At 42.9% G+C, this 115,343-nt stretch carries 109 protein-coding genes, 4 tRNA genes and 1 pseudogene (1 of these 114 running past the window's edge); 50 read left to right on the forward strand and 64 right to left on the reverse strand.

Going from position 1 to position 115,343, the window contains the following annotated elements; genetic code table 11:
• The 9 genes from RIB15_RS03950 to queA form a co-directional block, all read right to left on the reverse strand.
• Positions 1 to 136, reverse strand: a 136-nt coding sequence (locus tag RIB15_RS03950) for a GTP-binding protein (RefSeq protein ID WP_350201445.1), incomplete at its 3' end; no start/stop codon positions are given.
• A 58-nt stretch (positions 137 to 194) separates the two neighbouring features.
• Positions 195 to 266 (reverse strand) — tRNA-Thr (locus RIB15_RS03955).
• A 7-nt stretch (positions 267 to 273) separates the two neighbouring features.
• Positions 274 to 346: transfer RNA gene (locus RIB15_RS03960), tRNA-Gly, on the reverse strand.
• 7 nt (positions 347 to 353) lie between these two features.
• Positions 354 to 436: transfer RNA gene (locus RIB15_RS03965), tRNA-Tyr, on the reverse strand.
• A 29-nt stretch (positions 437 to 465) separates the two neighbouring features.
• Positions 466 to 538, reverse strand: a tRNA-Thr gene (locus tag RIB15_RS03970).
• A 67-nt stretch (positions 539 to 605) separates the two neighbouring features.
• Positions 606 to 1,253 (reverse strand): DedA family protein, encoded by a 648-nt coding sequence (locus RIB15_RS03975; protein WP_350200857.1) that lies wholly within the window; start codon positions 1,251 to 1,253, stop codon positions 606 to 608.
• Positions 1,253 to 1,729: a 2-C-methyl-D-erythritol 2,4-cyclodiphosphate synthase gene (gene ispF, locus RIB15_RS03980; RefSeq protein WP_350201446.1), complete on the reverse strand. Its 477-nt coding sequence runs from the start codon at positions 1,727 to 1,729 to the stop codon at positions 1,253 to 1,255. Before ispF ends, RIB15_RS03975 begins: the two co-directional genes overlap by 1 nt.
• Positions 1,730 to 1,734: 5 nt before the next feature.
• Entirely contained in the window at positions 1,735 to 2,424 is a 690-nt protein-coding gene (ispD, locus tag RIB15_RS03985; RefSeq protein WP_350200858.1) for a 2-C-methyl-D-erythritol 4-phosphate cytidylyltransferase, read from the reverse strand.
• A gap of 2 nt (positions 2,425 to 2,426) precedes the next feature.
• A complete protein-coding gene (gene queA, locus RIB15_RS03990) occupies positions 2,427 to 3,482 on the reverse strand; it encodes a tRNA preQ1(34) S-adenosylmethionine ribosyltransferase-isomerase QueA (RefSeq protein WP_350200859.1) in 1,056 nt (351 codons plus the stop codon).
• A gap of 168 nt (positions 3,483 to 3,650) precedes the next feature.
• Here queA and RIB15_RS03995 point away from each other — a divergent pair, with 168 nt between their 5' ends.
• From RIB15_RS03995 to RIB15_RS04040, 10 genes are all read left to right on the forward strand, one after another.
• The gene (locus RIB15_RS03995; protein WP_350200860.1) at positions 3,651 to 4,157 is read left to right on the forward strand and encodes a hypothetical protein; all 507 of its coding nucleotides are present in this window, start codon (positions 3,651 to 3,653) and stop codon (positions 4,155 to 4,157) included.
• Positions 4,158 to 4,176: 19 nt separating this feature from the next.
• Positions 4,177 to 4,641: a LytR C-terminal domain-containing protein gene (locus RIB15_RS04000; RefSeq protein WP_350200861.1), complete on the forward strand. Its 465-nt coding sequence runs from the start codon at positions 4,177 to 4,179 to the stop codon at positions 4,639 to 4,641.
• Positions 4,642 to 4,644: 3 nt separating this feature from the next.
• On the forward strand, positions 4,645 to 5,064 hold the full coding sequence (rsfS, locus tag RIB15_RS04005; RefSeq protein ID WP_350200862.1) for a ribosome silencing factor: 420 nt from the start codon (positions 4,645 to 4,647) through the stop codon (positions 5,062 to 5,064).
• Positions 5,061 to 5,498: a hypothetical protein gene (locus RIB15_RS04010; RefSeq protein ID WP_350200863.1), complete on the forward strand. Its 438-nt coding sequence runs from the start codon at positions 5,061 to 5,063 to the stop codon at positions 5,496 to 5,498. The genes rsfS and RIB15_RS04010 overlap by 4 nt, the downstream gene beginning before the upstream one ends.
• 10 nt (positions 5,499 to 5,508) lie before the next feature.
• Positions 5,509 to 6,480, forward strand: a complete 972-nt coding sequence (locus RIB15_RS04015) for a 2-hydroxyacid dehydrogenase (protein ID WP_350200864.1) — start codon at positions 5,509 to 5,511, stop codon at positions 6,478 to 6,480.
• 27 nt (positions 6,481 to 6,507) lie between these two features.
• Positions 6,508 to 10,419 (forward strand): sensor histidine kinase, encoded by a 3,912-nt coding sequence (locus tag RIB15_RS04020; protein ID WP_350200865.1) that lies wholly within the window; start codon positions 6,508 to 6,510, stop codon positions 10,417 to 10,419.
• A gap of 70 nt (positions 10,420 to 10,489) precedes the next feature.
• Positions 10,490 to 11,839, forward strand: a complete 1,350-nt coding sequence (locus RIB15_RS04025; protein WP_350200866.1) for an MATE family efflux transporter — start codon at positions 10,490 to 10,492, stop codon at positions 11,837 to 11,839.
• Between the two features lie 55 nt (positions 11,840 to 11,894).
• The gene (locus RIB15_RS04030; RefSeq protein ID WP_350200867.1) at positions 11,895 to 13,001 is read left to right on the forward strand and encodes a type III polyketide synthase; all 1,107 of its coding nucleotides are present in this window, start codon (positions 11,895 to 11,897) and stop codon (positions 12,999 to 13,001) included.
• A 3-nt stretch (positions 13,002 to 13,004) separates the two neighbouring features.
• The gene (locus RIB15_RS04035; RefSeq protein ID WP_350200868.1) at positions 13,005 to 13,700 is read left to right on the forward strand and encodes a methyltransferase domain-containing protein; all 696 of its coding nucleotides are present in this window, start codon (positions 13,005 to 13,007) and stop codon (positions 13,698 to 13,700) included.
• Complete coding sequence (locus RIB15_RS04040; protein ID WP_350200869.1) at positions 13,687 to 14,865, forward strand: FAD-dependent oxidoreductase; 1,179 nt, start codon at positions 13,687 to 13,689, stop codon at positions 14,863 to 14,865. The genes RIB15_RS04035 and RIB15_RS04040 overlap by 14 nt, the downstream gene beginning before the upstream one ends.
• On the opposite strand, the gene RIB15_RS04045 is transcribed toward RIB15_RS04040, so the two are convergent.
• Positions 14,862 to 16,004 (reverse strand): GAF domain-containing protein, encoded by a 1,143-nt coding sequence (locus tag RIB15_RS04045; protein ID WP_350200870.1) that lies wholly within the window; start codon positions 16,002 to 16,004, stop codon positions 14,862 to 14,864. The genes RIB15_RS04040 and RIB15_RS04045 overlap by 4 nt on opposite strands.
• A 168-nt stretch (positions 16,005 to 16,172) precedes the next feature.
• Positions 16,173 to 18,884 (reverse strand): aconitate hydratase AcnA, encoded by a 2,712-nt coding sequence (gene acnA / locus RIB15_RS04050; RefSeq protein ID WP_350200871.1) that lies wholly within the window; start codon positions 18,882 to 18,884, stop codon positions 16,173 to 16,175.
• A gap of 398 nt (positions 18,885 to 19,282) precedes the next feature.
• Between acnA and RIB15_RS04055 the strand changes: the two genes are divergently transcribed.
• From RIB15_RS04055 to pyrH, 8 genes are all read left to right on the forward strand, one after another.
• Positions 19,283 to 19,990, forward strand: a complete 708-nt coding sequence (locus RIB15_RS04055; protein WP_350200872.1) for a hypothetical protein — start codon at positions 19,283 to 19,285, stop codon at positions 19,988 to 19,990.
• A 44-nt stretch (positions 19,991 to 20,034) separates the two neighbouring features.
• A complete protein-coding gene (locus tag RIB15_RS04060) occupies positions 20,035 to 20,562 on the forward strand; it encodes a hypothetical protein (protein ID WP_350200873.1) in 528 nt (175 codons plus the stop codon).
• A 33-nt stretch (positions 20,563 to 20,595) separates the two neighbouring features.
• A complete protein-coding gene (locus RIB15_RS04065; RefSeq protein WP_350201447.1) occupies positions 20,596 to 21,864 on the forward strand; it encodes a M12 family metallo-peptidase in 1,269 nt (422 codons plus the stop codon).
• A 148-nt stretch (positions 21,865 to 22,012) separates the two neighbouring features.
• Positions 22,013 to 22,456, forward strand: a complete 444-nt coding sequence (rplM, locus tag RIB15_RS04070; protein ID WP_255134561.1) for a 50S ribosomal protein L13 — start codon at positions 22,013 to 22,015, stop codon at positions 22,454 to 22,456.
• A gap of 6 nt (positions 22,457 to 22,462) precedes the next feature.
• The gene (gene rpsI / locus RIB15_RS04075) at positions 22,463 to 22,849 is read left to right on the forward strand and encodes a 30S ribosomal protein S9 (protein WP_350200874.1); all 387 of its coding nucleotides are present in this window, start codon (positions 22,463 to 22,465) and stop codon (positions 22,847 to 22,849) included.
• A 138-nt stretch (positions 22,850 to 22,987) separates the two neighbouring features.
• A complete protein-coding gene (gene rpsB / locus RIB15_RS04080) occupies positions 22,988 to 23,887 on the forward strand; it encodes a 30S ribosomal protein S2 (RefSeq protein ID WP_350200875.1) in 900 nt (299 codons plus the stop codon).
• 33 nt (positions 23,888 to 23,920) lie between these two features.
• Positions 23,921 to 24,754 (forward strand): translation elongation factor Ts, encoded by an 834-nt coding sequence (tsf, locus tag RIB15_RS04085; protein ID WP_350200876.1) that lies wholly within the window; start codon positions 23,921 to 23,923, stop codon positions 24,752 to 24,754.
• A 74-nt stretch (positions 24,755 to 24,828) separates the two neighbouring features.
• The gene (gene pyrH / locus RIB15_RS04090) at positions 24,829 to 25,548 is read left to right on the forward strand and encodes a UMP kinase (protein ID WP_350200877.1); all 720 of its coding nucleotides are present in this window, start codon (positions 24,829 to 24,831) and stop codon (positions 25,546 to 25,548) included.
• A 455-nt stretch (positions 25,549 to 26,003) separates the two neighbouring features.
• On the opposite strand, the gene RIB15_RS04095 is transcribed toward pyrH, so the two are convergent.
• From RIB15_RS04095 to hutU, 3 genes are read right to left on the reverse strand one after another with little or no spacing between them, the layout of a single operon-like run.
• Entirely contained in the window at positions 26,004 to 26,990 is a 987-nt protein-coding gene (locus tag RIB15_RS04095; RefSeq protein ID WP_350200878.1) for a formimidoylglutamase, read from the reverse strand.
• The gene (gene hutI, locus RIB15_RS04100; protein WP_350200879.1) at positions 26,972 to 28,201 is read right to left on the reverse strand and encodes an imidazolonepropionase; all 1,230 of its coding nucleotides are present in this window, start codon (positions 28,199 to 28,201) and stop codon (positions 26,972 to 26,974) included. The genes RIB15_RS04095 and hutI overlap by 19 nt, the downstream gene beginning before the upstream one ends.
• A 3-nt stretch (positions 28,202 to 28,204) precedes the next feature.
• Positions 28,205 to 29,854: a urocanate hydratase gene (gene hutU, locus RIB15_RS04105; RefSeq protein WP_502881335.1), complete on the reverse strand. Its 1,650-nt coding sequence runs from the start codon at positions 29,852 to 29,854 to the stop codon at positions 28,205 to 28,207.
• 266 nt (positions 29,855 to 30,120) lie between these two features.
• On the opposite strand from hutU, the gene RIB15_RS04110 reads away from it, so the two are divergent.
• From RIB15_RS04110 to RIB15_RS04120, 3 genes are read left to right on the forward strand one after another with little or no spacing between them, the layout of a single operon-like run.
• Entirely contained in the window at positions 30,121 to 33,423 is a 3,303-nt protein-coding gene (locus tag RIB15_RS04110; RefSeq protein ID WP_350200881.1) for a DNRLRE domain-containing protein, read from the forward strand.
• Positions 33,387 to 35,711 (forward strand): FIMAH domain-containing protein, encoded by a 2,325-nt coding sequence (locus RIB15_RS04115; RefSeq protein WP_350200882.1) that lies wholly within the window; start codon positions 33,387 to 33,389, stop codon positions 35,709 to 35,711. Before RIB15_RS04110 ends, RIB15_RS04115 begins: the two co-directional genes overlap by 37 nt.
• 17 nt (positions 35,712 to 35,728) lie before the next feature.
• Entirely contained in the window at positions 35,729 to 36,391 is a 663-nt protein-coding gene (locus RIB15_RS04120) for a T9SS type A sorting domain-containing protein (RefSeq protein ID WP_350200883.1), read from the forward strand.
• A gap of 24 nt (positions 36,392 to 36,415) precedes the next feature.
• Here RIB15_RS04120 and RIB15_RS04125 read toward each other — a convergent pair whose 3' ends face one another.
• Together RIB15_RS04125 and RIB15_RS04130 are read right to left on the reverse strand one after the other, a co-directional pair.
• Positions 36,416 to 36,916 (reverse strand): thioredoxin family protein, encoded by a 501-nt coding sequence (locus RIB15_RS04125; RefSeq protein WP_350200884.1) that lies wholly within the window; start codon positions 36,914 to 36,916, stop codon positions 36,416 to 36,418.
• Between the two features lie 250 nt (positions 36,917 to 37,166).
• A complete protein-coding gene (locus RIB15_RS04130) occupies positions 37,167 to 38,294 on the reverse strand; it encodes a trans-sulfuration enzyme family protein (protein WP_350200885.1) in 1,128 nt (375 codons plus the stop codon).
• A 319-nt stretch (positions 38,295 to 38,613) separates the two neighbouring features.
• Here RIB15_RS04130 and RIB15_RS04135 point away from each other — a divergent pair, with 319 nt between their 5' ends.
• Positions 38,614 to 39,861, forward strand: coding sequence for a sensor histidine kinase (locus RIB15_RS04135; RefSeq protein ID WP_350200886.1), 1,248 nt, complete (start codon positions 38,614 to 38,616; stop codon positions 39,859 to 39,861).
• Here RIB15_RS04135 and RIB15_RS04140 read toward each other — a convergent pair whose 3' ends face one another.
• The 3 genes from RIB15_RS04140 to RIB15_RS04150 form a co-directional block, all read right to left on the reverse strand.
• Positions 39,862 to 41,097 carry a M48 family metallopeptidase gene (locus RIB15_RS04140; RefSeq protein ID WP_350200887.1) on the reverse strand — a complete coding sequence of 412 codons (1,236 nt, stop codon included), beginning with the start codon at positions 41,095 to 41,097 and terminating at the stop codon, positions 39,862 to 39,864. It lies immediately after the preceding gene.
• Positions 41,098 to 41,172: 75 nt separating this feature from the next.
• Complete coding sequence (locus RIB15_RS04145) at positions 41,173 to 41,622, reverse strand: hypothetical protein (protein ID WP_350200888.1); 450 nt, start codon at positions 41,620 to 41,622, stop codon at positions 41,173 to 41,175.
• 60 nt (positions 41,623 to 41,682) lie between these two features.
• Complete coding sequence (locus RIB15_RS04150; protein WP_350200889.1) at positions 41,683 to 42,180, reverse strand: MgtC/SapB family protein; 498 nt, start codon at positions 42,178 to 42,180, stop codon at positions 41,683 to 41,685.
• A 182-nt stretch (positions 42,181 to 42,362) separates the two neighbouring features.
• Here RIB15_RS04150 and RIB15_RS04155 point away from each other — a divergent pair, with 182 nt between their 5' ends.
• The 8 genes from RIB15_RS04155 to RIB15_RS04190 all read left to right on the forward strand — a co-directional run bounded on the left by RIB15_RS04155 (position 42,363) and on the right by RIB15_RS04190 (position 52,689).
• A complete protein-coding gene (locus RIB15_RS04155; RefSeq protein WP_350200890.1) occupies positions 42,363 to 43,310 on the forward strand; it encodes a VOC family protein in 948 nt (315 codons plus the stop codon).
• Positions 43,311 to 43,399: 89 nt separating this feature from the next.
• Complete coding sequence (locus RIB15_RS04160) at positions 43,400 to 44,068, forward strand: alpha/beta hydrolase (RefSeq protein WP_350200891.1); 669 nt, start codon at positions 43,400 to 43,402, stop codon at positions 44,066 to 44,068.
• Between the two features lie 70 nt (positions 44,069 to 44,138).
• On the forward strand, positions 44,139 to 45,707 hold the full coding sequence (locus tag RIB15_RS04165; protein ID WP_350200892.1) for a cation:proton antiporter domain-containing protein: 1,569 nt from the start codon (positions 44,139 to 44,141) through the stop codon (positions 45,705 to 45,707).
• A complete protein-coding gene (locus RIB15_RS04170) occupies positions 45,704 to 46,228 on the forward strand; it encodes a DsbA family protein (RefSeq protein WP_350200893.1) in 525 nt (174 codons plus the stop codon). Before RIB15_RS04165 ends, RIB15_RS04170 begins: the two co-directional genes overlap by 4 nt.
• 10 nt (positions 46,229 to 46,238) lie before the next feature.
• Positions 46,239 to 46,496, forward strand: coding sequence for a UBP-type zinc finger domain-containing protein (locus tag RIB15_RS04175; RefSeq protein ID WP_350200894.1), 258 nt, complete (start codon positions 46,239 to 46,241; stop codon positions 46,494 to 46,496).
• Positions 46,496 to 47,881, forward strand: coding sequence for a sensor histidine kinase (locus RIB15_RS04180; RefSeq protein WP_350200895.1), 1,386 nt, complete (start codon positions 46,496 to 46,498; stop codon positions 47,879 to 47,881). The genes RIB15_RS04175 and RIB15_RS04180 overlap by 1 nt, the downstream gene beginning before the upstream one ends.
• Positions 47,882 to 47,976: 95 nt before the next feature.
• Positions 47,977 to 49,644 (forward strand): FAD-dependent oxidoreductase, encoded by a 1,668-nt coding sequence (locus RIB15_RS04185; RefSeq protein ID WP_350200896.1) that lies wholly within the window; start codon positions 47,977 to 47,979, stop codon positions 49,642 to 49,644.
• 159 nt (positions 49,645 to 49,803) lie between these two features.
• Positions 49,804 to 52,689 carry a Calx-beta domain-containing protein gene (locus RIB15_RS04190; protein ID WP_350200897.1) on the forward strand — a complete coding sequence of 962 codons (2,886 nt, stop codon included), beginning with the start codon at positions 49,804 to 49,806 and terminating at the stop codon, positions 52,687 to 52,689.
• Between the two features lie 113 nt (positions 52,690 to 52,802).
• On the opposite strand, the gene RIB15_RS04195 is transcribed toward RIB15_RS04190, so the two are convergent.
• A complete protein-coding gene (locus RIB15_RS04195; RefSeq protein WP_350200898.1) occupies positions 52,803 to 54,647 on the reverse strand; it encodes a TIGR03545 family protein in 1,845 nt (614 codons plus the stop codon).
• A gap of 4 nt (positions 54,648 to 54,651) precedes the next feature.
• On the reverse strand, positions 54,652 to 55,176 hold the full coding sequence (locus RIB15_RS04200) for a TIGR03546 family protein (RefSeq protein ID WP_350200899.1): 525 nt from the start codon (positions 55,174 to 55,176) through the stop codon (positions 54,652 to 54,654).
• 198 nt (positions 55,177 to 55,374) lie between these two features.
• Here RIB15_RS04200 and RIB15_RS04205 point away from each other — a divergent pair, with 198 nt between their 5' ends.
• Together RIB15_RS04205 and RIB15_RS04210 are read left to right on the forward strand one after the other, a co-directional pair.
• Positions 55,375 to 56,742 (forward strand): choice-of-anchor B family protein, encoded by a 1,368-nt coding sequence (locus RIB15_RS04205; RefSeq protein WP_350200900.1) that lies wholly within the window; start codon positions 55,375 to 55,377, stop codon positions 56,740 to 56,742.
• A gap of 215 nt (positions 56,743 to 56,957) precedes the next feature.
• Positions 56,958 to 58,184 carry an aminotransferase class I/II-fold pyridoxal phosphate-dependent enzyme gene (locus tag RIB15_RS04210; protein ID WP_350200901.1) on the forward strand — a complete coding sequence of 409 codons (1,227 nt, stop codon included), beginning with the start codon at positions 56,958 to 56,960 and terminating at the stop codon, positions 58,182 to 58,184.
• 111 nt (positions 58,185 to 58,295) lie between these two features.
• Here RIB15_RS04210 and RIB15_RS04215 read toward each other — a convergent pair whose 3' ends face one another.
• Positions 58,296 to 59,075 (reverse strand): biotin--[acetyl-CoA-carboxylase] ligase, encoded by a 780-nt coding sequence (locus RIB15_RS04215; protein ID WP_350200902.1) that lies wholly within the window; start codon positions 59,073 to 59,075, stop codon positions 58,296 to 58,298.
• A 96-nt stretch (positions 59,076 to 59,171) separates the two neighbouring features.
• The gene (locus RIB15_RS04220; RefSeq protein WP_350200903.1) at positions 59,172 to 59,471 is read right to left on the reverse strand and encodes an isoamylase early set domain-containing protein; all 300 of its coding nucleotides are present in this window, start codon (positions 59,469 to 59,471) and stop codon (positions 59,172 to 59,174) included.
• 391 nt (positions 59,472 to 59,862) lie between these two features.
• Here RIB15_RS04220 and secA point away from each other — a divergent pair, with 391 nt between their 5' ends.
• Together secA and ppgK are read left to right on the forward strand one after the other, a co-directional pair.
• Positions 59,863 to 63,255 carry a preprotein translocase subunit SecA gene (gene secA, locus RIB15_RS04225; RefSeq protein WP_350200904.1) on the forward strand — a complete coding sequence of 1,131 codons (3,393 nt, stop codon included), beginning with the start codon at positions 59,863 to 59,865 and terminating at the stop codon, positions 63,253 to 63,255.
• Positions 63,256 to 63,354: 99 nt separating this feature from the next.
• Positions 63,355 to 64,116: a polyphosphate--glucose phosphotransferase gene (gene ppgK / locus RIB15_RS04230; RefSeq protein ID WP_350200905.1), complete on the forward strand. Its 762-nt coding sequence runs from the start codon at positions 63,355 to 63,357 to the stop codon at positions 64,114 to 64,116.
• Between the two features lie 6 nt (positions 64,117 to 64,122).
• On the opposite strand, the gene RIB15_RS04235 is transcribed toward ppgK, so the two are convergent.
• The 7 genes from RIB15_RS04235 to RIB15_RS04265 form a co-directional block, all read right to left on the reverse strand.
• Positions 64,123 to 64,500, reverse strand: coding sequence for a VOC family protein (locus tag RIB15_RS04235; RefSeq protein WP_350200906.1), 378 nt, complete (start codon positions 64,498 to 64,500; stop codon positions 64,123 to 64,125).
• A gap of 65 nt (positions 64,501 to 64,565) precedes the next feature.
• Positions 64,566 to 65,009, reverse strand: a complete 444-nt coding sequence (locus RIB15_RS04240) for a MarR family winged helix-turn-helix transcriptional regulator (RefSeq protein WP_350200907.1) — start codon at positions 65,007 to 65,009, stop codon at positions 64,566 to 64,568.
• 94 nt (positions 65,010 to 65,103) lie between these two features.
• Entirely contained in the window at positions 65,104 to 66,006 is a 903-nt protein-coding gene (locus tag RIB15_RS04245) for a DMT family transporter (RefSeq protein WP_350200908.1), read from the reverse strand.
• 82 nt (positions 66,007 to 66,088) lie between these two features.
• On the reverse strand, positions 66,089 to 66,421 hold the full coding sequence (locus RIB15_RS04250; RefSeq protein ID WP_350200909.1) for a TraR/DksA family transcriptional regulator: 333 nt from the start codon (positions 66,419 to 66,421) through the stop codon (positions 66,089 to 66,091).
• 13 nt (positions 66,422 to 66,434) lie between these two features.
• A complete protein-coding gene (locus RIB15_RS04255) occupies positions 66,435 to 67,223 on the reverse strand; it encodes a hypothetical protein (RefSeq protein WP_350200910.1) in 789 nt (262 codons plus the stop codon).
• A gap of 81 nt (positions 67,224 to 67,304) precedes the next feature.
• Positions 67,305 to 68,774, reverse strand: a complete 1,470-nt coding sequence (locus tag RIB15_RS04260) for a tetratricopeptide repeat protein (RefSeq protein ID WP_350200911.1) — start codon at positions 68,772 to 68,774, stop codon at positions 67,305 to 67,307.
• Between the two features lie 46 nt (positions 68,775 to 68,820).
• Positions 68,821 to 70,248, reverse strand: a complete 1,428-nt coding sequence (locus RIB15_RS04265; protein WP_350200912.1) for an amidohydrolase family protein — start codon at positions 70,246 to 70,248, stop codon at positions 68,821 to 68,823.
• Positions 70,249 to 70,401: 153 nt separating this feature from the next.
• Between RIB15_RS04265 and RIB15_RS04270 the strand changes: the two genes are divergently transcribed.
• A complete protein-coding gene (locus tag RIB15_RS04270) occupies positions 70,402 to 72,447 on the forward strand; it encodes a S9 family peptidase (RefSeq protein WP_350200913.1) in 2,046 nt (681 codons plus the stop codon).
• A 91-nt stretch (positions 72,448 to 72,538) separates the two neighbouring features.
• The gene (locus RIB15_RS04275) at positions 72,539 to 72,964 is read left to right on the forward strand and encodes a hypothetical protein (RefSeq protein WP_350200914.1); all 426 of its coding nucleotides are present in this window, start codon (positions 72,539 to 72,541) and stop codon (positions 72,962 to 72,964) included.
• 35 nt (positions 72,965 to 72,999) lie between these two features.
• On the opposite strand, the gene RIB15_RS04280 is transcribed toward RIB15_RS04275, so the two are convergent.
• Both RIB15_RS04280 and hutH read right to left on the reverse strand, forming a co-directional pair.
• Positions 73,000 to 73,476: a DUF456 domain-containing protein gene (locus RIB15_RS04280; RefSeq protein WP_350200915.1), complete on the reverse strand. Its 477-nt coding sequence runs from the start codon at positions 73,474 to 73,476 to the stop codon at positions 73,000 to 73,002.
• A 34-nt stretch (positions 73,477 to 73,510) separates the two neighbouring features.
• Positions 73,511 to 74,998 (reverse strand): histidine ammonia-lyase, encoded by a 1,488-nt coding sequence (gene hutH / locus RIB15_RS04285; protein WP_350200916.1) that lies wholly within the window; start codon positions 74,996 to 74,998, stop codon positions 73,511 to 73,513.
• A gap of 137 nt (positions 74,999 to 75,135) precedes the next feature.
• Between hutH and RIB15_RS04290 the strand changes: the two genes are divergently transcribed.
• The gene (locus RIB15_RS04290; RefSeq protein ID WP_350200917.1) at positions 75,136 to 76,815 is read left to right on the forward strand and encodes a peptide MFS transporter; all 1,680 of its coding nucleotides are present in this window, start codon (positions 75,136 to 75,138) and stop codon (positions 76,813 to 76,815) included.
• Between the two features lie 57 nt (positions 76,816 to 76,872).
• Here RIB15_RS04290 and glpK read toward each other — a convergent pair whose 3' ends face one another.
• Together glpK and RIB15_RS04300 are read right to left on the reverse strand one after the other, a co-directional pair.
• Positions 76,873 to 78,372 carry a glycerol kinase GlpK gene (gene glpK, locus RIB15_RS04295; protein ID WP_350200918.1) on the reverse strand — a complete coding sequence of 500 codons (1,500 nt, stop codon included), beginning with the start codon at positions 78,370 to 78,372 and terminating at the stop codon, positions 76,873 to 76,875.
• Between the two features lie 130 nt (positions 78,373 to 78,502).
• Positions 78,503 to 79,258 (reverse strand): transporter, encoded by a 756-nt coding sequence (locus tag RIB15_RS04300; protein ID WP_350200919.1) that lies wholly within the window; start codon positions 79,256 to 79,258, stop codon positions 78,503 to 78,505.
• A 34-nt stretch (positions 79,259 to 79,292) separates the two neighbouring features.
• Here RIB15_RS04300 and mnmE point away from each other — a divergent pair, with 34 nt between their 5' ends.
• Positions 79,293 to 80,666 (forward strand): tRNA uridine-5-carboxymethylaminomethyl(34) synthesis GTPase MnmE, encoded by a 1,374-nt coding sequence (gene mnmE / locus RIB15_RS04305; protein ID WP_350200920.1) that lies wholly within the window; start codon positions 79,293 to 79,295, stop codon positions 80,664 to 80,666.
• A 1-nt stretch (position 80,667) separates the two neighbouring features.
• Here mnmE and RIB15_RS04310 read toward each other — a convergent pair whose 3' ends face one another.
• On the reverse strand, positions 80,668 to 81,726 hold the full coding sequence (locus RIB15_RS04310; protein ID WP_350200921.1) for a PAS domain-containing protein: 1,059 nt from the start codon (positions 81,724 to 81,726) through the stop codon (positions 80,668 to 80,670).
• 227 nt (positions 81,727 to 81,953) lie between these two features.
• Between RIB15_RS04310 and RIB15_RS04315 the strand changes: the two genes are divergently transcribed.
• Entirely contained in the window at positions 81,954 to 82,691 is a 738-nt protein-coding gene (locus RIB15_RS04315; RefSeq protein WP_350200922.1) for a tetratricopeptide repeat protein, read from the forward strand.
• 90 nt (positions 82,692 to 82,781) lie between these two features.
• Positions 82,782 to 83,540 (forward strand): YybH family protein, encoded by a 759-nt coding sequence (locus RIB15_RS04320; protein ID WP_350200923.1) that lies wholly within the window; start codon positions 82,782 to 82,784, stop codon positions 83,538 to 83,540.
• Here the strand turns inward: RIB15_RS04320 and RIB15_RS04325 are convergent.
• The 5 genes from RIB15_RS04325 to RIB15_RS04345 all read right to left on the reverse strand — a co-directional run bounded on the left by RIB15_RS04325 (position 83,530) and on the right by RIB15_RS04345 (position 86,664).
• Positions 83,530 to 84,285 carry a DNA alkylation repair protein gene (locus RIB15_RS04325; protein ID WP_350200924.1) on the reverse strand — a complete coding sequence of 252 codons (756 nt, stop codon included), beginning with the start codon at positions 84,283 to 84,285 and terminating at the stop codon, positions 83,530 to 83,532. The two genes, RIB15_RS04320 and RIB15_RS04325, sit on opposite strands and share 11 nt — an antisense overlap.
• 1 nt (position 84,286) lies before the next feature.
• Complete coding sequence (locus RIB15_RS04330; protein ID WP_350200925.1) at positions 84,287 to 84,523, reverse strand: hypothetical protein; 237 nt, start codon at positions 84,521 to 84,523, stop codon at positions 84,287 to 84,289.
• A 3-nt stretch (positions 84,524 to 84,526) separates the two neighbouring features.
• A complete protein-coding gene (locus RIB15_RS04335; protein ID WP_350200926.1) occupies positions 84,527 to 84,988 on the reverse strand; it encodes a GyrI-like domain-containing protein in 462 nt (153 codons plus the stop codon).
• Between the two features lie 84 nt (positions 84,989 to 85,072).
• On the reverse strand, positions 85,073 to 85,573 hold the full coding sequence (locus RIB15_RS04340) for a DinB family protein (RefSeq protein WP_350200927.1): 501 nt from the start codon (positions 85,571 to 85,573) through the stop codon (positions 85,073 to 85,075).
• A 134-nt stretch (positions 85,574 to 85,707) separates the two neighbouring features.
• Positions 85,708 to 86,664, reverse strand: coding sequence for a helix-turn-helix transcriptional regulator (locus RIB15_RS04345; RefSeq protein WP_350200928.1), 957 nt, complete (start codon positions 86,662 to 86,664; stop codon positions 85,708 to 85,710).
• A gap of 115 nt (positions 86,665 to 86,779) precedes the next feature.
• On the opposite strand from RIB15_RS04345, the gene RIB15_RS04350 reads away from it, so the two are divergent.
• The 3 genes from RIB15_RS04350 to RIB15_RS04360 all read left to right on the forward strand — a co-directional run bounded on the left by RIB15_RS04350 (position 86,780) and on the right by RIB15_RS04360 (position 90,587).
• A complete protein-coding gene (locus RIB15_RS04350; RefSeq protein ID WP_350200929.1) occupies positions 86,780 to 89,101 on the forward strand; it encodes a TonB-dependent receptor in 2,322 nt (773 codons plus the stop codon).
• A 151-nt stretch (positions 89,102 to 89,252) separates the two neighbouring features.
• Positions 89,253 to 89,417, forward strand: coding sequence for a DUF1328 domain-containing protein (locus RIB15_RS04355; RefSeq protein WP_350200930.1), 165 nt, complete (start codon positions 89,253 to 89,255; stop codon positions 89,415 to 89,417).
• Positions 89,418 to 89,429: 12 nt separating this feature from the next.
• Complete coding sequence (locus RIB15_RS04360) at positions 89,430 to 90,587, forward strand: phospholipase D-like domain-containing protein (protein WP_350200931.1); 1,158 nt, start codon at positions 89,430 to 89,432, stop codon at positions 90,585 to 90,587.
• A 9-nt stretch (positions 90,588 to 90,596) separates the two neighbouring features.
• Here RIB15_RS04360 and RIB15_RS04365 read toward each other — a convergent pair whose 3' ends face one another.
• The 14 genes from RIB15_RS04365 to RIB15_RS04430 form a co-directional block, all read right to left on the reverse strand.
• Entirely contained in the window at positions 90,597 to 92,984 is a 2,388-nt protein-coding gene (locus RIB15_RS04365) for an ABC transporter permease (RefSeq protein ID WP_350200932.1), read from the reverse strand.
• A 116-nt stretch (positions 92,985 to 93,100) separates the two neighbouring features.
• Complete coding sequence (locus RIB15_RS04370) at positions 93,101 to 93,529, reverse strand: SRPBCC family protein (protein ID WP_350200933.1); 429 nt, start codon at positions 93,527 to 93,529, stop codon at positions 93,101 to 93,103.
• 66 nt (positions 93,530 to 93,595) lie between these two features.
• A complete protein-coding gene (locus RIB15_RS04375) occupies positions 93,596 to 94,018 on the reverse strand; it encodes a VOC family protein (RefSeq protein ID WP_350200934.1) in 423 nt (140 codons plus the stop codon).
• A 47-nt stretch (positions 94,019 to 94,065) separates the two neighbouring features.
• A complete protein-coding gene (locus RIB15_RS04380) occupies positions 94,066 to 94,416 on the reverse strand; it encodes a nuclear transport factor 2 family protein (protein ID WP_350200935.1) in 351 nt (116 codons plus the stop codon).
• Positions 94,413 to 94,631, reverse strand: coding sequence for a hypothetical protein (locus tag RIB15_RS04385; protein ID WP_350200936.1), 219 nt, complete (start codon positions 94,629 to 94,631; stop codon positions 94,413 to 94,415). Before RIB15_RS04385 ends, RIB15_RS04380 begins: the two co-directional genes overlap by 4 nt.
• A 2-nt stretch (positions 94,632 to 94,633) precedes the next feature.
• Positions 94,634 to 95,011 carry a VOC family protein gene (locus RIB15_RS04390; protein WP_350200937.1) on the reverse strand — a complete coding sequence of 126 codons (378 nt, stop codon included), beginning with the start codon at positions 95,009 to 95,011 and terminating at the stop codon, positions 94,634 to 94,636.
• A gap of 4 nt (positions 95,012 to 95,015) precedes the next feature.
• Entirely contained in the window at positions 95,016 to 95,573 is a 558-nt protein-coding gene (locus RIB15_RS04395) for a dihydrofolate reductase family protein (RefSeq protein WP_350200938.1), read from the reverse strand.
• Positions 95,574 to 95,593: 20 nt separating this feature from the next.
• Positions 95,594 to 96,097: a GNAT family N-acetyltransferase gene (locus tag RIB15_RS04400; protein ID WP_350200939.1), complete on the reverse strand. Its 504-nt coding sequence runs from the start codon at positions 96,095 to 96,097 to the stop codon at positions 95,594 to 95,596.
• Between the two features lie 6 nt (positions 96,098 to 96,103).
• The gene (locus RIB15_RS04405) at positions 96,104 to 96,481 is read right to left on the reverse strand and encodes a VOC family protein (protein ID WP_350200940.1); all 378 of its coding nucleotides are present in this window, start codon (positions 96,479 to 96,481) and stop codon (positions 96,104 to 96,106) included.
• A 19-nt stretch (positions 96,482 to 96,500) separates the two neighbouring features.
• The gene (locus tag RIB15_RS04410) at positions 96,501 to 96,914 is read right to left on the reverse strand and encodes a VOC family protein (protein ID WP_350200941.1); all 414 of its coding nucleotides are present in this window, start codon (positions 96,912 to 96,914) and stop codon (positions 96,501 to 96,503) included.
• The gene (locus RIB15_RS04415) at positions 96,911 to 97,285 is read right to left on the reverse strand and encodes an iron chaperone (RefSeq protein WP_350200942.1); all 375 of its coding nucleotides are present in this window, start codon (positions 97,283 to 97,285) and stop codon (positions 96,911 to 96,913) included. The genes RIB15_RS04410 and RIB15_RS04415 overlap by 4 nt, the downstream gene beginning before the upstream one ends.
• Positions 97,286 to 97,293: 8 nt before the next feature.
• Positions 97,294 to 97,944: a dihydrofolate reductase family protein gene (locus RIB15_RS04420; protein ID WP_350200943.1), complete on the reverse strand. Its 651-nt coding sequence runs from the start codon at positions 97,942 to 97,944 to the stop codon at positions 97,294 to 97,296.
• Positions 97,926 to 98,048 carry a VOC family protein gene (locus RIB15_RS04425; protein ID WP_350200944.1) on the reverse strand — a complete coding sequence of 41 codons (123 nt, stop codon included), beginning with the start codon at positions 98,046 to 98,048 and terminating at the stop codon, positions 97,926 to 97,928. The genes RIB15_RS04420 and RIB15_RS04425 overlap by 19 nt, the downstream gene beginning before the upstream one ends.
• Positions 98,049 to 98,098: 50 nt before the next feature.
• Positions 98,099 to 98,587: a DinB family protein gene (locus RIB15_RS04430; protein WP_350200945.1), complete on the reverse strand. Its 489-nt coding sequence runs from the start codon at positions 98,585 to 98,587 to the stop codon at positions 98,099 to 98,101.
• 203 nt (positions 98,588 to 98,790) lie between these two features.
• Between RIB15_RS04430 and RIB15_RS04435 the strand changes: the two genes are divergently transcribed.
• Positions 98,791 to 99,774, forward strand: coding sequence for a GlxA family transcriptional regulator (locus tag RIB15_RS04435; protein WP_350200946.1), 984 nt, complete (start codon positions 98,791 to 98,793; stop codon positions 99,772 to 99,774).
• Here the strand turns inward: RIB15_RS04435 and RIB15_RS04440 are convergent.
• The 3 genes from RIB15_RS04440 to secG all read right to left on the reverse strand — a co-directional run bounded on the left by RIB15_RS04440 (position 99,771) and on the right by secG (position 101,509).
• Positions 99,771 to 99,905, reverse strand: coding sequence for a hypothetical protein (locus tag RIB15_RS04440; protein WP_350200947.1), 135 nt, complete (start codon positions 99,903 to 99,905; stop codon positions 99,771 to 99,773). The genes RIB15_RS04435 and RIB15_RS04440 overlap by 4 nt on opposite strands.
• A 73-nt stretch (positions 99,906 to 99,978) precedes the next feature.
• A complete protein-coding gene (locus tag RIB15_RS04445) occupies positions 99,979 to 100,947 on the reverse strand; it encodes an Ig-like domain-containing protein (RefSeq protein WP_350200948.1) in 969 nt (322 codons plus the stop codon).
• Positions 100,948 to 101,137: 190 nt separating this feature from the next.
• A complete protein-coding gene (gene secG, locus RIB15_RS04450; protein WP_350200949.1) occupies positions 101,138 to 101,509 on the reverse strand; it encodes a preprotein translocase subunit SecG in 372 nt (123 codons plus the stop codon).
• A gap of 95 nt (positions 101,510 to 101,604) precedes the next feature.
• Here secG and RIB15_RS04455 point away from each other — a divergent pair, with 95 nt between their 5' ends.
• Positions 101,605 to 102,525, forward strand: a complete 921-nt coding sequence (locus RIB15_RS04455; RefSeq protein WP_350200950.1) for a mechanosensitive ion channel family protein — start codon at positions 101,605 to 101,607, stop codon at positions 102,523 to 102,525.
• A 115-nt stretch (positions 102,526 to 102,640) separates the two neighbouring features.
• On the opposite strand, the gene RIB15_RS04460 is transcribed toward RIB15_RS04455, so the two are convergent.
• Positions 102,641 to 103,324 (reverse strand): SOS response-associated peptidase, encoded by a 684-nt coding sequence (locus tag RIB15_RS04460; protein WP_350200951.1) that lies wholly within the window; start codon positions 103,322 to 103,324, stop codon positions 102,641 to 102,643.
• A 145-nt stretch (positions 103,325 to 103,469) separates the two neighbouring features.
• Between RIB15_RS04460 and RIB15_RS04465 the strand changes: the two are divergent.
• The 3 genes and pseudogenes from RIB15_RS04465 (at position 103,470) to RIB15_RS04475 (ending at position 107,292) form a co-directional block, all read left to right on the forward strand.
• Positions 103,470 to 103,848 (forward strand): annotated as a pseudogene (locus RIB15_RS04465) (GxxExxY protein).
• A 125-nt stretch (positions 103,849 to 103,973) separates the two neighbouring features.
• Complete coding sequence (locus RIB15_RS04470; protein WP_350200952.1) at positions 103,974 to 104,924, forward strand: CPBP family intramembrane glutamic endopeptidase; 951 nt, start codon at positions 103,974 to 103,976, stop codon at positions 104,922 to 104,924.
• Positions 104,925 to 105,657: 733 nt separating this feature from the next.
• A complete protein-coding gene (locus RIB15_RS04475) occupies positions 105,658 to 107,292 on the forward strand; it encodes a DEAD/DEAH box helicase (RefSeq protein ID WP_350200953.1) in 1,635 nt (544 codons plus the stop codon).
• Between the two features lie 271 nt (positions 107,293 to 107,563).
• Here the strand turns inward: RIB15_RS04475 and RIB15_RS04480 are convergent, their stop codons facing one another.
• Positions 107,564 to 107,857, reverse strand: coding sequence for a GIY-YIG nuclease family protein (locus RIB15_RS04480; RefSeq protein WP_350200954.1), 294 nt, complete (start codon positions 107,855 to 107,857; stop codon positions 107,564 to 107,566).
• A 339-nt stretch (positions 107,858 to 108,196) separates the two neighbouring features.
• Between RIB15_RS04480 and RIB15_RS04485 the strand changes: the two genes are divergently transcribed.
• On the forward strand, positions 108,197 to 109,762 hold the full coding sequence (locus RIB15_RS04485; protein WP_350200955.1) for a Na+/H+ antiporter NhaC family protein: 1,566 nt from the start codon (positions 108,197 to 108,199) through the stop codon (positions 109,760 to 109,762).
• On the opposite strand, the gene RIB15_RS04490 is transcribed toward RIB15_RS04485, so the two are convergent.
• From RIB15_RS04490 to RIB15_RS04500, 3 genes are all read right to left on the reverse strand, one after another.
• Positions 109,732 to 109,935, reverse strand: a complete 204-nt coding sequence (locus RIB15_RS04490) for a hypothetical protein (protein WP_350200956.1) — start codon at positions 109,933 to 109,935, stop codon at positions 109,732 to 109,734. The genes RIB15_RS04485 and RIB15_RS04490 overlap by 31 nt on opposite strands.
• A 336-nt stretch (positions 109,936 to 110,271) precedes the next feature.
• Positions 110,272 to 110,565, reverse strand: coding sequence for a GIY-YIG nuclease family protein (locus RIB15_RS04495; protein WP_350200957.1), 294 nt, complete (start codon positions 110,563 to 110,565; stop codon positions 110,272 to 110,274).
• Positions 110,566 to 111,285: 720 nt separating this feature from the next.
• The gene (locus RIB15_RS04500) at positions 111,286 to 112,113 is read right to left on the reverse strand and encodes a dienelactone hydrolase family protein (RefSeq protein WP_350200958.1); all 828 of its coding nucleotides are present in this window, start codon (positions 112,111 to 112,113) and stop codon (positions 111,286 to 111,288) included.
• Positions 112,114 to 112,330: 217 nt separating this feature from the next.
• Here RIB15_RS04500 and RIB15_RS04505 point away from each other — a divergent pair, with 217 nt between their 5' ends.
• Positions 112,331 to 113,326, forward strand: coding sequence for an HNH endonuclease (locus RIB15_RS04505; protein WP_350200959.1), 996 nt, complete (start codon positions 112,331 to 112,333; stop codon positions 113,324 to 113,326).
• 37 nt (positions 113,327 to 113,363) lie between these two features.
• Here the strand turns inward: RIB15_RS04505 and RIB15_RS04510 are convergent, their stop codons facing one another.
• Both RIB15_RS04510 and RIB15_RS04515 read right to left on the reverse strand, forming a co-directional pair.
• Entirely contained in the window at positions 113,364 to 114,260 is an 897-nt protein-coding gene (locus RIB15_RS04510) for an SRA domain-containing endonuclease (protein ID WP_350200960.1), read from the reverse strand.
• 231 nt (positions 114,261 to 114,491) lie between these two features.
• Positions 114,492 to 115,343, reverse strand: the 3' portion of a protein-coding gene (locus tag RIB15_RS04515) for a Fic family protein (RefSeq protein WP_350200961.1). 231 nt of this gene lie beyond the right edge of the window; only the last 852 of its 1,083 coding nucleotides appear in the window; the start codon falls outside the window, past its right edge — the gene reads right to left on this strand; its stop codon occupies positions 114,492 to 114,494.

The following is a 115,343-nucleotide window of genomic DNA, read 5'->3' on the forward strand; positions in this document are numbered from 1 at the left end:
GTTTAGCTACCCCACCGTAGGTCTTCGCCATTACCGTGGTGATCGCCGCCGTCAAAGTCGTCTTGCCGTGGTCTACGTGTCCTATCGTTCCCACGTTCACATGGGGCTTGTTCCGTTGAAAGGTCTCTTTTGCCATGATTAAGCTGTTTTGTTAAGTATTATTTTAAAATTCACATCAATAAAATTTCGACCTGAGCCGATAGTCGGATTTGAACCGACGACCCCTTCCTTACCATGGAAGTGCTCTACCCCTGAGCTATATCGGCGTCGTTGAGCGAGCGACCGGAATCGAACCGGCAACATTCACCTTGGAAGGGTGACGCTCTACCAATTGAGCTACGCTCGCTTACGCGTGGGGAGAGTAGGATTCGAACCTACGAAGTCTCACGACAACAGATTTACAGTCTGCCCCAGTTGGCCGCTTTGGTATCTCCCCAGATAAAATCAATAAATTAAAGATCGCTGAGCCAGTGACCGGATTCGAACCGATGACCGACGGTTTACAAAACCGTTGCTCTACCAACTGAGCTACACTGGCTTTTCGCGAAAGACTTCAAAATTAAGTATGATAGCTTTGATTGTCAATAATGTTTTGTGAAAAAATTTCACTCTTTTTCATCTTTTACGACTTGTCTCTTTCTGCGATAGGAAAAGTAGGCCTTAAGCCCTATAAACAGTGCTATCAATGCTAAAATGACCTTTCCATAGTTGGACAGATACTCCCCGATAATTTGCCAGTTATCACGAATGACCCAGCCCATCGCCAATAGCAGGGTATTCCATAAAACCGAACTGACCAATGAACTCAGAATTGTGGGTGTAATTTTGAGGTGAGACATGCCAGCTGTGAGCGAGATCACCGACCGGGTTCCCGCCAAAAAACGATTCGCTATCACCACGCCTTGCCCCCATCTTTCCATCCACTTTTTGCCTTTTGCAAAATATTTATAGTCTATAAAGCGAAGCAAAAAATGGCTGTCACGATTTTCTTCAATTTGAGCTCCCCACCGATGACCAAGCCAATACATTGTCATAAAGCCAGCCACAGAAGAAATAACCGTAAGGCTCCATACCGGAAATAATTCAATGAGTCCTTCGGCAGCTAAATATCCACCAAAAGCCACAATTACATCTCCCGGCATTGGCGGGATTAGATTTTCGATATAGGCTATTCCAAAAAATATCAGGTAAACACCAATAGGTGGCACCACGCTAATCCAGTCAACAATACTTTGTACAATTTGATCAGCCATCATCCTGCTCTTTGCATAAGAACTACAGCATGGGCTATGATTCCCTCTTCCCGGCCCGCAAACCCCATTTTTTCTGAGGTGGTCGCTTTAACAGATATATCTTCAATAGCACATCCCAGGTCTTCTGCTATGGTTTTGCGGATATCATCTATATGTGGGCGCAATTTTGGCCTTTCTGCTACAACTGTAGCATCAAGGTTCGCCAACTCATATCCTTTTTGAGTTACCAGATCATAGCTTTTTCTAAGCAGTACTCTGCTATCTGCATTTTTGAATTCAGGATTTGTATCAGGAAAATGGGCGCCAATATCCCCCAAAGCCAGGGCACCAAGAATCGCATCAGTTACAGCATGAAGCAGCACATCTGCATCGGAGTGGCCGAGAAGTCCTTTCTCATAAGGAATCTCAACACCGCCGAGCATAAGTTTTCGACCTTTGCTGAACCGGTGAACATCATAGCCATATCCTATTCGTATTCCCTTCATTTTTCCACTCCAAGAATTAATTCCGCAATTTTGAGATCTATAGGATAGGTAATCTTCAAATTCTCCCGATCCCCTTCAACCATTTGAATGACTCCGCCAACACGTTCAACCAGTGAAGCATCATCGGTTCCAACAAAATGATCTTTAAGTGCCGATTCGTAAGCCTTCATTAATAAAGCTTTTTGGAAAACCTGAGGGGTTTGAGCTTGCCATAAAAAAGAACGATTTGGGGTATCCTCGATAACCTTATTCTTATCTACTCTTTTGATGGTATCCTTGGCAGGAACACCCAACACTGCCCCACCAACTTTTGAGGCGACGCTACAGCATTCTTCGATTAGCTGCTTGCGTACAAAGGGCCGAACTGCATCATGCACGGCAACCAATTCACTGTTTGGGGAAACGAGTTTAAGCGCATTATAGATCGAAAATTGCCGCTCTTTTCCTCCCTCCACTACTTGTATATCCAAGGTAGTGGGAACCTGATCAAATATAGATTTAATCTCGGGAATATATTTTTTTGATGTAGCTACTATGATCTGAACTACATCAGGAACCTCAAGAAACCTGGAAATGGTATGTTCGAGAATGGTTTTACTCCCCACCTTCAAAAAAGGCTTAGGGATATCAGAAGCCATTCTCTCGCCCGACCCTGCCGCCGGTATTATGACCGACAGTTTCGACATTTCTAAAGAATCAGCATTGCATCACCGAATGCAAACATACGGTAATCATTTTTCTTGGCTTCTTCGTAAGCTTCCATCAGGAAGTCGTAACCTGCAAAAGCCGCTGCCAGCATAAGTCGCGTAGATTCTGGCTGATGGAAATTGATAACCAATCCTTCAGTGATTTTAAAATCGTAAGGGGGATAAATGAACTTATCAGTCCAGCCGGTACCAGCTTTAGACATGCCACTGGCCATCACACTCGTTTCAATTGTTCGGCAGGAACTTGAACCAATGGCAATTACCCGGTTCTTTTTCTTCTTCAGAGTCTCATTAATTTTATCAGAGGTATCTTTAGAAATGAAGTAATTATCTGAATCCATGCGGTGCTTGGTCAGATCTTCTACCTCAACATTGCGGAAGATTCCCCAGCCAATGTGAAGAGTGGTTGGCAAGAACTCAACACCTTTCTTTTTGATTTTCTCAACTAACTCTTCAGTAAAATGCATACCAGCCGCTGGAGCAGCAACTGCGCCACGTTCGGTAGCAAAAATCGTTTGGTAGCGTTCTTTATCTTCCTCAACAGGCTCACGCTCAATATATGGAGGCAAAGGCATCTTGCCGAGCTCATCCAGCCTGTTATATAGCTCTTGATTTGGCCCTTCATATAAAAACCGAATGGTGCGTCCACGGGATGTAGTATTGTCTACTACTTCAGCCATCAGCTCTTCGTCTTCTTCACCGAAGTACAATTTATTACCAATTCGGATTTTACGGGCAGGCTCAACCAACACATCCCAAAGCATATTTTCAGGCATCAATTCCCTTAACAGAAAAACTTCAATATCAGCTTCTGTTTTCTCTTTCTTACCATTCAGGCGAGCGGGGAACACTTTGGTATTGTTGTAGATCATGACATCATCTTTGTTGATGTATTCATGAATCTTATCAAATGTAGTATGCTCGATAGTTTTTTCAGCACGATTAAGAACCATCAATTTGGCTGAATCTCTTTTCTTCAGTGGTTCTTCAGGAATGTTTAAATCGTCGATTTCAAATTTAAAGTCGGTGAGCTTCATTTAGCTATTTATCAGGTTATTCAGTACTGTTGGAAAAGTTGAATAAGATAGAGTTTTTTTTATGGGATTTCAAAGCAACTCCCCATTGTCTGTTGTTTATTATTATAGGCCAATTCATTATACTTAAGGAACTGCTCTTACGTTCAACAGTAAACTTTTACGAGCAATATGAAAAAATTATTCACACTCACTTTTGCATTCGCAATTATTTTTAGTGTACAACTTTCTGCCCAGCTGAGAGAAAATCTCCCTACGTATTATGATTATTCAGGGCCGATTGTTAATTCACAATCTTCAACTGTTCAAGGATGGCTTAACAACTTTTTCCAGAACAATGTGACCATGAGTCATTCTTATTCAATGAGTTTTGGTGCTGTGGGTGGCTCTTACCAAAACGTAAATGCATACACCAACACGCTCAATTTTATGTTTAGCCCAGATCTCACAGGGCGCCTTGATGTATCTTTTCTTCACTCTCCTTTCGGAGGCACTGATTTTGTTAACACCAACAATAACCTCGGTGGACAGGTATTAATCCGTAACGCAGAGCTGAACTATAAGATTAGTGATAACGCGCACATTCAGTTGCAGTACCAGCAGTTGCCTGCTTACGGTTTTCATAATCCCTATGGGCTTGGGTCTTATGGATACAACCGATTCAACCCTTGGTATTAGGAGTATTAACCTTTAGTTGATGGCAGATACAAACGGCAAGAGCTCTTCCGGTACTAACGAACTTTTTTTAAACGCCGCCATTGGATTTTTAAGTGTACTCCTGTTGGTTTTGTTTGCTGCACTTTTTACCCGCATTGTTTACCCGCGTATTTTTAATGAAAGGGCTGAACTTCAATCAGAGCTTATAAGCGAAATAATCCAGATTGAGGTTTTAAATGGCTGTGGGATATCAGGCATAGCCAATTCCTACACCGGACTTCTTAGAAAAAATGGATTTGATGTAGTTGAAACCGGAAACTTTGAAACGTTTGACCTCCAGGAAACCCTTATAATATCACGAAGCGGAGTAATGGATAACGCTTACCGGGTAGCCAATGCACTTGGCGTTTCTGAACAAAATGTAATACGGGAGTCTTCTCCCGACTTCTATCTTGACGTAAGCGTAATTATAGGCCACGACTTTGAAAAACTAAACACTGATTAATTTATGACCGACATCAAACAACCAGCAAAAAAACAATTTGAAAACGCCTTTACGGATGACACTCCCGATTCACAGGAAATGGTAGAAGTGATCACGGAAGCCCTGCTTAGCCGAAAAGGTAAAGACATTACGGTGCTGGATGTTTCTGAGCTCACTACGCTTACCGATTATTTCGTAGTGTGCCATGGTAATTCAGATGTACAAATTAAGGCCCTTGCTGATGTAGTGGAAGACGATGTTCGTGAAAAAATGGGCGAAAAGGCCTGGAAGAAAGAAGGCCTGCAAGGGCGCTCATGGGTAATCCTGGATTTTGTAAACATTGTAGTACATGTAATGAGTAAAGAAAAACGCGACTTCTACGGGCTCGAACGCATGTGGAATGATGCTAAGGTTACCTATATTGAAGATTCTGACGAAAAATGAACGTTCTTAAATCCTTACTCTTATCGTTAACTCTTTTTCTTTTCATCATGGGTTGCGCCGCCAATCAACCTACACTAGAAGAAACGTATCCGAATTTAGTTAAAGAAAACCCTCCAGAGCGCATACCATATGTAGAGAAAGGAGTAACCATTGATAGTATTGCTTTTATCAGAGTACAAAAGCAAAAAACGTTGCTCATCGAAGGAACTTTCCCAAATCCATGCACCCAAATACTGCGGGTTGATGAACGTACTGTTCCTGAAATTCTATATATAGATATCATAGGATGGCAGAGATATCAGCAGAGCTGTGCCGAAACTATTGCTCCTTTCACCTACGTTCATAAAGGTATCAGTGCTGAACAATGGGCTAATATGAAATTGATTGTAATAAATGGAATCGAATTTGAACTACCCTTAGGTTCCAACAACTGAATAACCCGGCATGCCCAAAATCCTTATTACAGAGCCAATTCCTGATGAAGTAATTGCATATTTGGAGAGCTTCGCATCCGTCACGATCGGCAAAAAAGGAACCTACCAATCAGAAGAAGCACTGGTCAGGGACATCCCGGATTATGACGGCTTGCTTTCTATGCTTTCAAACCCTGTATCTGATACTGTTTTGAAGGCTGGAAAAAATCTGAAAGTGGTAGCAAATTTCGCGGTTGGATATGATAATATTGATGTTGAAACAGCTCATAAGCTGGAAATAAAAGTAGCTAATACTCCGGATGTACTAACCGAAGCATGTGGAGATTATGCAATGGGTTTGCTGCTTGCTCTTTCACGTAAGTTTAAGGAAGCCGAGCAGTATCTTCGCGATGGCAAATTCACAGGATGGGAACCGCTTGGTTTTTTGGGAATGGAATTGCGGGACAGAACCATCGGAATTATCGGCATGGGAAGAATTGGGCAGGCCTTTGCAAACCGGGCTCGTGCTTTTGGGATGAATATCATCTACCACAACCGAGCAAAGTTAGCCGAAGAAATAGAAAAAGAACTTGAGGCAGAATTTATTTCAGACCATAAAGAGCTGGCCAAACGTTCTGATGTCCTCAGCCTGAACTGCCCTCTTACAAACGAGACACATCACCTGGTGAATCAGGAGCTGCTTGAATTAATGCCGGAACATGCATTATTAATAAACATTTCAAGAGGTGCTGTTATTGATGAAGCTGCTTTGGCTCAGGCCTTACATTCAGAAAAAATAGCAGGCGCTGCTTTGGACGTATTTGAAAAAGAGCCTGAAGTACATCCTGATTTGTTATCCGCTCCGAATACTATTTTACTTCCACACATCGCCAGTGCCACCCATCGCACCAGAGAGGCTATCGGAATGCTTGCCGCTAAAGCCATTTTATCTGTACTGGAAGGCAAGCCCGATCATGAAATACCAAACTTGATTAGCCGTTAATTTACGCTCATATTCGTTCTTAACTTTATGAGTAGAGCTATATTGAAATCCCCCATAAAAAATAGAACCTGGGCTCTTGCCTTTCTGCTGACTCTGATCGCTCTGGTCTATGGAATATTCGAAATTTGGACTGAACAAGGAGAGCTTTCTGAAATAGAACAGGTTCAACTGGCAAACCAGTCTGTCTATAAAGCGCTACAAAACTATAGCGAATTTGAAGAGAATTTTATCAATGAAAGCGAACGGTTTTCTGCATTTGCGAAACGGCACTTAGAGAGCAATAGTCCTTTAAATGAATTAGCTGATGAAGCTGAGAAAGGCTTTGACTTCTGGGGACTTTCCCTGTTTCGGGATAACGAGCTGATGCTATGGACCGGGTTTGCGACAAAAACACTTCCTGCTAAACCTGATAGCAGCAGCAATGATGTGTTCGTAAGCGTTGAGCAAAATAATAACGTCACCTTCTTAAATCTGCGTACTTCCCTGGAAGTTGATCAGAATGATTCCTTATTACATTATGAACTCATTACCCGGAAAAGAATTAAGCAGGAGAATATTTTACCCATTGGGAGTAATGCTGAGCTTAGTCCTTCGTTGCTTTTTCAATCAGAATCAGAATATCCTGTCCATTTTAGCTTTTTTGAAAATCCTCCACAGAACGTTCAGTTCAAGACAAAAATATCTACTCAAAGTATAGATTCGGCCGGGGTAATTTATACGCTTGCTGAAGACTATGGAAGCTACAGATCAACCCAACAAAATCGCTACTTTTTATACAGGGCTATTTTTTATGCGGTCTTCATTTGCCTTGTGACTCTATTTTTAATCTCCGTTTCCAGGGAGTTGAGTATATGGAAATCATTATTGCTCAAGCTTTTTGCCATCACGCTGGCCTGGGCCTTCTTTTCCAATATAGAATATGGTGTAGGCTGGATTGAAATTTTCTATGCCTTAGGGCAGGAGGATTTCCTGCTCCTAAAACCAATGGCTAAATACGGCGTGCATTCTTTATTCATTCTGTTACTAACCATCGTTTGTTTTCGTCCGTTGGTTTTTTCAGAGATAGAGCTTCGGGAAAAGCCTAAAATTATTGTACCAATAATGGTGGTCTTCTTTGGTTTTTTATGTGCCTTTTTGCTCCACTTTTATATTATAGAGACCTACAACCTCTTCACACAAACTTCAATTCCGGTTTTAGATCTTGAAGTATTTCCAAAATGGGATACCTTCGTTTTTTATATCATTTCGGGCGTTTTTTCCATCTCGTGTATTACCCTATTAACACTGCTTGGCTGGTTTATCTTAAAGCTGACATTTAACCCTACTATCATATCTTTCTTATTTATTCTCTCAGGGTATATAGTTGGGATGTTTATCCTGTTCGAATTAAGTGCGACTACTCATATTGCAGGCTGGATCACTCTGACCACAGGAATTTTCTTCGCCACCATTCTTACTTTCATTTTTCTGGCTTATAAGAATCCTGCGTTATTCACTTACGCATCTCGCTTGCGGTTACTGCTATTATTCAGCTACATCTCGGTTTGTATAACATATATTGCTGTTTATAAAGGGTATTCTGAGCGACTAAATGGGCAAATGCAGCGTGCGGCCGAGTTATTTGTAGACGAGGAAGCTACTCAAGCTGAAAACATTGCGAGAAATTTGTTAACCAGCCTGGAACGGTCGGTATCAAACCTTACCGAGCAGGATTTAAACCAGCGCCCATCTTTTGTAGAAAACTATTTCACCCAGCAAACACAACAACTCATCACGGAAGAGTGGGAGCGGTTTTCGATTTCTACCCAACTCGTTAACAATAACGGCGATATTATCGGTGAATATTCGTCTGATTTGGATTCTCCGGCATGGACCCGTGCTTTCAACATTTTGTCTCTTGTTATTCCGTTCGAAGAAGAACAAATAAGATTAGCAAACCTGAGACCTATTGTACGTGAGAGGCCACTGAATGAGACAAATTCTAACTACTCCTCATTTCGGCGTGCATGGATTCCACTTTATGAAAATCGAGCCGCCCCGCAACGGATAGGATGGATATTATGCTCTGTTTATCGCGAACGCCCTCAATTTGAAAAGCCATTACGTGCTGTTATTGCCTCAGAGTGCAGTGAGAACTGGAATGCGTCTATCAGCATCACAGAATATGTAGATAAACTCGCCTCTCGCAGAAATATCGTTGGTATTCCTTTGGAAATACCCAGCTATTTGCGGCTTCCTGATGAGTTAACTGAGGAAATCATGATGGAACAGGATTCCTCGATGTTCCGAACATCAGGGCTGGGAGATCAACAAATCCGGGAATTCTTTATTGCAACTTCCGGTGAGAAAATTATTCGGGCGGCCACGAACCATCCTGGTTTTGACAACCATCTTTTTTCCGTTCTTCGTTTTTTCTTTAGTGTATTGATTACCGGGTTACTCGTTCTGGGCTCTCTTTTCTGGAAAAAAGACCTGAATATTCTTGGTCATAACAGACGATTCCGGGACCGGTTGATTGATCGGTTCGTTTTTGCCTCCCTGCTCTGCCTGATGGCATTAATTGCCACCACGTATTATGCCATCAAGAGCCAAAACCAGAAAAGCGTACAGGATCAGCTGCTTGATAAACTCGGCAATCTTACTGATGCCATTTCTCTTCAGGAGACACAATCGCCCAACGCCTCTGTAATACCCCTGAATGAACTGACATCCACACTCGATGCTGATGCCGCTCTTTACAGGGATAAAACTATAAACACATCTACCACCAGCCAGATTTATAATCAACATCTTCTGCCAAGAATATTGCCCTGGGATGTATATGAATCTATTTACAACAGGGGTAACCAGCAGGTTACAAGGAAAGCGATACTTGGTAATCAGCAACTGTTGATAGGTTATCAACCCTGGCTCAACAGTGAAGCAGAAATTGCCGGAATTGTAGCGATCCCAACATTCCTTGAAGCTCCTAAATTCAATGAACAGCTGCTTTCTACAACCAGCTATTTACTTGGCTTTTATGTAATTATTTTCGGGCTTTTCATTATCGGAGCTGCTTTAATCTCTACCCAATTAACCTCACCCCTTGAAGCACTCCGTGAGGGACTGAAGAAAATATCCGGCGGGGATTTGGAAACCACGCTACCCGTGAAAAGCAAAGATGAAATTGGCTCTCTGACAAATGCCTACAACGTCATGGTGTATAAGTTAAAAGATCTGCAGCAAGATCTGGCCCGTGCCGAACGAGAAGCCGCATGGAAAGAGATGGCCCAGCAGGTTGCCCATGAAATTAAAAATCCGCTTACTCCAATGAAGTTAAACTTGCAGCACCTGGAACGTCAGCTTAATGTGCCAGAGGAAGAGTTCAAACTGATGAAGCCAAAAATAGAGAAGATAGCTGCTAATATGATTGAGCAAATTGAATCTCTGAATCATATTGCTTCAGACTTTTCTAAGTTTGCAAAACCATCCAGTAAAGAATTCAAAGAGATTGAAATAAATAGTTTACTGGCTTCTGTAGCAGAGCTCTATCAACCTGAAGATGACCTTAGAATTAAAACAGAACTGTATTCTGAAGAATTATATGTAATGGGTGTTAAGGAGGAACTTCGCAGGGTACTTGTTAACTTAATGAAGAATGCTTCAGAAGCCATGCCCAATGGAGGGACTGTCACTTTATGCTCATTGACCGATAAAGACAAACCATTTGTGCTCATAGAAGTTGTAGACACCGGCGAAGGCATCCCAAAAGAAAATAATGAGGATATTTTTGTCCCTAACTTCTCTACAAAATCAAGTGGCACTGGCTTAGGGTTGGCTATCTCGAAAAAAATCATTGAAGAACATGATGGTAAAATATCCTTTGAATCTACCCCTGGTAAGGAAACCATCTTTAGAATAACTCTTCCAATCCATAGCAGAGAATCAGGGAATGCCTAAACAGGACTGACATTTTTTACTTAAACTTTATCCGAATTGATAAATATTTGTCCGTACCTTTGCTTCCCTGATGAAAATCCCTCGTAGAGAAATAAAGAAAGAAGGCCTGAAATTACTGGCCATTGGAAGCCCCATTATTGCCACCCAGCTTTTGCGCATGGGACTTAATTTTACCGATACCGTGATGGCAGGTAATCTTTCTGCTCTTGATCTTGCTGCCGTTGCCATAGGGAATGCTATTTATATGCCCATCGGGATTTTTTGCATGGCTACACTCATTGCCGTTAATCCGGTGGTTTCTCAGCTTTTGGGAGCCCGTAAGTTTGAGGAAATAGGTAAGAGTGCCCGGCAGATGTTCTGGCTTATCCTCATGCTTACCATCCCGGCCTTCTTCCTGATACGCAATCTGGATTTGGTGATGCACCTCATGGGTGTTACTCCGGAAATTATTCCCTTAGCCGATGGATACCTGAAAGCTATTTCCTGGGGGATTTTACCGCTGCTTGCCTATGCTGGCGTGCGTTATTTTAGTGAGGGACTATCCGTCACCAAGCCGGCTATGTATATCGCAGCCGCGAGCCTTGTACTCAACGTTGGAGCCAATTATGTGCTGATGTATGGAAAATTAGGGTTTCCTGCGTTGGGGGCGATAGGAACCGGCTATGCGACTTCAATTATTAACTTTTTCGGAGCCGTGATTTTTATCGCCTTTACTGCCTCATTCAAACCCTTCAAACGATTTAATATTTTTGAACGAACAACCGGACCGGAGTGGAAATACATTGGAGAACTCATTAAAGTCGGGGTTCCAAACGGAATCAGCTCTTCAATGGAAGTACTGCTTTTTGCTACCGTCAGCTTATTAATGGGAACACTTAGTGTAAAAGCAGCAGCAGCTCACCAAATCGCCATTAATGTAGCTGCCACTATGTTCATGATTCCCTTTGGGCTTTCTATGGCAATATCTCAGCGAGTAGGGTTTTCGTGGGGACAGGGATCGATGGCCAAAGCCCGATTTCGTGGATTTGTGGGAATTATCATTTGTGCAGGAGTGATGACGCTTACCGCCATTTTATTATTTCTGGCCCCCGAATTTATCATCAGTATTTACACCGACGATATTGATGTAGCAACCGTTGCCGTTTCCCTGCTTTTTATGGCTGCCATTTTCCAGATTTCAGATGGATTACAGGTAGGTGCTTTTGGAGCGCTGCGAGGACTGAAAGACACCCGTGTTCCCATGATTGTGAATTTCATTTCCTACTGGCTGATTGGTTTTCCAACGGGATATCTGTTAGGAATTCATCTCGGATACGGGCCCGAAGGCCTTTGGATTGGGCTGATTGGGGGACTGAGTGTAGCAGCCGTTCTCCATAATTATCGATTTAATAAGCTTACTAAAGCCAAAAACACAATCTGAATGAAGCCCTGATTCAAAAGGTTTGGATAACACACCCAAATTGTTATCCTACTGCATGGCCATTTTTATTCATGATATAGCAACTTCAGTTCCTCCTTTCTCAAGTGATCAGCAGCACATCCGCGAAGTCATGAAAAAGCATGTAGGAACCGATCGAAAAACCAAATCCATTATTCATCGCATCTATACGCAGTCTGGGATAGAAAAACGGCATTCTGTAGTACAAGATTTTGAACCCAACCAACATGGCAAATTATTTTTCAATGGTCAGGTTAAAACAGAACCGGGTACCGCAGCCCGAAATCAGGTATACGAGAAAGAATCAAGAAAGCTTTTTGTGGATGTTGGTCGGAAACTGCTTGCTGATAATCCTCATATTTCTTCTGAAGAAATTACACACGTAATAACCGTTTCATGTACGGGTTTTTACGCTCCCGGGCCAGATTATGAATTAGTAAAAGCTCTGGGGCTTAAGCCCTCAACCGAACGCTTTCATGTTGGTTTTATGGGGTGCTATGCTGCTTTTCCAGCTATGAAAATGGCACAGTCTTTTTGCAAGGCCGACCCGGATGCCGTTGTTTTATTGGTAAGTGCAGAACTATGCACCCTCCATTTTCAATTTAAGAACGACACAGACAATTTACTATCGGGTTCTGTATTTGCAGATGGTGCTGCCGGAATGATTATCTCATCAAAACCACCAAAGAAACAAAGTTTTGAGATTCAGCAATTTGCATCTTCACTGGTTCCTAAGGGAGAAAAAGATATGGCCTGGACGATCGGCGATTCTGGCTTCAACATGGTGCTTTCCACCTATGTGCCGGATATCATCAAGGAAAACCTGGAGTCGGTCGTGAAGCCCCTCTATAATAAGTACAATCTCAACAACCAAGACATAGACTATTGGGCTCTGCATCCGGGAGGCCGGGCCATACTGGATAAAATTGAAGACAGCCTTAAGTTGAGTCCTGAGCAAATTTCTGCTTCCCGAAGTGTCTTGGCCGAATTTGGAAATATGAGCAGCGCTACGGTTTTATTTGTACTTAAGAAGTTACTCGATTCTGAGTTATCGGCCGGACAAAATGTCCTATCGATGGCTTTCGGCCCTGGCCTGACTATAGAAAGCGGTCTTTTGAAAGTAATCCACCCAAAGCAGAACTAAACTATGCCTGTATTTCTATCAAAGCGCCGGCCAAACCTGATAGAATACATGGATCACAAAGATTGTGATCCTGCTCTTTTAGAGAATACCTATCGTCAATTTGCAACCATCAACCTGCTGCTATCACAGTGGAAAAGCATCTATAAGAATGAACTCCGGCCTCTGATGCATGAAAGCAAAACCTACACCCTCCTTGATATTGGATTTGGTGGAGGCGATGTTCCGATACAACTAACGGAGTGGGCTAAGAAGGATGGGATTGATGTAAAGATTACAGCCATAGAAACAGACAAACGCGCCTTCGACTACGTTCAAAAAATCGACACTCCGAATGAGATTACATTTAAGTACTGTTCTTCTACCGATCTGCTTTCCGAATCCGTCTCATTCGATTTTGTGATTTCCAATCACGTGCTTCATCATCTTTCTGAACATCAAACCAACCAGATTTTAAAAGAAGCTAAAGCGCTGGCTTCTCAAAAAGTAATCTTTAATGATATTGAGCGAAGTGATATAGGGTTTGCTCTCTTCACTACTTTTGCCCGATTGATTTTCAGAAACTCTTTTATCGTTGCCGATGGATTAACCTCCATAAAACGCAGCTATACAAAAGCCGAGATTAAAGAAATGATTCCAAAAAATTGGACGGTAAAACGATTATTTCCCTTTCGCCTATTATTGATACATGACAAAAGCTGATGTTGACATACCCGTCGTAATTGTGGGCGGAGGTCCCGTAGGACTTTTTCTTGCCATATGCCTGATCAAAAAAGGAATTAAGTGCCGGGTATTGGAGAAAAGGCAAGAACCTGTACCTGATTCACGGTCATTGGGCATTCACCCTGTATCTCTTGAGCTTTTTGATGAAGTTGGGATCACGGAGCCATTCTTAACTTCCGGTTTAAAAATCAGGAAAGGTCTTGCGCTTACCGAAGACAAAAAGCTGGGTGAAATTTCATTCGAATACTGCCCCAAACCTCACAATTATATTCTGGCTTGTCCACAATTCACCACAGAAAAAATCTTGCGTAATGAACTGCAAAAGCTTGATGAAGATGCCCTTATAACCGGAGCAACTGTAAAACACTTTGATGAACATGAGCAGTTTGTGGAAATTACCTATTCAATTGATCAGCAAACAAATCAACAAATAACGGCTAACTACATCATCGGTTGTGACGGGAAAAACAGCGCCGTCCGTCAACAAGCCTCTATCCACTATTCCGGAAAGCGATATAACGATACCTACATTATGGGCGATTTTGAAGACACCACCGACTTTGGCGCTGATGCAGCTGTATTCCTTCCAAACGGCGGACTTATTGAGTGTTTTCCTCTTCCTAACGGAATGCGGCGATGGGTAGTAAAGACCAACCAATATATTTCGGAACCCAGCCAGTTAAAGCTGGCGACATTGGTTCAAGAAAGGCTTGGTTATGATTTGTCCGAAATCAAAAGTACCATGCTCAGCAGCTTTGGGGTTCAACATTTTATGGCAGAGACATTTGCAAAGGGAAGGGTTTTATTAGCCGGCGACGCAGCTCATGTTGTCAGCCCCATTGGTGGTCAGGGAATGAACCTAGGCTGGCTGGATTGCCAGAATTTGGCAAAGCGGTTACATACACTTACTGATGACAAAGGCGAATTAAACTATGACCCTGCCACTCTTAAAAAATATTCTCTCCGCCAAAAGAAAATAGTCAAAAAAGTGGGCCGCCGGGCTGAAATCAACATGGCTTTGGGCAGAAAACCCGGTATTCCGTTTCTTAGGAATCTCTTTGTTAAAGGCATATTACAATCACCCCTGAGAAACAAGGTGGCAGAGATTTTCACTATGCGCGGGTTAAACGACTGGTGGATTTAAACATGAAAGGAAAGAATACTGGTTGAACCAATCTCCGGGTTCTGAGTATAGGTTATATCGCCTTCCAGTTTTTCTACCAGTTTCTGAACTACTGATTTGGGACTTTTCTTAACCTCATCACCCTTCTCTTCTACTTCAGTTCCTCGCCCATTGTCTGTCACAATAATCACAATTTTGTCTTTGCTGGTCTGCTTCAGGCTTACAATTACTTCGCCGATTTCTTTACCAGAAGAAGCTTTTTTGTATGCATTGGTCATTAACTCATTCAGAATTAATCCGCATAACATGCTTCGATTACTATCCAGACTCACCTCTTCAAAGCGTAAATTGAGTCGAACATCTTTCTCTGAATCTTCAAATGCATGTTCAACCTGACTTGCAACCAACCCCAGGTATGCAGGTAAGTCTATAGCGTCAGGCTTTTCTCTGTCAGGCAAAAAGGACTGCACTTCCATCACCGATTTGATCCGGGAGTTTGCAGAATGCAAAATCCTTCGTGATTTAAGATCTCTGATTTCTTCTAAATCAAATTCCAGAAGATCAGAGATTGCCGACAAGTTATCATACAGTTGCTGACGAATATCAAGAAGCTGTTCATCCCGTTCGGAAAGTTTTCTCTCCACCTCATCAAATTTTTTGGACCGCTCGATGGCGGAAGCAACATGAAGGGCCAGCGACTCAAACACAGGTACATCTTCGTTCACGAACATCTGCCCATCCTTTTTGTTGATGGCCTGTAGTACACCGAATGCCTGTCCCTCATTATCCTGCAAAGGCACACAAATGATATTCCGGGTTGTGAAGCCTGTAGATAAGTCTTTCCAGAAAATATCACTTTCTACTACATCATTTGAAATAAAGGGCTGGTTATAGGAAATCACCCATCCGCCAATTCCCTTACTTTTCGGAACAGCCATCCCCATAATTTCATCTTTTACGGGGCCGGTGGGTATGCTCACATTTAAGTCACCGGTAAGTTCATCCAAAAGCATGAGAGAACTTGCTTCCGAATTCATCACTACTTTGGCAGCTTCCATACATTTCCGAAGCACTTCTTTCAACTGCAACGTTCTGTTTATTCCATCTACAACATGCAGTAAAAGTCCTTCATGGCCAGAAGTCTTTATACCTTCTCTCACTATATTTTTGTCCTCGTCTTTAATAACTATATACCCGAAAATTGTCTTTATAAGAGGCTAAAACTGAGAAATTTAGCTCCCCTTTTTGCACTCCAATAATAATCATTATAGAAAATAAAAAAAGCACAGAATAAAATTCTGTGCTTTAGACTCATTTAACCAAGTTGATTAGTTTTCTGCTTTGCTCTTTTTAAGGTAATCAAGCAGTACCGTATGCAGAATCCCTCCATTGCGGTAGTAATCTACCTCAACAGGAGTATCAATTCTACAATCCGTCACAAACTCAACAACTTCTCCATTGGTTTTGGTTGCCGTCACTTTGATCTCGTCACGTGCTTTCACATTGTCATCCACGTGGATATCAAATGTTTCTGAACCGTCTAAGCCAAGCGTGTCAGCACTTTCGCCTTCTTTAAACTGAAGGGGAAGTACACCCATTTGGATCAGGTTTGATCGGTGAATACGCTCATAAGAAGTCGCAATTACCGTTTTGATTCCGAGCAGCGCTGTACCTTTTGCCGCCCAGTCACGTGATGAACCGGTTCCGTACTGCTTACCAGCTAAGGCAACCAGAGGCGTATTTGTTTCTTTGTATTTCAGTGATGCATCATAAATCGTTGTGATTTCATCATCAGGGAAATACTTGGTAAACCCGCCTTCTTTTCCGGGAGCCAGCTGATTCTTAAATCGAACGTTGGCAAAGGTACCACGCGTCATCACACGGTCGTTACCGCGGCGTGAACCGTAGGAGTTAAAGTCTTTTTTCTCCACTCCATGTTCTTTAAGGTAAATTCCTGCCGGAGCGTCTTCTTTAATATTACCAGCTGGAGAAATATGATCAGTGGTGATGGAGTCGCCAACTTTCACCAAAGCTCTCGCGCCTTTAATGGGCTTGATGGGCTCCGGCTCTTCATTCATATCCATGAAAAATGGAGGTTCCTGAATGTAGGTTGATTCTTCACTCCAGTTGAACAAATCCCCACCAGATACCGGAATTTCTTCCCAGGTCGGTGATTCAAAAATATCACCATACATTTTCTCGAACAGCTCCGGACGAATAGCTGCATCCAGATGTTCAGCAATCTCAGCCGTTGATGGCCAGATATCTTTCAAATAAACATCATTGCCATCTTTGTCTTTACCTAAAGGTTCGGTGGCAAGATCGATATCAACGCTTCCGGCCAGTGCATAAGCTACAACCAGCGGCGGTGAAGCCAGGTAATTTGCTTTCACCCATGGGTGAATTCGGCCTTCAAAGTTACGGTTTCCGGAAAGTACACCAGCGGCAATCAGGTCGCCTTCTTTTATGGCTCGCTCAACCGGTTCGGGTAACGGGCCTGAGTTTCCGATACAAGTTGTACAGCCGTAACCGACCAGGTTAAATCCAAGTTTATCCATGTACTCGGTCAAACCGGCTTCTTTCAGATACTCAGTTACCACACGTGAACCGGGAGCGAGTGAAGTTTTCACATAAGCAGGTACTTTAAGTCCTTTTTCATATGCTTTTTTCGCAACAATTCCGGCACCCAGCATTACGCTTGGGTTGGAAGTGTTGGTACAGGATGTAATCGCGGCAATAACCACATCACCGTGCTTCATCTCAATTTCCTGTCCGTTCTTATACAATCCTTTGTTGGCCAGTTTTTCCTGCGCCAGGTTGAAACCCATGGTTGGGTTGTCGCTGGTCAGCGAGTTTTCGAACGCCTTCTTCATATTACCGAGGGTAATCCGGTCGTGAGGAAGTTTTGGGCCTGCAAGTGAAGTCTCAACGGTACTCAGATCAAGTTCCAGTGTAGAAGAGAATTCCGGATCAGGAGTATCATCCGTTCTGAATAAGCCCTGAGCTTTGGTGTAATTTTCAACCAGTTGCACCAACTCTTCGGAACGTCCGGTTCTTCTCATATATCGCAATGACTCTTTATCAATTGGGAAGAAGCCCATGGTAGCTCCGTACTCAGGAGCCATGTTTGCGATGGTAGCCCTGTCAGGAAGACTCATGTTGCTGAGCCCATCCCCGTAAAATTCAACAAACTTACCCACTACGCCATGCTCACGGAGCATTTGAGTAACCGTAAGCGTCAGGTCGGTAGCGGTAACCCCTTCGCGAAGTTTGCCTGTCAGTTTCATTCCGGTTACTTCAGGAACCAACATGGAAATAGGCTGGCCCAGCATGGCTGCTTCCGCTTCAATTCCACCAACGCCCCAGCCGAGAATACCGAGTCCGTTAATCATGGTTGTGTGAGAATCGGTTCCAACCAGCGTATCAGGATAAGCAGTTGTAGATCCGTCTGCTTCTTTCCGGGTGAAAACACCGCGGCCTAAATACTCAAGGTTTACCTGGTGCACAATTCCACGTCCCGGAGGTACCACGCGGAAGTTATCAAAAGCTTCTTTACCCCATTTCAGGAATTCGTAGCGCTCGTTGTTACGCTCCATTTCTTTTTCCACGTTGAACATCAGCGCGGCATCTTGCCCGAACATATCAACCTGTACAGAGTGGTCAATCACCAGGTCTACAGGAACCTGTGGGTTGATGTCGGTAGCTTTACCACCCATGCGTTTCATCGCAGACCGGAGGGCAGCCAAATCAACTACAGCCGGAACTCCGGTAAAATCCTGCAACACTACCCGGGAAGGTTTAAAAGGAATTTCACCCTGTGGATCTTTGGCATTATAATTAGCCAGTGCCTCAATATCTTTTTCAGTAACAGCGTATCCGTCAAATTCGCGGAGTACGGCTTCCAACAATATTTTTACAGAGAAGGGGAGTTTATCAATACTCTTATAACCCAGCTCTTTCAGTTTTGGAAGGCTATGCAAGTAAGCCTTGCCCGAACCGGTTTCAAATTCAACTCTGGTTTGCTTCAGTTTGTCGCTCATTTTTTACTCGATTTAGATTTTCTTTCTCCTAATACCCAAAGGTACAAATCTTTTTGGGCTTTGTCTTTATGAAGTATCTATGAGATTTATTGAATCCGGTGATTGATTCAACGTTACCGATTACACTGGTCTCGCTGGTCCATAACCTTGGTGGTGCATTGTAGAACAGAGCGTTAAAACAAGATAAACTTCTTCAATACTAACAAACCGATCATTTGGTTAATCTCTGTTGATAAGTGCAGGAACTATTCCAAAACCTGTACCCGACTTAGTTAATTTAACAGGCGTTACTTCGAATAAATTTTATCTGCTGCAAAAATTAATTTGTAACAACCGATAAGTTTATATATCTATTACTTAGTAACTAAACTCAAAAAAAAAAAATAGTTAAGAGAGATATGCGAAAGATAACTTTCATCTATATGTTCATCGCCTCTGTATTAGTATTGTTTTCAGGATGCAGTTTGTTAGGTGGTGAGGATGAGAAAAAAATAAAAGAACTGATCCCGCCCCAACAAGAACTTATTCCCCTTGAAGTAGGTAATTACTGGGTGTATGAACAGTGGTACTTAGATCCCTCCAATAAGGATACTGTCCGAGAAGAGATTATTGGAACCCGAAGAATTATTGCGGAAGACATTATGGTAGATGCTTTCGAATCCGTACGGTTCCGATATGACAGCCAGCCAGCTGATGATGCGTTAATTGCCCTGAAAGCAAACGGACAGGATGGGCATTATTTCCTGGGCGGCTGGACAGATATTGATTCGCTTTACATTAATAATCGCCGATACGCATATCCCGCTGAAGCGGGGGATACTCTGAGTTCCCGGCAAATTTTATTTGATACGGAAACGAAAGAGTACAAAATAGGCAGCACCCGCACCATTGAATTAATGGAGACCAACCGCACAATTACCACTCCAGCCGGAGTTTTTGAAAATTGCTACGTGTACAGACATCAAGACTATAATCGTCTATTCCCATATTATCAATACATATATGTAAAGCCAGGAACTGGAATTGTCGGAGGTAAAACAGTCGGGACAAATGATTCTACCAATTATGCCGGTGAATATTTCTTAATGGATTACAGAGTTAAATAATGAGGTTTTTGGGGATTATCCCAATTAATAAAACAAGGAGAAATATGTTAAAGAAATCAAGATTAACCATTATAATTTTGAGCTTACTATTCACATCAACATTGTATGCTCAAGAGGAGAGTAATTTGTTCACATATTCTACTGTGGAACGAAACTCACTTTCTAATACAGCAAATGAATTGCTGAATAAAATTGAAAGTGCTAAACAAGTAAAAAGTGTACGATTGATTGAAATTCATGAATTGCAATCTCAATCTGAGAAACTATCCATTTCTGTACGTCTTCCAAATGGGGATTCTTTTAATTTTTTGAAGACATCTGCAAAGTCAATAAAAGAAGGATACCACTATTGGAAAGGGGTTGATGAGGAAAATAGCGCAAGTTTTAGCTTGGTAATTTCCGAAAATGATTTAACCGGCATGATCCGCGCAAAAGGTATAATGTTTGACATTGGCCCCTTGCAAAACACCACATACCATATCCTAAAAGAAATTGATTCCTCTGAGTTAGATCATGAATTAGCCCCTATTGAAGTGGAGAACAATAACACTGATACGAGTAGAAAGCATTAAAACGCAGGTAAAAACAAAATCAGCACTCCAACAATTAATATACTTGTAGCTTATACGACTAATGCAAAAAATAATCATTCAGGAAATATTGAAAGTTCAATAGTATTAGCTGAAGGAAATATGGATAATTCATTTTCTAATAGCGGAATCAATGCAGATGTGGATGTCGTGCATACCATGGAGGTAAATTACTCTGAAAGCTCTGACTCGTTCCTCAATCTTTGTAGATTAACTACTTCAGAAACTGATACCCCAACTGAATGTAGTTCCTATTCTTCTTTGAATGGATATATTGATCAAATACACGAAAAGAGATATGATTATGATGCACAAGTAGTCGTTCTCATAACCGGTTCAGGAGGGGCTGGAATTGGATGGCTAAGATCTGATACAGATTATGCATTTTCAATAGCCCGAGAAGATCGTTTTGTTTCTACTTATACCATGGCACATGAAATAGGCCATAACATTGGCGCTCAACACAATAAGAGTCAGGATCAAAACCCATATTACCCCTATGGTCATGGGTATAATTACAACCCTGCAAACTGGAGTACCATTATGGCCTATCCCCCAAGCGGAAGTTCAAGAATTAACCACTTTTCCAATCCAGATGAAACGTTCGCAGGGGTAGCAACAGGAACAGCATCAGATGAAGATAATGCCAGAGTTTGGGATAACAGGGCGGGAATCGTTTCAAATTTTAATCCTCCTGCTCCTCCTCCTGTCGTTAATCTTTCAGGCCCATCCTCAATTGAAACCAATCAGAACTATACCTATAGTGCCAGTGTTACCGGCGGTGTTACTCCTTACTCTTACCAGTGGGCCAAAAAAACCTCCAGCACCAGCCCGTGGGTAAACATTGGAACCGGCAGTTCCATTACCTATAATAGCGCTACTGCCGGTCAGGTTAGTTTGCGGGTAACGGTAACTGACAACAACTCAAACACGGATGAAGACCTCAAAAATATTCTCATTACAGACGGAAGTGGGTGTATAATCTGTAAAGCCATCACCCTTCCTGAGCAGTTTGAGCTTAGCCAAAACTACCCCAATCCCTTTAATCCGTCTACCCAGATAAACTATGCCCTGCCGGAAGCTGCTGACGTGACGCTGAAGGTGTATAACATTATGGGACAGGAAGTAGCAACCCTGGTAAATACCTCCATGAGCGCCGGATTCCATGAATACACTTTTGATGCCGGAAACCTGTCCAGCGGTATCTATATTGCTCGCTTGGTTGCGACAGGCCAAAGCGGGGAAACTTTCACTCAGGAACTGAAAATGCAATTGATTAAATAGTCGTTTTCTCTGAATTGTCATTAATTCTACACTATAGCCGGAAAGCTTCTTCTTTCCGGCTTTTTTTATTCATTCTCATGTTGATATCTACAAGAATTACTTCTATCTTATTCGACTTTCCAATTTGACGAAATAAAAGAGTTTAATCGTGGACACATTAAGTTTTAAAACATACTCAGCTAAACCCAGCGATATTGAAAAGAACTGGGTACTCATTGATGCTGAAGATCAGCCTTTGGGTCGCCTGAGTAGCGAAGTAGCAAAAATTTTGAGAGGTAAAACAAAGCCTACCTTCACCCCACATATGGATACAGGCGATAACGTAATTGTTATCAATGCTGAAAAGGTGAAGCTGACTGGTAAGAAAATGACGGATAAAACATACTTCCGTCACACCTTTTACCCGGGCGGAGAGCGATTTGAAACAGCAGCTGAGATGTTGGAGAAGGATCCAACTTCTTTAGTAACTACTGCTGTGAAGGGCATGCTTCCTAAAACCAAGTTGGGCAATAAAATTGCTACCAACTTGAGAGTTTATGCCGGCCCCGTACATCCGCATACTGCACAAGAACCAGAAATCATTGAGCTTTAATCAATAATGGCACAAGCGAATTACATAGGACGACGAAAAACTGCAACAGCCCGTTTGTACATCAAGCCGGGTAAAGGCGAAGTTCTCGTTAACCACAAACCCATTGAAGAATATTTTCCAGTAAAAGCACGCCGTAATATTGCGCTGTTTCCAATGAGCGTAACGGAAACTGAAGGCAAGTATGACATTAAAATCACCGTTCGCGGTGGTGGAAGTACCGGACAAGCCGGTGCGATCTCTCATGCTCTTGCACGTGCTCTGGACGGAGAGAATGAAGATCTCCACGATGTTCTTAAGGGACATGGACTTCTTACCCGAGACGACAGAATGGTAGAGCGTAAGAAATACGGTCAGCCTAAAGCTCGTAAGAAATTCCAGTTCTCTAAGCGTTAATATTTACGCGACCAATTTTTTCAAAACACAATCACACATGTGTGGCGACCCTGCGTTTGGTGTCTTGGGCTTGACTCAGGATTAACGTTCGGGGAAGACCCACACAGAGGATTAACCTAAACTTACATACTTATTACAATGCCAAAAGCTGCATCCATACAAGACCTGCTTAAGTCAGGCGCACACTTCGGTCACTTAACCCGTCGATGGAATCCAAAAATGAAGGATTTCATCTTCATGCAACGAAACGGGATTCACATCATTGACCTGAAGAAAACTCAGAAATATTTACAAGAAGCCCTCGACGAAGTTCAAAAACTTTCTCGTGCCGGTAAAACTATTCTTTTTGTAGGTACCAAAAAGCAATCTACCGAAATCATCAAAACCGAAGCGTTACGATGTGGTATGCCACACATTACGCATCGCTGGTTAGGCGGTATGCTTACCAACTTCAGTACCGTTCGCAAGAGTATTTCCCGAATGGAGGAAATTGAGCGCATGAAAACTGACGGTACTTTTGACGAGCTTACCAAGAAAGAGGGTTTGATGCTGCAACGAGAGCAGGACAAACTGAATGACACTCTTGGTGGTATTAAAAACATGGGTCGTCTTCCCGGTGCTATTTTTGTAGTAGATATTATTAAAGAGCACCTTGCCGTTAGTGAAGCGATTAAACTTCACATCCCAATCATTGCAATGGTTGATACCAACAGTGATCCGGATATTCCTGACTACATCGTTCCTTGTAATGACGACTCAGCGCGTACCATCCAGCTGGTAGCAACTCAGGTTGCCGATGCCATTATCGAAGGTTCAGCCGAGCGTGAAGCACAGCAGGAAGAAGACGTGATGGAACAAGCTGCTGCTGAAGCCAAAGGCGATGATAAAGATGACGATGTTGATGTAAAAGACGCTGCTAAAGGAACCAAATTACGTTCCCGTCGCAAGAAAAAGTCTTCTAAAAAAGATGACGACAAGAAAGCTGACAAAGCCGAAGCGAAAGCGGATGCTGACGACAGCAATGATGAAGAAGAATAAAAATTTCCAACTCCAAAAATACTATTCAGAATAATGAGCATTTCTGCTGCTGACGTAAAAAAACTTCGTGACATGACCGGAGCGGGTATGATGGACTGTAAGAAAGCCCTCTCCGAAGCAGATGGTGATTTCGACCGTGCTGTTGAAATCCTGCGTAAAAAAGGACAGCAAGTTTCCGAGAAGAGATCTGATCGTGAAGCAAATCAGGGATTGATCCTGAGCCGTATCAATGATGACAAAACCAAGGCTTGTCTGCTTGAAATTAACTGTGAAACCGATTTCGTAGCCCGAAATCAGGAATTTCAGGATGATGCTGAGTCTTTCCTAAACGCTGCTTTCGATAATGACATCGATAATGTAGACGACCTTCTGAAAATCGAGGTTAATGGCCTTACCATCGAGAAGCATCTCGAAGAAATGGTAGGCAAGATTGGTGAGAAAATTGAAATCAACAACGTTGTTTTGGTTACTACTGAAGGAACGCTGATTTCTTATATCCACCCAGGCAACCAATTAGGAGTATTGGCTGAATTTGACGGTGATCTTACGGATGATGAAATCGGTAAAGATGTTGCCATGCAGGTAGCGGCTATGAAGCCTCTTTCTGTAACCCGTGATGGTGTTGATTCTTCACTGGTAGAGAAAGAGCTTGAAATCGCTAAAGACCAGCTTCTGAACGAAGGAAAGCCTGAGCACATTGCTGAGCAAGCTGCTAAAGGCAAACTTCGTCGTTTCTATGAAGAACGTGTTCTTCTGGAACAGAAATTCGTAAAAGATAACAGCGTTTCGGTACAGCAGTACCTCGAGCAAAATGATGCTCCGCTCGTTAAGTCGTTCTACCGGCTTCAACTCGGCGAAAACGACTAATAAATTTTCTTTACATTAAGGCTGTCAAAATTGACAGCCTTTTTTTTGTCTTATAATTACTAATCGAGGAAATCGTGGGAAATAAATACAACAGAGTGCTTCTCAAGCTCAGCGGCGAGGCACTTTTAGGTGAGCAAGGGCATGGCATCGATGCCGATATTCTAAGTAGTTACGCAAAAGAAATTAAATCTATACAGGAAGCCGGTGTTCAGGTTTCTATCGTGATTGGCGGTGGGAACATCTTCCGCGGGGTGAAGGGAGCCACCCAGGGCATGGATCGCGTTCAGGGCGATTATATGGGAATGCTCGCCACCATGATAAACAGTATGGCCCTGCAGGATGCCCTGGAACAAATTGATGTACAAACCCGGCTGATGAGTGCTATCCGGATGGAAGCTATTGCAGAGCCCTATATCCGCCGCCGCGCTATCCGTCACCTCGAAAAAGGACGCGTGGTTATTTTTGGAGCCGGAACCGGAAATCCATATTTCACCACCGATACAGCCGGTTCACTTCGCGCTATTGAAATTGAAAGTGACGTGATTCTGAAAGGAACCCGTGTTGATGGTATCTATGATTCGGATCCAGAGAAAAATAAAGACGCCAAGAAATTCGATACTATAACCGGCGATGAAGTCTTAAAGCGGCGCTTATCCGTGATGGACTTAACCGCTTTCACCCTCTGCCGCGAGAACAAAACCCCGATCATTGTCTTCAACATGAATAAAGAAGGCAACCTGAAGAAGATTGTGGTGGACGGTAAAGATGAGGGAACAACCGTCGTCTGGGAGTAATTTTTTATGGAACGCGGATGATGTGGATTCTGCGGGTGTTCGCTGTTTTAAACACTTATCAGTGAAGATTCGCAGTATCTGTGATATCCGTGTTCTGTTTCAGTAGTTCAATCTTGCCCTAGTCATTCTGAATACTATGACTTAATCAAGGTAATCTTTCAATCCCTTAAATCAAGGTTCAAAACTAAGGAACCTTGATTGGCTTGATTTTTGGATAGCCATGATTGTTATTCAAAACAGAGCAGTGAGGAATTATTTGCCAAGCATTTTGTGGCAAAGATCCTTCGCTATTACCACCCCAGCCCTACTTCAACAATCTTCGGCTCGGGAAGACTCGGACTCTGCTTTTCTCTCACAACCCCGCCAATATCATTCTGAACGGAGTGAAGAATCTTCACAAGTGTACTTAGCTCTCTTACTCTTGAAGATCCTTCGGGAGTACCCTCAGGATGACTTCAACCAAAAAGGAATCGAAAAACTATTTGCGCAGCTAAGTTAACCGTGCGGTTATCGATATCATACTTGGGGTTGACCTCCGTGATTTCAAACACCCTCAGGTTCTCTTTTCGGCGGGCCTGCTGAACACATCTCATCACTTCTCTGCCAGAAAAGCCCACCGGTGAAGATGCGCTCACTCCCGGAGCATCTGAAGCCTGAATGGAATCCATGTCTAAGCCAAGGAAAAAAGGGCGATTCCCAATTTGCCCCAGAATATGCTGAAAAGCAGGACTCACTCCCTCTTTCAACACTTTCTTCAAATAGTGAACATTCACCCCCAATTCTTTTGCATTTTCCAGGTAAAAAGCTCCGTTTGATTCCGGCCGGATGCCAAACTCATAAAAACGATGCGGACTCAGGTAATGATCTTCAATCAATTTCCGATAAGGAGTACCGCTGGTCATTTCATCGGCCATACGCATATCCAGATGGGCATCAATATTAATGGCAGAAATTTCACGCTCTGTTTCAGCCAATGCTCTTACGTCCGCATAGGAAATGTCATTTCCGCCGCCCAGCACAATTACTTTCTTTCCATCCCTCAAAAACTTCGAAACTGCCGTGCTTAACCTGTTATGAATTTCTTCCAATGCATCCGGATTTTGATTGAGGTTTGGAAAATCTGTGACTTCTGAAGAATCGAACAGATCGGTACTCACATTACCGGCATCAAATAGTTTTATGGTTGACTTCTTTTCTACCTGTAGTTTATACAGCTGCTCCCGGATTTTATTAGGGGCTTCTGCTGCTCCGGTCCTTCCGTTATTTCGAAGGACACCTTCATGCTGGGGACAGCCAATCAACACATGAGTCGAATCGAAGTATTCCTTTTCTTCAAACCCTATTTCCTGCACCAGCCAGTGATCATTCTTGTCATGCGAATGCACAGACTTATACCCTTCAGGAACGGGCTTCAGAATATCTTTCAGCCTCTCGATTCCCATACCTTTTCTCCTTTTTTGATGACGGTGTGCACATGATTCTCCCCGAAAAAATAAGCCAGATCTTTATAATTGTCCGTGTCCAGTAACAGGATGTCAGCCTGGAAACCCGGAGCGATACAGCCCAGTTTATTCTTTTCTATAGCTTTTGCGCTGTTTTGGGTAGCACAGCTCAGTGCTTCTTCCACCGACATGCCCATTTTTGTACAAGCCATACTCATCAATAACTGCATAGATATAGTCATGGATGAACCGGGATTGAAGTCTGTAGCCAAAGCGACCAACGCCCCTTTGTCAATCAGTTTACGCGCCGGCGAATAAGAAATATTCAGAAAGTAGGAAACACCGGGCAACACCGTAGCAACCGTATTTGATCTTGCAATCAACTCCACATCGTCTTCACTCAACACTTCCAGGTGATCAACCGAAACAGCATCCAACTCCAGCGCCATCTTCACACCGCCAATATCATTGAATTGATTGGTGTGAATTTTAGGTTTGAGACCATGTTCGATTCCCTTTTCTAATACTTTTCGGGATTCTTCAGCCGTAAAATATCCGTCTTCACAAAATACATCACAGTAATCTGCCAGCTCAGCGATTTCCGGAATCATAGCTAATACATCTTCCAGATACTTTTCCTTAGTAGAGTTTTTAGGAACCGCATGAGCTCCTAAAAAAGTAGCCGTTAGTTCAATGGGCTGTTCTTCTTTCAGCTCGTTGATGACTTCCAGCATTTTTCTTTCGTTATCAAGATTCAGCCCATATCCACTTTTAATTTCCATGGTGGTGATTCCCTGCTTCAATGCTTTTTGCAACCGAATACGGGCTATGTTCTTTAGCTCTTCTTTGGTGGCTAATTGAGTAGCCTCAACTGTTGAAACAATTCCCCCACCCTGTTCTGCAATTTCTTCATAACTCATACCGGCTGATCGCATTGCAAATTCATCGGCACGATTCCCGCCAAATACCAAATGGGAATGAGAATCAACAAAGCCGGGAACCGCAGCCTTACCTTCAGCATCCAAAATTGTGGGATGACCTTCGACCTGTTCAAGAACCTCTGAAAGTGGGCCAACCGCTTTAATCACTCCCCCCGAAATAAACACGGAAGCATTTTCGATTACATTCAGACTGCGTAATTCCGGCCCGCGGGTGACCCCTGGCTTAGGCGTAGCAATTTGAGATATGTTTTGAATCAGAAGATCAGGCATAAATTAATCCAGGAATGGCAATTTTAGTTGATGTTCTTTCGCGCAATCGATGGCGATTTCATAACCGGCATCGGCATGACGCATAACGCCACTCGCCGGATCATTCCATAGCACACGATTCAGCCTTGCTGCTGCATCGTCGGTTCCATCGGCTACAATTACCAGTCCGGCATGTTGAGAGAATCCCATTCCCACACCTCCGCCATGATGAAAGGAAACCCAGGTTGCACCGGAAGACGTATTCAGCAGGGCATTTAGTAACGGCCAATCAGATACCGCATCCGAGCCATCTTTCATACCTTCGGTCTCCCGGTTTGGACTGGCTACCGATCCCGAATCCAGATGATCCCGACCAATAACCACCGGTGCTTTCAGTTCTCCATTCTTCACCATTTCGTTGAATGCCAGTCCAAGTTTATGGCGCTGACCCAATCCTACCCAGCAAATGCGGGAAGGCAATCCCTGAAAGTGAATCTGATCTTTGGCCATATCCAGCCAGTTGTGCAGGTGGGGATCGTCAGGTATAATCTCTTTTACTTTCTGATCGGTCTTGTAGATATCTTCCGGGTCGCCCGAAAGAGCCACCCATCGAAACGGACCAATACCCTTACAGAAAAGTGGACGAATGTACTCCGGTACAAATCCCGGAATATTAAAGGCATTTTCCACACCCTGATCATAAGCTTCCTGCCGGATGTTATTTCCATAATCAAAAACGGGGATGCCCTTTTCCTGAAAACCTAACATAGCCTGCACCTGAACCGCAATGGACTCTTTCGCTCGTTGCTCCACTTCTTTTGGGTTCGACTTTTGCTTGCTTTCCCATTCGGTAACACTCATACCCAGTGGTAAATATCCATTCAGCGGATCGTGCGCGCTCGTTTGATCCGTTACCGCATCCGGCATAATTTTTCGATCCAATAGTTTAGGATAAATGTCTGCCGCATTTCCGTGAAGGCCAACGGTAACTGGCTTTTTCTCTTCCACTGACTGGTTTATGATTTCAAGTGCCTCTTCCAGTGAAGTTGCTTTTCTGTCTACGTACCCGGTTCGGATGCGCATATCAATCCGGTCTTCCCGGCATTCTACCGCAAGCATACTGGCACCAGCCATCTTGGCTGCCAGCGGCTGAGCACCACCCATTCCCCCGAGTCCACCCGTAAGAACCCATTTACAAGATAAATCCCCACCAAAATGCTTTTTACCCATTGCCACAAAGGTCTCATAAGTTCCCTGAACAATACCCTGACTTCCGATATAAATCCATGAACCGGCCGTCATCTGTCCGTACATCATCAGGCCTTTTTTATCAAGCTCGTTGAAATGATCCCAGTTCGCCCATTTGGGAACCAAGTTGGAATTAGCAATCAAGACCCGGGGTGCGTCCTTATGCGTTTGAAATATCCCGACTGGCTTGCCAGACTGAACCAGCAGGGTTTCCTCATCACTCATGGACTTCAGGGATTCCAGTATTTTATCGAAGCTTTCCCAATTTCGGGCAGCGCGGCCAATGCCGCCATATACAACTAATTCTTCCGGCTTTTCAGCTACATCGGGATCCAGGTTATTCTGAATCATACGGAAAGGAGCTTCCGTCAGCCAGCTTTTACAGTTCAGATTGGTTCCCGTTGGTGCTTTAATTGTTCTTCCCATCTCCATCTGGTTTTATTCCTATAATCAACTCCACGGCAGGAATGTACAGGATTTTGAGGGAAGACTCATATTCAGAAACACGATTTCAAAAACACTTTGAAAACAATTTCTTATTAAAATTTGTAACGAATGGGTTTGTTTTAACTCTCTTTAGGTGGGTACTCTAATAAATTCGGGCTTTTATGACACGACTTTTATCAAAATTCTTTCTTTTGGGGTTGATGATATTTCTTTCATTCTCTATACAACAATCCAAGGCCCAAGTTGTGATAAAAGATAAAGTCGAGATAAAGCCCGTCGGTCAACAAACTCTAGCTCCTGGTACTGAATCTGCTGTATCAGGGCCAAATTCATTTTATTATCCTGTTTTACGACGCGTTGACTATGGAAAGTATGTAGTGGTAAAGTCCGGCGAATTGAAATTCTACTTTAAAGAGGCAACAAGTTACGGGATAGAAAATGCTGACGACCTTGTACTCACCTATTCCATTAATGGACCAAATTTCAATACTCAGGATTCTATAAAAATAGCCGATATACTCGGAGACCCAATTATTATAAAGGAAAATGCTGACATCTCATGTTCTGAAACCCAAATGTATTTTAGTCCAAATCTGAGTTATGGGGTATCACCAACCGATGATACATTTATAGTACACAGTGAGCCTGGCCAAACGCCCAACACCCAAAACTTTGGGGATGACCAACGATTAGTTGCAACCGGACACTACAACCCTTCCGATCATCCCGACTCTGCTAACACATCCACTTATATCAAGTATGGTATTGGACAACTTGAAACTAATGCTGAACTTGAAGAAGCAATTTTTTCAATTATAGCTGAGATAAGCGGAACAAAGACTAATGGAAATTTCAGAATCTATAAAGTAAATGGTTATTGGGATGAAGAAAGTCTTAGTTATGCAACAAGACCAGCAACCTACCTGCCTGCTACAACTACCTTAACACCCGATGACATTCTAGAAGTTGATGGAGTAGGGTATGACTACTCAAAGGGTATTACTTCATTAGTAAATGACTGGATAAATGGTAACACAGATGATCATGGGATAAGAATATCCTCAGATAGCAGTCATTATTTTGTTAGCAAAGACAACCTGTTTGAGGCTACTTCGCAGTCAACGATTACCCTTAATCTTACCAACAATGCCAGCACCCAGAGTTCGCCTGTATTATCCCTTGGCTATGTAGAAGCCGGAGACACTCTAAGCCTAGACTATTTGGATTATGACGTCGCTTTGAATCATGTTTTTACAACAAATCCTGCTGATGCTGAAGAAATAGTTTCTTTTGGGGAAAGGACAAATTGCCAAACAGACAATGGTTTAAGTTTTTACCCCTTCATAGAAGAAGATACTACACAGGCTCCCTACTTTGAGTTTGTATTGAACAGAGACCTGGAATTAACCGATCTCGACATAGACACTACTCAATACATCTATTACCAGGATGTTTATATAGAACCGAGAATTAAATTTGATAACGGGAGTTCTCCCATTCCCGAATTCCTGTTCGACTTTTCTTACCGAATGGAGCTCTATGATGTACCATCAGTGGCGTTATCCAATTCATCTCAGGAAAGGTTCGTAGCACTTTTGGATGGCGATCCGGATGGAGGCGAAGCCCTTTATGACGACGCCGGAGCAGATATTCTGGTCCTTAACCGCCCGGAAACACAAGGAAAAAAATTCAAGCTGCGGGTAATGGGAGAATTCAAAAAGGGATTCACCCTTGGAAAAGGCAAACCGGGTGACTATAGCACTTCAGAAGTTAAAGATGCAGTACAAGAAATTTTCCCGGGTAAAGCCGTAAGCAATATTGCATCCGATCCATACTGCGGGCTAACGGAAGCGTATGTTTCCAGAAATGGGGTGTTTGTAAATTGCTTTGAGTTTACGATTGGGAGTAGTTCCGAATTAGTTGTAAAGGGTCAGCCAGAAACTATAGCCCCTGCTGATACCACGCTCATTGCTTTGAACTATATCGATGGAAATGGTGACACCCTTAACTTTCCATCCGACCAGATGTTTTCTACAGGTATTGACGAAGCCCATCAGCAGTTTGGAACCTTGTTGACTCCTGATGAAACAGATACAGCTGATGTATTTCAGGAAACCTTTCAGGGATTTAGCTTCATCGCAAGCCCCACCTCTCCTGATACCACAATTCCTGTAATTGTTACTACAGATTTTAATGGACAAACACTCATTGATACTGCTCAAATAACCATACGTTCGGAATCTTTGGAGATCATGCTCGGAGAATCAAAATACTTTTATACCGCGGAAGATCCTGAGGATAACACCAAGCTGCTGATCAAAGAATTAGAAATAGATGCACAATCCGAAGACCCCGTAACCCTGCCTTCCGGTGGTTTAGCCGATGCTTTTTCCAGTGACGATCTCATTGAAGTGATTTCCGGTGGAAAGTCGGGAGTATATTGGGAACGGAAACGGGCTTTGATTGACAACAACGGCTCTATAACCGTACAGGATTTGCCCGATGGAATAGTACGTGTCATAGGCCGGTATTGGGAAGACGGGAAGGATTACAAAGTGAAATTGAAGGCCTCTTCCGGAAGTCGTATCGGGAAGTTGAAAATTACGGTGGTGAAGCCAGATAAGTTGGGTGAAAATGACAATCAGCGCATTTATACCGATGCTCTTGAAAGTGAGTATAACCTTGACAGCCTATCTATAGCCTACGGTGGTAGAACCGGAATGCCGCCACAGTTTCTAAAGGGTATTATCTCACAAGAATCATCCCGGCTTGCTTCTTATAGATATGAGCCAGGTACAGATTTAAAGTACAACGCATGGAGATCTGGTCGCTATGCTGAATCTGACTCAGTAGTTTCAAGTAGTATGCAAGATAACCAGTATTGGATAACTGATGAGAATGATGAAGGAGATCCTGCGATTCCATTAAATCATATAGTTAACGAACAACAAGGTAATAATGGTCGTTATCCAGGGTATAATGGAACAATGTATGATTTGTTTAACCAGAATAGAGAAACCGAGATAAATAGAAGAGATCAGGTAATCATTCAATTAGAAAGTTTTAGAATTCAAGCTTATGACCAATTAACGTTGATTGGCAATCCTAGTTCTGAAGAGGTTGAGAATTTAGCTCAAGATTTATTGAGTGAGTGGCTGCAAAATACCTACAGAGGAGGGCTCTCAAATATTGCTAAACAAACCAGAATAATAGCCTCCTATGGTCCTATGCAGTTGATCTATCTATACGCCTATTATGATGGTGGATTTCCCGTAAACGATAGCAATTACCCGGAATATTTGAATGATGATGTTGATCTGGCTTTAGATTATTCAATACGTTTTTATATCCGAAATAAGTTTAATCCGACTACTTTTTCCACTAATAACGTAAGGTTTTCGGTAGCATCCAACTGGCCAAATGGATTCGAAGAATCTTTAAAAAGAGCTGCTAATGCCTACAATGGAAAATCCGGGGCTGATGCAGAAACATGGCATTATGGAAAAGAGGTATGGCTAAAGGCACTAAATTATCTACCAAGCAAATGAAAATGATCATGAACTATGTAAAAATTCTAAGCTTCACCTTTCTATTTACCGTTGTTTTTTCCACAGTAATATGGGCTCAGTCTGACTATTTCAACCAATTTAAAGACCCAATCGAAACCCAGTTAGAGCAAAGCCTGAACCGGGCATATACGTTGGAACAGGTGTACGAAGTCAATGAATTCGTTGGGTCAACAAGAGTAAGCACCTATCCGCTGGACGTTCCCTATGGTACGTTATCGGACTACGTATTATTTGCTGCCCGAAATGAAACAACTAATTGGGTTTTTGGGCTATTTAAAAATGGAGCTGTGGAGTGGCATACACCCGAAGCGCTACAATGCAGCGATATCAAAGTATATGGCAGTATGGATCTAAACCTCGATGGTCAAGTTGATATTATGGTCAACTGCGCCTTATTTGGTAGGGACAATTTTAGGGGATTCATGTATATCTATTCATGGAATGGGATTCAGGCTGAACTCATTAGCCATATTGAAAACACCCAGGGGGGGGCTCAAAATACCATTGAAACGTATGAGGCCGATTCATTTGGGGTTTTGGATTTAAATGGAGACGGCATTATGGAAATTAGGGGACTTGACAGAGATGATCCCGACCAAAGGAGCTACTGGAGCTGGAATGGGAGTGCATATGGGAACTGGTCAACCACACCTTCTCCACCCTCAGAAGGTTTCTATCCTGCGGATATGGCTGAGGGAGAAGTTGAAGCCCAGATCGCTAAAACTGATACAGGATTTACCTATCAATACACCATTATAAGTAGTCCATCAAGTAAAAGAAGAATTACGGAATTATTCATTGATCACGGAAAACCCGAAAAGGTCGGCAATCCACCTATGGGGTGGAGGTTCAATGGAGTAGGGTTATCAAAATACCCCTTTAATTGGAAATATGACGGTGATAATACAAAATTTATGATTAGTCCGGGAGATTCTTTATCCGAATTTGAACTTTATTCCAACACTCCACCAAGAGTCTACAATTCTTATATCCGTTCTGAGCATAAGTTACCAGATTATAATATTGCCTTCTCGGTTGAAAAATATTTGATAGACATTCGCACCAACAGCCATAAAGGCATTACTCTGGCGCCCGGGCCTGACTTGACCGGGTTCAATAATAATCAGTTAACCGATTCCCTGTACAATTTCTTAGGTCGCTCCTGCTCCGAACTTGGCTGGGCCACTGACTCTACCGTGTGCGGCCAACTGGAGCAGCAGGTGAACGATGTCGGGGATTTTCTTTCTGCTCAGGACACCGTACAAGCCGCCAATGCTTTAAAAGAGTTCATTGATCTGGTGGAAGCCGAAAAAGACGCCAGCCTCACCAGCGAGGGATATGCCCTGTTGTATTATAATGCCCAGTACCTGGCGGCCCGTCTTCCGGAGCCCGGTCCGGCCTCCGGGATTACCTGCGGGTGCAATAACCCCGTAACTCAGTCTTCAGGCACCATTACTATCCGGAATGGAGAAACAAAATGCCTGAATACTTCTTTTTCTGGCTCCGTGTTCTTTGAATCCGGCGGTACATTAAACGTATGCAGCACTGCGAGCCTTCAAAATATTTATGGCAATCAGCCCGGACAAATTAATGTGAGCGAATCCGGGGATGTGACGGTCGGCAACTGGAATAATAATTACGCCGAAGATGGATTAACCAACTGGGGAACAACGGTGTTTTCAAATCAGGCTACCGTCAATAACGGCTCCCTGACCAATCATGGAGGCATGATGGTGAATGGTGGACTGAACCAAAACAACGGTTTGATAACAAACCATGGACAACTTGAAGTTGGCAACGACCTGAATATTAATACTTCCGGTAATGCTAATACAGGTTCGCTTACCGTGGAAGGCCGGTTTACTCTCAACAGCGGTAGTTTCCAGAATGAATGCCACATGCAGGCCGGTTCATTTATGATCAATGGTTTGCTTGATAATTCGGCCGGCTCCTCCGTTATTTCCGGCGGGCAATTAACACTTAACTCCAGCGGAGAAATTATGTTGGCTGGCGGTAAAGCCATGCTTTCGGTGGGAAGTGCTATGCTCAACGGAACGGTAACTTCTGAAGGAGAAAACCTTTTTGTCTCGCAAAATATGATCAATTACAACTCGGGGGCGTCTATTAATGCTGCTGGTCAGCCTTTGTATGTGGTTGCCCCAAACCTCAGTAGCCTCACCCAGGATTTTGCAGTCGCTGATGGTTCAGTCTTGGTAATTCCTGCTACGACCTGCAACCCTCAGGGATATAATGTTTCCGGAAATTAATGAATCAGGAGCCTGTCATGAATTATTTTAAATCCATTGTTTCGGCACTAGCATGTATTTTGTACCTGGGATTTTTGAGTACCTCACCAGCCTTGGCACAGGTATATGATATTCCGTTTGGCAGTAAAGGAAATACCATCGAATTGGAGGTAGTTAATTCCGGAGAGCAAAGCGGCTCGGATTTAAAAGTGGTGGTTACAGAGATTCCTGATTGGATCCAAATAAATCAAACCGAACTATCAATTAACAGTCTTTCTCCGCAACAAACTCATACCGCCGTTTTCACCTTTGATGCCAGCGAACAAGCAAAAGTCGGGCAGACGGCTCCACTAACATTTCATATCCTGGAGAACGGCAAAGCAATTGGAACCCGGGAATATTCCCTCAGAAGCGAAGCACCGGCAACCTTTGAGTTATTCAATAATTATCCCAACCCGTTTAATCCTGCCACCACTATTTCTTATCAGCTGCCGGAAGCGATGGAAGTGAAAATCCTTATCTATAATATTTTGGGACAACAGGTAGCCACACTTATAAATACAAATCAGGAGCCAGGGAAATATGCTTTCCGGTGGGATGCTTCTGCTCAATCAAGCGGTATGTATTTATATCGTTTCCAGGGAACGGCACAAAGCGGAAAAACCTATATCGATGAACAAAAAATGCTGCTTATAAAGTAGAGCCTAAGGGAAGACTCATCCCTTCTAATTCTCTGCTTCTATGTCCGCAAACTCGCTGAAGCTTTGATCTAGGTAAGCATCAGTACCTACAAATTCGAGGATCTGCAGATACATTTCTTCCGGAATAAACCCAGGCTGACCGGCTATAATCTCACCTTCTGAATCAAAGAAAATGAAGGTAGGTGTTCCAGTGATTCTCATCGCACGGCTGAACTGAATCTGGGTCATCTCCTGATCGCGGAACGTCAGCTTTTCATCTGACTCAATATCCATCCACACGGAATAGAAGTGCTCGTTGGTGATTTCCTGTACGGATTCCTGCGTAAACACTTCTTTTTCCATCTTCTTACAATAGGTGCACCATACAGCATTCGCATACACCAGCACTTTTTTATCATTTTGCTCAGCCAGTTCCAGTGCTTCCTCAAGAGGCTTCCAGTCAAACATATCAGGTCGGTTCTGAGCCTTTGCCATAGAGATAGCCGTGATATAAATCAGAAATACAGAAAAAATCTTATTGATCATGAATATGGTTTTAAATGGTACACTCTTTTGATGAATCCAACGGAAGTTCTATTACGGAAAGTGTAATATTAAATTACATTTTAATTCATTAAAAAAAGAAATTGAGTCATTCCCGTGAAAACGGGAATCTTATTGTCGACAGTAACTCGCGTTCAATGCCTATCCAAACAACTTGATTTCGGGCGTACGCCGCGAAATGACCGGCTAGTAACACAGAGATGAACCCTTATCTTAATCACTTGTTGTTTTTCTAAGATAAGGCTAATTCCAGGTCCGAAATAATATCATCCGGATGTTCCAGCCCTACACTTAACCGGATCAGGTTATCCGGCGTCGGTGATTCTTCCCCCTCGCTGCTTTTTCGGTGCTCCCAGATGCTTTCAATGCCCCCCAGACTGGTAGCCGCCTTAATCATTTCAGCTTTAGAAACAACTTTAATAGCATCTTCAGCCGTTCCCTTAATCAAAAATGAAATCATCCCTCCAAAATCATCCATTTGGGATTTTGCTATTTCATGTCCGGGGTGAGATTCTAATCCGGGATAGTAGACCACTTCTATTTTGGAGCGATCATTCAGAAACCGGGCTATTTTCCGGGCATTTTCGTTATGTGCTCTCATCCGGTAGGGAAAAGAACGAATACTACGGCTCAGCAGCCAGCAATCCTGAGGAGAAGGAACCGCTCCCTGCACCACTTGTATGGTTCTGATATGCTCAAATAGTTTCTCATTTCCTTTTGTAACCACCGCACCTCCTAAAATATCGCTATGTCCGCCCAGGTATTTTGTGGTAGAATGAATGACCACATCTGCTCCAAGTTCCAGCGGTCGCATATTGAAAGGCGTGGGCCAGGTATTATCCACAGCAGCAATCGCACCGTGTTTTTTGGCCCTCTTGCTGACCTCTACTACATCGGTAATCAGTAGTCTGGGATTTGATGGCGTTTCCATCCAAACCAGTTTTGTGTTTTTCTTCAGGGATGATGAAACCATCTCCAAATCCGTCATGTCAATAAAATCTACCTCGAGGTTCCAGCGCTCGGCAAATTCCCAGATCAGCTTGCGGGTGCCGAAATATACATCCTCGGGAACCAGCACATGCGCTCCCGATTCCATTGACTGAAACACCGACGATATGGCTGCGATCCCGGACGAAAAAGCCGCACAATGATCACCACTTTCCAAATCCCTTATTACATTCTCGAGCTGAGCACGATTTGGGTTCGAATGACGGGTGTATTTCCAGTCGTCTTCCTGTCGGTCTGTTTTCCGATGCTCGTAAATGGTAGACATTTCAATTCCGGGGACAATCGGTTCATTTTCACCCTTCTGCTTTTTCATACTACCATGAATGGCTATGGTCTCAATATGCTTTTTCATTGCTGATCTAAACTTTTCTGATTCAGTTTAAAATAAACAAAACTCTGGCACTCTCCGATTTGTTATCACAAGTAAAGTTTCCAAAAATTTCTAATGAATACAGCTAATTCGCCGATAAATGAACAAAATCAGAAATCAATGCAGACTGACTATTTTCGTTTGATTTTGGCCTGTGGTTTTGTTTCTATAGTCATCTGCTTTCTACTAAACAGGCTGAGGTAAAAAAATATACTGTTGGTCGGTTTCATCATTTTTTATTGAATAAGGTTTAATGACAAAGCTTTGGGAAAATTATAAACTGAGGGTGCGAAAAAACTGCATGGGCAGCGTTACGCGTTCTGATGGGTTAGATTATTGGCGGAATAAATTATTTGCCAATATTATCTTTTACCTTTTTCCTTTAGGATTGACGGTCCTCATTGCTTCCGCTTTCGTGGTTTACTCACTTAATATTTGGTTTCTGACCATTGCATATATCGCTTTTGGTTTAGTCATTACCATTATCGCCTTGTTTCGAGGACTTAAAATCACCCATCGAAAATACCTTTTCATGACGCTCATTTATTCGGTTGCAACCATACTTATTTTCTTTATGGGAGAACTTGGAGCCGGACTTACTTACTTATTTGGAGCTACTGTATTTTCATTATTGATATTGCCCGCGAAAGCAGGTGTACTTACCATCTTCATCAATATTTTCATCTGCCTGATTCAAGCGGCCTTCATTCATAATCAGCTTGTGGATTATCCTCTCCGTGAAAGTCATCAGGTAGCTTCATGGCTGGCTATATCAGTCAATTCCATTTTACTGAGTATTGTTGCAGTGGTTTTTATGCCTAAACTCTTCAGCGGACTCCAGGAAACCATAGAAGTACAAAAAGATTTAAAACAAAATCTGTTGAATCATCAGGATGAACTGGAGAATTCCCTGAAAGAGAAGAATATATTGCTTGCTGAAATTCATCATCGTGTTAAAAATAATCTGGCGGTGATTTCAGGGATGTTGCAAATACAGTCTTTTAAAGAAACGGATGATCGTATTCAGAAAAAGCTACTCGACAGTACGCTTCGAATTAAGTCGATGGCAAATATCCACGAGCAGCTTTATCAATCCAACAGTTTTTCAAATATGGACTTTGACTCGGGGCTAAGAAATCTGGTTCATACCATTCTTGAAACGCTGGATAATCATTCCAAAATTGAACCTGAATTTAATATCGAGCCTATAAATCTAAATATAAATCAGGCCGTGCCGTGTTGTTTGATTGTTAATGAAGTGTTGACCAATTCAATCAAGCATGCATTCACTGATAAACAGTCTGGATTGATTTCCATCAATCTCCATAAAAACAGACAGCACATTACGCTGAAAATTATGGATAATGGAGTTGGATTTACTGAAAATACTGAGCAACAAAATCAGGATTCCCTGGGCATGGTTTTAATCCAAACTCTGGCTCAACAACTAGAAGCCGAGTATGAGTACAGATCCAGAGAATCAGAGAATGGGGTTCTATTCAATTTAACCTTCAAGCTTATAGATATATCAGATGACCACCTTTCCTGATCAGCTTCCTTTTCTGAGCGCTTTTATTCGCTCTAACACCGGTGGGTGCGAATAGTTCAGAAAAACATAGAAAGAATGAGGAGTCAGGTTACTCAGGTTGTCTTTGGATAGTTGTTTTAGCGTTGAAACCATACTCTCAGGTTCACCGGTTGTTACTGCCGCGAATGCGTCGGCTTCAAATTCATGCTTACGCGAAATCATCTGCATAAACACAGATAATATCATATCAATAGGAGCGTACAGCATCCCAAAGAAAATCAGACCAGCATATACTGACATTTGCTCCATATAAAAAGCATCAAACAGTCCCTGTGCATTCAGAAATACGGAAAGCAAAAAGAACAGCACTCCTGTCTGGGCTACGCTGGTAATCATCCCTTTGATAATGTGCTTTTTCTTGTAATGACCGATCTCATGAGCCAACACCGCCACTAATTCCTGAACGGTGTGATTTTCGATCAGCGTATCGTAGAGAGCAACCCTTTTATTTTTTCCAAAGCCTGTAAAAAAGGCATTGGATTTACTCGAGCGCCGGGAACCATCAATCACAAATAAACCCTGAAGCGGAAAATCTACTTTCTCGGTATAATCTTCGATGGCAGTTCGTAACTCGCCCTCCTCAAGCAGAGTGAATTTGTTGAATAGCGGCATGATCCATGTCGGTGCCACATACTGCATAATCAATGTAAAGGCTGTTACCGCTCCCCAGGCATATAGCCAGGCTAAGTCTCCGGCATACATAAAAAACCACAAGATACCTGCCAGAAGGGGTGTTCCTATCAGCAGGCCAAGCCCCAGCCCTTTTACCATATCCAGAACGAATGTTTTTGGAGTCGTTTTGTTGAATCCGAATCGCTCTTCAATCACAAAGGTGGAATAAATACTAAAAGGCAGATTCAGGATGGTTTTGGCCATCAATAAAATCCCGATGTAGATAAGCCCGGTAATCAGCTCCCCAAAACCCCAAGCCCGTACAATTTGATCCAGCCAGTTGAAACCACCGGAAAACCAAAAACCTAAAACCAGCGCCAGGTCAAAACCACCAGTAAGAAACCCAAATTTTGTTCTGACTTTCGTGTATTGCTGTGACTTGGCATACGTCTCTTCATCATATACTCCTTCAAATTCATCCGGCAGCTTTTTTGACAGAGATTTAAGATTCAGATAGTTGGACGTGATATCAAGAATAAAGTCGACAGCAATGGTTGCCAGTATAATAATAGCGTAAATATTCACAGATAATACTTTTTGAGTTCAGGCTAAAAATAGTCTGGCTAAAGATACTGATGTTTTACTGAGTTGACTAACTCTCTATTCTTTCACTGCGATTAAAACAGCCACGTACTCTTTTTTTGAGGTCGCTTTTTCGGCCGATTCAGGATATGGATTTAATTCAATCAGGTTAAAGGTTATCCCGTTTATTGTTTCACTGTTTTGATCATCGGGATGGGTATTTAGTTCTCTCACATATTCGACATTATCTATACTTACCACTAGCGTTACTTTTCCATTACCTTCCCAAACACAGTTCACATCAGCTGGGCAACGACTATCAGTTACACCTTTAAACTCAACGGTAATAGAATTGTCTGTATTGGAAAGGGCTTCTCCAAACGAAAGATTAAACGGTTCTCCTATCTCAAAATCAGTTTTGGACACCTTTGCGTTAGATGCTTCATCATTGCCAAAAAATGAACTTTCACAGGAATAAAGAACAACGCCTAGCACAAGCAGAATCAGTGTAACAAATATTTTTTTCATGGGTGTCTCCAAATTTTAGAACTCAATAATATTAACGTTTCTGTAACCCATTTCATATGTCTACTCAGCATACGGGCTTTCATAATCTGAAGCCTTGTAAATCATTTTGTTTAGTTTTGTGAATAAGAAATTAATGGTTACCAGTATAAAGGTGGCTCCAACTCCCAAGATATATTGCTTAAGCGCAATGCTGATTCCGATACCTGCCGCCATCAAGATAGTGGCAGACGTTGTAAGGTACCGAACCCTGGTTTTTGACGTACTTTTGAGGATCGTCCCAGCTCCTATGAAACTTACTCCAACAATCACAGCGTGAAGCATTCGTATCGGGTCTACCCCAAAACTTTCGGTCCCCGCAAGTGTGCTGAAATCATTAACCACTACTCGCCCCAGCGACACCAATAACGCTGCAGAACCAGCAATAATCATGTTCGTTCTAAGTCCTGCTGGCTTCTGCTTCCATTCCCGCTCCAGTCCTAATATGCCTCCTAATACCAAAGCGATACTCACGTCCATCAATATATACGATTGTGCCAGTAAATCCATAATTCTAATCACTTAAGGTTGCTGATTTGTTTCCTATTGTTATAAAACACTGAACCCGGCATTTGTTCCTTAATACTGGAAAATGCCTATTGGAGCTATAGAGAATAACAAATTAGTTTAATGTTAAACTATTGAATGATTAATTGTATCTTATGGTTGAGATAAGCAAACGAAACAATTAAAACTTCAGAACAATGAAACATCACAAAGGAATACATCACATTACGGTGCTTGCAGGAGATGCTCAACGAAATGCAGAGTTTTATACTCATATACTTGGAATGAGGCTGGTCAAGAAGTCAGTAAATCAAGACGATCCGGGAACCTATCACCTGTTTTATGGAAATCAATCAGCTAATCCGGGATCAAGCTTAACTTTTTTCCCCTGGCCTAATGCTGTACAGGGTAAGCCTGGAACAGGAGAAGTTGTGAATGTGGGACTTCAGGTTCCAGAAGGAACACGAGATTACTGGGAAGTTAGGTTGAGTGAAAATGATGTTAAGTATAATGTGGTAGATGTATTCGGAAGAACGGCTCTTCGATTCCAGGATCCGGATGGATTGGAACTGGATTTGGTGTTTGAAGGTGATGCCAAAGACAAAGTTGATAATGTAGATTATGTGGTTCCTTTCGACAAAACCATCCAGGGTTTTTGGGGAGCACGCATGAAACTGACTGAGCGGGAGCACACTGAGAAACTCATTTATGAGTTATTTGAGTTTGAGGAAAAGGCTCAGGAAGGAAATCAGTATTTATATCAAACTGATGCCCCAATAGGTCATTCTGTAATCATTGAAGTTGTAAATGCCCCTGTTCATGGTCAAAATGGACGCGGCATTGTACATCACATTGCATTTCGCGCAGAGAATAAAGAAGAACTGGATCAGCTTCGACAAGAAGTAGGCGGACGTGGTTTACACCCAACTCAAATTATTGACCGGCATTGGTTCAATTCCGTGTACTACAGAATCCCAGCCGGAGTGCTTTTTGAAATGGCATCTGATGACCCGGGTTATACCGTAGATGAAGAGTTCGAACAATTGGGTGAACACCTGATTCTTCCTCCATGGCTGGAGAATAAGCGGGATCGTATTGAACAAATACTGCCGGAAATTAAGGTTCACAAACAATCGGCATCTTAATTCAATTACATGTTTAAGCAGGGGCATAAGATTTTGTGCCGCTGCTGTTTTTAAAAGGAAACAAAGTTTAATTCTACCAAATCACATCCATGAGTTTATTCAGAGTAAAAGATGACACCAATTTTGATGGGCCTCATCAGGCCACACAAATAGCCACAGCTGGCGTACCTGCTTCTGAAGCCGATACAGCCATGATTATGATTCACGGCCGGGGCGCGAGTGCCCCCAGTATATTGGAACTGGCTTCTCATTTCGAAACTGATCAGAAAATAGCCTACCGTGCCCCTCAGGCAAACGGACATACGTGGTACCCTTATTCATTTATGGCGCCCACTAACCAAAATGAGCCGGGATTATCTTCAGGCCTCCAAAAAATCTTTGATATCATCGAAGAGCTGGAATCCGAAGGTATATCTAAAGAGCATATTTACCTGCTCGGTTTCTCTCAGGGCGCATGTCTGGCTTCAGAATTTATAGCCCGACATCCTTCAAAATATGCCGGACTCATTGCACTTAGTGGAGGCGTTATTGGTGACTCTGTCGACTACGACCAATACACCGGAGACTTAAACGGAACTCCTGCATTTTTGGGATGCAGTGATGTAGATCCACATATTCCCAAAGAGCGCGTCAATGAAACGGAAGAAGTGTTGAAAAAATTAGGCGCAAGAGTTACGAAAAAGCTCTACCCGGGCATGGGACACCTTGTGAATGAAGATGAGATCAAGCATATTAATGCCTTATTAAATTCAAAATGAAAGATGAAAAATTAAAAATTGACCGGAAGCCTATTTTTAATTTTTCATTTTGAATCTTTAATTCACAAAAATGGAAATTCTTTGGCTGGCGGCAGCTTATATTTTAGGGATGGCTGTATCGCGACTTAAGCTGCCGCCGTTGGTAGGTTTTTTAGGCGCTGGTATAGCCTTGTCTCTTTTCGGATTTGAAACCACTGATACGCTCCACGAAATCGGACACCTGGGCGTATTGTTTTTACTCTTTACTGTTGGGTTACATCTTCGGCTAAAGAGTATTTTACGACCTGAAGTATTGGGTGCGGGAGGAATCCATCTGGCACTGACCGCAGGTATTTTTGCGCTGATTGCATCATTCTTTGGGTTCGACCTTACACAATCTATCATCATCGGTATCCTGCTTGGTTTTTCGAGTACCGTACTTGCAGCCAAGGCTTTGGAAGATCGCGGTGAGTTAGGAGCATTCCACGCAAGGGTTTCCATAGGTATTTTGATTTTGCAGGATATCGTAGCCATTGCTTTGCTTGCTTTAACTGGCGGAGGCGCTCCTTCAATCTGGGGTTTAGCCCTGCTGGCTCTGCCTCTTTTCCGGCCACTATTAATTAAAGCACTCGTTGCCAGCGGACATGATGAACTTCAGCTTTTATTCGCCCTTATTTTAGCTATTGGAGGAGGCGCGCTTTTTGAAGTAGTTGGCCTTTCATCTGAATTGGGAGCATTGGTTGCTGGTGCTTTGCTTTCCGGACATAAGTTAGCCGATGAGCTTACTCATAAATTATGGGGGCTTAAAGAAGCCTTCCTCGTTGGATTTTTCCTGGAAGTAGGGCTTGCCGGTTTGCCCGGGTATAATGAGCTGATTTTCTGCCTGGTGATTTTGGCTTTACTCCCCATTAAATCTGTACTGTACTTCTTTTTGCTGGTGGGCTTTAAGCTGCGTTCCAGAAACTCATTTTTAGTAACCACAACTCTGACCTCATACAGTGAATTTACCCTGATTGCCGGAATTGTGGCTGTCTCGGGAGGCTTCATCCCTGAAACCGTTGTAACCAGTTTTGCCCTGCTTGTGGCTGTTTCCTATGCCATCAATGCACCACTTTCTGCTAATGTAAATGCATTATGGAGCCGTTTTGAACTCTCACTTCTTACATACGAACGTGATGTCAAGCATCCCGGGCAGCAAGTCATATCACTTGGGAGTGCCAATTATCTTGTAGTCGGAATGGGACAAGCCGGTTCATCAGCCTACGAATACTTAAAATATTATGGACATAAAGTAATCGGAATGGATGCTGACCCGGCCAAAATCGAAGAAAACATTCAAAGCAAAAGGCGAGTGGTTTATGGTGATGCCCGTGACCCTGAGCTTTGGGAAAATATCAATCTTTCTAATGTGAAAGCTATCATGCTGGCCATCCCAAATCCCGGCACAAAAGTAGAAGCCACTAAATTACTGCGTCAATATGGCTATCAGGGAGATGTTGTAGCGTTGACCATGAGAAGTGATGAGCACAAGGCTCTTCGTGAAGCCGGGGCAACAGCCGTTTGTCTGCCTATGTCTCAGGCTGGTAAAAAACTGGCTGAACTTAGTCTTGAAGAAGGTCGCTCAGAAAGCACTTCCTTAAACCTGACTTTCGACCGATGAGCAATTTATTCAACCAAATATCAGAGGAGGATTACGCCCGGGGGGCATCTGATGCTAAAATCACCCTCTTGGAATATGGGGATTATGAATGCCCTTACAGCCGCATGGGATATCGGTTTGCCCAGATGTTACTCAGAAATTATTCCGACAGTCTGAAATTTGTATTCCGAAACTTTCCGCTCCGTAAAAAACACCCGAATGCACAGCTGGCCGCTGAAGCAGCTTTATGTGCCGGTGCACAAGATCGTTTCTGGGAAATGCACGACCTTCTCTTTGAACATAACCGAACACTTAGTGAAAGCAGAATCCTTGATTTTGCAGAAGACATCGGGCTGGACTTGTACCGGTTCAAAGTAGATTTAACCACCAATGAATATGCCAAACGTGTCACTACCGATTTTCGCGGAGGTGTTCGAAGCGGAGTTGACGACACCCCTGCTTTTTTTGTGAACGGGGAGCGATATTCCGGCGAACTGGATTATAAACAACTGAAGGCTTTTGTTGATACATTCCTAAACTAAATAAACTCCTATGGCTTGTTCACACAAAGATATGATCAAGGTTACCAACACCTCTGCCGATGTATGTCAGGATTGTGTGGAACAGGGAAGTTCGTGGGTTCACCTGAGAATGTGCATGACCTGTGGGTATGTGGGCTGTTGCGACTCATCTCCAAACAAACACGCCCGTGCCCATTTCGAAGAATCAAAACATCCCATCATCCGTTCTGTGGAGCCGGGTGAGGAATGGCGCTGGTGTTATATTGACGAACAATTCGTGAGGCCCTGATGAACGACTATATCGTAAAAGGCATTAAATCTTTTCCTCAGTTTGCAGAGGTTCCTGAAGACCAGCTTCGGGCTTATGTAGAACTTTCTGAGATCTGCACCTATCAACCTGATGAAGTCATTATTAAACCCGGGGATGAGATTAACAAGATGTACCTGGTGCTGGAAGGAAATATCCGTCTCCAGCTCAAGCGCGGAGAACAATTCACCGTAATTGATTCTTTTGAAGCCGGAGACCTGACGGGAAAACTTCCTTTTTCAAGACTTCAATCTTCCCTCGCCTATGTTACTGTTATGGAAGAATCTACCGTTCTGATTACACATGAAGATAAATTCCCGGACGTAGCATCTCATTATAAATTAATTGAGTCGTTTGTGCATGCGCTTTCCGACCGTATTCGCCATTTCACAACTCAGCAACAGCAAAATGAAAAATTACTGGCGCTTGGGAAACTTTCAGCCGGACTGGCACATGAATTAAACAATCCGGCTTCAGCTATGGTTAGAAGTGCTATTTCGCTGAAGGAAAACCTTCATGCCAAACCGGAGAAATTCAAGGGCATGATGGAACTCAATCTTGCCAGCGAACAGGTAGATGCCATTAATAAAGTGATTTTTGATAAGCTGAATACCCAGACTCCCTCCCTCTCTTTGATGGAGCGAACCTCTCTCGAAGACGAACTGGCCGACTGGATGGAAGAGCACGGTATTGATGAAGCTTATGAGCTTGCAGAAACATTTGCCGAACATGGATTTGATGAGGAGGCACTGGAAAGAATCAAGGATATCGGGGATGAAGCCATGCTTTCACCTGTATTCAAATGGATTGAAGATGTGTTTGTAACTGAGAAAATGATTGCAGAAGTAGAAGATGCTTCCCGCCGGATTTCTGACCTTGTTTCTTCTGTAAAAACCTATTCTCATATGGATCAGGCAAATGAAAAAGAACCGGTTGACCTTGATAAGTTGTTGAAAAGTACCCTCAGCATTTTGAATCATAAGATTAAGGAAAAACAGATTTCTGTAGATGTCAGCATTCCTGATGATTTGCCTGAATTTTGTGGTTTTGTGAGTGAACTAAATCAGGTTTGGATGAATTTACTCGACAACGCGGTGGATGCTTCTGAGAAAGAAGGCCATATCGAGATTTCTGCCAAAACGAAAAACGGCGACCTCCGAATTTTTTTTAAAGATCATGGTGCCGGAATTCCGGAAGACATCCAAACAAAAATTTTTGATCCTTTCTTTACAACCAAAGGAGTAGGACAGGGAACCGGACTTGGGCTCGATTTTGTACGGAAAATTGTGAATAAACACGATGGAACTATTTCAGTTCAATCCAAACCCGGAGAAACTATTTTTGAACTCTGTTTCCCACTCAAGTAATTCAAAATTAAAGATGAAAAACTTAAAATTAGTCTCAACAATTTTATACCGTTTCGTCTTTAATTTTTAATTTTGAATTTTTAATTCCCGCAGGGATGAGTAAACCGATAATTTTTGTAATTGATGATGATGCACAGGTCCTCCGTGCGGTGACGAGAGATTTGCGCAACCAATACCGCAGCGATTACCGGATTATGAGCACCGACTCCTGCAAAGAGGCGTTGGAATCTTTACCCAACCTGAAGAAAAAAGGAGAAACAGTAGCGCTCTTTCTCAGCGATCAGCGGATGCCCGAAATGATGGGCGTTGAATTTCTGGAGAAGGCCAGAAAAATATACCCCGAAGCCAAGCGGGTGTTGCTAACCGCTTACTCTGATATGGAAGCCGCTATCAAAGCCATAAATGAGGTGCAGCTTGATTATTATTTACTGAAACCCTGGGATCCTCCCGAAGAAAAACTATACCCCATTCTCGACGATCAGCTGGATGAATGGCTGGCGAACTTCAAACCCGAGTTTCACGGAATCCGCCTCGTTGGTTATCAATACTCGCCTAAATCACATGCTGTAAAGGATTATCTTTCAGGGAACCTGATTCCCTATCGCTGGCTCGATATTGAAACCAATGACAAAGCCTCCGATCTGCTGAAGGATTATGAAATCAGTAATGACGACCTTCCGGCTATCTTTTTTGAGGATGGAAGTCATTTTATTGAGCCTTCTCCCAAAGCCATTGCCGAGAAACTTGGCCGTAGTCCTACCGCGAATGAAAATATCTATGATGTGGCTATTATCGGCGCCGGCCCGGCCGGACTTGCCGCAGCCGTTTATGGAGGTTCCGAAGGGTTAAAAACACTGCTCATTGAAAAACGGGCCCCCGGCGGACAAGCGGGTACAAGCTCCAGGATCGAAAATTATCTCGGATTCCCAAAAGGACTTAGCGGTTCTGATTTAGCCCGACGAGCCATCACCCAGGCCAAACGTTTTGGCGTTGAATTTCTATCGCCACAGGAAGTGGTCGACATATCCCTCACCGATCAATACAAAACCGTAAAAATGGCCGATGGTTCTGAGATTAATGCGAAGGCAGTGGTGGTAACCACCGGCGTAAATTATCGCAAACTGGAAAGCAAAGGAATTTCAGATTTTACCGGAGCTGGCATTTATTATGGCGCTGCGATGACGGAAGCCCATGCTTTCAAAAACAAGCAGGTATATATCGTGGGGGGAGGAAACTCAGCCGGACAAGCTGCTATGTATTTATCCACTTTTGCTAAAGATGTGAAAATCCTGATTCGTGGGGAATCTTTGGTTTCCAGCATGTCTTCCTATCTCATTCATCAGCTTGATGATACAGAAAACATCACGGTCATGGCCCACACTGAAGTGAAAGAAGCCTGTGGTGATGGAAAACTTCAAAAACTGGTTTTATATAATAATCAGGAAGATTCACATAGCGATGTGGAAGCTGACGGACTTTTTATTTTCATTGGCGCCCGCCCATATACCGACTGGATTAAAGCGAATGTGATTAAAAGCGAACGCGGTTTCATAGAAACCGGCAGAGATCTTCAGCGATATGATAACTTCAAAAAAACATGGAAGCTGGACCGTCAGCCTTATCTGTTAGAAACCTGTTCTCCTGGTATTTTCGCTGCTGGTGATGTACGAGCTGGTGCCATGAACCGGGTAGCCTCGGCTGTGGGCGAAGGCTCGATGGCCATCAAGTATGTGCATGAGTATCTGGCCGACTCAAACACCTGATCATTCCTTAACAAAAGTTTTATCCTACTCACGCTTATAAATCTTATATTGTGAATAATGTGTAATTCCCGGTAATAAGGACAGGGAAGCTTCCACCGGCACAACCGTAAATCGTGCCGTCACCACTTCTTTAAATCATTATCATCAAATCCGGAAGGAATGGCATACCCAAAATCCATCATTCAAAAAGCAGTATCTCTAATTTTTGTGTTCTCGGTGTTTTTCTCCACTACAGCATTCTCTCAAAGCTGTCCCGCTCAAGGCACTCAAATTTTTCCTGAACTTTCAGGTCAGGAACTATTGGACGCACTGGTTCAGGAATATGGAACCACCGACAACATCAGCTACGATAATGCACGGGATATCCTTTATTCCCAGATTGATAATAAAAATGATACACTACTAACCGGTATTTACACAGGATATACTATTGTTTTAGACCCCAATGCCGATCCCAGTACGGATGCATTTAACAAAGGAATTAACGCCGAACACAGTTGGCCGCAAAGTAAGGGAGCTTCAACAGAGCCTGCTCGTTCCGATATGCATCACCTCTTTCCAGCTTACTCGCGAGCTAACAGCGCCAGAGGAAATCATCCGTTTTATGAAATTCCAGACCAGGAAACTGAAACCTGGTGGCGACTTGATCAGGATGTTTCCAATCCCGATGGTAATGTAATTGATGAATACAGCGAGTACAGAAATTCACATCCCAATGCTTCCTATTCGGCCAGCTGGGAACCGCGAGAAGTTTCCAAAGGTGATGTCGCACGAGCCGCTTTCTATTTCTACACCATGTACAAAACTCAGGCTGACAATGCAGACCCTATTTTCTTTGAAATCCAGAAAGACTTTCTTCGCAACTGGAACTCTGTAGATGCTGTTTCAACAACTGAATACAATAGAACCTGTGCCATCGCAGAAATTCAAGGCAATGAAGTCAATCCATTTGTGATTGACCCTACACTTATTGAACGCGCTTATTTTGAAGGCGATATTAGTCAGACCAATGTTGAATTTTCAGCAACGGTACTTTCTTTTGACGAAGGTCAGTCTTCGGTTGAAATTGAAGTTTCCATCACCAATCCAAATGCAGATACGGCTACCACTGTTGACGTAGTTTATTCCGGCGGAACGGCTACTTCAGGGGAAGATTTCCAGGCATTCACCAGCCAAACACTTACCTTCCCGGCCGGCTCTCTGGATCGGCAGTCCGTCACCCTCACCTTAACCGACGATGAGATTGAGGAAGGTAATGAAACCATTATTCTGGGATTGGAAGACGTTTCCGGGCCTCAGAACGCGGTTGTAGGTCCTGCTAATTCTGCTGAAATCACGATTCGGGATAACGACGGAGAAACACCGTCTGCTGCATGGATTAACGAAATGCATTACGATAATGATGGCGGTGATCAGGGAGAATTTGTGGAAATCGCGGTAAATGCAGAATTCGCAGATCTGACCGATGTCACGCTTAGTCTTTACAATGGAAATGGGGGTTCTGTTTACGCCACGTACTCAGGCAATGATTTTACGGCCGGAGATGCTGAAAACGGTATTTCATTCTTTTATGTAGATCTTCCGGTTAATGGATTACAAAATGGGAGCCCGGATGGCATGAGCCTGGATATCGGAGGCGAACTCATTCAATTCCTTTCTTATGAAGGCACTTTTACCGCTGCCGATGGCCCCGCTCAGGATGTGGAAAGTACGGACATCGGAATTGAACAGCCCGGAAACAGCTCTGCTGGAAGCTCGCTTTCTCTGGCCGGCACCGGTTCCGGTTATGCTGATTTCAGCTGGGAATTTACTGAAACGAACACTAAAGGATCGCTAAACACCAATCAAACAATCGAAGGTACAGGCTCAGGTAATGAAACAACCTTCGTTGATTTCACTGCGGCCGAGCAACTTGTTCTTGAAAGTGATGGCACGGTACAAGTCTCTTTAAGCATTACCAATCCTGATTCCGAAACCGCTACATCCGTTCAGGTTTCGCAAGCAGGCGGAACGGCTACCGAAAATGACTTCGAGAGTTTTACCACTCAAAACCTGACATTCCCGGCTGGTTCATCAGCTAATCAATCGTTCTCTATCACCATTACCGATGATGATGAATATGAGAAAAACGAAACCATTTTACTGGCAATTGAAAGTATCAGCGGCCCTTCCAATGCGGAAATTGGAATCATCGACACGCTTTCCGTTACCATTCGAAATGATGATGAGCCTCAATTTGAATTAATGGACTTTTGGATCAATGAATTTCATTATCAGAATGCAGGTGCTGATAGCAACGAATTTGTAGAAATTGTAGCAAACTTGGGTTCAGTAACTAAAACTCAAAACGAAGATGATATACTAATTACTTTATACAATGGAAATAACGGTGAGCAATATTCATCCTTCTCCGGTGATGACATTTTAGCTGAAGAAATTAACTATGCTGGTTTTCAGATCTATTATGTAGAAACCGAAGGACTACAAAATGGAGATCCTGATGGTATCAGCCTGTCTATACAAGGGGAGGTTGTTCAATTTATTTCCTATGGCGGAACTTTTGTTGCCGCAGATGGGCCTGCCAAAGATTATGAAAGTATCGATGTTGGGGTGATAGAAACGGAATCTACTACAAACGGATCAATTTCATTAACGGGAACAGGACAGTTTTATAATGAGTTTTCATGGGCAATAACTGATTCTTCAACAAAGGGTTCAGAGAATAAAGGACAAGAATTGCAGATTACAACCTCCAACGAAGACGAAAACCCAACTATCGCCGACGACTTCAAACTCCATCAAAACTACCCGAACCCGTTTAACCCAACTACCAATATCACCTATGAGCTGAAGGGTGCGGTGAATGTGACCCTGACCGTTTACAACGTGCTGGGACAAAAAGTTGAAACTCTGGTAGACGGGATGAAAAGCGCCGGTTCACATATGGCTACTTTCGATGCCTCCGGCCTTTCAAGTGGCGTTTATTTCTATCAACTAAGAGCAGGTGAGCGCACCTTCACACAGAAGATGTTGCTGTCGAAGTAGATCCTAAGTTACCGTAAGGGCCTATTCAGATGCTGAATCAAGTTCAGCATGACAACACAACTATTTTAGAAAAAGGAATTCGCTTTCTATAGACTTGTAAAATTAAGGACAGATTAAAAATCGATGCCAATCTTGTCTTTGATTTTATCTTTCACTGAGTCTTCAAGCTCTTTCTTACGCTCTTCGAGTTCTTTCTTTTTCTCTTCAACTACTTTTAGTTGTTCGTCCACTTTAGCCTGAAGCTCTTCATAGCGTTTACGGAGTTCAGCTTCTTTCTGAGTCTTGAATCTCTCCAATTGCTCTTTTTTACCGGCTACTTGTTTCTGTACTTCTGCTCTGATTTTACGCTTCGCATTTTCCACTTCTTGGCTTACGGTTTGCTTCAGCGCGTTCATGAATAAGTCATCTACGTTGGATCGTACCCGAACCCGCAATGGGCCATTAATATTATCAACCAAAGCAGCTACATCAATTTGATTTGTACTGCCAATCGCATTTCGGATCAGGGATTCTACCCGGTTCTTCGGCTTGCCTGCAGCGGCAAAATCAAAGCTGATATTTCTGGCTATATAATCAATGCGACTGTCAATTCTCTTATCAATGATATTCATCTCCACATTCAGCTCACCCTTTCCGGTTTTCAGTTCATAGGGGAGTAAATCAGACCCGGACAGCCTGGCCTTTGAAAGCGTAAAACCGGCATAATTCACCCTGAAGCTTTCTTTTGGATCTTTTTCCAGGTAATTAAACTCCCCGTTTACCGTCAGTGCGACTTCATTTTCATCCTGACCCTGCACATTAAACTTCACAGGCTTGCCGGTCTTTTTCTGGCTGCTGCTGATGTCGGTTACTGTTCCGGAGATATTGATATCCGATTTCGTTTTTCCGGAAAGCTCGATATTCTTAAACCAAAATCCCGGATAATCATATTTATCTGAAAAATGGTAATCGAGGCCTTCATACCTTGGAATATCCTGAACCGAATCCTCTTCACCCACCAAACGACTGCCATACTCTCTGGCAATAGCCACGTATTCAAGATAGGCTGCATAATCCCCTAACAGGTTTTGCCCGAACAAGGCTTTCCCAATATTCTGAACGTCCAAATCCGGTAGTTTGGCTACACTAAGTGCCCGCTGGTAGTCTTCCCTGATCCAGTTGTCTACTTGACCCAGGTCATTGCGGGTGGTTCCGTAATCCTGCTCAAATTCTTTCTTCAGGTTTTCAGCACGTGTTTTGAGCGAGTCTACCTGCTTCCGAAGCTTCTGCACATTTTCAATGGCTTCCACTACCTGCTTTGGATTTTTTATTTCCTTAGGCTTGATGGATTCAACGGTAGTGCGAACTTTGGCAACTTCTTCATTCACCTTGGTATTCTTGAAGGTGCTGTCCCACTTTGTGTATGTCCTCTGAATTCCCTGCCGTAGTGAATCAATTTTATCAACTGATTGAATATTAACCTTAGCCATCAGGCTGTCTACATTCAGGTCGTCTCTTACATCTGTGAATTTAACCTCGGCATTCTTTTTGGCTTCGCTTGTCACCTGACTAACCACACTATACAAAAAGCCGGGTTCTTCATTCTTTACATCTTCCGGTATTTCAAAATAGCCATCCGTTTCCCGTTCGGTATCCATTTGAAAGCCCGTCATCTTTACATTATCAACGATCACTTTACTGCGAAGGATTAAAGGCCAGAATTCCATACTGAATTCAGTTTCACCAGTCTCAAAAGTATTCTGCATCGTATTGTTGGAATTAGCCACCTGCAACCGGTTCCACTTAATGTGCAGATCCAGCAAGCTGAAGTCAAAACCATCAAGCTCTACTTTAGCTTCGTTTAGAATGCTCCCCTGATATTCAATTTGCTCTTCCACCCAGTCATCAGTAATAAAAAATACAGCGGCAAAGCCGATTCCAACCAATACTAAAACCGTAATTATTCCACCTATTCTCATGGCCTTATCCCCTCACCCTGCTTACTGTTTGATAAATACTGTAGAACTTCGTGCCCTTAAAAGCCTGTACAACCTTCCACTTCTGAATTTTGGCGTGAATATGCTCCCGGTACTGAACAACTCCATATGTGGCCAATGGAAAAACCGGAATACAAAGCAGAATTGCAGTGACAAGACTCCCGATTACAACGGTGTTATAGAATTCTGTTAATGCGATCCACTCATTATTGTACATATTCGTCCAGGTTTGCTGCATACTTTCCAGTTCGAGCAGCCAAATTCCGAAACTATGAAATAGAGGGTCCGCCAGATATGCTATTCCGCTAAAAATGGTGAACGAGAGAAGAGCCATGCCGATATTCACTTTTAACATCAAAATCAGAATCACTATAAACAGATTATGCAGTGAAGAGACCGGGGTCAACCCTATAATCATTCCAAGAATAATTCCACCCGCTATTTGGCTCGGAGATGCCTCCGATGCCAACGCCTTTAACAGCTTGGCGATGTATCGCATTAACAAGAACATATTTGCTCCTTACATTAATTTATTCAACCCGAAAGTAATTGAAATAACAGTCAAAATCTTATCGGGTACTTAAACAGAATATTATTTTTTAGAATAAGTTATAGCATATGATTGCTTTTATCTGCTATAATTGAACATGTTTTTCGAATGTTTAACGTTTATATTTCTGAGAATATCAGGTCACTAAAGTTCCACTCTATGTCTAATCAAGTATCTATACCTATTTTAGTTGCCGTTTTGGGTTTATTTTTTTCTGGCTGTGATCTTTCCAGCTCCAAAGATAAAAATGATGCTCCCTTTCCATGCAAAAATGGAACTGCGCTAGATTATGCGTGTGACAACGTTGATTTGTTTGCACATCTTTCGGTATTCGAATTGAGTGGAGATTCTTCCGGTGTTTATCTAAATGATATTTGGGGCTGGAGCGATCCTCAAACCGATAAAGAATATGCATTAGTCGGGCTGACAAACGGAATGTCTTTTGTCGATATTTCCGATCCTGAGAATCCTGTTGTAGTAGGCCGGCTTCCAGAGTCAAATCTGAATGCAAAATATAAGGCTCTTCCTCTCGACCAATACCCTGCTTGTAATTTGGGTCTTGGCACTACAGCACGATCCAAGTCCATAGCTCAAGGCTCTTCGTGGCGGGATGTGAAAGTGTACGACAATCACGCATTTGTGGTAAGTGATGCCCAGCCTCATGGAATGCAGGTGTTGGATTTGACTAAATTAAGAAGTTATGATGGAGAGGTGTTAGATCTCCAACAGGATGCTTTATATGACCAATTTGGTCCTGCACATAACATTGTAATTAACGAAGAGACCGGGTTTGCCTATGCAGCAGGGGTAACGCAGGCAGAAATATGTGGAAGCCGAAATGGCTCAGGTCTTCATATTATTGATATCAGAGATCCAAAAAACCCAACTTATGCAGGTTGCTATATCGACCCGGAAACTGACGCCCCATCTTCTCCCAATATCGCACCCGGTTATATCCATGACTCCCAATGTGTCATATATGATGGTCCAGACACTGAACACCGCGGTAAAGAAGTTTGCTTTAGTTCTGCTGAAGGCAATGTAGTTATTGCGGATGTCACCGATAAGCAGAATACTCAAACTATCGGTTTTAATGGGGTTTCAGATATGTACTACTCTCATCAGGGATGGTTAACGGAAGATCATTCATATTTTTTGATGAATGATGAAAATGATGAAAACAACCTTGGAAGAGAAACTAAAACATATATTTGGGATGTTCGCGACCTGCAGAATCCGGTTTTTATTGGTCATTATACTCACGATACTTTTTCTATCGATCATAACTTATATGTGAAAGGTAAATACGTATACGAAACCAATTATAACTCTGGCCTTCAAATTCTTGATATTTCTGAGATTGAAAATGCCCATCTCGAACGCGTCGCTTATTTTGACACCCAGCCACAAACCGACCTTTCCTCCTTTAAAGGCACCTGGAGCAATTACCCGTTTTTTGAAAGCGGAATGGTTGTATTGAGTGATATAGAAACAGGCTTATTTATCGTTCGTCCAAATCTGGACTGATTCTTACTGATACCACTTCAGACTTTACATTTATATCTGGATCGTCCCTCATTTTGCGCATCGTACGGTTAAGGCACAAGCCATGTTAACTACATGTTACCGAAGTGTTGGTTCTTTTGAGATAAAAGGATATTTGCGTACCTTTAGCACGCTTTTATGCATGGCCAATTCGGCCACTCTAATCAAAATTACAGAGAAAATCTCAGCGTATATATATGGATTTATTTGATAAGCTAGAGGGCCGACCAAGTCCACTTGGCCCATTCACCTCGGAAGGATACGGGTACTATACTTTCCCAAAATTAGAAGGACCTTTAGGGCCGGAAATGCAGTTCAACGGCAAAGATATGGTCGTGTGGAGTATTAACGACTATCTGGGCATTGGCAGTAATGAAGAAATTAAAAAAGTAGACACTGCTGCTACAGAAAAGTATAGCTTAAGTGCCCCAATGGGAGCACGACTCATGACGGGTAATTCAACCGAGCATGAAAAACTGGAAGAAGAACTGGCAGCTTTTGTTCACAAAGAATCAGCTCAGCTTCTGAATTATGGCTACCAGGGAATCATGAGCACGATTCATTCCCTGGTTGATCGCAATGATTTTCTCATTTATGATGAGTTGAGTCATGCTTGTATTGTAGATGGAAAGCAGCTGGCGATGGCTGACAAATCCGTATTCAAACACAACGATATTGAAAGCTTCAAAAAGCAACTTTATCGTGCGGATAAGAAAAGAAAAGATAATTCCTCTATTCTTGTAGTAACTGAAGGTGTTTTCGGTATGACCGGAGACCTCGGTATCCTTAAAGAAATTATCGAGCTTAAGAAAGAAGTGCCTTTCCGCCTGCTTGTTGATGATGCCCACGGCATCGGAACAATGGGTAAAGATGGTTCTGGTACAGGAACTCACCTGGGCGTTCAGGATGGTATTGATATTTACTTCGGTACTTTTGCAAAATCATTTGCTTTAATCGGAGCTTTTATAGCTTCTGAACCACGGGTTATTGAATTCCTGAAAGCAAACTCTCGCAGTCAGGTATTTGCAAAATCACTTCCTCTGCCAATGGCAGTTACCGCTCGTAAGCGCCTGCAGATGATTAAAGATCATCCGGAGTGGAGAGAGCAACTTTGGAATAATACACTGAAGCTCCGCGAAGGGCTTCGTGACCTGGGTTATACCGTATTGCCATCTGAAAGTCCGGTTACCCCGGTTCTGACTAAAGGTAGTACCGATCTCTGCCAGGATATTATGCGCAAGCTTCGTGAAGAGCATGGCGTATTTGTAAGTGGTGTGGCGTATCCGGTAGTTCCAAAAGGAACGGTACTGATTCGCCTCATTCCTACCGCTGCTCATAACGATGTGCACATCGAGAAAACACTCAAGGCTTTTGATGCCATTAAAGAGTTTGTTTTTGAAGCTGCTGAGAAACTCAGCGCTTAATAAAAATACCGTTTTAGACAGCAAAGCCCGCTTGTTCATTCAAGCGGGCTTTTTTTTATTTGATACTATCCCGCTTTTGTCATCCCAGGATACGCTACGGAATGACCTTGATTAAATATTAACCCGCACTTGCTCGTGAGAAAAGGTTCGGATATCAAAATCTTTATTGAGTGCAATCAGAGACCCGGCTTCATTCACCCCGAGAAACTTATATTCTTCTTCCAGCTTTTCGTTATTCACTTCCAGATGCGTCCATTGCCCAAAGCCTATTAGCGCCCGGTTTATTTGTTTTACTAAATCCGTGTTGAACTGATTCCATAACCGATACCGATATTCAATCTTTTGAAGTATATCAGCCATCACTTTCTCTCTGGAAAACGCCTCTCCACATTCATTACACAAAGAAGTGGCTTTGGCTGACAACTCCCCGTCAAATTTTGTTTGATTTACATTTAGCCCAATACCTACAACCACCCGGTCTAGCCTGTTTCCATAGAACTGCGTTTCCGTTAAAATACCACACAGTTTTTTATTGTCACAGAGAATATCGTTGGGCCATTTCAGTTTGGTTTCAACCTCAGCGCAGGAATTAACAATTTCTGAAACGGCAAGAGCACAGGCTAAAGTAAGAAGGGTAAAACGCTCGGCTTTTTGAGGTTCAAAAACGAGACTAAAGGTTAGGTTTTTCCCGGGTTCTGCTTTCCACTTTCGATCATACTGACCTCTTCCCCCGGTTTGATGATCGGTCAAAACCAACGCTCCGTGGTATACGGATTCACCATTTAATTGCTTGGCGTAAGAATTGGTTGAGGGCAATTCCTCAAAAAAATAAAAGCTACGCCCCAGCCAGGACGTAGCTAAATGCTTTTCAAATAGTTCTGTATCGAACAAAATATAATTCCGAATTAGTGAATACTAACCTGTCCCGGTTCATACAAAGTAAAATAAACTCAGTAATGTTCCAGCAAAAATATTCAGGCCAGATGCTCACTTACCAATCGAAACTACAGAATCTTCGGTGCCAAATTCATTGGGGACATATTTATCGGCAGCGTCGTCGTTTACCCAATGATCGCCATCGATGTAATACTTGAACTTATACTCGTGCTCAGGTTTCAAGCGCAGGGTGGTTGTCCAGGTATCTTTTTTCCTTTCGAGCTTCTCAGAAGCGGTGTCCCAGTCGTTAAAGTCGCCGGCAACAGCCACTTCTTTTTCTGCCCATTCAGCAGGCAGTGTCAGGGTTACTTTACAAACGGTTCTTTTTGGAGTGAATTCTTTGGAAATCATAACAGGAGGATTTATTCATAGAGATTTAGAACACTTGAAATCTATTTATAAAATTAAATCTAAACAAGAATAATTCAGTAATTATGTAACTCATATTTTTTATAAAACTAAATTATTTAAGTTAATTTAATTAAGTAATTAAATAAAAACACTCTGAAAGCGATTCTAATACTAATCTATTGTAAAGCATAACGTGTTTAGATTAACAAATTAAAAACCTATTAAAGGTATATTATTAAGTGTGCAAGGAGCAATTCCCCAGCATTCCTGTCAAAATTAATTATGGCAGGATATTTGTAATCATTAACGTGCAAACAGTTGAACCGCCCTTGATATAAGGTTAACTTCAACCCACACAAAAAAATTATTCGCAGAGTACGAGTACCCCATTATGGATATATTAGAAACTGTCGGTAAAGTCATTACCAAAGTCTTTGGTTCCAAGAGTGAGAAGGACATCAAAAAAATTCAGCCTATCGTAGATGAAATCAAGAGCTACGAAGAGCAAATGAAGCAGCTCAGTGATGATGAATTAAAGGCTAAGACGGAAGAATTCAAGCAAAAAATTAAAGATGCTACTGCTGAAACGGTAGCTGAGATCAAAGAGATCAAGAAGCATCTGGATGATATTGAAAATCTCGCCCCCGGCGAACACCGCGAAATGGCCGAACATCTGGATGTACTGGAACAGCAGGAACTGGATATCATTGAAGAGGTTTTAGATGACATTTTGCCTGAAGCCTTTGCTGTGCTTAAAGATACCTGCCGACGATTTGTCGGAAAGTCATGGAAAGTAGGTGGTAATGAGACTACCTGGGAAATGGTTCCTTATGACGTTCAGCTAATTGGCGCTATTGTACTGCATCAGGGGCGTATCGCTGAGATGAAAACCGGTGAAGGTAAAACACTGGTTGCCATCTTCCCGGCTTACCTGAATGCGCTAGCCGGAAAAGGCGTCCACATTATAACGGTAAACAATTACCTGGCAATGCGTGATGCTGAGTGGAATGAACCGATTTTCAATTTCCATGGATTGCATGTGGATTGTGTAGACCGCTACCAACCGAGTACAGAACAGCGCCGAAAAGCTTATAAAGCCGATATTACTTACGGAACCAACAATGAATTTGGCTTCGACTACCTTCGGGATAACATGGTGGTTGAACAGGAGCAACTGGTTCAGCGTGACCATCATTACACCATTATTGATGAGGTGGATTCCATCCTGATTGATGAAGCCCGTACACCGCTTATTATTTCAGGTCCGGTTCCCCAAGACAATAAATCCGGCAAATACGTGGAAATGAAGCCTCGTGTGGAATCGCTGGTAAATGCTCAAAAGAAATTGGTCGCCAATCTTGTGAAGGAAGGAAAAGATCTGCTGGATGAAGGTGATGAGGAGAAAGCTGGACTGGCCCTTTTCCGTGCCGTCCGGGGTTTCCCTAAAAATTCACAGCTCAGAAAGCTTCAGCAGGATCCCAAGATTCAGAAACTGATACAAAGCACTGAATCTTTCTATCTGCAGGATAATGCCAAAAACATGCCTGTGGTGGATGAGTATCTGTTCTACGCCGTCGATCCCAAGATGAACTCCATCGAGATGACTGAAAAAGGTCGTGAATTCATCACCAAAAAGGGAGAGGATGAAGACTTTTTCGTTATTCCGGATTTAGGGGAAGAAACGGCTGTTATTGAAAAAGAGATTGAAGAGCTCGAAAAAGAAAAACTGGATGAAATAAAGAGAAATGATGAGTTCAGTGAAGAGTATAAAGAGAAAAAAATCTCCGAAACCAAGCAGGAAGTACGACAGGAACGTGAACGTAAGTTCAATGACCTGCATCGTCTGTTTGCAGAGCGCGGAGATCGTATTCATACCGTAAACCAGCTATTAAAAGCTTATACCAACTTTGAACGTGAAGAAGAGTACATCGTTCAGGATGGGAAGGTAAATATCGTTGATGAGCACACCGGACGGGTACTTTCCGGCCGTCGTTATTCGGATGGCTTGCACCAGGCAATTGAGGCTAAAGAGGAAGTAAAAGTTGAGGCTTCCACTCAAACCTATGCCACCATTACCCTTCAGAATTATTTCCGTATGTACAACAAACTTGCCGGTATGACGGGTACTGCAGAGACGGAAGAGGGAGAATTCAATGAGATTTACGAACTCGATGTAGTGGTCATTCCTACCAACAGACCCATTGCCCGGGATGATAAAGAAGATCTCGTTTTTAAAACGAAGCGGGAAAAGTTTAATGCCGCTATAGAGAAGATCCGTGAGTACCATGAAAGCGGACAACCCGTTCTGGTAGGTACTACCAGTGTGGATGTATCTGAGAAGCTTAGCCGCATGTTGCAGCGAGCAGGAATTCCTCATAACGTGCTTAATGCCAAACAGCACGCCAAGGAAAGTGAAATTGTAAAACAGGCCGGTGAGATCGGAGCTGTAACCGTAGCTACCAACATGGCTGGTCGTGGTACCGATATCAAACTGGCTAAAGGTGTCAAAGAAAAAGGCGGACTCGCGATTTTAGGTACCGAACGACATGAATCGCGTCGTATTGATTTGCAGCTTAGAGGGCGTGCCGGTCGTCAGGGTGATCCCGGTGAATCACAGTTTTATGTATCTCTGGAAGATGACCTGATGGCATTGTTTATGAGCGACCGGGTTGCCAATGTAATGGACAAACTCAACTTTGAAGAAGGCGAAGTAATTACCCATCCGTGGATCACCAAATCGCTGGAACGAGCTCAGGGGAAGGTAGAGCAGAATAACTTCAGTATTCGTAAGCGACAACTGGAGTATGATGACGTGCTTAACAACCAGCGTAATGTAATTTATGCGCGCAGAAAGCATGCCTTGTCAGGAGATCAGCTTCGAACTGATATTATGGATATGCTGGATGACCTGGTTGAGTCACTGGTTGAACAGCATGTGGCAGCAGGCGACTACGATGGTCTTCATGAATCCGTTTTACGACACCTTGCTGTAGATGTAGATTATGATCGTGAGAAGTGGTTCAACATGAACGAACGAGATCTTGCAGATCATATTATTGAAAAGGCTATTCAGGCTTATAGAAAGAAAGAAGAACGCATGGCCAAACCGCTTTATCAGGTTATGAAGCGAATTACAGAAGCCAAACCGGAAAACCGGCCTGACAAAGTACAGGTTATTTTCACGGATGGTATTCGCCGCATGCGTATCGTGGTAGGTGTTGAGTCTGCCCTTGAAAATGAAGGTCGCGAAGTAGCCCGCTCGCTTGAGAAAAGTGCCATCTTGTCTATCATCGACCAGAAATGGATGGAACATCTTCGTGAGCTGGATTCTGTTAAAGAAGGTATTGGACTGCGTTCTTTTGCACAAAAGGATCCGCTGCTGGAATACAAGCGTGAAGCATTTGATATGTTCAAAATGCTGCTGGATGATATCAATCAAGAAGCGATCTCATTAATCTGGAAAGCTGTGCCTGAAGTGCAGGCAGAAGATTCCAAGCTGGAGACTGCTCAAAAGCAAAAGTCACGTTTTGATACTTCCTCCATGGAAACTCAGCATGCAGATTCTACCGGCATGGGGCTCAAAGCTCCTCAACCCCAACAAAATGGTGGTCAGAAACCGCAGGGCGGAAACGCTAAGCGACAGCCTGTGGAAGTTGCTGATGAACCCGGCCGAAATGATTATGTAACGGTTCAGAATATGAATAGCGGCGAAACCAAGGAAATAAAATGGAAATACGCTAAGCGTATGGTGGATGAAGAAGGCTGGGTTGTAGTCGAGAAATAATCTATCTGCACCATAGCAGGGCGCAAAATCTTGCGTCCCTGCTATGTACCTAAACTTTTTTTCGCTATGTTTGTCGCGAACTAATTAAACACCGGATTTGTGGAAGTTTTAGGGATCGATATTGGGAGTTATGGCATCAAAGGTGCTATTGTGGATACAGAGAAGGGAGAGATTGTATCCAAGAAGCGCACTACCGACAAAATTGAAGATACCCGCCCCCACAAACTCATCTCTAAGTTACATAAGGTCGTTAAGAAATTCGATTGGGAAGGACCTATCGGGTGCGCTTTCCCTGCAGCAACCAGTAAAGGCATTGTACTTTCTACTACCCGCATGGATCAGGGTTGGGTTGATGCAGATGCGGACCATCTTTTCACTGAAATAACCGGGTGTAATGTGAGTGTGATTAATGATACCGATGCTGTCGGCTTAGCCGAAATGAAGTTTGGCGTAGGGAAAGAACAGCGCGGTACCGTTATTGTTTTGACAGTTGGCACCGGAATTGGCTCCTCCTTATTTGTTGATGGAACACTGGTACCCAATACCGAACTTGGACAGATAGAAATCAAAGGCATCAGCATTGAAGAGAGAGCCTCAAACCGGGTTCGTAAAGAAGAAGGAATCCGAAAGAAAACCTGGGGAAAAAGACTACAGTTAGTTTTAGAACAGTATGAACGACTTTTCCATCCTGACCTTTTTATACTGGGAGGGCAGCTTTCCAAAAAAGCCGATAAAACTTTTCCTTATATCAAAATAAAAACCAAGTTTAAGGCCGCCAGCCTGCTCAATAATGCAAGTATTGTGGGTGCAGCCTATTATGCGGCTTCGGTTCAGCTTAAGAATAAAGAGTTCTACCGGTAGGATTACTTATTCATTAGAATGAAGGGCAATTCGGTTTCCTTCACTATCCAGAATCACGGCCATATATCCATTGTCTTCTGTGATAAGTCTTTTATGAATCATGATTTTACCTCCGGCATCTTCTACCCGGTCAAGAATCGGCTGAAGATTAGGGTTGGCATTCAGATACAATAATGGCCCGTGACTGTCGCTGGGAAAATACCACTCCTTATTCTGAATAATCGTACCTCCAACTGTTCCCGTAGTAGCCGGGAAAAGAGCCATTCGCAAACCATCCCCTATATCAAGATCAGGCATTTCAAATTCAAAAATAGTTTCATAGAATTTCTTTGCCCTGTCAATATCGTTTGCAGGTATTTCGAACCAGTTAATCGCATTATTCATTAATATATTCCTCCATCCCGATTGTTTAAAAGACTGCCCGATAGTACGTTATGGAGATATTAAATTCAAGAACGGGCTTTTTCGAGCAGTAAATTCAGTTGCTCTGCTTCTTCCTCCGAGAGTAACGTAAATTCATCATCAAGCTCATGAATCCGGTCTTCTATCTGGGCGAGTAATCTTAGCCCTTCGTACTTGATAAACACCTGTATTAACCGGCCGTCTTTCGGATCTTTTCGTTTCCGGACCAAGCCCTTTTTTATGAGCCGGTCTACCAGCCGTGAGGTATCTGAGCTTTTGTCCATCATTTCTGCCTGTATTTGTTTGGTGGACATAGGCTCGTTATTTGCTGCTTTCAATATTCTTAAAATGGAAAGCTGTTGCTGGGTAACTTCAAATTCCTCCAGAAAATCCTTGATGGCCGTTCGAAGCCAGACTTCAGTTTCGCAGATATTGTTGCGCAGTTCTTGCCATACGTTTTTTTGAGCAGTTGCAGTAGCATTTGTACTCATAAGATCGGGTTATTTGCAGATGATTTAATTGTGACAAATATAATGTCTAAACATTAATGTTCAAACAGATCTCTTTTAAGTATTATGCTAGCGGTTAAACCTCTTGGGAAAGCGGAGCTTGTTTTGTTTTTCCGCGTTCAAGCACTATAAAATTTCCGGAAATAATGAAGATGACACCAAATACACCCGCTGATGTCCAGGTATAGTCTTCAAAAATAGTTGAAAGGATAAGTGCAATTATCGGGACCACAAGTTGCACGTATCCTGCCCGGCTTGCTCCAATTCGACCTATTAAACTCAGATAAGCCCCAAAAGCAAAAACAGACCCGAATACTGCCAGGTACAGCAAAGACAAGCTGTATGAAAATTCAAGGCTGTACGAAAACTGGTAGCCAACCACCAGTGCAACAACAGCCATGGCAATTGCTCCATAAGTCATACCAATTGCATTTGTTTGGAGAACGGGTAATCCTGCAGACTGATTCCTGGCTGAAATGATGTTTCCCAGAGATGCTATATAGGAAGCCCCAACCGCTTGTAACAATGCAATGGATGCTGCATCTGAAAAAGAAAAACTGAGTAAATCCCGATAAAAAATCATCACGATTCCTATTAACCCAAGAAAAGCACCACCATAAACTTTCCAGGGAATAACGTTTTTCAAAAAAATCCGGCTGTTGAAAATGTTCATAAACAGCATAGTAGAAAAGATAAGGGCTACCAATCCACTCGTGAGTGTCTGCTCAGCCAAATACACCATCCAGTAATTAAAACCGAACAGAAACAATCCCTGCAAGAAAATAAACCCATGCTCAGACAGAGTATAACTAAGATTTAACTTCTTGATTTTTGAGTAGCCAAGCAGAATAAGCCCTGCCAGTAAAAACCGATAGCTGACAGAAACAATAGAATCAACTTCTCCAACCTGAAAGGTAATGGCGAACCAGGTTGAGCCCCAGATAAGAGCCGGTATGAGATATAAAACGATGTTTTTCAAAGCTGCCGATTTTACTTAACCGGCAAATAGTAAGCAACTGGATTCAATAATAATTGTAATAAAACAGACGAACCCAAAAGTTTTAGCCAACACATTTTACGCAACGGGTAGTATGTGGTATGTATTCCAACCGGCCAAAAGGAATTTCTTCTCCACATCGGGTACAAATACCAAATTTACCCGAGTCTGAGTTCTCTTCAGCCCGTTCCAGCTTTTTCAACTGTTGCAGTTTCTCTCTTAAAGATGATTCGTTAATAGTTTTGTTATTAATAGCGTCCATCCTTGAAACTCTGCCTATGGAAGCATCTAAGGGAATGGGCTTTACCAGCTCCTGAAGCTCAGCAATGTCATTCTTAGTCTGTTGAATTCTTGACCCAATAATTTCTTTAAGTCTGATCTTTTCTGAATCTGTCATTATCAGCAGTTCATTATTTTTCGTGGTAAAAAAGCAACTTCCAAAGTTCACTATTCACAATTTCGCGAGTATCTATAATCGCGTTCATTGTTTCGGTAAAGTTAGCCCCGGGCATTACGCTCTGCATAATTTCATTTGTAAATCCATATTCGATATTACTTACTTTATCGTAGAAATCAGCGGTGATAAAATTATAATCATACCCTACACCACCGGGTTTCATAAGGGAATAAGTCCGCCAGTTATGCATTTTTTCCTGTTGAATGCGTTCTTCGTGCAAAGGCCGGGCAATGTCATTTTCTAAGGCGAGATACTGATTTTCCATTCCGGGCTTTACCCTCATAAAATTTATAACTGCATATCCTCCTGGCTTCGAATCCATTATACTCATAACACCAGCTTCAGTTTTCCATAGTTCGGAATACTGATAGTCTGCCAAAGCAAGTGATTTTGTCAGGATTTCTTTTTTATCTGCTGAAAGCAATTCGTTGAGCCTTTCTCCTTCAGCCATCATATCATCGAGATTCTCATATGTCCTTACAAGCACATAATTATATTTACTCAGGCTGCCCCCGGGATAGACAACCTTATAGAAATAGCTCCCACTTATATCTTCGGAGTTTACTTCCTTCTCCAGAATTGCTTCCCAGTTTGAGTTTACCAACTCCTCAAACTCAACCATATTCTCTGTCTCAACTTTCAGGTAATCTATATTCAGATAAGCGCCCTCTACAGTTTGCGAATAGGCAGAAATAGAAATGAGACACATTACGACTAACGTAAGCAAAGTAACCTTTTTCATACCGCACTCCATTTGTTAACCCTTACTTTAAAGTAGAAGAATGCCGCAAAATTTCAAGTTAGAATAGTGTCTTGAAGAGCTTTATTGCGATGCTAAACCTGTTGCCTGTTCTTTCCCAAGCCAGGATTTTCTACGCTTAGGAGTGCGTTCCAGTTGTTTTTCATAAGCATCAATAGCCTCTTCGTAATTTCCCGCTTCCATTAAAACTTCGGCTAGCAATTCATAGGATGGTTTTACAATGGTAGGTGGCCCAAAGTCTATGGGTAATTCAGATTCAGCCACTGCAGTTTCTTTAAGCAGTTCAAATCCTTCATCTTTATTGCCTTCTTCAATGAGCAACAAACTCTTAATTTGGTTCATCTGGATGTTCCGGTCCGGACTTTCCGGTACTTCCATCAGTTTATCCAGATTTTCACGGGCTTTTTCCAGCTCTCCCATTTTTATGGCCGCAAAAGCTGAGGTAAAGAAATAATTCTGCCCGGCTCTGTTTCCGGTTTCATATTCAGCTTTCCATTCCTCAGCTGCCACCCACATTTCGCTATCCACCACGAAGTGCCCCCTCATAACTGAAAAGTGCCACTTCTCTCCTCCGGTTGGTTCTTTTTTAATTCGGTCGTAACAGTTCAACAAAACCTCCCGGGCTTTCTCTTTTTCTCCGGCTTGAAGATATCCATACTGTAACCACCAGGGATAGTGACCACAAACAGTTAATTTCTCGTCCAGCTCTTTTTGGCGGGTTTGCTGTACATCACGAGCTACAATATTGGCATCAATGGTTTCTTTCCACATTCCCAATGCGAGGAAAATATGCGAGGTCATATGTTGTGCATGAGCCGCAGCCGGTGCGATTTCTGAATAAGCTTTCGCCATCGGCAAGCCGAGCGGAGCATGAACAGGATCATCAAAAGAATGAATCAGGTAATGCGCTGCACCGGGATGTTCATTATTTGCATTCCAAACATCAAATAACTCAGCTGCAGCTTTCATATAAATGGCAAAATCCCGCCCTTCATGGGCAGTCCCTAAAATGGACAGGCCATAAAAGGCTGTAATTTCATGATCTTCAGGATATTTTTCATGAAGTCCTTTCATAAATTCCATATACAAATCATCCCGTTCTTCTTTCGAGAGGCCTTTTGAGTTCTCTGCATTTCCGTAGAGCACTTCCAGCGACATCAGCAGATCTTTTTCTCTTTGTGCAGATGCTTTTTTTTGTCGCTCTTCCACCGTTTCACCCAGCTTGCTTAAAATTGCCATTGCAGCCACGCGATCCTGCTGCATCCAGATGGGATGATTATGGGACTTAGCCTCTCCGTAATAAGCCATCACAAAGTTGGGATCTTTTTTTTGTGCCCGCTGAAAAGCCCGCGCTGCATCATCATATTCAAAATTATGCAGGAACTTTACTCCCTCGATAAAATCAGCCTGTGCGGCTTCAGCACCTGAATTCGGGAAATCAATTTTACCTAAAAGCTTATTTTGGGCAACAGATTCAACCGGAATAAAGATGAAGAGAGTAACTATCAGAAGTAAAGAGAAGTATTTTTTCATGACTCTGAGATTTATTGGACTACTTAATATTGATATACAAAATAACCTATTGATCCTGAATTTCACTCACATTCATCATTTTTCCTTTGAGCATCACGTGAGAAAGGGTTCTCATATTCGAAATATCTTCAGATGGATTTTTCTCTAACAAGATCAGATTAGCAAACTTACCAGACTCAAGTGTACCGAAATCATTATCACGGCGCATGGATTCTGCACCATTCCGGGTAGCCATCACAATCAAATCCTTTGCTGGAATACCAGCAGACTGCATGGCCTCAAGTTCATCAAAAATGGAAACACCATGCAGCGTACCCGGATTTCCGGCATCGGTACCTACCACAATAGGAATACCCGCTTCATAAACTTTTTTCAGGTTTGTTAAAGGTATTTCTCTTGTCATATCGGTTTCCGGATTAAATGCTTCAAGCCGATTTTTCATGTTTGCGGACAAACGCGGGTGATTTTTGAACTGACTTGCAGTGTTAATTAACTCCATCGTCCTTGAATCTATACAACCATTGGGATCGGTTACCGGAATGGGAGCAATATCAGCAGCAGCTCTGAAGGCTAGCATATAGCCCGCACTTACAATCAGCGTAGGGTTATAATAGGTTCCGCTTTCTTTGGCCAATTCAATAAACTCTTCATCAATTTCAGTATTCTGCACACTATGAACCAGCAGTTTGGTGCCATTCCGTAAAGCTGCTTTTGCTTGTTCTAAAGTTGTGGCATGAGCTATCATCTGATTATCCTGACGTCGAATTTCTTCTGCAGTTGCTTGAACCCGCTGCATATACTCTTCGCTATCTTCATCAAAAGTCCAGAATTTGATACCGGTACTACCTAAAGCTGACAAATACTGAACCGTTTTTATTCCTGTTTCTTCGGAATCCAGAGTTACCAGCACTTTATCAGAGGGCAAATCGAAAGGAGCACCCGGAACCGGAGTAATCAGCGGACCGGCAGCTGCTACATGTGGTGCTTTAGGATTGTTTTCGGCTTCTTCCTGAAGGTCGATCGACCAGCTCATCCCCCCTACATCATACACACCGGTAATTCCTGAACAGAGATATGAATTATAATATCGTTGAGGATTTTGTTTTTGGTAAGCTGCCACTTCCGGGAATGGGTATGTTTCCGTTATATCCATAGCATCAGGACGGCTGTCAAAAAAACCTGTTTGGAAAAAGTGCATATGAGCGTCAACGATGCCGGGCGTAATATACTTCCCTTCCGCATTTACGACTTCAGCTCCGAGAGGAACTGAGCATTCCCCATCTTTGCCCACACAGTCAATTTCTGAACCGTTGATTACAACCATGCTATTCACGATTGGTTCTGATCCGGTTCCATCAAATAAAGTAGCCCCTGAGATAACGGTTACTTTTTTCGTTGATTCGGAACCGCTGCATCCGGCAGCAACAGTTGCTGCTATTAACAGTCCAGCTACTATCCATTTTATTGATCTCATAAATTTATATCTGCTAAAATTTACACTTAACAGGATTTAAGCATTTAAAATCAGCATTACAAATGGGTACATAATTTCAGGCTAAGTCTTTAGATCAGGAGGCTTATTGAGTATATTTACCTCAATGAATTAATCATAATCAGGAGGATACCAATGACACGATCTTTATTCCAAAAATCAGGCTTACTCACGACGCTTGTATTGGCGTTTAGTATTGGATTCATACAGCTTGGGTTTGCTCAAAATGGGCTCACCCCTACACAAGTTGCTAAAATAAACAATGTTGGCTCTGTTTATTTGTCCGGTGATGGCAGTACAGCCGCTTATACCCTTTCGGTTCCGGCCGACCCGATGAAAGAAAATGCTCTTCCAAGTACTCATTTATACATGATGAATATTGCAAGTGGAGAGACCAAACCCCTGATTACAGATATGAGTGTAAGTGGCATTGCCTTCAGGCCCGGAAGCAATAACATTACATATCTGGCTAAAAAAGAAGGGGATGAAACTACTTCATTATATGAATTGAATACGGAATCCGGAGCGAGTGAAAAGCTTTATGCTTTTGAACGAAATATTTCAGGATATAGCTGGGCTGCAGATGGAAACCATCTTGTATTCAGATCTGCCGAGCCAAAAAAAGAAAGCGAGTCTCCACTGCCTTACAGCCCGGAAGTCTATGAAGAGAATTTGACCAACACCTGGGCCTATATCCAAAACATAGCTATGGATGGCCATGAGCCGCATCGTATTCCCGTGGAAGGAAGTGTGTATGATGCCGTCTGGAGTCCTGATCAACAAAAACTAGCCGTAGCCGTTGCTCCCACCCCATTGGTCGATGACTTTTATATGAGCCAAAAAGTAGTAATCATTGATCATGAATCCCGTGATGTGCTTGCAGAGGTTGATCATGAAGGGAAACTGGGACAAATTTCATGGAGTCCGGATAGCAAAAAACTGGCAATGATTGCCGCAGCTACTATTAATGACCCGATTGCAGGGCGTCTCAAGATTGCAGACGCAGCCACCGGCAACACAACCTTGCTTAAAGAAGATTTCAAAGGCAGCTTTGACCAAATAGAATGGGCAAATGCCAACACTATTCACTACCTCGCGAGTAAAGGCGTTTGGTCCGAATTTGGGAGTATAAAGAGTGACGGAAGCCAGATGAAAGCCATCATCCCAACCGGAGGCCCAATCCTTGCTTCCTTTGCGCATGCAGGAAATGGCACTCATGTTTTTAATGCCAATACTCCAAATCACCCTGGCGAATTGTACCTGATGAAGAAAGGGAATAAAGAACCTAAAAGAGTCACAAACAGCAACCCCTGGCTGGATGAAGTTCCAAAAGGGAAACAAGAGGCGGTTACCTATACCACTAAAGATGGTATGAAAGTTGAGGGAATTGTTATTTACCCGCTGGATTATAAAGAAGGAATGCCTTACCCAACTATTACAGTGGTTCATGGCGGACCTGAAGCCCATTACGACAACGGCTGGCTTACATCCTACTCTATGGCTGGGCAAATGGGGGCTGCGGAAGGCTTCGTTGTTTTTTACCCTAATTATAGGGGAAGTACTGGTCGCGGTGTTGAGTTTGCCATGAGCAGTCAGGGCGATTTAGCCGGTGCCGAGTTCGATGATATCGTAGAAGGGGTTGATTACCTGATTGCGGAAGGCGTGACCGATAAAACCAAAGTTGGGGTAACCGGTGGTTCTTATGGTGGATATGCCACTGCATGGATGAGCACCAAATACAGTGATCGCTTTGCGGCGGGAGTGATGTTCGTAGGTATTAGTAATAACCTCTCTAAATGGGGCACCAGCGATATTCCCGAAGAGCTCTATCATGTACATGCCCGCAAGCGAATCTGGGAAGATTACATGGGTTATCTCGAACGCAGTCCCATCTATCATGTAGATAACGCCAAAACACCATTACTGATTATGCACGGAAAGGAAGACACCCGCGTAGATCCGGGACAATCCTACGAGCTTTACCGTCATATTAAAACCCGCACCGATACTCCGGTTCGTCTCGTACTCTATCCGGGAGAAGGACATGGTAACCGCCGAGCGACCGCTCGTTTTGATTATAACCTGCGGATGATGCGCTGGTTTAATGAATACCTGAAAGGAGAAGAAAATCAACGCCCGGATACCGAACTTGAAGTAGACAAAATGACGATCGAAAACTAAATTCAGGAATTCACTATAAAAAAGGCTTTCGCAGAGATACGGAAGCCTTTTCTTTTTTTACGATATTAAAATAACTTCAAACCTAACGTATATGGAACAACCAAATAAAAAACCGCCTAAAGCATTTGCCTGGGTTTTTATGGCGGCAGGAATCGGGATTATTCTTATCGCCTTTGAAGTTATCCTTGTTGATGAGTCGGCGGTTAATGCTCCTTTATGGGTGATTGGCATTTGTGGTTTGGTATTCTTTCTGGCGGGAGTGATGATCTTTTTAGGAGAAAAATCGCAGTACAACAATCTGCTTGCTGCCATTCTGGTAGCAGCAATGGGAACCATAGGCAGCTGGGTGGCTTTTTTTGGCACTGATGATGGTTTTTCCGGAGGAATTCCCTTTTTGAGTGCAGATTCAAACCTTTCTCTGGCCCGGCTCATGTTTGGCTTTGGAGGATTGGTCTGTTTCTTGATTGCAGGCTACGCTCTAAAACAACAGTTCGCCAAAAAAGAAAAGTCGGAATAAGTCAGCTGTCTAAAGCTTGGATATAAAGTCACATTTTAAATAGTAACATTTGCAAAATAGTGATATGCCATCACTCCGGCCGCCATCACTTTTAAACCCGTTGCCGCCATAAATCCCACAAATGAGCCTAAAGCCGATTTAAAGGCTTTGTCTGATTTATTCCCGGCAATAATCTCTCCAAGAAAAGCACCTGCCAAAGGACCTAAAACAAACCCAATAGGCGGAAAGAACAACCCTGCCACTAAACCCACCACAGAGCCTGTAACTCCGTAGGGCGACCCTCCGAATTTCTTGGTAGCCCAGGCAGGAATTACGTTATCCAGCACAAAACCAACCAGTATTACAATAGCTGCCCATACAATCAGGAAAGTAAGTGAAAAAGGTGCATACATGAATTGCAGAATGAGCAATCCTATATAGCTGAACGGAAGGCCCGGAACGACCGGCAAGAAGGCTCCTGCCAATCCAATTAACATTAATAAAGCACCGATAATAATTATAATGATTTCCATAATCGCTACACGATTCTAAGACCGCAAAGTTTCGTTACTGTAGTTCCAGCGGATCAAGTAATTCGGACTGCATTAATAATTTCACCGCTTCGTTAATCTCGTCTTTAAAGAAATGATCTTCCTGCGCATGCGAAATCTGCTCACGTATATATTTGTGTGCTCGATCTACCCCTTCGCCGGGTTTCAGTGGTTTTCTGAAATCCAGCGCTTGCGATGCTGTAAACAACTCAATGGCCAACACCTGCTCTACATTTTTGAATACATTCAGTAACTTTAGTGCCCCGATGCTTCCCATGCTAACATGATCTTCCTGTCCGAGGCTGGTCGGAATAGAGTCAACAGATGCAGGATGACACAGCACCTTATTTTCCGACACTAACGCCGCCGATGTGTATTGTGGAATCATAAAGCCGGAGTTTATCCCGGTTTCTTCCATAAGCAGAGTAGGCAACCCATCGTGTCCTTCAAGCAGTAAGTACGTTCGCCGTTCTGAGATACTGGCAAGCTCTGCCAGGGCAATAGCGGCATAATCGAGCACAAGAGCCAGTGGCTGCCCGTGAAAATTCCCTCCGCTGATAATATCCCCATTCTGGAAAACAAGTGGATTATCCGTTACCGAGTTTATTTCGGTTTGAACCGTGGATATACAATGAGCAATAGCATCACGACTTGCACCATGCACCTGCGGAATACATCGAAGCGAATACGGATCTTGTACCTTCCCGCAATTTCGATGCGATTCCAAAATCTCACTGTTTTGTAGCAAATGACGAACATTCCGGGCTACGGTCTGCTGTCCGGCATGTGGCCGGATTTCATGAATACGCTCATCAAAAGGTTTGATGCTGCCTTGCAATGCTTCCAGACTCATAGCTCCCAATAAATCTGCGCTCTTTAGCAAATGAAGTGATTTTTCCAGGACAAAAGCACCATAAGCACTCATCAATTGCGTTCCGTTGATTAGTGATAATCCATCTTTGGGCTGAAGCTCGATCGGCTCCAGACTGTGCTCCTGCAATACCTTATTCGCGGGAATCGTATCGGTTCCCTCCTCATTCCAGAATGAACCAAAACCTAATAATGGCAGTGACATATGAGCCAGCGGCGCCAAATCACCGGAAGCTCCCACACTTCCTTTTTCAGGAATAACGGGGATTAAATCATTGTCCACGAAATAGATAAGACGGTCAAAAGTTTCTTTAGAAATTCCGGAAAAGCCTATACCCAGCGCATGAATTTTAAGCTGGAGCATTAGTCGTGAAATGTTTTTCGTGATCAAGTCACCGGTTCCAACAGCATGAGATAAAATCAGGTTTCGCTGGAGCTGTTTCAATTGATCATCGCCAATTCTTTTCGAAGCCAGAATACCAAAACCGGTATTAATGCCATAAAAAGCCTCATTTTTGGTGAGCGCATCATCCACAATTGCTCGTGAGTTCAGCACCGGTGAAGGGTCTTTTTTTAGCTGAGCTAAAGACCGTTCGATATCCTTATACAAGCTGCTGATTTTAATTTCTATCATATCCACCCTTTTTTATTCCTCTGAAAAGGTCGTCAGATATAACATTGAATTCAATCCATTCTTGCAACCGAGTAGCTCTTTAGGTATCATCACGCACTTTATGGAATATCAAAACCCTTAACCAACCTTTATAAACTATGGCAAACGGGAACCCAGCCACCGTCAACGATTTTTTTGGACATCCGCGTGGCTTATCAACATTATTTTTCACTGAATTATGGGAGCGTTTCAGTTACTATGGAATGCGCGCTCTTCTCGTGCTTTTTATGACAGCAGAAGCTCTTGGAGATAACCCCGGGCTTGGATTCAGTGTTGGTGAAGCTGCTGCTATTTATGGAATCTATACCTTCTTCGTATATGTATTGTCGCTGCCGGGCGGCTGGGTAGCTGATAACATCTGGGGACAGAAAAAAGCTGTTTTCATAGGTGGATGTATCATTGCTGCCGGTCACTTTAGCATGGCTGTTCCCACCACTACCTTTTTCTTTATAGGATTGGCATTAATTGTTGTGGGAACTGGACTATTGAAACCTAACGTAAGTTCCATGGTCGGTGATTTGTATCCTGAAGGCGGCGCCCGACGTGATGCTGGATTCTCTATTTTCTATATGGGGATTAACTTCGGAGCCATTTTAGGTCCACTTCTTTGTGGTCTGCTTGGGGAAGGATACAACTGGCATTATGGATTCTCCCTTGCAGGTATTGGAATGGTGCTGGGATTAATATCCTACAAAATTGGCGACAAGTACCTTGAAGGCGCCGGCGATCTTGATGAAAGCTTTACGGAAGAACAAATCAAGAAGCGAAGCAAACTCTTTTATGGAATATCTTCCTTCCTGGCAGCAGCCGTTGTCATTTTTGGATTCCTCCAAAGCTCAGGTGCAATTGATGTAGCCCTTGAAGCTCTGGCTCAAAACCTGGGGATTGTAGCCGTTATCATCACGCTTATTTTCTTCATCTACATCATCTTCTTTGGTGGCCATACACAGCAGGAAAAGAAAAGACTGGGGGTTATTTTCTGGCTCTTTATTCTCGCCGCTTTATTCTGGAGTGGATTTGAGCAGGCTGGTTCTTCCCTTAATCTTTTTGCCGCGGATTTAACCGATCGTGCAGCTGGCCCCAGTGAGTTTCTGGGTGGGATGGGAGCACTTATACTCACCCTTGTTCTCGCTATACCTATTGGCTGGTACACGTTCAGAACCTTTAATCGAGACGATCTTTGGGTGATGGCAAAAGCAGCCGTGGCTGTTTCCGGAATTGGTTTACTTGCGTTCTTTTACTGGTTATTTACTCAGATAGGAAATGGATGGATTATACCTGCCAGTACATTGCAGCTTATTAATCCAACCTTTATTGTGATTTTTGCTCCTATTTTTGGGATGCTCTGGACCTGGCTGGCTTCCCGCAACGCTAACCCTTCTATCCCGGTTAAATTCGGATTAGGACTGCTAGGCCTTGCCGCTGGTTTCTTCGTGCTATCATGGGGATCTGCCAATGCTTCATCTACAAGCCTTGTATCTCCGGCCTGGCTGATCGTAACGTACTTCCTGCATACCGTTGGTGAGCTTTGTTTGTCGCCGGTAGGACTTTCATCCATGACCAAGCTTGCTCCGAAAAACCGTGTATCTCAGATGATGGGTATCTGGTTTGTAGCAACTGCTCTCGGTAATCTGATGGCTGGCTTAGTTGCAGGTCAGCTTGAGACACTTGCCCCATCCGGACTGTTCCAAAGTGTAGCACTGATTGTTGGTGGTGGTGGTATCATCGCATTGCTTGCTGCACCTCCGGTTCGAAAACTGATGGGAGATATTGAATAGAATCTAAACCATAAGGATCTGCAAAAGGCTTCTTCGTACGAAGAAGCCTTTTTTATTTTATCTATCATCAGCCCACGCTATCGCTGATTTTACAGCTCGATTCCAGCCCCTGATAAGCTTATCCACTTCTTCGGAATCTTTCTGTTGATCAAATTTTTGATCCACCTTCCATAGCTTTCGTATCTTTTCAATATCGTCCCAAAATCCAACGGCCAGTCCTGCCAGATAAGCCGCTCCTAAGGCTGTGGTTTCGGTTACCATCGGGCGAATAACGGGAACTTCCCCAAGTAAATCACTCTGAAATTGCATAAGTGTATCATTTACAGTAGCCCCACCATCAACCCTGAGTTCTTTTACCTTGATCCCGGAATCAGCTTTCATCGCATTCAAAAGATCCAGCACCTGGTATGCAATGGAATCCTGAGCAGCTCTCGCCAGATGAGCCCGATTAGTGCCACGGGTTATTCCCACCATCATACCCCGGGCATGCTGTTTCCAATGCGGGGCTCCTAGTCCTGCAAAAGCCGGAACCAGATACACGCCATCCGAATCATCTACCTTATTGGCGAAGTATTCAATGTCTTTGGATTCCTGTATAATGCCCATCTCATCCCGTAACCACTGAACTACAGCTCCGCCTATGAACACAGATCCTTCCAGAGCATATTTCGTTTCCCCATTGATCTTCCAGGCTATGGTGGTCAGAAGGTTGCCCTCAGACTTCACAGGTTCACCCCCCACATTCATCAGCATGAAACATCCCGTTCCATAGGTGTTTTTAACCATCCCGGGTTCCGTACACATTTGCCCAAACAGAGCCGCTTGCTGATCACCGGCAATGCCGGCAATCGCAATGGTACTTGCAAAAAGGCTGGACTTGGTTTCCCCATATACTTCGCTCGACTCCCGTACTTCCGGCAGCATATTTTTGGGGATCTCCAGGAGCTTAAGCAATTCGTCATCCCATTCCAGTGTATTGATATTATACAGCATGGTCCTGGAAGCATTGGTTACATCTGTGATGTGTAAATCACCCTGAGTGAAATTCCAAATCAGCCACGAGTCGATAGTTCCAAAAGCAAGTTCGCCCTTTTCAGCTTTTTCCCGAGCTCCTTCCACATTATCGAGTATCCATTTCACTTTGGTTCCTGAAAAATAAGAATCTACAATCAGTCCGGTTTTTTCCTGAATCATGCTGGCGTGACCTGCTTCTTTTAGACTGTCACAGTAGTCAGAAGTTCGGCGATCTTGCCAAACAATAGCATTATAAATGGGCTTTCCGCTTTTCCGGTCCCAAACCACTGTTGTTTCCCTCTGATTGGTTATACCAATGCATGAAATTGCCCTGCCATTTACACCTGCAGAAGCAACAGCCTCTGCAGCAACTCCGGCCTGTGTCGACCAAATCTCTTGTGCATCATGCTCAACCCAACCGGGTTCAGGATAAATTTGTCTGAATTCCTTTTGAGCTACAGAAACAATTTCACCTTTCTTGTTAAAAAGCATTGCTCTTGAGCTGGTGGTTCCCTGATCTAATGCTAAAACAAATTGCTCCATACCAATTCTGGTTGATTAGTTACTATTGGATTATCCGGGTTGCAGATCTACTCTGCCATCAAGTCTAACATATTCTTTTAAGAGCTGATAATTTCGTCCTAAAAGCAGATCCTAAATATTATTCCAGAACTCAGAATCCCTGGGCAAACCCAATTCCAATAAATAGTGATTCCTGTTCAATCTCATAGCCTGCATTTAAATCCAGTTGAGCTCCGTCATTTACAATCAAAGCCAGACCAGCTTCTGTATAATGATAATGCTCGTTTATATTTCCGCCGCTATAAATACCTGCATATCCTGCATAAAAACTCAGATTCTCCTGGTTAGGCAAGCTAAAACCGGGCGTTAACGTAAAAAGCCAGTTATCATTCAGATCTCCTATTCCAAAAGTATATCCAAGATTGGAAGAGATACTAATATTTTCAGCTACTGACTGATCCACAACTCCAAATAACGTCGGTACAATTTCATCGTTTGTGAATGAGGAAGCCCCTACCGGCAAGCTTATTTTTCCAATGGATGAAACTCTCGTTTTACCCTCTTCAGATTCAAAGAGCTTATATTTAGCTGCCAGCCCCAAATCCTGAAAGCCGGAATTTACTGCGTCTGTTTGATCAAAATACTGAGTGGAATAAGAATTCAGCAGGGCTCTCAATTCAAAGTTTTCAATCACTCCAAACCGAAGCAGCATTTGTCCGATATCAAACTGATTTATCGCATTCCCCGTTGAAAGCTGAATGCCCGTCTCCAGGCCAAAAACTCCGGTTTCCACCACATACGACCCATTACCAATTCCTGGCCGGTCGGCAGTGTAATTTTCCTGAGCTAAAGCGTAATTAGAAATTAGAAGAAAACATAAGGCTACGATGAGATGTGTATATTTCATAGAATTATTTTGGTTCAGATGAATATCTTTAAATATGAATGAAATTACAGAAAAACCACCGATTGCAGCTATTGCCACTCCCGTTGGAGAAGGCGGAATTGCCGTTATCCGCGTTTCTGGCAAAGGTGCCATTTCTAAAGTAAATGAAGCCTTTAAAGGCAAAGATTTAACGAAGCTCAATTCCCACACCGTTCATTTTGGTAAGATCATGAATAAAAAGGGGTTTCCGGTAGATGAAGTATTAGTTACCCTATTTCACTCTCCCAAATCCTATACCGGGGAAGAAACCGTGGAGATTTCTTGTCATGGCGGAGTTCTGGTCACACAATCGGTACTGGAAACGATTTTAGCTCTTGGGGTGAAATCGGCCGAGCCCGGAGAGTTTACCCAGCGTGCTTTCCTCAATGGGAAATTAGATCTGGATCAGGCAGAAGCAGTGGCCGATCTCATTCATGCCAAAAGCTCAAAAGCAGTAGATGCCGCCCATCAGCAACTAGAAGGCCGACTTGGAGAACACATCAAGAGCTTTCGTCAGCAGATTATTGATGCCACAGCCATGGTGGAACTGGAACTCGATTTTGTTGAAGAAGACGTCGAGTTCGCAAACAAAGAGCAACTTCAAAAACTTCTGGAAGATCTGGATGCCGAAATCACAGAACTGCTTGAGACTTATGAAACCGGACGTCTGGTGAAAGACGGCGTTAAAACGGTACTTATTGGACGACCAAATGCGGGAAAATCAACTTTACTGAATACCCTGGTGGGAAGTGACCGGGCCATTGTAACAGAAATTGCAGGTACTACCCGCGACACCATCGATGCCGACTGGAGCTACGACGGATTATTGTTCAAACTCATTGATACGGCAGGGCTCCGGGAAACCGAAGATATCGTAGAGGCAGAAGGAGTAAAACGCTCCCAGCAAGCTTTTGAAAAAGCCGACCTGGTCATCTACCTTAAGGATTTATCCCAGCCTTTTTCCGAAACCGAGAGAAAGGAAATTGCCGACTTTCAGTCACGCGCCAAAGATACTCCCTTTATCCTCATTGGCACCAAAGCCGATATTGAAGCAGAGCAGGAATGGCGTACCGAATTCGATCTCAAGATTTCCGCCCTGGAGGGAGAGCGAATCAAAGACCTGAAGCAGTTATTGAAAGATCGTGCTTTGGAGAACAAGCATTATGATGCATCGAGCCTGTTGGTCACCTCAACCCGACACCGCGATGCCCTTCAAAAAACCAAAGACCATATAGAATCTGCCTTACAGGCTCTGGATCAGGGCATGACCGGAGATTTTCTGTCCATAGATTTACGGGCAGCCCTGAAAGAACTGGGCACCATCACTGGGGAAATTACCAATGAAGATGTGCTGGATTCGATATTCTCACGGTTTTGTATCGGTAAGTAGACTATTCTTGAACGAAGGGAATTCTTTTGCTCTGGGAAGATCCGGCTACATCTTTTTGCTTAAATTTCACCAAAACGACAGTTGAACAATCTTCAGAGCATTTTTTTATATCAAACTTCCCATTCAATTGAGACGTAAGTTGTGAGACCATTGTAAATCCCATTTTATTGAACCTTCCTTCCATATTTTCTTTACCAAATCCAACTCCCCGGTCTCTAACTTCCAAGCTAACTTCCTTTTCAATATTTTTACTCAAGCAAATAGTAACATCACCATACTCCTTATTCGGATAAGCATGTTTATAAACATTATTGAGTAATTCAGCCAGAATAACGGAGAGGGGAATAGCTTGGTTTACACTGAGTATAACTTCATCGACATCAAGATGGTACTGCAACTTCAAATTTCGCTTTTCCTGAATTAAATCAATTTTGCTTACAAACTTCGATATAAACTTATTGAACTGAATACGGTGCAATCCATCTTCATTGTAGAGGTCTTCATGGATCATCGCCATTGACTGAAGACGAATCCTGCTTTTTTCGAGGGATGAAATTTTATTTTGTTGAGCAAGCTCCAAATCAAGCATTCCGGCCATTACAGCAAGGTTATTTTTAACCCGGTGATGAACTTCCCCTATTAACACCTGATTCTCCTTTTCTGTATCCTGTATTTTTTCCCGAAGCATGAAAAGGTCCGTAACGTCATGCTGAATACCCAAAAAATATTCTGCCTCTCCCTTTTCATTTAATAGAGGAGATATACTGAGATTATTATAAAATAACTCCCCGCTTTTTTTATAGTTTCGAAGAACAACTTTACACGGTTTTTTTCCCTTCAACTCAGATCGTAGTGTTACAAGTGCAGCTTGATCTCGGTCTTTACCTTGCAAAAACCGGCAGTTTTTTCCAATTACCTCCTCTCTTGAATATCCTGTCAACTTACAAAAGGCATCATTACAATAAATGAGAGGTTGGTCTGCTTTTTTCATATTTGCAATTACTACACCCTCAAGACTTTGGTCAAAGAATTTTGCCAGAACTCTCACCTTTTCAACCATTTTGCTCAGTTTTTGTTACTCCTAATATCCGTTGAGTTTTATCGACTCAGTGCAAAAAATATTAAGCTATAAATTGTTGATTTTTCAAGGAAGATTAGAAAAGTCAACTAAAAGAGCATCATAGTTTTTATGATTATCTTGATTTGACAAATATTCTACTAATTTAGGATCCATTTAAATTCAACATCCGTATTATATTTCAATGCTGATAAATCAAAATTTCTAAAATGAGACTATTCATCCTGTTGCTTGCAGCATCTATAACTTTCGGCTGCGCCAAAGAAAAAGAACGTCCTAATCATTTGCGCCAGGGTTACCGTATGCTTGATAAAAACCAATTCAAAGAAGCCGAAGACGCATTTCAAAAAGCTTTGGAATATGGCTATGATTACAACAGGGCATACATTGGCTTGAGTCTCGTCAAAACCCGAAGCTTCCCCGAAGACAGTGCTGCATTCTATATACAGAATTTTAAGGATGCCATTCCTATACTGGATAAAGCCATTGAAGCCGATCCTAAAAACCCCTACGGATATGCCCTGAGAGGAGAATCCAAATTATATTCTTATGATTATCAGGGAGCTATCCGGGATTATGAAAAACTGGTTACCATGGCTCCCACCAATCCCGGAAGTTTTTTCTTTTTGGGGAAAGCAAAGTTTGAAAGCGGAGACTTCCAGGGGGCAATAAACACACTATCTTATGCTATTGGCCTCGACTCTGCCTTATCCCAATCATTCTATCTACGTGCTCAGGCTAACGATAGTTTGGGCAACTACAACGAAGCTATTTCTGATTATAACTTCTCAACAAGATTGGATTCGGGCAATACCGATGTCTTTATTAACAGAGGTAAAACCTATCTTCAACTAAATGCGGTGGAAAACGCTTGTTCAAATTTCAGCACCGCAAAACAACTGGGAGCTGAATCAGCAAATCAGCTTTGGCAAGAGCATTGTAAGTAACCTAACCAACCGCTCAATTCTGATAATCTAATTGCAGAAGTGATTGCGAACTGATATACTAATTAAATAGTATAATAAAATTCTTTCCTGATGAAGAAATCTTGTGTCCTGTTTTTACTCTTTATATGGACTGGCGTACAGGCTCAGCCTGATTTTATTTCCCTACAAGAAGAATGGCTTCATACTGTTAAAGCTGGTGAATCAACTTCTGATTTTTATTGGTCTGAGAAAAACCTGATTTATTCTAAAATCAATACTGAAAACACTGAAGCACTTACACAATTTACCCAATCCAAAAAGCTTTCCAGCCTTCAAAAGTATCATCATTTTTCCTCTTTTCGTCATGATGATCTTAGATACGTGACCACAGGTCAGCTTTTAACCGAATCGGATTCGCTGTTGATACTTACCGGGTGGCGGGATGTTGACAGAAGCTGGAAAAAAGAAATTGACATAATACTCACCCAAAAAAGTAATACTACCGAAGTCAGCAAAAAAATTAACCAGATCTTAAATGAAGAACGTCTGGAATGGGTAAAACTAGCAAACAAGCATAACCCGGAAGCTCACATCAAAGCAACTTATACCAAAGACGCCACCTATTTTGGGAATGGCCAAAAATCAGAAGGCTGGCAGGAAATAGCTGAGCGTTATTTCTATATGGAGAACCCCAATTATCAGGTTGACCTTGAAAAGGAACAACTCTGGAAACTTTCTGATGAGCATATACTCGAAATCGGCCGATATTTTACGGGCTCAGAAAGGGTTGGAACTGGTGGAATTTATGTAATCCTTTGGCAGAAACAACATGATGAAAGCTGGCTGATTGAGCTGGACTTTAACTTTTAAGCAGCTTCGGATCTACCTTTCGTGTAGCGTAATTTATGATCCATTGCGTATGTTCATTTTCTGTTGGTTGCCAGTCAGATATTAAAGTTCGGGCGGCAACCGGATTCACTTTAAAGTAATCGGTGATATGGTTTGCAACCGACTTCTTTACAAAATGAATTTCATCTTCCCTCAACAGTGTCAGGACATCAAATACAGGTGATGGATCTTCAATAAACAATTCCAGTTTAGGTGCCCAGGGAAGCTTGGGCCTTAGCCCTTCTGAAGCCAGTCTCCGAAGATGAAAATTACCGGACTTTGCCCAGTTTTTCATCACAACCAATGTTTCCTGAGGATACTTCTCAATAAAGGGCCGAATGGCATATTCACCGGTATTTCTCTTTGTGATTTCCTCAATAGCTTCTATGGATAATTGAAAATGACCTAACCCAAACTTCTCTACAAACTTAGCTACCGGCATCAACCAGTAGTAGTTGGTAAACATCCCGGTTTCCTCAGGATTTTCCGGGCCTAAAATTTGTAGTAAAACCATTACAGCAGTTGAATAATCATTTGGAAGATATTTAAATAACTGGTCAGCTATTAATTCTACCCGCTGCTTTAAAGCTTTATTTTTATAGGATGATCTTACAGCTTCTATGAAATTAGATGCATCAAAATCCACATAGACCATACCAATTTTTTCCGCCAGCATTATGGCTAATTCTTCATCAAAGTAGTCGGTTGGTTTTTTATAACTGCTCATCTCAAATTTCCATTTCGCTGCAATAAAAGCCTTTGGAGCGTAGCAATAACTTGATACCATTTACATCAATGCCACTGGATTCAACCCGGAGCACTTTTTCCCAATTCTCCAAATCAACACTCCACTCTGCGATATCAGGGTGAGTATTCATGGCAACTGAAATTTGCTCCACATCTCTTTTATCTATGAGTGAAGTTCTGAAGACAAAACACGCTATTTCGGAATCAATCTCTTTCATCATTTAATCTGTCACTGATATGAATGTTTCTACCTCGGCATTTTCTCCATCATAGTATTTCTCTCCGTGCACTGTAAAATCAGCTTTATAAGCTCTGTTCAAGTCTTTGTGCTCCCAAATTTCCATCCATGTATTTACTACAGCTTCCGGCATCTTTCCTTTTGAAACAAACTTCTGGTACGTCGCCTTTTCAATAGTTATTCCGACAAAATCTTCAGGAATATTTTCCATTGAACTTACAGGCAGCCCAATAATTACTGTATAAGGACCGGTGAAGTCTGTTTCATATTCTGTATACACTGCATAAATATCTTCACTTACTTTATTCGGAATTTGTTTTTGAATTTCATTGCCCCAGAATTTCCCCCATAACTTTTCTATGGCTTCAATAGCTTGTCCGTTTTCATTAGTCGTTCTTATGGAAATACCGACTACATTAAATTTTTGGATAACCTGATTTTTCATGTGTTCTGTTTTTTGTTGAGATTTTGTCGTGCTAAGTTGCAAAGGCAATAATTGCTTTGCGTATTTTGTGTCTTCAGCGGTTTCTCACCGTTCCCAGAAAAAAGGTGGCTCAATTCCCAGGGAACGCAGATACACATACCCTTGCCCGCGATGGTGAATTTCATTATCAATAAAGTAAAACATATGCCACCAGGTTTGACCTTCCCACTGTCCAAAGGCTACATCTTTTTCCTGGAAACGTCCCTCCGGAATGGAAGACCATATTTTATTGATTTGTTCAGTACTCCAGTCCCACAACTTTAGTAGCTCTTCTTTTGTGTTTACTTCCAAAGAAATATCATCGCCTGAGAAGTCTCCAAATTCTTCCCATTTCCCGGATGCTATACCACTAATTCCGGGCGATGCCATTTTAATCATCTCTAAAGCAAGTTCTGAAAACGGGCGCATCCCGCCTATTGAATGAGTAAACAGCTTGTCATCTGGAAAAGCTTCAATTACACGGCGGGTAAGACTTCGGTGCCCCTGCCAGTGCTCTAATAATTGATCCGGAGTTATAATGAGTGAAGTTGAGTTGTCTTTTGTCATGATTTTGTACTTGGTTAACGTATTGTGAGCCAATGTACAAGCCGCTACTGACAACCCTATGTCAATGCAATAAAAATAATCTGAAAAAATTTTCTAAGCTTGCGCTCTTTGCGCCTTCGTGGTTGTTACAAATATTACGAGCTATAGTGCTCATACAATTCCCCTGCCAGTTCTTTCATTCTTTTTTTAGCAGAATCTGGTTTTAAAACTCTTGCCCCGTTACCCCACACAAGCACCCAGCGACAAAGGTATTCGGGGTGAGAAGTCAAAAAAGTCATTTCCAGTCCATTTTCAACCCGCTTCTCCCATGCCCATCCATAGTGATATTTCGAATCGCCAATATACCGAACCATCTCATCCTCAAACCAAACTGTTACTTCTTTAAGTTCTTTTTCTTCATTTAAATTACGTTCATGAAATTCTTTCAATGTATGCTCCGGCGGCTCCTCAAGGTATTTCCCTGTTGGTTTATACTGAAGAAAACGGTCCAACCGAAACATGCGATAATCTTCTCTCAGGCAACACCAGGCTGCCAGATACCAATGATTTCCCATGAGCAACAACCCCAGCGGTTCTACCTTGCGAGTAGACTTTTTCTTCTTATGAGGAGAGGAATAGATTATCTCGATTATTTCCTTTTTGAAGATGGCATTTTGAAGAGCTACAAAAATCTGATTATCAGGCTGCGGCTGGTTTTTATTTTGATTGTGAAAAGCCTGTATGTGAGCATCCAGAGTCTCAAAATATTCTTTTTCATCAGGTGGCAGAATAGCACGTATTTTATCCAGAGCAGATAAGTAAGATTTCCCTAAATCCGTTGTATTCCACTTTTGCATCAACCGTTCTCCGGCTAATAACGAAGCGGCCTCATTACGATCGAACATTACCGGTGGCAGATGAAATCCACGAACGATGTAATATCCGCTGCCTGGTTCAGAACCGATTGGCACTCCTGCTTCTTGCAGTGCAACTAAATCACGATACACCGTACGCTCACTAATATCATACCGCTCCGAAAGTTCTTCAACAGTCACTTTTTTTCTTCCCTGCAGAAAAATAATAATGGCGGTAAGTCGATCAATACGGTTCATGAATTAAAAGCTAAATGCTTGGTACACAAATATATATAGAGATAATGATTGTGACTTATTCTTTTTTTTCTAACATTCAATCGGGTACAAATTTAACGAAAATCTAACCTTGCAAATGAAACATATCATCTATCCTGGGATAATAATATTCTGGCTGCTTTTTACATCTTTATTGGCAGCACAGGTGCCTACCCAAACTATACGTGGAGGAGTTACTGACGCTTCTTCCGGGGCTCCCATGGCGGGCGTGAGTATTATGTTGTTAGATTCTGAACCAGTCAAAGGAACTACAACCGATGCAAATGGAAGTTTTAGCTTACAGAAAGTTCCTTTAGGACGACAAACCCTGCGTTTTTCATTCATAGGATATGAGACCCATTTTGTAAGTGACATTATGGTGAGTTCATCCCGCGAAGTGGTATTGAATATCACTATGCGCGAATCGGTTACGGAAATGGAAGAAGTAGTTGTAAACCCGGGTATCATCAAAAACCAGCCTATTAATTCCATGGCTGTTTCCAGTGCCCGGCAATTGAGCATGGAAGAAGCCTCGCGTTATGCCGGAGGGTTTGATGATCCGGCACGTCTGGCTGCTTCATTTGCAGGCGTGGCAGGTAATTTAAGTGATAATGCCTTAGTGATTCGGGGCAACGCCCCTAAAGGAATGCTTTGGCAGATGGAAGGCGTAGAAATTCCAACACCCAGTCATTTTGCTAATATCACCGTGATTGGAGGGGGAGGCATTACAGCCCTAAGCAGTCATCTTGTAGCCAATTCGGATTTTTATACCGGTGCTTTTCCTGCGGAATATGGCAATGCTCTCTCCGGAGTATTTGACCTAAACCTGCGTAACGGTAATAACCAACAATATGAACATACGGTTGAGGCAGGAATTATTGGGATTGATGTCGCCTCAGAAGGACCGATTGCCGGAGATGCTTCCTATCTCTTCAATTATCGCTTATCTACTTTCTCCCTCATTGCCCCTTTGTTACCTGATGGTGCCGATCTTATCAGATATCAGAATCTATCTTATAAGTTTAATATCCCAACAAAAGAAGCCGGTACCTTTAGTTTTTGGGGGATTGGCGGAAATGATTATTCCGGTGGGCCGCCAGAAGATAATCCCGAAGATTGGACCTATAATTATGATCGGGAAGACGTAGAAAGTCCTACTAGATTTGGTGCAGCAGGGTTTAAACACCGAATTTTATTCGGGGACCGAGCATATCTTACTACCTCATTGGTTGGCTCCGGCAGTGGTTTTGATTGGAATTTGGATCGATATACCGAAGATGGATTAACACTATATCCGCGCGAGTATATACGCAATCGGGCATGGAAGCTGACAGCAAAATCAGTGCTAAATACCAAAGTTAATGGCGGCCACACAAACCGTACAGGAGCATCGGTAAACCGTGTGGGGTATAGTCAGGAATCTCGCTTTTCGGACAACCCTCAGACACCTCTGCGACTTATTTTAGATGAAAGCGGACACAGCTATCTGCACCAGGGCTTTAGTCAGTCCCGATTCAATTTTGGAAAATTTTTGGTCACCGGAGGATTCCATATTCAGCATTTTGAATTGACAAATGCCAGCTCACTGGAACCACGCATGGCCATTCAGTTTAGACCAAACGAAAACAGTTTTAGCTTATCTTATGGCCGTCATTCCCAAGTAGAGCCTCTGACAATATATTTTGCCCATCCCAATAATCGCATGTTAGGTTTGACCAAAGCCGATCATTTTGTGGCAGGTTACAGTCGGTCGTTTAGCGAAAAGATATTCCTGAATCTGGAGCTTTACTACCAGCGATTAACGGATGTGCCCGTAATTCCTGATTCCAGCTTTTCGACGCTCAACATGGAAGAAGATTGGTTTCTCGAAGAGCGTATGGAAAACGACGGTGCCGGTGAAAATTTCGGAGTAGACCTCACGATTGAGCGCTATCTCTCGGATGGTTGGTACGGCCTTTTTACCGGGTCGCTGTTTGAATCAACGTACCGGGGAGGAGACAATGTATGGCGAAGCACCCGCTTTGACCGTGGCTATATTATTACCTTGTTAGGAGGAAGGGAATGGGAATTCAGAGACCCCGACCGTATTCGCTATTTTAGCATTAACGCCCGGTTAAATATGATGGGAGGCAAGCGGATTTCCCCGGTAGATGAAGCCCGAACTTTCAACGAAAGGGAAGTTTTTTATGATGAAACCCGAGCCTACATAAATCAAGAGCCCAATATTTTATATGGAGATTTGACACTGGAGTATCGAAAAAATCTCAGGAATATTGCCAAGGTTTGGTCGCTGCAGATCATAAATTTGACGGGCTATCAGGAGTTTTATGGATATGTGTTCAACCTGAAGAGGGACCGGATTGAAGAAGATCGCGAAATGGTGTTAGTACCAAACCTAAGCTATAAAATCGAGTTCTGAGGAAACATCTTAAGCTGAAGCTTTTAAAAAAAATGGAGGGCGCTATTTCCAATAAATCAGCAGGCTTTATCAGCACCAAGATGTACAATAAAGGGAACAATTTCTGTCACATCCGATTGGAATATATAAATACAACAAAATCGGAGAGTATATGTTACGATGGACAATCACATTTTTAGTTATTGCGATAATCGCTGGTATTTTGGGTTTTGGAGGTATTGCCGGAGCTGCAGCTGGTATCGCTGAAATTTGTTTTTACGTATTTATTGTGCTATTTCTAGTCTCATTGGTTTTTGGAAAACGCCCCAAAGTATAGCACACAACCTGCATGCCGGAACCCACTTCCTATTACAAACAGTTATTAGAGCAGAGCCTTGGCACCCCATTTACCGCGGGCAATAAAGTAGACATCCTTAAAAACGGGAATGAAATTTTCCCAGCTATGCTGGAGGCAATTAACAACGCCAGAGAGAGAATAGAGTTCTTAACTTTTGTTTATTGGACTGGAAATATTGCCTACGACTTTGCTAAAGCACTTTCAAGAAAAGCCGAGGAAGGCCTGGAAGTTTTTGTGATCCTCGATAGTTTTGGTGCCGCAAAAATGCCCCGGGAAATATCACTGCTGATGGAACGCAGTGGAGTCAATATAAAATGGTTTCGGCCTATGCCACAGTGGAAGCTGTGGAAGATTGACAACCGGACTCACCGAAAAGTATTGATTTGTGACGGTGAAGTTGCCTTCACAGGTGGCGTTGGTATAGCCGAAGAATGGGAAGGCGATGCCCGAAATGAAAGGGAATGGCGTGATACCCATTTCCGTATTCAGGGTCCTGCTGTATTTGGACTTCAGGCTGCTTTTATGGAAAATTGGATCGAAACCGGGCAAAAGCTGAAATTTGATCATAGCATAAAAGGAAACAGCCTGCCTGATAGTAATACCCACATCCAGGTTATTCGAACCGCTGCTTCCGTTCGTTGGAGCGATATTGTAATGCTGTATCAGGCGCTAATAAAAATGGCCAAGGAGAGTATCCGCATCACCACAGCTTACTTCAACCCCAATCCGGTGATGATTGAATTACTGAAAGAAGCTGCTCAACGCGGGGTGGAAGTTCAAATTATGGTTCCCGGAAAGAATATTGACAAACATGTCGCGCGCATGGCAGGTGACGGTAGCTTTGAACCACTTTTAGACTCTGATGTGAAGCTTTGGTACTACCAAAAAACCATGCTCCACGCCAAAATCATTACCGTTGATGACCAACTGAGCTGTGTAGGCTCCGCTAATTTTAATCATCGTTCCATGCTTAAAGACGATGAGGTTAACGTCGTGATTCTGGATAAAGAAATAACCGGCACGCTAAACGATCACTTTGAAGAAGATTTGCTCCATTGTGAACAAGTAGAAAAAGACCGTTGGAAAAAACGAAGTCTTCTCAAGCGAGCGCTGGAAAAAATCACCTGGATTATTAACAGACAGATTTAGCTTTCTGTATCACTCACTCCGCAGGCTTTTAACCGGATTTTCCGTGGCTGCTTTATAGGACTGAATACTAACCGTAATCCCGGCAATCAGCATAGAAATAACCATTGCGGCCAGGAAGGGGACAATATCCAGATCGATGCGATAGCGGAAGTTGGCCAGCCATTCTTTTAATAAATACCATGCAACTGGCAAGCTGATGATATTTGAAAGCAGAATCCATTTCAGGAAATCTTTACTTAGCAATATTCCGATTCCAGTTGTAGTGGAACCAAGCACCTTTCTGATTCCGATCTCTTTTCTTCGTTGTTGAACGGTAAACACCGACAGAATAAACAGCCCGATAGCTGCTATAGAAATAGCCAGAATTGAAAAGTGACGTATCATCTGTGAAAGAGTTTGCTCGGTACTGTACTGCTGAGCAAAAGAATCGTCAAGGAAATTATACTCAAAAGAGCGATTGGGTAAGAATTTACTCCATACTTCTTCTACTTCCGTCAGAGTTCTGCTCATATTTTGTGCGTCCATTTTCAATGATACAGTCGGTAAAGCCTCACCGTAAAACATGATCAGAGGCTCCACCTCATGGCGTACCGTAGCAAAGTGAAAGTCCTCCACCACGCCTACTATATTCAGAACCGTTGGATTATCGCTGTTAGCTCCAAACGTCAGGGTTTTGTCGGTTCCTGTTTCCCAGCCCAGCATCCTTAAAAAAGCCTGGTTCACCAAAACTGAATTGCCCGAATCAGCATATTGAGTTGAAAAGTTGCGGCCTTCAGCAATACCGATTCCCATCGTTGGGATGTAATTATCGTTAATGTTTGTCACACTGGAGATAATGTTTTCCTCTGACGAAATGCCTTCTGGCGTAACTCCTGACCGCCCATATTGAGATCCGATTTGCTGAACTGAAGCCCCAACTGATTTAACACCGGGAATTTTGGCAAGTTCATCATAAAAAGTGACTGCATTATCCGGGTTTTGAAACTGCCCCGCACTTAACGTTACAATCTGGTCACGATCATACCCTAAATCAGCGTTAAAAATGAAATTCATCTGCTGAAATACAACAATGGTTCCAGCCAGCAAAGCAATAGAAATCATAAACTGCAGAACTACCAGGGAATGTCTCAAAAAGGACCCTTTGGAACTGCTTGAAAATGCACCTTTTAAAACCGTGGTCGGCTTGAATGACGACAGTACTGCAGCGGGATATAATCCGGATAGCATCCCGATAAGCAAAATGCCTGCTATAGATGCACCGATAAACTCCGGAGTCAGCAGCCAGCTGATATCCGCATATCTCGAATACATATCATTTAGTACAGGAAGCATCGCATAAACCAACGCGACTGACATCACAAAGGCCAGCAGTACCAGGAAGATTGATTCAATCAAATGCTGGGCAATAAGCTGACTTCGCACTCCGCCAACCACTTTTCTCAATCCAATTTCTTTTGCCCGGGAAGTTGAACGGGCTGTCACCAAATTCACATAATTAAAGCAGGCAAGAATCAACACCATCAAAGCAATAGCCATCATGATATACACATTACTGATATCGCTTTTCCGGTTATTTACATCAAAAAGAATTTCCGATGAATTCAGGTGAACATCTGAAAGTGGAATGATGGTCGGGAAAAACATTTCGTATCCGCCGTTATCGGTAGCAATTTGCATGAGCCGGTCTGCAAACTGTTCGGTATCTCTCGGCCGGTCAAAAAGCACATAGGTTTGAACGGAGATCGAATTCCAGGATTCCAGAAACTGAGAAAACCCCTGCTGTCCTTCACCCGCTACCATTGCCTGCAGAACTTCGAACTGAAAGTGTGAGCTGGGAGGGACATCTTCCATTACTCCAACCACTTCCAGCAAGTTTCCCTGCTGGTTTTCAATAGTCTCTCCAATAATGTCTTCCCTTCCAAATACCCGATCTGCAAAGCTTTGTGTTACTACCACCGTACCGGGACGGGTAAGTACATCTTCATATGAACCCCGAATCAGTTCAAAATCAAAAATTTTAAAAAATGAGTTTTCCGTGAGATAAGAAGTTTCAACCAGGTAATTCTCGTTATTATACCTTATTGAGTTCTGTCCCTGATTGCTGATTCTCACCGTCTCAACAATCTCCGGTAAATTTTCTTCCAGCGCCGGTCCCAAAGCAGGATAAGAGACGCCTACACGTTGTGAAGAAACACCGCGAGCTTTGTCAATCGTTACCACACGGCCAATACGCTCATAGTTAGAATTGAATTTATTGAAGCTTAAATCTTCCCACACATAGAGTCCAAGAATGATGAACGCTGAAATCCCCAAAACCAAACCAAGTAAATTTACCCCGGTATATCCCTTATGCTTGATCAGGTTTCTCCACGAGGTCAGAATATAATTTTTAAACATGAGCACACCTTTTTTGATGAAGGATGAAGGTAATATTCCGATGCTTTACGCATCAAATAATATCAGGTTACCCGAAAGACGATTGAAATCCGAAAAAAGGTGTAAAATCACATGTTTTAATTACGACCCTTCTTAGTTTGATTGGCTTCCGTGTGTTTCTTGAAGTTATTCAGAATGACCTGCCACCCCTCCCTTTGCATCTCAATTGAGTTTTCAGATTCCGCGTCAAAAACGGTAGTTACTTTAGTTTCACCATCCTGATTCTCAAAATCTGTAACCACTTTCCGGCCGTCGTCGAGGGTATATACGATTTTCTTTTTGTTGATTATCTCATCGTAAGTAGCTTTAAAATCAAAGCCAAAACTGCCATCTTTGGCCTCCATTCTTGCCTTATATCTGCCGCCGGGTTGCAGGTCATTCTCTGCACTTGGACAGTGCCAGTCATCGGAAGCAAAGTTCCAGTTTTTGATATGTTCGGGCAGCGTATAGCAGTCCCATGCCTTTTGGGTATCAGCTTTAACTATAGCTTTAATTGTGATTTTCATTTTATAAACGTTTGATTGTTGTTGCACTAAATTGGTTTTATGGACTTAACAGCACCATAATGGAGCTTAGTCTGCGAAAGTAATCATCCACCTGATGCCAAATTTATCTGTGAGCATTCCAAAATAATCGCCCCAGAACGCATCATGCATTTCCATATCAACTTCAGCTCCATCCGAAAGCCCTTCAAAAAAATGGTCAGCCTGAACCCTGCTGTCAGCCGAAATGCACAGGTAGAAGTTATTCCCCGTTTTTATTTTTTGCCCCATCGACTCAAGAGCATCGGTGGCCATAATCATGTTGTTTTCGCCAAAGGGCAGGGCAATGTGCATTACCTTATTCTTTTCGTCTTCGGAGAGCTTATCCGATTCCGGTGCATTGTTGAATCTGGAAATTCCGCCAATGAAATCTCCTCCAAAAATGGATTGGTAAAATTTAAAGGCTTCCTCAGTATTCCCCTGAAAATTCAGATAAGGATTGATCGTTGGCATAGATTTAGTTTTTGGGTTATTGGTTTTTAAAATTCAGTATCTGCTTTTCATTTTATTTCTATCACATAAGAGCTCAGTTCTTTTACTTTCGGGTTTTTAAACCCACTGAATTTATATACATCACAAAATGCATAGCTCTTTTTACTGTCCGGCATCTTCATGACTCCATCTACTGCAGCTGAGTCTCCATGTGTAATTATATTATTAATTTTGATCTGATACGCTTTCTCGCTTTTCATTTTTTCGAGTGCTTTTGTGAATTCTTCCTTGCCCTTCACCGAAAAATCACCAACGGCGATCCAGCTTATATCGTCCGTAACATTTTCAAGAATAAAGTTGATATCACTTTTGGCAAAAGCTTCGTTGAATTTTTTTAAAAACTTCCCTTTTTGTGTCATGGCAATACCTCCATTTGATGACCACAATTTTCAATAATTTCTTTGATTAGCACTTCTTTTACATCCTTGTGGCTTTCGATCCGCAATACTTTATCGCAATCATCCAGGTCAAAGCTGGAATCACTCTCCGGCAATTCTTCGCGGATCTTCCGAAGGACTTCTATGGCTAGCTCCCTGTTAACTACGTCGGTTTTATATACTTTGATATCGCTCATTCCTATTCTTCAATAATTGATAAAATATTCCCTGCCGGGTCTTTGAACCAAGCAATTAAAGGGCCGTTTTCACGCATAATTCCTTTTTCATCTGTAGCAATATCTCCTGAATACTGTTCAAAGATGATCCCTTTGTTAATGAGGACTTCCACGGCTTTTTCTATATCCTTAACAACAAAATTCAGGACCGTAAATACGGCAGGTTTATGTTCTTTTTCTTTTGGATATATAACAGCCCGCCCCCCACCTGACAAATCAATATTTAGAAATCCCATTTCGTCTTTCGTCACTTTCAACCCAAGTGTTTCGCTATAGAATTTGTAAGCTTCTTCAAGATCATCGACCGAAAAACTGCTGAATGTATTTTTGATATTAAACATATGCTCAGGTTTTAAGGTTATACTTCAACATTACGACTCCGCCAGGAAATACCCGGCTTTCTGTTAGTTTCAGATCTAATCTCTTATCAACCGGAAACATCGGTTTACCTCCGCCAATGGCTACAGGGTGAATGTATACCTGAAACTCATCAACCAGCCCGTGTTCAATAAATGTGGAAGCCAGATTTGCCCCTCCAACCGCCATATTGTTGCCGGGTTTATTTTTCAGCTTTTGGATTTCATCAGGATCGAATTCCCGGCGAAGCTCCGCATTACCTTTCACCTCTTCGAGTGTTTTTGAGAAGACAATGCGCTTGGTTTCTTGCCAAAACTTTGCATATTCAATTTCAAAATCGCTTAAATCTGGGTTTTGATCTGCTGTCAGCCAAAAATCCATCACCCCTGACATACGCCTTCCGTAGAAATTGACATCAAGGTTCTTTTCCATCTCATTAAAGTGCCTGTGTAGCTCTTCTCCGGGTTTGGTCCAGTCAATGTTGCCGTTTTCGTCCTCGATGTATCCATCGAGAGAAACCAGCTGGGCATAGATTATTTTTCTCATCTTTGTTGTTCTTTAAAATTTCAGTCTTTCCTTTTTAGGACATAGACCAAACAGTCATCTTCATTAAACCTGCGTTTTTCTACAAATTTGAAGCCCAGTCGTTCATAAAAGCGGTGGGCATCGGTATTACTTTCCAGTGGGTCAATCAGGATTGCTTCTACTCCTGGCTGTTCAAAGCAATGATTGATGGCCAGCCGCATCATTTCAGTTCCAAACCCTTTTCCAAGATCTGTTGCTTCTCCAATCCAGATATCGATGGCCCGAAAGCCGTCCTCTATTTCACCCCAATACTGCGATTCTTCATGAGCCGGATCGATAATCTGAATAAATCCAAGAGGCCTTCCATCCAGTTCGGCGATAAACATTTCGAGCCAATCTTCATCACGCTGTAGAGCCGTTTCCCACTCCCAGTCATCATTTGGGTCAGCAGCAATTACATGAGGCTGTTCATCCCAATGCTTCAGCAGAGGCAAATCATCCAGGTTTGCTTTTCTAAAGGTGATATGGGAAGAGACTTGGTTCATAAGAAATTATTCTCCGGCATTTTCATCCACTTCAAACAAGCCAAAAGTATTTCCTTCTGTATCGATGAAGTAGCCTTGCCAGCACGTTTTTGGGATGGCAAACTTCGGCATGGCAATCTGTCCGCCAAGCTGTAGTATCTTTTTAGCCTTTGCGTCAAAGTCATCAACTTCCATAGAACATACATAAGCATTGGTTCCACATTCCGGCGGCGGAGTATCGGCTGGCCGTTTTAGTAGTCCTCCTCTTGTACCGCCGGTTTCAATACTAAAATATTCCACGGGTACATGAGGGTTTTCTTTGAACTTCCACCCAAATACTTCAGCATAAAAATTAGAAGCTCGATTTAGGTCATCAGCTTGAATTTCGAAATATAAATGTGCCATTGTCTCGGACTTTTAGATGTTAGCTTTCCGACATTTTACTCATATCCATATACAACACGTTCCAGCGGTGGCCGTCCAAATCGGTGAAAGCGCAGCCGTACATCCAGCCTTGTATTTCTGAAGGCTTGGAAAAAACCGTTCCTCCGGCTTTCTCTACTTTTTGAGCAATCTCATCCACCTCTTCACGACTTTCAGCATCAAACGAAATCATCATTTCCGATGACTTAGAGGTATCTGTGATATTATGCTGAATAACATTTTTGAATGTGTTTTCGGTAATGAGCATCACAGGTACTTTCTTTTCACCGACCTTCATGGCCGCCATGTCTTCTCTTTCCCGTTCCTCATCAAATGAAAAACCAATCGTTTTAAAAAATGCTTTAGAATTTGGAATCTTTTTAACCGGAAGATTTAGCCATAGTTCTTTAGTCATTGTTCGTTCCTCTTTTTCTTGTTTGAATTTTCCTGAACTCTGAATTTCACAATTTTAGCTATCAGATCGAACGGAATGGGTTGGTCCAGCGGGAACCGCATCGAACCTTTCGCATGTTTATAATCCTTAATCTCGCTTTCAAATGCGCTAATACCAGACGGTGCCGGATAAAGTCCAATATGGTTTTTAAATGCTGCAAAATGCACAAGATTGCCATTCAGTTTAAACGTTGGCATCTGGTAACTAATAGCTTCTTCAGCATTCGGAGCTGCTTTACGGACCACTTCTCTGATCTTTTGAAGTTTTTGCTGTACTTCTTTAGGAAATGTTTCTATGTACTCATCAATAGATTGGAAATCAGTTTTTGCCATTGTCTTCCTTACGATTTCTTCTTTATAACCACATGCGTAGCCTTACCCGTAGCTACATGTTCAACACATTCATATCCCAGGGACTTCAAATTCATTCCTGAGAAAAGGTTTTCTCCTTTTCCTAAAAGCACCGGTGAAATTGCGATATGCATCTTATCAATCAACTTTGCATTCAGATACTGCCTGATGGTATGTACGCCACCTCCTACCCGAACGTCTTTACCTTTTGCCGCTTCAAAAGCTTGTTCAAGTGCCGCATGAATACCTTCGGTAACAAAGTAAAATACCGTCCCGCCTTCCATTTCAATGGGCTTCCGTTTGTGGTGTGTTAACACAAATACCGGCACCTGATAGGGAGGATTATCTCCCCACCAGCCTTTCCACTCATCATCCAGCCATGGGCCGCGTATGGGACCAAACATATTGCGTCCTAAGATCCAGGCTCCGATATTTTCAAACCCTCGTGAAGCGAAATCATCGTCTACCCCGGTTTCGCCATTTCCCCCTTCACCATGCATGGATTGAAACGTTTTTGTGGGGAAAAACCACTGATGAAGGTCTTCTCCCCCCACTCCCAGCGGATTCTCTAAGCTTTGATCAGGACCTGCTCCAAAACCATCTATTGATATGGAAAAACTTTCTACCCGTAATTTTTGCATCCGACTGTTTCTTTAATTTTTGAATCTTTAGATACTGAAGTATAAAATTTAGCTGCTTCTTCGGCCTGACTGTCAAACCAAAAACACGTTCTTATTTTACTCATCTGAACATCTATTGTTTAAATATCAATGTTTGAACTTATTATGACTATTTTTACTCATAGCTCATCGGAGCTTTATTAAATCCCCTTCTCATGATACTTATTTGTCCAATATGATATCCTATATGATGATTCACAAAAGCCCACAAATCCAATACTGTTTCTGCAACCTGGCTAAAAGGCTCTTCCGGCACTTTAGCTAAATCATTCTTATCAAGTTTGGCAAGTCCTTTTCGGGTTAACTCATACAAAGCATTCCATTCACTTTTAATCTCTTCAATATCCGGGTATTCAAAATTGTCTTTAGCGGCAGACTGCCCCATCACTGCAAAAAGCTCATTCCACTTTACCTCCGGATTTACACCAGCTATTTGTGCCAAGGCATATTGTGAGTTCAATAGATGACCTGCCAAATATTTTACATGATTCATTTTTGGATATCCGTCAAGCCGGGAATTTGTCTCAGCATCAGAAAAACCCTTCAGCACATTATTGAATAACTGCTGATGTAAATCGAATTGTATAAGTAGTGCTTTTTGCATAATAAATACAGAATTTAATTGTCGATGGAAACTTTGTAAGAAACTGAGCCGCATCGACTTTTCAGAACATAATGCCTGAAAACCAATGTTACCCTGTGTAATTACGGCAATCTTGCAGGTTGATTGCGACATCCGGTTTTAATTACTTATCAAAAGCAGTACATAAATGATCATTCTTATTGACCAACTTTAATTTATAAGCCATGAAGCACGTTTCTATTCTTATCCCAAAAGGGCATACCAGCATTGTTAATATTGGCGGGACTCACCAGATTTTAAATATGGTAAACGGCATGCTCCAGGAAAAAGGCAGACCGCCCGTATTTGATGTTCATATGGTTGGGTTGGAGAAAGAGGTTAAACAAACAACCGGTCTTTTTGCGATAAGCCCGGATTGCCTGTTGGAAGATGTGCTCAAAACAGATCTCATTATCATACCTGCTATTCATGATGATTTAGAGAAGGCTCTGAAACGAAATAAAGCATTTATTCCCTGGATTGTAGATCAGTATAAAAATGGAGCTGAGGTAGTCAGTTTCTGCGTAGGTGCTTTCTTTCTGGCAAAAACCGGATTACTGGACGGCAAACAATGCGCTACCCACTGGATGCATGCTGCCAACCTCCGGAAACTATTCCCAAAAGTGAAGGTGGTTGATGAAAAAATTATGACAGAAGAAGATGGAATTTATACCAGTGGCGGGGCTTATGCTTTTCTGAATCTTGTGCTGCATTTAATCGAGAAATATGCCGGAAGGGAAGCGGCTATATTTTCGTCTAAAGCTTTTTCTATTGATATCGACCGAAACAGCCAATCTCCCTTTATTATTTTTGAGGGACAAAAAGATCATACTGATGATAAAGTGAAAAAAGCGCAGAAATTCATTGAAGATCACTATGAAGAAATGATTCGTGTTGATGATCTCGCCGACCAATTTGCAATGAGTCGCCGAACACTGGAGCGCCGGTTTAAAAAAGCCACTTGCAACACTATCACCGAATATATACAGCGGGTAAAGGTAGAAGCCGCAAAGAAAAGCCTGGAATCGAGCCGAAAGAACGTGACAGAAGTGATGTATGATGTAGGCTATTCTGACACCAAATCATTCCGGGATTTATTTCGCCGAATCACCGGACTCACCCCCATCGAGTACCGCGATAAGTATAATCGGGATGCCGTAGCGGTTTAGTTTTGCTGAACTACTTTTTGAGAGTCAGACGACTTCTTCGTTTGCAAAAACAGTAACCTGAGTACTTGCTTTGGATTCATGGTATTTCCAATAATCAACCCCATGATTTTCAGCTGGGCGATATCTGTCATAGAAAGTAGGTTAACTAAAAAAGTCCTGTACGGTTATACAGGACTTTTTTTAGAACCTCACAAGTAAAATTGATCAGAAACTGTTAAGCATGGTTTCGGCATCGGTTCCAAAATCCATCAGCTCCAGTGAGGAAATCACTTCTTCACCTTCCATCGTTGATGATTTTACTACTCCGCCGGGAACTTCCTCCGAAGTTACTCTCCATAGTTTAAGTGAAATTTCGGGAGCTACGCCAAAGTCGATAAGATCGGTTGTAAATGTACCTTTGGGAACGTTCACCGAAACTCCGGTTTCAGCAACCGCACCTTCAATAGATTCCTTAGTTAGCTTTTGAGGCTGAGAATACCACCCTTCGGAAACAGGTTTTTCCTGTGGTTCAGAATCTCCCATTTTTTCGCGAAGCCGCACAATTTGCTGTCTTCCTTCCGAAAAAAGTACTTCTGCGATATAAACAGGCTCCTCTTCGTCTTTTTCAAACATCACGATTTGCCACCACTGCTGTCCGTTTTCCAGTTCTTTGAGAAATCCTTTCTTCATAATGGTTCCAACTTCGCCTTCTCCATCTGATACCTGCCATTGGGTCCAGCCACCTTCCGTATAGTCTTCAACTTCCAGCTCATAACCATATCCTGTGAACAAGTAGTTGAACATCATGGGATACATATTCACATTCATATTGATCCCAAAATTCAGAGAAGCCATTTGCACCTCACCGGTCAGACGAGCTGTTACCGTATTCCCGTTATCAGTCGGCATGGTTACGATCATATTATTCGGCATGTAGTTATCAGCATATACCGAGATATTGTGAATCCCCAGCGAGCCAAACCTGATTTTTGCTTTTCCATTGGCACCGGTTGTAGTTTGCCGGCCGTTGGATGCTTCCACCTGTGCTCCCTGAATAGGATTACCCTCCTGATCCAGCACTTCTACCGTCACTGAATTGATGGGCACTTTGTTCAGCATTTCTGCCCCCGGCATCATACAGCCTGAAATTACAAGCAATGATATCACGCTAAATATTCCCAAAACCCTTTTCATTTTTATCTCCTTTAGTTAGTTATTTAAGGGATATGTTCATAATAAATTGCGAAAAAAATAAGAAAAAAGGACCACCCACAGTCTGAATTCATAAAAAATAGTTCAGCTTTCTCCCTGTAAAAACAATCACTATAAAAAAAGCCTCACCAACTAAATGATGAGGCTTCAATATCTTAACCGAAATCAGCTGTTAATTATCGCCGTTTCCTTCGGTGTTATCCTGCTGCTGTTGCTGAGGAATAGCCGGAGCCGTTTGAGAAGGAGATTCAATAGGTGCATTTACACCCGGTCCGCCTTCCTGTAAAATACTCCGATCCACTTCTCCGCGATCAATCGCAAAGTTAGCCAGCACACAAAGTGCTAAAAATAGAGCTGCAAGTATTGATGTCGACTTCGATAGCAAGTCAGCTGTTCTTCGGGCGCCAAGTCCGCCACCTCCACCGAGGCCGCCTCCGCCACCCATTCCGGAAATTCCTTGTCCCTGACCTGGCTGCAGTAAAACAACCACGATTAACAGGAAGCAAATAACAGCAATAACTCCTACAATTATATTATAAAGCATGTAATTAGATTCTTATCTTTTTGAAGAGTGCAAAGATATCCATTTTTACATACTATCCCAAGCACGGAGATACCAAAAATAATTAAATAACGAGGATGCAAGAGTTCACAGACCAAATCGCCGAATTTATCGCAAGCTCACCAAGTCTTACCGTTCAGATTGTAGAAACGGTTGCCATCATCCTCATCCTTTGGGTTATCCGGTTAATAACGGTTCGTGTTATTCAGCGCAATGTAGAGAACAAAAAGAGTGTTTATAAGTGGCGCAAGAATATCACGTACATCGCTTTCTTTATTGGCCTTTTGATTGTAGGTCAGATTTGGTTTGATGCTCTCGGCTCCCTTGGCACGTTCCTGGGGCTGTTATCTGCGGGTATCGCTATTGCCCTGAAAGACCCGGTAACCGATATCGCCGCCTGGATGTTCTTAATCTGGAGAAAGCCTTTCGATATCGGCGATCGCATTCAGGTCGGGTCATCAAAAGGTGATGTAATCGATATCCGGGTGTTCAAATTCACCATACTGGAAATAGGAAATTGGGTAGATGCTGACCAAAGTACCGGCCGGGTCATTCATATTCCCAACCACAAAGTATTCACTGAAGACCTTGCTAACTACACCAGCGACTTCGAGTTCATCTGGAATGAGATGGGCGTGCTCGTAACCTTTGAGAGTGATTGGAAGAAAGCCAAGAAGATTTTGGAAGAAGTAGTTGATGAAAACATGCAGGAATTTGTGGAACAGGCACGGGAGGAAGTCAAAAAAGCCGAAAAATCCTATCTCATTCAGTATCGATACCTGACCCCTATTGTTTATACCAGCGTAAAAGACAGCGGAATCAACCTTTCCATTCGCTACTTATCGGACCCCAGAAAAAGAAGGGGTATTTCACAGGCTATTTGGGAATCTGTGCTGGATCGATTTGCAGAACACGACGATATCGACTTCGCCTACCCAACCATCCGCTACTACGACAACTCCACCGAAGGGAAGCCCGGAACTACTCCAGATAGCTAAACATGTCATTCCTGCGAAAGCAGGAATCTGGATGAAATTTTAAGTCAGTTTCTATATAAATATCCAGATCTCGAGCATACGCCGCGAGATGACAGTTTTTAACATTTTTAATTCTTCAGTCGTCATCAGCACCATCATAGTTGCGGAGTTTTGGGATTGGCTGCACCAGCTCTTTGGAGTTATTAGAAGGGTCATTCACTAATTCAGGTACTCTGAAAACCGACATATCCGGCAGCAAGTGATTTCCTGAAAACCCTTTTTCCAGCATTTCGGGAGCATCTCCGTTTAACCAACGGCCGTAGTCCTTTTCATCCAATATAACCGGCATCCGGTCATCCAATGGCTCAACCAGAGCATTCGCCGGCATAGTAATAACAGCATATGAATGAACCTTCCTTCCGTTTTTATTTTCAAATGAAGAGTAGATTCCAGCAAGACCTGTAACATCGGTAGTCAATACTCTTAAAAAAAATGGCAGCGGATCTTCCACCGTCTCTTTCCATTTATAAAACCCTGAAACCGGAATGATACATGGGGAATTTTCCACGAGTTTGTCCAGGTTTTCTTTTTCAGCAATCTCTTCCTGAGGTACTTCGAAAAATTCTTCATCAGTATTTTTTTGCTGAAGTCCCCATTCCGAACTTACCACTGTCCGACTCTCACCATCTTTGATAATGATAGGCATCGTAGTGCCGGGTATCACATTATAATTAGGATTAAAGAGGCTTTCAGCATCGGTATTGGCATCAAATGCTTCCTCAATGATAAATTTATCGGCTTCTAAAACATATCGTTTCATAAATCTATTATTTAGCTTGATTTATAGGGATAACGAAAAAAGTCTGAGGTATTGTTCATTTTTTTAACGCAGAGACGCAAAGGTTTCGCAGAGAGCACTGAGCCTTCTATGTTGACTCTTTCAGGAATAAATGCTTAAATCAGGAATGATAGAAAATGAATTATCAAAAATAATAATAGGAACTTGTATTGAAATTCATCGGGAGCTTGGGCCCGGGCTTTTGGAATCAGTTTATGAAGAGGTTTTGTTTTCTGAATTAAGTGAGAAGGGATTGCATGTTCAACGTCAGGTTTCAGTTCCGCTATTATATAAAGAGATACACTTTGAAACTGCTTACAGATTAGACCTGCTCGTAAATAACCGGGTTATCATGGAAATTAAGGCTGCAGAAAGCTTAGCTCCGGTCCATTATTCACAATTACTCACTTATTTAAAACTATCGAATAAAAAAACTGGGCTTGCTCATAAACTTCAATGTGAAGCTCTTAAAGGAAGGTATCCATCGAGTGGTAAACAAACTATAAACTCTGCGAGCTTTGCGATACCTCCGCGTTCTTTGCGATCTCCTTTGAGAGTCTCTCCGCGCCCTCTGCGTTTAATACACACTTTTTTTATTACCTTCCTCCAAAACATACATCAACCATTGCCCATGCAAAATCCATTTTTTAATTCGGAAGAAAACAGGCTTCGGTCTTTATTTCGGGTACTCCTGTTCATCTTCTTATTTGTTTTTATGATGGTAATTCCATCCCTGATCCCCTACACGGCTCTGGATTACATAGGCAGATCCGTACTCACCCTTGGGCTGTTCTACATCATGTTCCGCTATGTTGATGGACGTTCCTGGACTTTTTCAGGCTTAATTATTGACAGAACATGGCTCAAAGAGTGCGTAGCCGGAATAGTAATTGCTGGTGGCGTGATGGGGCTAATTTTCTTCACCGAATGGCAAACGGACGGACTGGAAATAACCGGCTTTAGCTGGGACCGCAGCGGAGAAACATTTTGGCTGATTTCCCTGCTTGTCTTTTTTGTACAAATGGCTTCCGTAGGTTTTTATGAGGAAGTAATGGCCCGGGGATATTTGTTGCCAAATATTACAGAGGGATTCACACTGGGCAGTATCACTCCTCAAAAAGTCGCCATCATAGCCATTGTCATTAGTTCAGCTATTTTTGGGCTTGGTCATGCCGGAAACCCCAATGCAAACATAACCGCAGTTGTGAACATCGTTTTGGCTGGGGTGATGCTGGCCGTGCCCTTCATTATTACTGGTCGTTTAGCGTTCTCCATTGGCATTCACTTTTCATGGAATTTTTTCCAGGGCGGAATATTCGGCTTTCGGGTAAGCGGCACAGAAGTGCGGAACTCACTGGTTCAGATTCAGCAGGGCGGGCCAGATTGGTGGACGGGGGGCTCCTTCGGTCCCGAAGCCGGGCTGATTGGAGTGTTGGGCATCCTCTTAATTTTGGGCTTAACGCTGTTTTACCTGAAACAAACAGGCGTTAAAATGACCTATGCAGAATTATTTTCGAACACCTTTACAGAACAAAAGAGAATGAAAGAAATAGCCGAAGATTCTAATTTGGAACCGAAGTAAGTCCCTTTAGATTAGAATTTACCCCTTAGGCAATACAACCTTATCCTTCCAAACAAAATGACGCAACGCGGCATCGCCCCGCTCTCGGGGCGAAGAAAATGTGCGAACAAGCCTTGTCATCCCGAAGGAAAGAGCGTAGCGAATGACTGAGGGATCTCTATGATTCGCGAATGATCGAAAGACCGAACGACCGATTTGCGATTTGGTTTTCTACGACCATAACCACGATCACCCACCATAAAGGGTTGAAACCCATTCGCTTGTGTAAAGGAACACAATATACCCTCATCACATGTCATCCCGGGCCTGCCTTTGCCGCAGGCAGGCGAAGTGCATACGAAGATCCGGGATTTCCCTTGCACGGCGACCAAGTAACCAAGGAGTCCTCTTTCCCTGCGGTGGTTGCCCCACACAAAACCTTAATGCTGGCGCGCCGGAGGGAAAGAGACAGAGATAGGGTCCGACAGCTAAGGATAACATTGCCTATTCAGCACATTTCGTTCACTCCACTACTGCTTTCAACGTGAAATGAGCAATGCGAATAACTAAGGGATCTCTATGATTTGCGAAGATTTCAACATTCAGTGTTGAATGTTCTTTAATCAATGTTCTAAGCCAATGTTCAAAATCTCTGAGCTTCATGTACATTTTTTGTATATTGGAAAGTCTTTTAGTTAAAGACATGATCTTTGAAAATTGAACTATAACGCCAAAATTGAAAGAGGTGTAACCATTGTCTTTTGAAGAATTTGGCCTTAGCCCCGAACTATTGAGTGGGCTGGCCGACGTACGAATTGAAAAACCCACACCTCTCCAAACTGAAGTTATTCCACCGGCACTACAAGGCAGACATATGCTTGTAAAACATGAAGCCGGTGATGACGGTGTATTTTTGATACCTGCTTTGCAAAAGCTGACAAGCAACGGAGAGGTTTCTGGCATACGAGTTTTAATACTAACACCATCTATTGAGCGAGTTAAGGAAATAGACGAAACGGTTTGGGCCATGGGCTACCATGCTCAAATTAGTAGCGCAGCACTTTCCATGAAAGGAATTCGCACTGCTCAGGAAGAAGCAATAAAAGATGGAGCACCGGTTGTGGTAGCTAACCCCGGCCGGCTGATTGAAATACTGGATAAAAATAAGCTTAAGCTTCCCAAAGTGGATCTCGTCATTATTGATGAAGCCCACGGCATGGAAAACTATAACCTGGTGAGCCGGGTGAAGGACATCATGCAGCTAACGGAGGGCGAACCACAGACCCTTATTTTTTCCAAATCCAATAACAAAGCTACCCAACAGCTTACTTCAGCCCTGCTGAAAGATCCCGTTGTGCACGGCTTTGATGCCTCTAATGTTGAGGATGCAAAACCCGAGGCTTCTTCCGACCAAAAAGCTGATGACAAAGAAGAAGAATCTGAAAAAGAGAATTCAACTTCAGAGCAGAAACAGGAAGATTTCGAGCTGAATCAGGAAGAAGTGAACCGCAAGCTTGCCGAAGCCAGTGTAAGTGTAGTGCTCAACCCGGAAGAAAATAAAGAGGAAGAAGAGAAACAGGATAAAAAAGAAGCCAAAGCTGAAGCTGAAGCTCAGAATGAAGAAGAGCCTGCTGTTCCTGAAGACCTGACCCAGGCGTATATTTACGTTCCTCCCAGAGCAAAAATATCAACTCTGCTGGCCCATCTTGAAGATACACTGACCGACAAGATCGTGGTTTTTGCTGCTTCCAAGCGCACCACCGACCGCCTGTTCCGCATTATCCGCAAGAAAGGATGGGGTGTGGTTAGCATCAACGAAGGACTGAAGCAGGAATATTATGACGAACGCTTTGGTAAGTTTACTTCCGGCGACATGAAGATTCTGCTGGTTGGCGGACTTTCAGCCACTGAAGTAGAACTCAATGAAGTGAAGCAGGTCATTAATTATGACGTGCCGAACGAAGTGGAAGAGTATAAGTATCGCGCGGAGCTGGTTGGAAATGGAAAAGCCGCCCGAATGGTGTCGCTGGTATCCAAAATGGATAAAGACGACATCGACGAAATTGTGAAGAAAGTAGGTTACGCGCCCACTGAAATCCCGCTTCCTGAAGAAGTGAAGGAGAAAAAAGGCCGTGGTAAAAAGTCTGACAAATCTGATAAAAAAGACAAAAGCTCGAAGAAAAAGAGCAAGAGTAATAACAATAAAAAGAACGACGACCGCGACCGAAAGCGCCGCCAAAAGCCGAAAGAGAAGCAATCCTCCAACGGTCTGCCACGACCAAGTTATGACGGGCTTTCCGGTGGAAAAGAAGGCGATAAAAACGGCAAACGACCAAACCCGGGCAAATCTGACGGAGCCTTCGGCTGGATTAAGAAGCTGTTTGATTAATTAAGCTTCTTCCGTTTATCTAAACTCATTTAAGGCGTATCTGTTCATTCAGATGCGCCTTTTTTTTATGGCACAACGCACCATCGCCCTGCCCGGGGCGTACGAGATTCAACCACTGGTAATGTCATCCTGAGGAATGAGCGTAGCGAATGACGAAGGATCTCTTTATCATGTTTGGTATCCATGACACCAAGATCCTTCACTCCGCATGCGCTGCGTTCAGGATGACAGGGGTATTGGTATACAATCTTAGCCACCTTTCAGGCAGGCATTACTTTGCAAGTAATTTAGGATACAGGTCTTCCCAGTCTGGATTGATGGACTCGATGAGTTTGATCTTCTTCTCCCGTCTCCAGCCTTTGATTTCTTTTTCCCGGATGATCGCATCTTGTACCCACTGGAATTCTTCGAACCAAACCAATCGATTAGCATTGTATTTTGCAGAAAACCCTTTAAACACTTTCTCTTTATGCTGATTGGTTCGGATAATCAGATTATTGGTCATCCCAGTATATAAGACTCCTCTTTTTCGGTTTGTGGTGATATAGGTAAAATATGTTTTCATACATAGTAAGAGCAGGAATGAACCCATTCCTTACAAAAAATGACGCACAACGCACCATCGCCCCGTCCGGGGCGTAAGATGATTCAACCCCAGTAATGTCATCCTGAGGAATGAGCGTAGCGAATGACGAAGGATCTCTTTATCATGTTTGGTATCCATGACACCAAGATCCTTCACTCCGCATGCGCTACGTTCAGGATGACAGGAGTGTTGGTAGCATCCTTAGCCGTCCTGCGGACGGGCATTACCGTTCTGGTAATTCTACATTCCATGTTCTTTATTGAATGTTCGATGTTCTATCGGTACCATCCATAGCGATATTCATCAAATGGAATACCTATGAGTAATGATTTTGCCGGAACCAAAGAAAAGTGGAAAGACCCCAAAACGCGTCGTAAAATAGGCGTTGGGGCGTTTATCGTTTTAATTATCGCCGGAGTGTATGCCGGGATGAACCAGATCTTTCCCGAGCAAAACGGTCACTATGGGTTTTGGTCTGTCATGCCACCGCTGGTCGCCATCGTTTTGGCTTTTTATACCCGCGAGGTTGTGAGTTCTTTATTTATCGGGATTTGTTTGGGTGGAGTGATTTCCGGGAACCTCAATATCGTACAGGACTTCCTGATTCCTTCTGTAGGTACCGAAAGTTTTGCCCTCATCATCATTGTATACCTGTGGGCTTTGGGAGGGTTGATCGGTATCTGGACACGGACCGGAGGGGCCGAAAAGTTTGCCGTCTGGGCGAGTAAGAAAATGGTGCGCGGACCTCAAACCGCCAAATTCTTCACCTGGCTGATGGGACTTATCTTTCACCAGGGAGGCACCATCAGTACGGTATTGACCGGAGCCACCGTTCGTCCCGTTGCCGACAAACACAAGGTATCGCACGAAGAACTGGCCTATATGGTTGACTCCACTGCCTCTCCAGCCGCCACGCTGATTCCTTTTAACGTGTGGCCGTTTTATGTAGGCGGATTGATCATCGGCACCCTGCCCTTTTTGGAAACCACACAACAAAGCATTGCCTTCTTCTTCTCGGCTCTGCCCTATAATTTTTATGCGATTTTTGCCATCGTACTAACTCTCGCTTTTGCCTGGGATAAATTCCCATTTGTACCCGGAAAGAAAATGAGAGCCGCTATCAAACGCGCCCGGGCCGGAAAAGGACTGGATCGCGATGGAGCCACGCCCATGGCCGCCGATGAACTCACCAAAAATGCCGTTCCCGAAGACTATAACCCCGGACTCATTGATTTCTTTGGACCGATTGGAACCTTGCTGGGTGTAGCTATTATTCCTTACGTGGTAACCTATTTCTTTCTGGATATGGGCGAAAACTCCTCGCTACTAATTGCCGAAGCGTTTGTACTGGCGGTATTAGTCGGATTTGGGATTGCCTTAGCCAAAGGCATGAACCTGCAGGAAGTGATCAATGGCTTTATTGACGGCTGTAAAGGCGTAACCATCGGGGCGATTATCCTGGCGCTGGCCGTCACCCTTAAAGAGGTAGCCGATGCCGTTGGAACGGCCGCTTATGTAGTCGATACCGTCGGCGATGTAATTCCAGCCTTCCTCCTTCCCGGATTACTAATGATTTTATGTATGCTGATTGCTTTTTCTACCGGGACATCATGGGGAACCTATGCGGTTGTATTTCCGGTCGCCATTCCTCTGGCCTGGGCCGTAGTTCCGGACGTCTTTTTCCTCACCCTTTGCTTTTCAGCGGTGATTGGAGGTTCGGTATTTGGAGACCAGTGTTCTCCTATTTCAGATACCACCATCCTCTCCTCCCTGGCCACCGGCTGTGATTTAATGGATCACGTTCAAACCCAGTTTCCACTGGCCATGCTAGCCGGAACGCTGGCCGTTATAGCCTATGCCGGTATGGTGCTGATATTTGTGTAAGAGAATATGACGCCACCAGCGTCATCGCCGGGCTTGCACGGCGCCAGAGATGTACAAATAAGCCTGTCATCCTGAGGAATGAGCAAAGCGAATGACGAAGGATCTCCTTGATTTGCGAATGATCGATAGACAGATGACCAATTTGTGATCTGGTTTTCTACAATCATAGCCATGATCAACCACCGAGAAGGGTTGAGACCCATTCGCTTGTGTAAATGAACACATCCTGCCCTTCCCACCCGTCATCCCGGACGAAGTGTAACGGAGATCCGGGATCTCCCTGTCACGCATCCCAACTTGTTAATGCATTACCTTAGCCACATCAAGCCCTGAAGCAGAGAGCCATAGCGAACGACTGAAGGATCTCCCTGATTTGTAAATAATCGATTTAAGAACAATTCTGCATTCAACATTCGATGTTCTACAGGCAGATCCTTCACTCCGCATGCGCTACGCTCAGGATGACATGGGCATTGGCATATAACTCTTAGCCGCCTTTCAGGCGGACATTACTTTGCAAGTAATTTTGGATAGAGGTCTTCCCAGTCCGGGTTGGATTCTTCGATGAGGGCTATTTTCTTTTCCCGTCTCCAGCCTTTGATTTCTTTTTCCCTGATAATCGCATCTTGTACCCACTGGAACTCTTCGAACCATACTAATTGATCCGCGTTATACTTCGAGGTAAACCCTCTCTGTACTTTTTCTTTATGCTGACTAACCCTTACAATCAAATTATTGGTCATCCCGGTATAAAGAACCCCCTTTTTTCGGTTTGTAGTGATATAGGTAAAATAAGCCGTCATACTATGTAAGAACAGAACCAAAGCCATTCCTTACAAAAAATATGACGCCCCTGCGTCATCGTCCCCCAAACGGGACGTAAGAGATGCTTTAAAAGCAATGTCATCCTGAGGAATGAGCATAGCGAATGACGAAGGATCTCCATAACATAGCCACCTACTAACCATAGAGTCCTTTCCCCTTACCAAGGGGAAAGACAGAAGGGGGTCTGCCCGCTAAGAACGATTATGGGCATTTAAAGCAGATCCTTCACTCCGCATACGCTGCGTTCAGGATGACAGGGGCGTTGTTAAACTATCTTAGCTGACCAAACCCACTCCTTACAAAAAACATGACGCCATCAGCGTCATCGCCCTGTAAACAGGGCGTAAGAAATACGTGAACAAGCCCTGTCATCCCGAAGGAATGAGCGTAGCGAATGACGGAGGGATCTCCCTGTCACGCATCCCAACGCATCACCTTAACCACATCAAGCCTTATTCAAGCAGATCTTTCGCTACGCTCAGGATGACAGGGGCGTTGTTAACCATTTATAGCCGTCCTTCGGACGGACGTTACTCCAAGAGCAACAAAAATTGTCATCCTGAGCGGCCGTTAGTTAGTAAATGATTCTCTTGCAAAACGCGAAGGATCTCAAACTTTGAGATTCCTCGTCGTATAAACTTGACCCCTTTCTACTTAGCACACTCGGGATGACATGTAGTTAGAAATTGAATAATGAACTACATTCCTGCTTCGCTGGCAGTGGCAAACGTCTCCTCAAAAAATGATTTCATCTCTTCCCAGCTGAGGCTGTCCGCTTCGGCGTTGTAGGCCAGAGGAAGCTCAAACTTCTGCCCCAGGGTATCGGCGCCGGGATTGGTGTAGGCGTGCACCGCTCCGTCGTAGCTGATGTACTGATAATCCGCATTCAGGTTTTCATACGCGCCGGTCAGATTGGAAACCTGCTCTTCGGTTACAAAAGGATCATCAGCACCATTCAGGATTAGCACGCGGGATGAAAGTCCCTCCTGCGGCATGACGGGTAGCTGAAGTCCCGCATGGAAAGCGGCCACTCCATCCAGTTCCATTCCGGAGTTGGCCATAGCCAGAATCACACTTCCGCCAAAGCAATAGCCAATGGCTCCGATCTTGGTGGAATCTACATTGTCCTGAGCCTTCAGGGTTTGCAAAGCGGCATTAAATCGAGCTTTTGCAGAATCAAAATTACTCATCACGTTGTTGGAAAATTTCATGGCATCATCCGGGTGAGAAGCTTGTTTTCCTTCCCCATACATATCTACTGCCAGGGCTACATAACCGAGTTCGGCCAGTTTCTCTGCGCTGTTGCGGGCATGGTCATCATGTCCCCACCACTCGTGCACCACCAGGATACCCGGTCGTTTTTCAAATTTATTTTCATCCTGGGCGATATACCCGTTCATGGTGAGTTCATCGGTGGAGTAGCTGATCTCCTGCCCCACTACATTTGGTTCGTTCTCTGTGTATTCGCCTTTTCCACACGCCGCGATTAAAAATAGTACAGGCGCTAGCAGTAATAATCTCTTCATGATCGTTTTTCCGTAGTTCGTTTGTTTGATATTAATTCTTTGAATAGTTGGTGGGTATAAAAGGTTTTGGAAGCAAATGGTTCCACCCGGTTGATAGGTGTTGTTTATGGGGGTGATGGTAAACTCCGGATTTCTTCTTTATAGCAATTTAACTGGGTCTGTATAATTGCATAAGAATTCGTTGGTGTTTATAAAGTCCGGTTAGTATGTTTGTGATATGAATGGACAAGTACCTGTTTTGGCAGAGCCTTTATTTAACCTTAATTCTGATTCTTCTCACAACTGGGATGAAAAGACGAAAGGCCGCGCTCCCCACAAACCATTCCTGATTCTAAGTATTCTCGATGGGATTTCTGAGGGCTGGATTGACTCTCCTGAGATTGATCCCAACCAAGAGCTGGCTAATCATTTTTTTGAATATTGGGATCGCATTATGGGTACAGATCGCACCACCACGGTAGCTCTCCCTTTCTTTCATATGAATAGTGAACCTTTTTGGAATCTGAAGTATAAATCCGGTGAAAAACCATTTACTTATTCGCCTTCGTGGGGAGCTGTTAAAGAGCGGATAGCTTATGCAGAAATTAATGAGGACCTGTTCAACCTGGTAGTTAATGCTGAAGAAAGGAATAAAATCCGCAACAAGTTATTCGAAACCTATTTTAGTGATGAAGCGGCAGTTGAGATTAACAAGATAAGCAACACAAATAGTGAAGTTTATAGTTATTCAGAAAAGATACTCTCTTTGGCGGCCGGACCCTTTATAAAAAATCATGCAGAACACAATAAAGCTTACCACAGAAATGTCCGGCAGCAGATAAGAAAGGACGGATTCTCCAAAGCCATACGCAAAAATTATGCTGACATCTGTGCTGTCTGCAGAGACAAAGTAATTACTCCCGGTGGGAAAACATTAGTGGAAGGTGCCCATATCATCCCCTGGAGTGAAAGCAGAAATGACGATCCCCGAAATGGTCTTTCACTTTGCCCAACTCACCACTGGTTGTTTGACCAATTTATGATCACAATCAGAGACGATTTCAGTGTCAGAGTATCCAAGTGGCTTAAAAAAGAAGAAACGAAGATACGTGACTTAGCCACTCTGAAGAATACAACATTACATCTGCCAATTGACGAAAAGTTACACCCTGCCCATGATGCATTGACGTATCATAATGAGCAATTTGAAAAAGCACATAAGGAATGGAAGTAATGACAGACGTTCACGAACCAGAAACCCGCAGTTATAATTAATGCTGTGTGGAAACAAACTCTTCCTGGTGTTTTCTCAAATAGGTTTTGTTACCCTGATGCAGTCTCTGCAATTTTTCGCTTCCTGAAACTCCAATTTTAAGAAATGAGTCTTTCATGATTTGATTAGATAGAACAATTTTACCTTGTTCATCAAATGTAATAAGGTGCCTATCAAATAAAGCGTCATAGGTTGGAGATAAGAGAATGCCATTATCAACATCTAGTCGTTCTTCATCATTTGAATCCTTCCATGCAACGATGTGTGAAGCTATCAAAACTCTAGTATCATCAAATTTTGTAACTGCGCACTGATATTCCCAACGATGAAGTATGCTTTTTCGATATGCCCCTTGTCCAACACGACTTGTCACCAATCCACTACGCTCAGTAGTTTTTGTATTATCCAAGTCGCTAACGAATGATGGTTCAGAAGAAGCTGTATATTTTAGATCATTTGTTGTGATATTTAGATTGACCCCAGCTTTCTTAAAAAAGAACTTTATTCCCTCTCTTAAATTTCCTTCCCTATCAGGTGTTGTGAAAAAATCAAAATCAAATAGTTCGAGCTCTGTCTCAAAACGAACATATCCAGTCTTAATATATTCGAACAAAAAAACTCTCTTTCCATTCTTGATGTGCTCCTTTAAAGCTAAATTTCCTCTTGCAAACTCCATATCACCAACTTGCCCTTCACCTGTATAACTAAATACATTTTGATTCTCCCATTGATCACGATATCCATGCTTTTCACCCTTTGAACCTGTAAAAATAAATATGAAGGGATAATTTGCGCATGGAGAGATACCACCTTGTCGACTCCCACCATATTCATCATGAATAATAGATCTTTTATAACTTTGTCCTGGTATGAAAGGTAATTTTTGCAGAAACAATAGAATAACTTAAGAATTGAACCAAAAGTAATTCTACTACTTTGTGATTGCAAAATATTCTTTCAGCACAATAAAAATCACCTTCCAAACCTCAGTCCTCTCGCAGAGAGTCAAAAACCTCACTCCAACACAAAGCATCAGGAGCGAGTCTTCACCGTTCAATGTTCGGCGTTCCTTGTTCAAAATTGTCTCATCGACACATCCCCAAAACGTGTCGAAATCATCGACATATCAGGAGGAAAGCAGCTCGTAGAGGCGCGTATTCAGGTATAACATTTCGCGTCCCACCTGTTTGCTCTTCAAAATTCCGGCCGACTCCAGTTCTTTTAAATAGTCGGCAGCGGTCTGTCGCTTGGCCAGGTTTCGGTCTACCAGGAATTTAACTTTGCAATAAGGCTGTTCAAAAAGCAACTCAATCAATTCCTTGGAATACACCCGGTCGGGCAGTTTGTGTTTGGCTTCTTCCAGGATTTCATCCAGCAGGATGCGTATATCATCAATCCGCTTCATGGTTTTTTCGGCGGTTACTTCCACGGCCTTTAACATGAAAATGAGCCAGGGTTCCCAATCCTGTTGTTCGGTCACTCCCCGGAGGAGGCGATAATATTCCGGCTTGTGGGAAATCACATAATCACTCAGGTAAAGAACCGGCTGATGCAATAACTTTTGATGGATCAGGTACAGGATGTTTAAAATTCGCCCGGTTCTGCCGTTTCCGTCGTTAAAGGGATGGATGGCTTCAAACTGATAATGCATCACCGCCATTTTCACCAGCGGATCGGTGTTATCATCAGCCTGCATATATTCGGTCAGATTTTCCAGTAAATCCTGAATCAGTGCTTTGCCCTCGGGCGGCCAGTAAATAATTTCCCGTGTTCTGGGATTTGCAATCACGGTTCCCGAATCGTCCCGGATTCCCTCTTCGGTTTCCTTTATAATCTGCATGATCCTCACATACAGCTGCTGGTTGAGGTGCCCGCTTTCCAGAGCGCTCACTCCTTCCCACAACGCCTTGCGGTAGCGGAGTACCTCCTTGGTTTGGGGATCCGTCTGCTGATCTTTGGCAGAAAGGGCAATAAAAAG

This window comes from Gracilimonas sp., from assembly GCF_040218225.1.
Classification (GTDB): Bacteria; Bacteroidota; Rhodothermia; order Balneolales; family Balneolaceae; genus Gracilimonas.

Bases quoted from the DNA above. Each gene is read 5' to 3' on its own strand.
- RIB15_RS03975 (WP_350200857.1), bottom strand. From the start codon at position 1,253: ATGGCTGATCAAATTGTACAAAGTATTGTTGACTGGATTAGCGTGGTG.
- ispD (WP_350200858.1), bottom strand. From the start codon at position 2,424: ATGTCGAAACTGTCGGTCATAATACCGGCGGCAGGGTCGGGCGAGAGA.
- queA (WP_350200859.1), bottom strand. From the start codon at position 3,482: ATGAAGCTCACCGACTTTAAATTTGAAATCGACGATTTAAACATTCCT.
- RIB15_RS03995 (WP_350200860.1), top strand. From the start codon at position 3,651: ATGAAAAAATTATTCACACTCACTTTTGCATTCGCAATTATTTTTAGT.
- RIB15_RS04000 (WP_350200861.1), top strand. From the start codon at position 4,177: ATGGCAGATACAAACGGCAAGAGCTCTTCCGGTACTAACGAACTTTTT.
- rsfS (WP_350200862.1), top strand. From the start codon at position 4,645: ATGACCGACATCAAACAACCAGCAAAAAAACAATTTGAAAACGCCTTT.
- RIB15_RS04010 (WP_350200863.1), top strand. From the start codon at position 5,061: ATGAACGTTCTTAAATCCTTACTCTTATCGTTAACTCTTTTTCTTTTC.
- RIB15_RS04015 (WP_350200864.1), top strand. From the start codon at position 5,509: ATGCCCAAAATCCTTATTACAGAGCCAATTCCTGATGAAGTAATTGCA.
- RIB15_RS04020 (WP_350200865.1), top strand. From the start codon at position 6,508: ATGAGTAGAGCTATATTGAAATCCCCCATAAAAAATAGAACCTGGGCT.
- RIB15_RS04025 (WP_350200866.1), top strand. From the start codon at position 10,490: ATGAAAATCCCTCGTAGAGAAATAAAGAAAGAAGGCCTGAAATTACTG.
- RIB15_RS04030 (WP_350200867.1), top strand. From the start codon at position 11,895: ATGGCCATTTTTATTCATGATATAGCAACTTCAGTTCCTCCTTTCTCA.
- RIB15_RS04035 (WP_350200868.1), top strand. From the start codon at position 13,005: ATGCCTGTATTTCTATCAAAGCGCCGGCCAAACCTGATAGAATACATG.
- RIB15_RS04040 (WP_350200869.1), top strand. From the start codon at position 13,687: ATGACAAAAGCTGATGTTGACATACCCGTCGTAATTGTGGGCGGAGGT.
- acnA (WP_350200871.1), bottom strand. From the start codon at position 18,884: ATGAGCGACAAACTGAAGCAAACCAGAGTTGAATTTGAAACCGGTTCG.
- RIB15_RS04055 (WP_350200872.1), top strand. From the start codon at position 19,283: ATGCGAAAGATAACTTTCATCTATATGTTCATCGCCTCTGTATTAGTA.
- RIB15_RS04060 (WP_350200873.1), top strand. From the start codon at position 20,035: ATGTTAAAGAAATCAAGATTAACCATTATAATTTTGAGCTTACTATTC.
- rpsI (WP_350200874.1), top strand. From the start codon at position 22,463: ATGGCACAAGCGAATTACATAGGACGACGAAAAACTGCAACAGCCCGT.
- rpsB (WP_350200875.1), top strand. From the start codon at position 22,988: ATGCCAAAAGCTGCATCCATACAAGACCTGCTTAAGTCAGGCGCACAC.
- tsf (WP_350200876.1), top strand. From the start codon at position 23,921: ATGAGCATTTCTGCTGCTGACGTAAAAAAACTTCGTGACATGACCGGA.
- RIB15_RS04095 (WP_350200878.1), bottom strand. From the start codon at position 26,990: ATGGGAATCGAGAGGCTGAAAGATATTCTGAAGCCCGTTCCTGAAGGG.
- hutI (WP_350200879.1), bottom strand. From the start codon at position 28,201: ATGCCTGATCTTCTGATTCAAAACATATCTCAAATTGCTACGCCTAAG.
- hutU (WP_502881335.1), bottom strand. From the start codon at position 29,854: ATGGGAAGAACAATTAAAGCACCAACGGGAACCAATCTGAACTGTAAA.
- RIB15_RS04115 (WP_350200882.1), top strand. From the start codon at position 33,387: ATGGCTAAAGGCACTAAATTATCTACCAAGCAAATGAAAATGATCATG.
- RIB15_RS04120 (WP_350200883.1), top strand. From the start codon at position 35,729: ATGAATTATTTTAAATCCATTGTTTCGGCACTAGCATGTATTTTGTAC.
- RIB15_RS04125 (WP_350200884.1), bottom strand. From the start codon at position 36,916: ATGATCAATAAGATTTTTTCTGTATTTCTGATTTATATCACGGCTATC.
- RIB15_RS04130 (WP_350200885.1), bottom strand. From the start codon at position 38,294: ATGAAAAAGCATATTGAGACCATAGCCATTCATGGTAGTATGAAAAAG.
- RIB15_RS04135 (WP_350200886.1), top strand. From the start codon at position 38,614: ATGGGCAGCGTTACGCGTTCTGATGGGTTAGATTATTGGCGGAATAAA.
- RIB15_RS04145 (WP_350200888.1), bottom strand. From the start codon at position 41,622: ATGAAAAAAATATTTGTTACACTGATTCTGCTTGTGCTAGGCGTTGTT.
- RIB15_RS04155 (WP_350200890.1), top strand. From the start codon at position 42,363: ATGAAACATCACAAAGGAATACATCACATTACGGTGCTTGCAGGAGAT.
- RIB15_RS04160 (WP_350200891.1), top strand. From the start codon at position 43,400: ATGAGTTTATTCAGAGTAAAAGATGACACCAATTTTGATGGGCCTCAT.
- RIB15_RS04165 (WP_350200892.1), top strand. From the start codon at position 44,139: ATGGAAATTCTTTGGCTGGCGGCAGCTTATATTTTAGGGATGGCTGTA.
- RIB15_RS04170 (WP_350200893.1), top strand. From the start codon at position 45,704: ATGAGCAATTTATTCAACCAAATATCAGAGGAGGATTACGCCCGGGGG.
- RIB15_RS04175 (WP_350200894.1), top strand. From the start codon at position 46,239: ATGGCTTGTTCACACAAAGATATGATCAAGGTTACCAACACCTCTGCC.
- RIB15_RS04180 (WP_350200895.1), top strand. From the start codon at position 46,496: ATGAACGACTATATCGTAAAAGGCATTAAATCTTTTCCTCAGTTTGCA.
- RIB15_RS04185 (WP_350200896.1), top strand. From the start codon at position 47,977: ATGAGTAAACCGATAATTTTTGTAATTGATGATGATGCACAGGTCCTC.
- RIB15_RS04190 (WP_350200897.1), top strand. From the start codon at position 49,804: ATGGCATACCCAAAATCCATCATTCAAAAAGCAGTATCTCTAATTTTT.
- RIB15_RS04195 (WP_350200898.1), bottom strand. From the start codon at position 54,647: ATGAGAATAGGTGGAATAATTACGGTTTTAGTATTGGTTGGAATCGGC.
- RIB15_RS04200 (WP_350200899.1), bottom strand. From the start codon at position 55,176: ATGTTCTTGTTAATGCGATACATCGCCAAGCTGTTAAAGGCGTTGGCA.
- RIB15_RS04205 (WP_350200900.1), top strand. From the start codon at position 55,375: ATGTCTAATCAAGTATCTATACCTATTTTAGTTGCCGTTTTGGGTTTA.
- RIB15_RS04210 (WP_350200901.1), top strand. From the start codon at position 56,958: ATGGATTTATTTGATAAGCTAGAGGGCCGACCAAGTCCACTTGGCCCA.
- RIB15_RS04220 (WP_350200903.1), bottom strand. From the start codon at position 59,471: ATGATTTCCAAAGAATTCACTCCAAAAAGAACCGTTTGTAAAGTAACC.
- secA (WP_350200904.1), top strand. From the start codon at position 59,863: ATGGATATATTAGAAACTGTCGGTAAAGTCATTACCAAAGTCTTTGGT.
- RIB15_RS04235 (WP_350200906.1), bottom strand. From the start codon at position 64,500: ATGAATAATGCGATTAACTGGTTCGAAATACCTGCAAACGATATTGAC.
- RIB15_RS04240 (WP_350200907.1), bottom strand. From the start codon at position 65,009: ATGAGTACAAATGCTACTGCAACTGCTCAAAAAAACGTATGGCAAGAA.
- RIB15_RS04250 (WP_350200909.1), bottom strand. From the start codon at position 66,421: ATGACAGATTCAGAAAAGATCAGACTTAAAGAAATTATTGGGTCAAGA.
- RIB15_RS04255 (WP_350200910.1), bottom strand. From the start codon at position 67,223: ATGAAAAAGGTTACTTTGCTTACGTTAGTCGTAATGTGTCTCATTTCT.
- RIB15_RS04260 (WP_350200911.1), bottom strand. From the start codon at position 68,774: ATGAAAAAATACTTCTCTTTACTTCTGATAGTTACTCTCTTCATCTTT.
- RIB15_RS04265 (WP_350200912.1), bottom strand. From the start codon at position 70,248: ATGAGATCAATAAAATGGATAGTAGCTGGACTGTTAATAGCAGCAACT.
- RIB15_RS04270 (WP_350200913.1), top strand. From the start codon at position 70,402: ATGACACGATCTTTATTCCAAAAATCAGGCTTACTCACGACGCTTGTA.
- RIB15_RS04275 (WP_350200914.1), top strand. From the start codon at position 72,539: ATGGAACAACCAAATAAAAAACCGCCTAAAGCATTTGCCTGGGTTTTT.
- RIB15_RS04280 (WP_350200915.1), bottom strand. From the start codon at position 73,476: ATGGAAATCATTATAATTATTATCGGTGCTTTATTAATGTTAATTGGA.
- hutH (WP_350200916.1), bottom strand. From the start codon at position 74,998: ATGATAGAAATTAAAATCAGCAGCTTGTATAAGGATATCGAACGGTCT.
- RIB15_RS04290 (WP_350200917.1), top strand. From the start codon at position 75,136: ATGGCAAACGGGAACCCAGCCACCGTCAACGATTTTTTTGGACATCCG.
- glpK (WP_350200918.1), bottom strand. From the start codon at position 78,372: ATGGAGCAATTTGTTTTAGCATTAGATCAGGGAACCACCAGCTCAAGA.
- RIB15_RS04300 (WP_350200919.1), bottom strand. From the start codon at position 79,258: ATGAAATATACACATCTCATCGTAGCCTTATGTTTTCTTCTAATTTCT.
- mnmE (WP_350200920.1), top strand. From the start codon at position 79,293: ATGAATGAAATTACAGAAAAACCACCGATTGCAGCTATTGCCACTCCC.
- RIB15_RS04310 (WP_350200921.1), bottom strand. From the start codon at position 81,726: ATGGTTGAAAAGGTGAGAGTTCTGGCAAAATTCTTTGACCAAAGTCTT.
- RIB15_RS04315 (WP_350200922.1), top strand. From the start codon at position 81,954: ATGAGACTATTCATCCTGTTGCTTGCAGCATCTATAACTTTCGGCTGC.
- RIB15_RS04320 (WP_350200923.1), top strand. From the start codon at position 82,782: ATGAAGAAATCTTGTGTCCTGTTTTTACTCTTTATATGGACTGGCGTA.
- RIB15_RS04325 (WP_350200924.1), bottom strand. From the start codon at position 84,285: ATGAGCAGTTATAAAAAACCAACCGACTACTTTGATGAAGAATTAGCC.
- RIB15_RS04330 (WP_350200925.1), bottom strand. From the start codon at position 84,523: ATGAAAGAGATTGATTCCGAAATAGCGTGTTTTGTCTTCAGAACTTCA.
- RIB15_RS04335 (WP_350200926.1), bottom strand. From the start codon at position 84,988: ATGAAAAATCAGGTTATCCAAAAATTTAATGTAGTCGGTATTTCCATA.
- RIB15_RS04340 (WP_350200927.1), bottom strand. From the start codon at position 85,573: ATGACAAAAGACAACTCAACTTCACTCATTATAACTCCGGATCAATTA.
- RIB15_RS04345 (WP_350200928.1), bottom strand. From the start codon at position 86,664: ATGAACCGTATTGATCGACTTACCGCCATTATTATTTTTCTGCAGGGA.
- RIB15_RS04350 (WP_350200929.1), top strand. From the start codon at position 86,780: ATGAAACATATCATCTATCCTGGGATAATAATATTCTGGCTGCTTTTT.
- RIB15_RS04355 (WP_350200930.1), top strand. From the start codon at position 89,253: ATGTTACGATGGACAATCACATTTTTAGTTATTGCGATAATCGCTGGT.
- RIB15_RS04360 (WP_350200931.1), top strand. From the start codon at position 89,430: ATGCCGGAACCCACTTCCTATTACAAACAGTTATTAGAGCAGAGCCTT.
- RIB15_RS04365 (WP_350200932.1), bottom strand. From the start codon at position 92,984: ATGTTTAAAAATTATATTCTGACCTCGTGGAGAAACCTGATCAAGCAT.
- RIB15_RS04370 (WP_350200933.1), bottom strand. From the start codon at position 93,529: ATGAAAATCACAATTAAAGCTATAGTTAAAGCTGATACCCAAAAGGCA.
- RIB15_RS04375 (WP_350200934.1), bottom strand. From the start codon at position 94,018: ATGCCAACGATCAATCCTTATCTGAATTTTCAGGGGAATACTGAGGAA.
- RIB15_RS04380 (WP_350200935.1), bottom strand. From the start codon at position 94,416: ATGACACAAAAAGGGAAGTTTTTAAAAAAATTCAACGAAGCTTTTGCC.
- RIB15_RS04385 (WP_350200936.1), bottom strand. From the start codon at position 94,631: ATGAGCGATATCAAAGTATATAAAACCGACGTAGTTAACAGGGAGCTA.
- RIB15_RS04390 (WP_350200937.1), bottom strand. From the start codon at position 95,011: ATGTTTAATATCAAAAATACATTCAGCAGTTTTTCGGTCGATGATCTT.
- RIB15_RS04395 (WP_350200938.1), bottom strand. From the start codon at position 95,573: ATGAGAAAAATAATCTATGCCCAGCTGGTTTCTCTCGATGGATACATC.
- RIB15_RS04400 (WP_350200939.1), bottom strand. From the start codon at position 96,097: ATGAACCAAGTCTCTTCCCATATCACCTTTAGAAAAGCAAACCTGGAT.
- RIB15_RS04405 (WP_350200940.1), bottom strand. From the start codon at position 96,481: ATGGCACATTTATATTTCGAAATTCAAGCTGATGACCTAAATCGAGCT.
- RIB15_RS04410 (WP_350200941.1), bottom strand. From the start codon at position 96,914: ATGACTAAAGAACTATGGCTAAATCTTCCGGTTAAAAAGATTCCAAAT.
- RIB15_RS04415 (WP_350200942.1), bottom strand. From the start codon at position 97,285: ATGGCAAAAACTGATTTCCAATCTATTGATGAGTACATAGAAACATTT.
- RIB15_RS04420 (WP_350200943.1), bottom strand. From the start codon at position 97,944: ATGCAAAAATTACGGGTAGAAAGTTTTTCCATATCAATAGATGGTTTT.
- RIB15_RS04425 (WP_350200944.1), bottom strand. From the start codon at position 98,048: ATGAGTAAAATAAGAACGTGTTTTTGGTTTGACAGTCAGGCCGAAGAA.
- RIB15_RS04430 (WP_350200945.1), bottom strand. From the start codon at position 98,587: ATGCAAAAAGCACTACTTATACAATTCGATTTACATCAGCAGTTATTC.
- RIB15_RS04435 (WP_350200946.1), top strand. From the start codon at position 98,791: ATGAAGCACGTTTCTATTCTTATCCCAAAAGGGCATACCAGCATTGTT.
- RIB15_RS04440 (WP_350200947.1), bottom strand. From the start codon at position 99,905: ATGACAGATATCGCCCAGCTGAAAATCATGGGGTTGATTATTGGAAAT.
- RIB15_RS04445 (WP_350200948.1), bottom strand. From the start codon at position 100,947: ATGAAAAGGGTTTTGGGAATATTTAGCGTGATATCATTGCTTGTAATT.
- secG (WP_350200949.1), bottom strand. From the start codon at position 101,509: ATGCTTTATAATATAATTGTAGGAGTTATTGCTGTTATTTGCTTCCTG.
- RIB15_RS04455 (WP_350200950.1), top strand. From the start codon at position 101,605: ATGCAAGAGTTCACAGACCAAATCGCCGAATTTATCGCAAGCTCACCA.
- RIB15_RS04460 (WP_350200951.1), bottom strand. From the start codon at position 103,324: ATGAAACGATATGTTTTAGAAGCCGATAAATTTATCATTGAGGAAGCA.
- RIB15_RS04470 (WP_350200952.1), top strand. From the start codon at position 103,974: ATGCAAAATCCATTTTTTAATTCGGAAGAAAACAGGCTTCGGTCTTTA.
- RIB15_RS04480 (WP_350200954.1), bottom strand. From the start codon at position 107,857: ATGAAAACATATTTTACCTATATCACCACAAACCGAAAAAGAGGAGTC.
- RIB15_RS04485 (WP_350200955.1), top strand. From the start codon at position 108,197: ATGAGTAATGATTTTGCCGGAACCAAAGAAAAGTGGAAAGACCCCAAA.
- RIB15_RS04490 (WP_350200956.1), bottom strand. From the start codon at position 109,935: ATGGCTATGATTGTAGAAAACCAGATCACAAATTGGTCATCTGTCTAT.
- RIB15_RS04495 (WP_350200957.1), bottom strand. From the start codon at position 110,565: ATGACGGCTTATTTTACCTATATCACTACAAACCGAAAAAAGGGGGTT.
- RIB15_RS04500 (WP_350200958.1), bottom strand. From the start codon at position 112,113: ATGAAGAGATTATTACTGCTAGCGCCTGTACTATTTTTAATCGCGGCG.
- RIB15_RS04505 (WP_350200959.1), top strand. From the start codon at position 112,331: ATGAATGGACAAGTACCTGTTTTGGCAGAGCCTTTATTTAACCTTAAT.